This window comes from Paenibacillus sp. LK1 (assembly GCF_002750415.1).
Classification (GTDB): Bacteria; Bacillota; Bacilli; order Paenibacillales; family Paenibacillaceae; genus Paenibacillus; species Paenibacillus taichungensis.
In genome coordinates this window covers 57,672-173,014 of the sequence record NZ_PEII01000015.1, presented here as the reverse complement: position 1 = coordinate 173,014, position 115,343 = coordinate 57,672, and the positions used below count along the sequence as shown (strand labels likewise).

Annotated in this window: 110 protein-coding genes and 2 riboswitches (2 of these 112 cut by a window edge); of the genes, 79 read left to right on the top strand and 31 right to left on the bottom strand. The window is 48.0% G+C overall.

What is annotated here, in order from left to right:
* From CS562_RS27640 to CS562_RS27570, 15 genes are all read left to right on the top strand, one after another.
* Positions 1 to 311, top strand: partial view of an AroM family protein gene (locus tag CS562_RS27640; RefSeq protein ID WP_099858808.1) — the 3' end only. 361 nt of this gene lie to the left of the window's left edge; only the last 311 of its 672 coding nucleotides appear in the window; its start codon lies off the left edge, out of view; it ends in the stop codon at positions 309 to 311.
* Between the two features lie 19 nt (positions 312 to 330).
* A complete protein-coding gene (locus CS562_RS27635; protein ID WP_099858807.1) occupies positions 331 to 1,281 on the top strand; it encodes an aminopeptidase in 951 nt (316 codons plus the stop codon).
* 227 nt (positions 1,282 to 1,508) lie between these two features.
* Complete coding sequence (locus tag CS562_RS27630; protein ID WP_076290575.1) at positions 1,509 to 2,141, top strand: aspartate/glutamate racemase family protein; 633 nt, start codon at positions 1,509 to 1,511, stop codon at positions 2,139 to 2,141.
* Positions 2,142 to 2,534: 393 nt separating this feature from the next.
* Positions 2,535 to 4,067, top strand: a complete 1,533-nt coding sequence (locus tag CS562_RS27625) for a PucR family transcriptional regulator (protein WP_083679014.1) — start codon at positions 2,535 to 2,537, stop codon at positions 4,065 to 4,067.
* 312 nt (positions 4,068 to 4,379) lie between these two features.
* A complete protein-coding gene (locus CS562_RS27620; RefSeq protein ID WP_170867904.1) occupies positions 4,380 to 5,390 on the top strand; it encodes an ABC transporter permease in 1,011 nt (336 codons plus the stop codon).
* Positions 5,391 to 5,441: 51 nt separating this feature from the next.
* Entirely contained in the window at positions 5,442 to 6,317 is an 876-nt protein-coding gene (locus CS562_RS27615; protein ID WP_076290741.1) for an ABC transporter permease, read from the top strand.
* Positions 6,318 to 6,581: 264 nt separating this feature from the next.
* Positions 6,582 to 8,165 (top strand): ABC transporter substrate-binding protein, encoded by a 1,584-nt coding sequence (locus CS562_RS27610; RefSeq protein ID WP_099858806.1) that lies wholly within the window; start codon positions 6,582 to 6,584, stop codon positions 8,163 to 8,165.
* A gap of 93 nt (positions 8,166 to 8,258) precedes the next feature.
* Positions 8,259 to 9,596, top strand: coding sequence for a M20 family metallopeptidase (locus tag CS562_RS27605; protein ID WP_257219621.1), 1,338 nt, complete (start codon positions 8,259 to 8,261; stop codon positions 9,594 to 9,596).
* A 60-nt stretch (positions 9,597 to 9,656) separates the two neighbouring features.
* Positions 9,657 to 10,634 (top strand): ABC transporter ATP-binding protein, encoded by a 978-nt coding sequence (locus CS562_RS27600; RefSeq protein WP_099858805.1) that lies wholly within the window; start codon positions 9,657 to 9,659, stop codon positions 10,632 to 10,634.
* Positions 10,631 to 11,593: an ABC transporter ATP-binding protein gene (locus CS562_RS27595; protein WP_099858804.1), complete on the top strand. Its 963-nt coding sequence runs from the start codon at positions 10,631 to 10,633 to the stop codon at positions 11,591 to 11,593. The genes CS562_RS27600 and CS562_RS27595 overlap by 4 nt, the downstream gene beginning before the upstream one ends.
* 256 nt (positions 11,594 to 11,849) lie before the next feature.
* Entirely contained in the window at positions 11,850 to 12,302 is a 453-nt protein-coding gene (locus tag CS562_RS27590) for a chemotaxis protein CheW (RefSeq protein WP_063567982.1), read from the top strand.
* Between the two features lie 285 nt (positions 12,303 to 12,587).
* Entirely contained in the window at positions 12,588 to 15,791 is a 3,204-nt protein-coding gene (locus CS562_RS27585; RefSeq protein ID WP_076290568.1) for a DEAD/DEAH box helicase, read from the top strand.
* Between the two features lie 52 nt (positions 15,792 to 15,843).
* Positions 15,844 to 16,668, top strand: coding sequence for a hypothetical protein (locus CS562_RS27580; RefSeq protein WP_099858803.1), 825 nt, complete (start codon positions 15,844 to 15,846; stop codon positions 16,666 to 16,668).
* 316 nt (positions 16,669 to 16,984) lie between these two features.
* Positions 16,985 to 17,956, top strand: a complete 972-nt coding sequence (locus tag CS562_RS27575; protein WP_099858802.1) for a M15 family metallopeptidase — start codon at positions 16,985 to 16,987, stop codon at positions 17,954 to 17,956.
* A gap of 222 nt (positions 17,957 to 18,178) precedes the next feature.
* Complete coding sequence (locus CS562_RS27570; protein WP_099858801.1) at positions 18,179 to 18,595, top strand: RidA family protein; 417 nt, start codon at positions 18,179 to 18,181, stop codon at positions 18,593 to 18,595.
* A gap of 163 nt (positions 18,596 to 18,758) precedes the next feature.
* On the opposite strand, the gene CS562_RS27565 is transcribed toward CS562_RS27570, so the two are convergent.
* A complete protein-coding gene (locus CS562_RS27565) occupies positions 18,759 to 19,832 on the bottom strand; it encodes a copper amine oxidase N-terminal domain-containing protein (protein WP_076290564.1) in 1,074 nt (357 codons plus the stop codon).
* Between the two features lie 283 nt (positions 19,833 to 20,115).
* On the opposite strand from CS562_RS27565, the gene CS562_RS27560 reads away from it, so the two are divergent.
* Together CS562_RS27560 and CS562_RS27555 are read left to right on the top strand one after the other, a co-directional pair.
* Complete coding sequence (locus CS562_RS27560) at positions 20,116 to 20,592, top strand: GNAT family N-acetyltransferase (RefSeq protein ID WP_076290563.1); 477 nt, start codon at positions 20,116 to 20,118, stop codon at positions 20,590 to 20,592.
* A 38-nt stretch (positions 20,593 to 20,630) separates the two neighbouring features.
* A complete protein-coding gene (locus CS562_RS27555) occupies positions 20,631 to 21,701 on the top strand; it encodes a Gfo/Idh/MocA family protein (RefSeq protein ID WP_099858800.1) in 1,071 nt (356 codons plus the stop codon).
* A 115-nt stretch (positions 21,702 to 21,816) separates the two neighbouring features.
* Here the strand turns inward: CS562_RS27555 and CS562_RS27550 are convergent, their stop codons facing one another.
* The 4 genes from CS562_RS27550 to CS562_RS27535 form a co-directional block, all read right to left on the bottom strand.
* The gene (locus CS562_RS27550; protein ID WP_306555253.1) at positions 21,817 to 22,857 is read right to left on the bottom strand and encodes a zinc-binding alcohol dehydrogenase family protein; all 1,041 of its coding nucleotides are present in this window, start codon (positions 22,855 to 22,857) and stop codon (positions 21,817 to 21,819) included.
* Positions 22,858 to 23,061: 204 nt separating this feature from the next.
* Positions 23,062 to 23,430 (bottom strand): hypothetical protein, encoded by a 369-nt coding sequence (locus CS562_RS27545; protein ID WP_099858799.1) that lies wholly within the window; start codon positions 23,428 to 23,430, stop codon positions 23,062 to 23,064.
* Positions 23,431 to 23,526: 96 nt separating this feature from the next.
* Positions 23,527 to 23,844, bottom strand: a complete 318-nt coding sequence (locus tag CS562_RS27540) for a hypothetical protein (protein WP_099858798.1) — start codon at positions 23,842 to 23,844, stop codon at positions 23,527 to 23,529.
* 354 nt (positions 23,845 to 24,198) lie between these two features.
* Positions 24,199 to 26,856, bottom strand: coding sequence for a UvrD-helicase domain-containing protein (locus tag CS562_RS27535; RefSeq protein ID WP_099858797.1), 2,658 nt, complete (start codon positions 26,854 to 26,856; stop codon positions 24,199 to 24,201).
* Positions 26,857 to 27,205: 349 nt separating this feature from the next.
* Here CS562_RS27535 and CS562_RS27530 point away from each other — a divergent pair, with 349 nt between their 5' ends.
* The gene (locus CS562_RS27530; protein ID WP_076290558.1) at positions 27,206 to 27,997 is read left to right on the top strand and encodes a zinc ribbon domain-containing protein; all 792 of its coding nucleotides are present in this window, start codon (positions 27,206 to 27,208) and stop codon (positions 27,995 to 27,997) included.
* 68 nt (positions 27,998 to 28,065) lie between these two features.
* On the top strand, positions 28,066 to 28,857 hold the full coding sequence (locus tag CS562_RS27525; protein WP_076290557.1) for a TrmB family transcriptional regulator: 792 nt from the start codon (positions 28,066 to 28,068) through the stop codon (positions 28,855 to 28,857).
* A 194-nt stretch (positions 28,858 to 29,051) separates the two neighbouring features.
* Here the strand turns inward: CS562_RS27525 and CS562_RS27520 are convergent, their stop codons facing one another.
* Positions 29,052 to 29,735: an NUDIX hydrolase gene (locus CS562_RS27520; protein ID WP_099858796.1), complete on the bottom strand. Its 684-nt coding sequence runs from the start codon at positions 29,733 to 29,735 to the stop codon at positions 29,052 to 29,054.
* A 79-nt stretch (positions 29,736 to 29,814) separates the two neighbouring features.
* On the opposite strand from CS562_RS27520, the gene CS562_RS27515 reads away from it, so the two are divergent.
* Complete coding sequence (locus tag CS562_RS27515) at positions 29,815 to 30,117, top strand: hypothetical protein (protein WP_076290555.1); 303 nt, start codon at positions 29,815 to 29,817, stop codon at positions 30,115 to 30,117.
* 283 nt (positions 30,118 to 30,400) lie between these two features.
* Here the strand turns inward: CS562_RS27515 and mscL are convergent, their stop codons facing one another.
* Positions 30,401 to 30,895 carry a large conductance mechanosensitive channel protein MscL gene (gene mscL, locus CS562_RS27510; protein ID WP_099858795.1) on the bottom strand — a complete coding sequence of 165 codons (495 nt, stop codon included), beginning with the start codon at positions 30,893 to 30,895 and terminating at the stop codon, positions 30,401 to 30,403.
* A 269-nt stretch (positions 30,896 to 31,164) separates the two neighbouring features.
* Positions 31,165 to 31,264: riboswitch (purine riboswitch) on the top strand.
* 300 nt (positions 31,265 to 31,564) lie between these two features.
* Between mscL and CS562_RS27505 the strand changes: the two genes are divergently transcribed.
* Together CS562_RS27505 and CS562_RS27500 are read left to right on the top strand one after the other, a co-directional pair.
* The gene (locus tag CS562_RS27505; protein WP_099858794.1) at positions 31,565 to 32,152 is read left to right on the top strand and encodes a xanthine phosphoribosyltransferase; all 588 of its coding nucleotides are present in this window, start codon (positions 31,565 to 31,567) and stop codon (positions 32,150 to 32,152) included.
* A 1-nt stretch (position 32,153) separates the two neighbouring features.
* A complete protein-coding gene (locus CS562_RS27500) occupies positions 32,154 to 33,515 on the top strand; it encodes a nucleobase:cation symporter-2 family protein (protein WP_099858793.1) in 1,362 nt (453 codons plus the stop codon).
* 316 nt (positions 33,516 to 33,831) lie between these two features.
* Here the strand turns inward: CS562_RS27500 and CS562_RS27495 are convergent, their stop codons facing one another.
* Positions 33,832 to 34,170, bottom strand: coding sequence for a DUF4870 domain-containing protein (locus CS562_RS27495; protein WP_099858792.1), 339 nt, complete (start codon positions 34,168 to 34,170; stop codon positions 33,832 to 33,834).
* Between the two features lie 153 nt (positions 34,171 to 34,323).
* Complete coding sequence (locus CS562_RS27490; protein WP_076290541.1) at positions 34,324 to 34,605, bottom strand: transposase; 282 nt, start codon at positions 34,603 to 34,605, stop codon at positions 34,324 to 34,326.
* 397 nt (positions 34,606 to 35,002) lie between these two features.
* Here CS562_RS27490 and CS562_RS27485 point away from each other — a divergent pair, with 397 nt between their 5' ends.
* The 9 genes from CS562_RS27485 to CS562_RS27445 all read left to right on the top strand — a co-directional run bounded on the left by CS562_RS27485 (position 35,003) and on the right by CS562_RS27445 (position 42,705).
* Positions 35,003 to 35,191, top strand: a complete 189-nt coding sequence (locus CS562_RS27485; RefSeq protein ID WP_017690840.1) for a hypothetical protein — start codon at positions 35,003 to 35,005, stop codon at positions 35,189 to 35,191.
* Positions 35,192 to 35,427: 236 nt separating this feature from the next.
* A complete protein-coding gene (gene map / locus CS562_RS27480) occupies positions 35,428 to 36,189 on the top strand; it encodes a type I methionyl aminopeptidase (RefSeq protein WP_099858791.1) in 762 nt (253 codons plus the stop codon).
* Positions 36,190 to 36,769: 580 nt separating this feature from the next.
* Positions 36,770 to 37,822, top strand: a complete 1,053-nt coding sequence (gene coxB / locus CS562_RS27475; RefSeq protein ID WP_076290539.1) for a cytochrome c oxidase subunit II — start codon at positions 36,770 to 36,772, stop codon at positions 37,820 to 37,822.
* Positions 37,823 to 37,893: 71 nt separating this feature from the next.
* A complete protein-coding gene (ctaD, locus tag CS562_RS27470) occupies positions 37,894 to 39,744 on the top strand; it encodes a cytochrome c oxidase subunit I (RefSeq protein ID WP_373561767.1) in 1,851 nt (616 codons plus the stop codon).
* Positions 39,741 to 40,367, top strand: a complete 627-nt coding sequence (locus CS562_RS27465; protein ID WP_099858790.1) for a cytochrome c oxidase subunit 3 — start codon at positions 39,741 to 39,743, stop codon at positions 40,365 to 40,367. Before ctaD ends, CS562_RS27465 begins: the two co-directional genes overlap by 4 nt.
* 3 nt (positions 40,368 to 40,370) lie before the next feature.
* Entirely contained in the window at positions 40,371 to 40,691 is a 321-nt protein-coding gene (locus CS562_RS27460; protein WP_076290536.1) for a cytochrome C oxidase subunit IV family protein, read from the top strand.
* A 106-nt stretch (positions 40,692 to 40,797) separates the two neighbouring features.
* A complete protein-coding gene (gene ctaG, locus CS562_RS27455; protein ID WP_099858789.1) occupies positions 40,798 to 41,721 on the top strand; it encodes a cytochrome c oxidase assembly factor CtaG in 924 nt (307 codons plus the stop codon).
* Between the two features lie 36 nt (positions 41,722 to 41,757).
* Complete coding sequence (locus CS562_RS27450; RefSeq protein ID WP_024632131.1) at positions 41,758 to 42,222, top strand: DUF420 domain-containing protein; 465 nt, start codon at positions 41,758 to 41,760, stop codon at positions 42,220 to 42,222.
* A gap of 111 nt (positions 42,223 to 42,333) precedes the next feature.
* Positions 42,334 to 42,705: a hypothetical protein gene (locus CS562_RS27445; RefSeq protein ID WP_099858788.1), complete on the top strand. Its 372-nt coding sequence runs from the start codon at positions 42,334 to 42,336 to the stop codon at positions 42,703 to 42,705.
* Between the two features lie 106 nt (positions 42,706 to 42,811).
* On the opposite strand, the gene CS562_RS27440 is transcribed toward CS562_RS27445, so the two are convergent.
* Positions 42,812 to 43,144, bottom strand: a complete 333-nt coding sequence (locus tag CS562_RS27440; protein WP_099858787.1) for a hypothetical protein — start codon at positions 43,142 to 43,144, stop codon at positions 42,812 to 42,814.
* Between the two features lie 230 nt (positions 43,145 to 43,374).
* On the opposite strand from CS562_RS27440, the gene CS562_RS27435 reads away from it, so the two are divergent.
* The 7 genes from CS562_RS27435 (at position 43,375) to CS562_RS27405 (ending at position 50,825) form a co-directional block, all read left to right on the top strand.
* Positions 43,375 to 44,115, top strand: coding sequence for a hypothetical protein (locus CS562_RS27435; RefSeq protein WP_099858786.1), 741 nt, complete (start codon positions 43,375 to 43,377; stop codon positions 44,113 to 44,115).
* Positions 44,116 to 44,207: 92 nt separating this feature from the next.
* Positions 44,208 to 44,597, top strand: coding sequence for a GntR family transcriptional regulator (locus CS562_RS27430; RefSeq protein WP_076290740.1), 390 nt, complete (start codon positions 44,208 to 44,210; stop codon positions 44,595 to 44,597).
* 15 nt (positions 44,598 to 44,612) lie between these two features.
* Entirely contained in the window at positions 44,613 to 45,509 is an 897-nt protein-coding gene (locus tag CS562_RS27425; RefSeq protein WP_099858785.1) for an ATP-binding cassette domain-containing protein, read from the top strand.
* A gap of 20 nt (positions 45,510 to 45,529) precedes the next feature.
* Positions 45,530 to 46,432 carry an ABC transporter ATP-binding protein gene (locus tag CS562_RS27420; protein ID WP_099858822.1) on the top strand — a complete coding sequence of 301 codons (903 nt, stop codon included), beginning with the start codon at positions 45,530 to 45,532 and terminating at the stop codon, positions 46,430 to 46,432.
* On the top strand, positions 46,425 to 47,720 hold the full coding sequence (locus tag CS562_RS27415; RefSeq protein WP_099858784.1) for an ABC transporter permease: 1,296 nt from the start codon (positions 46,425 to 46,427) through the stop codon (positions 47,718 to 47,720). Before CS562_RS27420 ends, CS562_RS27415 begins: the two co-directional genes overlap by 8 nt.
* Positions 47,721 to 47,836: 116 nt before the next feature.
* Complete coding sequence (locus CS562_RS27410; RefSeq protein ID WP_099858783.1) at positions 47,837 to 49,057, top strand: TraB/GumN family protein; 1,221 nt, start codon at positions 47,837 to 47,839, stop codon at positions 49,055 to 49,057.
* Between the two features lie 538 nt (positions 49,058 to 49,595).
* Positions 49,596 to 50,825: a family 8 glycosyl hydrolase gene (locus tag CS562_RS27405; protein WP_099858782.1), complete on the top strand. Its 1,230-nt coding sequence runs from the start codon at positions 49,596 to 49,598 to the stop codon at positions 50,823 to 50,825.
* Positions 50,826 to 51,082: 257 nt separating this feature from the next.
* Here CS562_RS27405 and CS562_RS27400 read toward each other — a convergent pair whose 3' ends face one another.
* From CS562_RS27400 to CS562_RS32755, 7 genes are all read right to left on the bottom strand, one after another.
* The gene (locus CS562_RS27400) at positions 51,083 to 52,408 is read right to left on the bottom strand and encodes a 6-phospho-beta-glucosidase (protein ID WP_099858781.1); all 1,326 of its coding nucleotides are present in this window, start codon (positions 52,406 to 52,408) and stop codon (positions 51,083 to 51,085) included.
* A gap of 54 nt (positions 52,409 to 52,462) precedes the next feature.
* Positions 52,463 to 53,455: an N-acetylglucosamine kinase gene (locus CS562_RS27395; protein ID WP_099858780.1), complete on the bottom strand. Its 993-nt coding sequence runs from the start codon at positions 53,453 to 53,455 to the stop codon at positions 52,463 to 52,465.
* A 33-nt stretch (positions 53,456 to 53,488) separates the two neighbouring features.
* Positions 53,489 to 54,496, bottom strand: coding sequence for a LacI family DNA-binding transcriptional regulator (locus CS562_RS27390; protein WP_099858779.1), 1,008 nt, complete (start codon positions 54,494 to 54,496; stop codon positions 53,489 to 53,491).
* 131 nt (positions 54,497 to 54,627) lie between these two features.
* The gene (locus CS562_RS27385; protein WP_076290525.1) at positions 54,628 to 56,010 is read right to left on the bottom strand and encodes an ABC transporter substrate-binding protein; all 1,383 of its coding nucleotides are present in this window, start codon (positions 56,008 to 56,010) and stop codon (positions 54,628 to 54,630) included.
* 54 nt (positions 56,011 to 56,064) lie between these two features.
* Entirely contained in the window at positions 56,065 to 56,949 is an 885-nt protein-coding gene (locus CS562_RS27380) for a carbohydrate ABC transporter permease (RefSeq protein WP_099858778.1), read from the bottom strand.
* Entirely contained in the window at positions 56,946 to 57,803 is an 858-nt protein-coding gene (locus tag CS562_RS27375) for a carbohydrate ABC transporter permease (RefSeq protein ID WP_053779693.1), read from the bottom strand. Before CS562_RS27375 ends, CS562_RS27380 begins: the two co-directional genes overlap by 4 nt.
* A gap of 205 nt (positions 57,804 to 58,008) precedes the next feature.
* The gene (locus CS562_RS32755; RefSeq protein ID WP_143813573.1) at positions 58,009 to 58,314 is read right to left on the bottom strand and encodes a hypothetical protein; all 306 of its coding nucleotides are present in this window, start codon (positions 58,312 to 58,314) and stop codon (positions 58,009 to 58,011) included.
* On the opposite strand from CS562_RS32755, the gene CS562_RS27365 reads away from it, so the two are divergent.
* Positions 58,293 to 58,649 carry a FlxA-like family protein gene (locus tag CS562_RS27365; RefSeq protein WP_099858776.1) on the top strand — a complete coding sequence of 119 codons (357 nt, stop codon included), beginning with the start codon at positions 58,293 to 58,295 and terminating at the stop codon, positions 58,647 to 58,649. The two genes, CS562_RS32755 and CS562_RS27365, sit on opposite strands and share 22 nt — an antisense overlap.
* Before the next feature lie 140 nt (positions 58,650 to 58,789).
* Here CS562_RS27365 and CS562_RS27360 read toward each other — a convergent pair whose 3' ends face one another.
* Positions 58,790 to 60,145: an MATE family efflux transporter gene (locus CS562_RS27360; protein WP_099858775.1), complete on the bottom strand. Its 1,356-nt coding sequence runs from the start codon at positions 60,143 to 60,145 to the stop codon at positions 58,790 to 58,792.
* A 167-nt stretch (positions 60,146 to 60,312) separates the two neighbouring features.
* Here CS562_RS27360 and CS562_RS27355 point away from each other — a divergent pair, with 167 nt between their 5' ends.
* From CS562_RS27355 to CS562_RS27320, 8 genes are all read left to right on the top strand, one after another.
* Positions 60,313 to 61,047 (top strand): class I SAM-dependent methyltransferase, encoded by a 735-nt coding sequence (locus CS562_RS27355; protein WP_099858774.1) that lies wholly within the window; start codon positions 60,313 to 60,315, stop codon positions 61,045 to 61,047.
* Between the two features lie 174 nt (positions 61,048 to 61,221).
* On the top strand, positions 61,222 to 61,800 hold the full coding sequence (locus CS562_RS27350; protein WP_257219620.1) for an RNA polymerase sigma factor: 579 nt from the start codon (positions 61,222 to 61,224) through the stop codon (positions 61,798 to 61,800).
* Entirely contained in the window at positions 61,797 to 63,053 is a 1,257-nt protein-coding gene (locus tag CS562_RS27345; protein WP_099858773.1) for a hypothetical protein, read from the top strand. Before CS562_RS27350 ends, CS562_RS27345 begins: the two co-directional genes overlap by 4 nt.
* Before the next feature lie 60 nt (positions 63,054 to 63,113).
* Complete coding sequence (locus tag CS562_RS27340) at positions 63,114 to 63,572, top strand: 2-thiouracil desulfurase family protein (protein ID WP_076290515.1); 459 nt, start codon at positions 63,114 to 63,116, stop codon at positions 63,570 to 63,572.
* 264 nt (positions 63,573 to 63,836) lie between these two features.
* Entirely contained in the window at positions 63,837 to 64,514 is a 678-nt protein-coding gene (locus CS562_RS27335; protein ID WP_099858772.1) for an NAD(P)H-dependent oxidoreductase, read from the top strand.
* 147 nt (positions 64,515 to 64,661) lie between these two features.
* Positions 64,662 to 64,973, top strand: a complete 312-nt coding sequence (locus CS562_RS27330) for an ArsR/SmtB family transcription factor (protein WP_063567799.1) — start codon at positions 64,662 to 64,664, stop codon at positions 64,971 to 64,973.
* 163 nt (positions 64,974 to 65,136) lie between these two features.
* Positions 65,137 to 66,171: an LLM class flavin-dependent oxidoreductase gene (locus CS562_RS27325; RefSeq protein WP_099858771.1), complete on the top strand. Its 1,035-nt coding sequence runs from the start codon at positions 65,137 to 65,139 to the stop codon at positions 66,169 to 66,171.
* 318 nt (positions 66,172 to 66,489) lie between these two features.
* Complete coding sequence (locus CS562_RS27320; protein WP_099858770.1) at positions 66,490 to 67,650, top strand: AI-2E family transporter; 1,161 nt, start codon at positions 66,490 to 66,492, stop codon at positions 67,648 to 67,650.
* 143 nt (positions 67,651 to 67,793) lie between these two features.
* Here the strand turns inward: CS562_RS27320 and CS562_RS27315 are convergent, their stop codons facing one another.
* Positions 67,794 to 68,165, bottom strand: coding sequence for an ArsR/SmtB family transcription factor (locus tag CS562_RS27315; protein ID WP_076290511.1), 372 nt, complete (start codon positions 68,163 to 68,165; stop codon positions 67,794 to 67,796).
* Between the two features lie 263 nt (positions 68,166 to 68,428).
* Here CS562_RS27315 and CS562_RS27310 point away from each other — a divergent pair, with 263 nt between their 5' ends.
* The 7 genes from CS562_RS27310 to CS562_RS27280 all read left to right on the top strand — a co-directional run bounded on the left by CS562_RS27310 (position 68,429) and on the right by CS562_RS27280 (position 76,511).
* Positions 68,429 to 70,831 (top strand): heavy metal translocating P-type ATPase, encoded by a 2,403-nt coding sequence (locus tag CS562_RS27310; protein WP_099858769.1) that lies wholly within the window; start codon positions 68,429 to 68,431, stop codon positions 70,829 to 70,831.
* Positions 70,832 to 70,931: 100 nt separating this feature from the next.
* The gene (locus CS562_RS27305) at positions 70,932 to 71,291 is read left to right on the top strand and encodes an SdpI family protein (protein ID WP_163758849.1); all 360 of its coding nucleotides are present in this window, start codon (positions 70,932 to 70,934) and stop codon (positions 71,289 to 71,291) included.
* A 246-nt stretch (positions 71,292 to 71,537) separates the two neighbouring features.
* Complete coding sequence (locus CS562_RS27300) at positions 71,538 to 71,978, top strand: MerR family transcriptional regulator (RefSeq protein WP_099858767.1); 441 nt, start codon at positions 71,538 to 71,540, stop codon at positions 71,976 to 71,978.
* 174 nt (positions 71,979 to 72,152) lie between these two features.
* Entirely contained in the window at positions 72,153 to 73,370 is a 1,218-nt protein-coding gene (locus CS562_RS27295; RefSeq protein ID WP_072734865.1) for an MFS transporter, read from the top strand.
* Positions 73,371 to 73,389: 19 nt separating this feature from the next.
* The gene (locus tag CS562_RS27290; protein ID WP_090904267.1) at positions 73,390 to 73,812 is read left to right on the top strand and encodes a universal stress protein; all 423 of its coding nucleotides are present in this window, start codon (positions 73,390 to 73,392) and stop codon (positions 73,810 to 73,812) included.
* Between the two features lie 90 nt (positions 73,813 to 73,902).
* Positions 73,903 to 75,327, top strand: a complete 1,425-nt coding sequence (locus CS562_RS27285) for an aldehyde dehydrogenase family protein (RefSeq protein WP_099858766.1) — start codon at positions 73,903 to 73,905, stop codon at positions 75,325 to 75,327.
* A gap of 368 nt (positions 75,328 to 75,695) precedes the next feature.
* Positions 75,696 to 76,511: a MerR family transcriptional regulator gene (locus tag CS562_RS27280; RefSeq protein ID WP_099858765.1), complete on the top strand. Its 816-nt coding sequence runs from the start codon at positions 75,696 to 75,698 to the stop codon at positions 76,509 to 76,511.
* A 151-nt stretch (positions 76,512 to 76,662) separates the two neighbouring features.
* Here CS562_RS27280 and CS562_RS27275 read toward each other — a convergent pair whose 3' ends face one another.
* Positions 76,663 to 77,151: a GAF domain-containing protein gene (locus tag CS562_RS27275; RefSeq protein WP_099858764.1), complete on the bottom strand. Its 489-nt coding sequence runs from the start codon at positions 77,149 to 77,151 to the stop codon at positions 76,663 to 76,665.
* 186 nt (positions 77,152 to 77,337) lie between these two features.
* On the opposite strand from CS562_RS27275, the gene CS562_RS27270 reads away from it, so the two are divergent.
* The 5 genes from CS562_RS27270 to CS562_RS27250 all read left to right on the top strand — a co-directional run bounded on the left by CS562_RS27270 (position 77,338) and on the right by CS562_RS27250 (position 80,875).
* Positions 77,338 to 77,634, top strand: a complete 297-nt coding sequence (locus CS562_RS27270; RefSeq protein ID WP_063567811.1) for a hypothetical protein — start codon at positions 77,338 to 77,340, stop codon at positions 77,632 to 77,634.
* 201 nt (positions 77,635 to 77,835) lie between these two features.
* Positions 77,836 to 78,408 carry a GNAT family N-acetyltransferase gene (locus CS562_RS27265; RefSeq protein WP_076290503.1) on the top strand — a complete coding sequence of 191 codons (573 nt, stop codon included), beginning with the start codon at positions 77,836 to 77,838 and terminating at the stop codon, positions 78,406 to 78,408.
* A gap of 133 nt (positions 78,409 to 78,541) precedes the next feature.
* Positions 78,542 to 80,050 (top strand): MDR family MFS transporter, encoded by a 1,509-nt coding sequence (locus tag CS562_RS27260; protein WP_257219623.1) that lies wholly within the window; start codon positions 78,542 to 78,544, stop codon positions 80,048 to 80,050.
* 119 nt (positions 80,051 to 80,169) lie between these two features.
* Complete coding sequence (locus CS562_RS27255) at positions 80,170 to 80,658, top strand: hypothetical protein (protein WP_099858762.1); 489 nt, start codon at positions 80,170 to 80,172, stop codon at positions 80,656 to 80,658.
* 34 nt (positions 80,659 to 80,692) lie between these two features.
* Positions 80,693 to 80,875 carry a hypothetical protein gene (locus CS562_RS27250; RefSeq protein WP_063567815.1) on the top strand — a complete coding sequence of 61 codons (183 nt, stop codon included), beginning with the start codon at positions 80,693 to 80,695 and terminating at the stop codon, positions 80,873 to 80,875.
* A gap of 90 nt (positions 80,876 to 80,965) precedes the next feature.
* Here the strand turns inward: CS562_RS27250 and CS562_RS27245 are convergent, their stop codons facing one another.
* On the bottom strand, positions 80,966 to 81,427 hold the full coding sequence (locus CS562_RS27245; RefSeq protein WP_024632985.1) for a MarR family winged helix-turn-helix transcriptional regulator: 462 nt from the start codon (positions 81,425 to 81,427) through the stop codon (positions 80,966 to 80,968).
* 327 nt (positions 81,428 to 81,754) lie between these two features.
* On the opposite strand from CS562_RS27245, the gene CS562_RS27240 reads away from it, so the two are divergent.
* The 4 genes from CS562_RS27240 (at position 81,755) to CS562_RS27220 (ending at position 85,969) form a co-directional block, all read left to right on the top strand.
* The gene (locus CS562_RS27240; protein WP_257219619.1) at positions 81,755 to 83,089 is read left to right on the top strand and encodes an MFS transporter; all 1,335 of its coding nucleotides are present in this window, start codon (positions 81,755 to 81,757) and stop codon (positions 83,087 to 83,089) included.
* Between the two features lie 379 nt (positions 83,090 to 83,468).
* A complete protein-coding gene (locus CS562_RS27230) occupies positions 83,469 to 84,200 on the top strand; it encodes an ABC transporter ATP-binding protein (protein ID WP_099858760.1) in 732 nt (243 codons plus the stop codon).
* Positions 84,201 to 84,219: 19 nt separating this feature from the next.
* Positions 84,220 to 85,470, top strand: a complete 1,251-nt coding sequence (locus CS562_RS27225; RefSeq protein ID WP_099858759.1) for an ABC transporter permease — start codon at positions 84,220 to 84,222, stop codon at positions 85,468 to 85,470.
* A 115-nt stretch (positions 85,471 to 85,585) separates the two neighbouring features.
* A complete protein-coding gene (locus tag CS562_RS27220; RefSeq protein ID WP_083679009.1) occupies positions 85,586 to 85,969 on the top strand; it encodes a hypothetical protein in 384 nt (127 codons plus the stop codon).
* Between the two features lie 175 nt (positions 85,970 to 86,144).
* Here CS562_RS27220 and CS562_RS27215 read toward each other — a convergent pair whose 3' ends face one another.
* Positions 86,145 to 87,413, bottom strand: coding sequence for a BaiN/RdsA family NAD(P)/FAD-dependent oxidoreductase (locus tag CS562_RS27215; protein ID WP_099858758.1), 1,269 nt, complete (start codon positions 87,411 to 87,413; stop codon positions 86,145 to 86,147).
* Between the two features lie 196 nt (positions 87,414 to 87,609).
* Here CS562_RS27215 and CS562_RS27210 point away from each other — a divergent pair, with 196 nt between their 5' ends.
* The 3 genes from CS562_RS27210 (at position 87,610) to nadE (ending at position 90,854) form a co-directional block, all read left to right on the top strand.
* Positions 87,610 to 89,304 carry a two-component system sensor histidine kinase NtrB gene (locus CS562_RS27210; protein WP_125477333.1) on the top strand — a complete coding sequence of 565 codons (1,695 nt, stop codon included), beginning with the start codon at positions 87,610 to 87,612 and terminating at the stop codon, positions 89,302 to 89,304.
* 168 nt (positions 89,305 to 89,472) lie between these two features.
* Positions 89,473 to 89,907 carry a BrxA/BrxB family bacilliredoxin gene (locus CS562_RS27205; protein WP_053779648.1) on the top strand — a complete coding sequence of 145 codons (435 nt, stop codon included), beginning with the start codon at positions 89,473 to 89,475 and terminating at the stop codon, positions 89,905 to 89,907.
* Between the two features lie 137 nt (positions 89,908 to 90,044).
* On the top strand, positions 90,045 to 90,854 hold the full coding sequence (gene nadE / locus CS562_RS27200; protein ID WP_076290496.1) for an ammonia-dependent NAD(+) synthetase: 810 nt from the start codon (positions 90,045 to 90,047) through the stop codon (positions 90,852 to 90,854).
* 94 nt (positions 90,855 to 90,948) lie between these two features.
* Here the strand turns inward: nadE and CS562_RS27195 are convergent, their stop codons facing one another.
* Positions 90,949 to 91,764, bottom strand: coding sequence for an alpha/beta hydrolase (locus tag CS562_RS27195; RefSeq protein WP_099858756.1), 816 nt, complete (start codon positions 91,762 to 91,764; stop codon positions 90,949 to 90,951).
* Between the two features lie 186 nt (positions 91,765 to 91,950).
* On the opposite strand from CS562_RS27195, the gene acpS reads away from it, so the two are divergent.
* Together acpS and mutY are read left to right on the top strand one after the other, a co-directional pair.
* Positions 91,951 to 92,367, top strand: coding sequence for a holo-ACP synthase (gene acpS, locus CS562_RS27190; protein ID WP_076290494.1), 417 nt, complete (start codon positions 91,951 to 91,953; stop codon positions 92,365 to 92,367).
* Positions 92,368 to 92,425: 58 nt separating this feature from the next.
* Positions 92,426 to 93,757, top strand: coding sequence for an A/G-specific adenine glycosylase (mutY, locus tag CS562_RS27185; RefSeq protein WP_099858755.1), 1,332 nt, complete (start codon positions 92,426 to 92,428; stop codon positions 93,755 to 93,757).
* A 115-nt stretch (positions 93,758 to 93,872) separates the two neighbouring features.
* Here the strand turns inward: mutY and CS562_RS27180 are convergent, their stop codons facing one another.
* Positions 93,873 to 94,484 carry a superoxide dismutase gene (locus CS562_RS27180; RefSeq protein WP_024632995.1) on the bottom strand — a complete coding sequence of 204 codons (612 nt, stop codon included), beginning with the start codon at positions 94,482 to 94,484 and terminating at the stop codon, positions 93,873 to 93,875.
* A gap of 538 nt (positions 94,485 to 95,022) precedes the next feature.
* On the opposite strand from CS562_RS27180, the gene CS562_RS27175 reads away from it, so the two are divergent.
* The 9 genes from CS562_RS27175 to CS562_RS27135 all read left to right on the top strand — a co-directional run bounded on the left by CS562_RS27175 (position 95,023) and on the right by CS562_RS27135 (position 106,024).
* Complete coding sequence (locus tag CS562_RS27175; RefSeq protein WP_024632996.1) at positions 95,023 to 95,448, top strand: GNAT family N-acetyltransferase; 426 nt, start codon at positions 95,023 to 95,025, stop codon at positions 95,446 to 95,448.
* A gap of 422 nt (positions 95,449 to 95,870) precedes the next feature.
* A complete protein-coding gene (lepB, locus tag CS562_RS27170; RefSeq protein WP_246318079.1) occupies positions 95,871 to 96,476 on the top strand; it encodes a signal peptidase I in 606 nt (201 codons plus the stop codon).
* Positions 96,477 to 96,654: 178 nt separating this feature from the next.
* Positions 96,655 to 98,496: a tRNA epoxyqueuosine(34) reductase QueG gene (gene queG / locus CS562_RS27165; RefSeq protein ID WP_099858753.1), complete on the top strand. Its 1,842-nt coding sequence runs from the start codon at positions 96,655 to 96,657 to the stop codon at positions 98,494 to 98,496.
* A gap of 15 nt (positions 98,497 to 98,511) precedes the next feature.
* Positions 98,512 to 99,543 (top strand): HD-GYP domain-containing protein, encoded by a 1,032-nt coding sequence (locus tag CS562_RS27160; RefSeq protein ID WP_099858752.1) that lies wholly within the window; start codon positions 98,512 to 98,514, stop codon positions 99,541 to 99,543.
* A gap of 223 nt (positions 99,544 to 99,766) precedes the next feature.
* Positions 99,767 to 100,030 (top strand): YneF family protein, encoded by a 264-nt coding sequence (locus CS562_RS27155; protein ID WP_076290490.1) that lies wholly within the window; start codon positions 99,767 to 99,769, stop codon positions 100,028 to 100,030.
* A gap of 79 nt (positions 100,031 to 100,109) precedes the next feature.
* Complete coding sequence (gene folE / locus CS562_RS27150; protein ID WP_076290489.1) at positions 100,110 to 100,703, top strand: GTP cyclohydrolase I FolE; 594 nt, start codon at positions 100,110 to 100,112, stop codon at positions 100,701 to 100,703.
* Positions 100,704 to 100,964: 261 nt separating this feature from the next.
* The gene (locus CS562_RS27145) at positions 100,965 to 101,819 is read left to right on the top strand and encodes a lipoate--protein ligase family protein (protein ID WP_099858751.1); all 855 of its coding nucleotides are present in this window, start codon (positions 100,965 to 100,967) and stop codon (positions 101,817 to 101,819) included.
* Between the two features lie 70 nt (positions 101,820 to 101,889).
* Positions 101,890 to 102,114 carry a hypothetical protein gene (locus CS562_RS27140; protein ID WP_053779639.1) on the top strand — a complete coding sequence of 75 codons (225 nt, stop codon included), beginning with the start codon at positions 101,890 to 101,892 and terminating at the stop codon, positions 102,112 to 102,114.
* A gap of 268 nt (positions 102,115 to 102,382) precedes the next feature.
* Positions 102,383 to 106,024, top strand: coding sequence for an S-layer homology domain-containing protein (locus tag CS562_RS27135; protein WP_099858750.1), 3,642 nt, complete (start codon positions 102,383 to 102,385; stop codon positions 106,022 to 106,024).
* Positions 106,025 to 106,159: 135 nt separating this feature from the next.
* On the opposite strand, the gene CS562_RS27130 is transcribed toward CS562_RS27135, so the two are convergent.
* Both CS562_RS27130 and CS562_RS27125 read right to left on the bottom strand, forming a co-directional pair.
* Positions 106,160 to 107,437 (bottom strand): Fe-Mn family superoxide dismutase, encoded by a 1,278-nt coding sequence (locus CS562_RS27130; RefSeq protein ID WP_099858749.1) that lies wholly within the window; start codon positions 107,435 to 107,437, stop codon positions 106,160 to 106,162.
* 197 nt (positions 107,438 to 107,634) lie between these two features.
* A complete protein-coding gene (locus tag CS562_RS27125) occupies positions 107,635 to 108,663 on the bottom strand; it encodes an alpha/beta hydrolase (RefSeq protein WP_076290486.1) in 1,029 nt (342 codons plus the stop codon).
* Positions 108,664 to 109,021: 358 nt separating this feature from the next.
* Between CS562_RS27125 and CS562_RS27120 the strand changes: the two genes are divergently transcribed.
* Positions 109,022 to 109,765: an IclR family transcriptional regulator gene (locus CS562_RS27120; RefSeq protein WP_063568040.1), complete on the top strand. Its 744-nt coding sequence runs from the start codon at positions 109,022 to 109,024 to the stop codon at positions 109,763 to 109,765.
* Between the two features lie 119 nt (positions 109,766 to 109,884).
* Positions 109,885 to 109,998, top strand: a riboswitch (TPP riboswitch).
* 363 nt (positions 109,999 to 110,361) lie between these two features.
* A complete protein-coding gene (thiC, locus tag CS562_RS27115) occupies positions 110,362 to 112,146 on the top strand; it encodes a phosphomethylpyrimidine synthase ThiC (RefSeq protein ID WP_099858820.1) in 1,785 nt (594 codons plus the stop codon).
* 116 nt (positions 112,147 to 112,262) lie between these two features.
* On the opposite strand, the gene CS562_RS33135 is transcribed toward thiC, so the two are convergent.
* The 5 genes from CS562_RS33135 to CS562_RS27100 all read right to left on the bottom strand — a co-directional run.
* Entirely contained in the window at positions 112,263 to 112,430 is a 168-nt protein-coding gene (locus CS562_RS33135; protein ID WP_176854678.1) for a hypothetical protein, read from the bottom strand.
* Between the two features lie 64 nt (positions 112,431 to 112,494).
* Positions 112,495 to 113,184, bottom strand: coding sequence for a hypothetical protein (locus CS562_RS27110; RefSeq protein WP_099858748.1), 690 nt, complete (start codon positions 113,182 to 113,184; stop codon positions 112,495 to 112,497).
* A 205-nt stretch (positions 113,185 to 113,389) separates the two neighbouring features.
* On the bottom strand, positions 113,390 to 113,557 hold the full coding sequence (locus tag CS562_RS33130) for a hypothetical protein (protein WP_161490662.1): 168 nt from the start codon (positions 113,555 to 113,557) through the stop codon (positions 113,390 to 113,392).
* 544 nt (positions 113,558 to 114,101) lie between these two features.
* Positions 114,102 to 114,920 carry a zinc ribbon domain-containing protein gene (locus tag CS562_RS27105; protein WP_099858747.1) on the bottom strand — a complete coding sequence of 273 codons (819 nt, stop codon included), beginning with the start codon at positions 114,918 to 114,920 and terminating at the stop codon, positions 114,102 to 114,104.
* Between the two features lie 72 nt (positions 114,921 to 114,992).
* Positions 114,993 to 115,343: the end of a helix-turn-helix transcriptional regulator gene (locus tag CS562_RS27100; protein ID WP_099858746.1), read on the bottom strand. The gene runs 600 nt beyond the window's last position; the window shows 351 of its 951 coding nt (coding positions 601-951); the start codon falls outside the window, past its right edge — the gene reads right to left on this strand; its stop codon occupies positions 114,993 to 114,995.

Here is a 115,343-nt window from a genome sequence, read left to right as displayed (position 1 = left end):
CAGCCGTACAGGCGATGGCCGATGGCCGCCGTCTGGGGCTTATCGGACCATTGCCAGAGCAAGCGGGACAGCTTGATTTGAAGTTTTCCTCCCTGGTCCAACCTGCGTTTGCCGCTGCTTCTCCTTATACATCCCGCGAGTCTGAGTTCCGGCAGGCGACGGAATCATTAAAGGGGCGTGTTGAACTCATTTTACTGGATTGCATGGGGTATGATGAGCGCCACCGTCAATGGGTTGCCAATGCCAGCGCAGGAATCCCGGTCATTTTGTCGAATGCTCTAATGGGTAAACTAGTAGCGGAAATGGTCTGACACAGGAGGAGACGAGCAAATGAATCAGCAACGAATTGACGTCAGTAAAAATGTTTTGGTGGAATGCCTTGGACTTCGCAGTGGTGAGACACTGGCTGTCGTAGCGGATGATGCCAAGAGAGAACTGGCCGAATCCATATATGAGGCAGGCAAGGCATTGGGAGCAGATGCGGTACTAATGATAATGAAGGAACGAAGCAAATCCGGTGAGGAGCCGCCTGCACCGATTGCCGAAGCGATGAAGTGTGCAGATGTCGCGGTATGCGTAACGCGTTATTCACTAACCCATACGCAGGCTCGTAAACAAGCTGCAGCTGCTGGAACCAGGGTAGCCACGATGCCTGGCATGACGGATGATATGTTCATGAATGGTGCGATTACCGCAGAATATCCCAAAGTGAAGGCTTTGACAGATAAGGTTACAGCCATGCTGAGTGCAGGGAGAAATGTCCGTATCGTGAAAGATGGACACCAGCTGTCATTCTCGATTCAGGGACGTAACGGCGTGCCGAGCACAGGTATGTACCTCAATCCAGGTGAGTCCGGCAATTTGCCTTCCGGTGAAGCTTACATCGCCCCCGTTGAAGGTATTGGAGAAGGTGAAATCCTGGTGGATGGCTCAATTGCAGGAATAGGTGCGATCGGTGAACCTGTTCTATTGACGGTTAGAGAGGGCCGCCTTGTTACGGCAACTGGCGCTGAAGGAGACAAGCTGTTATCCATGCTGGGCGAAGGTGATGGTCGAATTCTTGGCGAGTTCGGCATTGGTACCAATGACAAGGCTCGAATTACAGGTGTTGTTCTGGAGGACGAGAAAGTCTACGGTACCATTCATGTTGCTTTTGGAAGTAATAATACCTTTGGTGGCACAGTTGCAGCAGGTGTTCATATTGATGCCGTTGTGCAGAAGCCGGATGTGTACATTGATGATGTGTTGATTATGCGTCAGGGAGAATTGCTCGATCAATAATGAGCAGGAGATTCAGGGATAACCTTGTGGATCAAAAAAAAGTGAATGAGAGCGTATGCACAACATATCCACAGTGGGGACCAATGCGTAAATTACGCGGTAGTTTTAGGGACAAATACACAACATATTCACAATATATAAAGAGATATCCACATAACTGGGGGTAACTATCAACAGTTTGTGGGTAACATATGCACAAGATATCCACAGCCTGGGGAGGAATGCTGATGTTGGGTCTTATCAGAGTGATTACGCTTCATCATGAAGAAGATATCCACAGACACGGGGCACTGATTGAAGGACGTTATGGCATTCAGGTTCGGAGTCGCTGCATTCCCGATCAACCGCTGGGGGTATATGATCAGGCCACAGAGCTTGAATCGATTCCCAAAATTGTAGATCTGGCACGAAAACTCGAACAGGAAGGCTGTACCTCAATCGGTATCAGTTGTGCAGCCGATCCGGCTCTTGCAGAAATGCGTGCCGCAGTTCACATCCCAGTCTATGGAGCAGGATCATGTGCTGCTCATCTTGCACTCACATCAGCGGCGCGTGTAGGTGTATTGACCATCCTAGAGGAGGTGCCTCATCTGATTCGAGGAATACTAGGTGATGCCTATATTGGGATGGAGCGTCCAGAAGGTGTGGTAACTACGCTGGATCTCAACACACCACAGGGGCGAATCGCGGCTATGGAAGCCGCCAGAAGACTGAAGGCGGAGGGCGCCGAGTCCATCGTTCTTGCGTGTACCGGTTTTGCAACGATGGGTTTCGCCGTGGAAGTGGAAAAAGAACTGCATATCCGGGCGCTTGACCCGATATATTCATTAGGGGCAGCTGTGTCTGCGTTGAATGTCTGATCTACGGAATGCCGGATGTGGGTATTGGATGATTTTATATTTGGGTTAATTTGATTTTGACGCCGATGCAGTGTGTATAACTGTATCGGCGTTATTTGCGTTGGATAAGGTTATCGGGCTCTTGGAATAAATGGGGTTGATCTGCAAGGAGTGTGGGGATAACTTTTCTTGTTTTCTAATGTGAAGCGATAAAGTAATAAATATATTTTTTGTAGTAATAATTGCTACTAACAACGTATTATTATTACTTTATTTTATGAAATTAAAATATAACATACGGATATCACAGAAATTCCCGTTTTTTTTGATCAGATAGTCTGGTAAACTATCCAAAAAAATTAGATACAGTATGCAAAAATGATTTGCAAATCTGGCTCAGGGTGGTCGATAGGCTTGAAAACGACAGGTATAACATTGAAAGAACTGTTGAATATTCCTATACTCAGCAAGGCCAAAGTCATTAGTGGGCACCAAGGATTGGATCGGGTTGTACGGTTCGTGGATATTATGGAGGTGCCGGATCTGCAAGGATGGTTGCGAGAAGGCATGCTTATGCTGACGACAGCCTATTCGATTCGTGATAATCCTGGCTTGCTCGGAGAACTAATCTATACCCTTAATGAAGCGGGGGCGGCTGCTCTGGCTATCAAGCCTGCGCGTTTTCTCAAAGAAATCCCGAAGGAAGCCGTTGCAGCCAGTAATAACTGCGGTCTGCCCATCATTGAAATTCCTCCGGAAATACCCTACATGGATATTACGCAACCTGTTATGGAACTGGTGCTGGATCGACAGGCCGCACTTCTCCGCAGGTCAGAGGAAGTATATCGGACACTGATGACCATGGTACTTGAAAACAGTGGAATTCAGGCGGTGGGGGACAATGTGGCCGAGCTGCTTCAGGCACCTGTGGGTGTTATCGACAATGCTGGTCAGATGATTGTGTCCTCACCGCCGGATTATGACTGGAAAGAAGCTGTGGACCCACTCGTATGGGAGATAAATCTGGATCGGCGGAAGGTTGCCCGATTGCTGGTGGACAAGGACTCCCTGGATGAAATGGAACAAGTCGGCATTGAGCAAGCCAGATTAGTATTATCCCTGGAATTGATGAGAAACAAGGTGGCGGAAGATACCGAATTGCGACTTCGGGGCAATTTCATTGACGAACTGCTGACACCGCCTCTGCTGTTGCCACATGAAGCCGAATCGAGAGGCCGCAAGCTTGGCATGAATCCAGAGCATTTATGGGAAGTAGCTGTGATGGAAGGGGAGACTGCTCCTGATGAAGATCTATTGACTGAATTGCTTGGTCAGGAGGCCAGAAAACGGAGGGTAGCACCTCATATTGAGTTTCGGACAAACAGGGCGGTGCTCTTCTTGCCAACCCCGGAGTCTCGGGATGCGGCATGGATGGATGACGTTCAATCCTGGTCTGATACCATTGGACTATGGCTCGAAGATCCGGCCAACAAGCTTGGACAATTCAGGACAGGCGTGGGCACTCAGGTTCCACTTTGGAATATGCATCAAAGCTATGGTGAGGCCAGAAATGCCCTGCTGGTATCCTCACGCTTGTCGGGTGGGCGTACAACCCGGTTTGAGGATGTGGAGGTATATCATTTGCTTAGCGAAACGGCGGATGATCCGGGTTTTGCGGCATTGTTTGAGCGGAAACTGGGGAAATTGCGTGCTTATGATGATGAACACAGTGGGGATCTGCTGCGTACGTTTTTTTATTATCTGGAGAGCCGTGGCAGCCTGATCGAGACAGCAAACCGCCTCTATATTCACCGGAATTCTGTGAAATACCGACTGGAGCGAATACGGGACATTACGGGCTTCGACCTGAATCATCCGCGTGAACAATTTGTCTGTCATCTGTGTCTTGTGTATTACTACATGAAGCAGGATAAACAAGAGGTGTAGGACCTGCCAATCGGACAATTGTTTTTTCAGCAATACCAACGATGAACTTTATGGTAGATATAGGTCGAAAAATAGCGAACTATGTCTTAGGGTGTAATTTAACATGACATAAATAGGAGACATTAGTGCACAATCGACAAACGGTTGTGCTTTTTTTTAGCTAAAAGGGACGTAGTTCGACGCTCGGATTCTAGTTAAAATAAGCACAATTACAAAGAAGAGACGGATAAACAGACAAGTTTTCAAGACTGAGCCGTCCACAGAGAACCGTAAAACAGCAAGTGAGACATCAGAGTTAAAGGGGTTGATCGATTGTTTGCTTACACGCTCCGAAGGCTGCTGCAGATGATTCCGGCGCTGATCGGCATTGTGGTGATTACCTTCATCCTGTCCCGCGTTCTTCCGGGAGATCCCGCCATTGTTATGGCTGGCGAACAGGCCACGGATGATGTCATTGCCAAAATCCGAATGGACATGGGATTGGACAAGCCATTATTTGTACAGTTTTTTAGTTACGTGGGACAGTTGCTCCAAGGGAATCTGGGATTTGCCTACCATACCGGTCATACGGTGCTAAGTGACTTCGCTACCCGCTTTCCGGCAACCATCGAGCTGACATTGGCCAGTGTGATTATAGCCATCTGTGTTGCAATTCCGGTAGGCATTATCGCTGCAACTCGAAAAGAGTCCTTTATCGACCACATCTCCAGGGTGTTCTCACTGATTGGAGCATGTGTACCGATTTTCTGGTTGGGACTGCTATTTATTTACATCTTCTATTCCATCCTTGGCTGGGCACCAGCTCCAATGGGACGCATCAGCGGAGACCTCAATCCACCGACTCATATTACCGGATTGTACGTGGTAGACAGTCTTATGACCGGAGATATGGTTGCACTCAAAAGCAGTCTTGCTCATTTACTGCTTCCGGCCATCTGCCTGAGCACAGGGACAATGGCGATTGTAGCGCGTATGACCAGGTCCAGCATGCTGGAAGTCATCGGACAGGATTATGTACGTACCGCACGAGCCAAGGGCTTGAGCGAAACCGCGGTCGTCGGCAAACACTCCCTGATCAATGCTCTGATTCCCACGTTGACCGTTCTTGGCCTGCAGTTTGGCGGATTACTCGGTGGTGCGGTAATCACGGAAACTATCTTTTCCTGGCCCGGCGTCGGCGGTTATGTAACAGATTCGATTCTGGCTGCCGATTATGCACCAATTCAGGCATTTACACTGGTAAGTGCCATTCTGTTCAGCTTTATAAATCTGGCGGTGGATCTGGTCTATGGATTGATTGATCCACGAATCCGTTATGAATAGGGTCGCCGCGAAAGGAGGAGTACCGCTGTGAGTACTGCCGCACCGACTTCCATGGGAACCAAACCTGCACCAGCGGTTGTTCCCAAACCCAAAACCTTTCTGAGACTGTTGCTCCGCAATCGGCTCGCTGCAATTGGTCTAGCCTTTATCGTGATGTGGACTATCATCGCAGCTATTGCCCCCTGGATTGCCCCTTATGATCCGTACGTGACGAATACGGCTGTGAAGCTGGAATCCCCATCAGGTGGTCACTGGTTCGGTACCGATAACTATGGTCGTGACATTCTGAGTCGTGTTCTGTATGGAGCCAGAATCAGCATCTGGACAGGCTTGATTGCCGTCAGTATCTCGTTTGTCATCGGGGTTCCGCTGGGCGGAATCGCTGCTTACTACGGCGGACGTACTGGCAATATCATCATGCGGGTGATGGATGTATTGCTTGCATTTCCCTCGCTGGTACTCTCCATGGCAATTGCAGCTTCCATCGGCAACGGACTGACAAGTGCCATGATTGCTGTAGGGATTGTGGGTATTCCCGAATTTGCCAGATTAATGTATGGGCAGACCGTATCCCTGCGCGAAAAGGAGTACGTGGAGGCCAGCAGAGCCATTGGAGTGAGGGACAGAGTGATTCTGTTTCGCCACATCTTGCCGAATGCTTTGGCACCGCTGTTGGTACAAGCCACGCTTGGTATGGGCTTTGCCATCCTGACGGCATCCAGTTTGAGCTTTCTCGGTCTTGGCGTCAAACCGCCTACAGCCGAGTGGGGAGCCATGATCTCTGAAGGTCGGGAGTATATCATTTCCGGACAATGGTGGCTCGTGACATTCCCTGGACTGGCTATAGCCACATCCATTCTTGGCTTTAACCTGCTCGGAGATGGTTTCCGTGATGTACTGGACCCAAGGTTGCGTTCGGGAAAATAGGGGTGGGTTACCATCTGCCTCTACAGAACCGATTCATAGATAGCTGGCTGGGGGAACCGATTTGCGGGGAATGCCTTGGAATAATGGCATGCAAGGTTCCATCACCGTCAGTAGGCAGATTGAAAGCTGCTGCGGTTGGTATCAGGAATATGAGTTAGTTACATTCCGGGGTATTGGCCCACACATTCACTTTGTCTAATAAAAGCTGCAACGTTTTACAGTATCGCATCATAAGACTGGTTCAAAAAGGGGAGGAAACTAATAATGAAAAAGCTCAAATGGTTTTCTGCAATGATTGCTCTTACCGTTGTTCTCGGTGGCTGTGCCAGCAATGCCAATCAGCAGCCTGCGGCATCCGGCTCAGGAGGGGAAACAAAACCTGCGCCAACACTGACGGTTGCTTACTCTGAGGGTGGAACTACGATGGACCCGGCGGAGGCGAATGACCTGACCTCGGATACATTGGTACTGGCAACCTATGACCAGTTGGTAACCTATGGTGTCAAAACGGTAGATGGTGCTGATGTAGCCAACACGGAGGATATTCAGCCGATGCTCGCCGAGAGCTGGGAAGTGTCTGCTGACAATACAACGTATACATTCAAAATCAAAAGCGGTCTGAAATTCCAAAGTGGAAATCCGGTCAATGCGGATGCGGTTGTGTACTCTTTTGACCGTGTGGCGAAGTCCAGCTCCGGCAGCTTTCTATACGGAATGGCCGACATCAAGAGCGTGACCGCCAAGGACGACTCCACCGTTGAGATCGTACTGAATAAAGCAAACCACATGTTCACCCAGATCATTGCCATGTATACCTTCTCCATTGTGGACCAGAAGCTCGTCGAGGAAAAAGGTGACGATTATCTGAAAACAAATGCTGCGGGATCAGGCCCGTTTACACTTGAAAAATGGGACCCGGCCAGTGAAGCGGTCTTCCAGGCCAACAACGACTACTGGCAGGGAGCACCGAAACTTAGCAAAGTCACGCTGAAATTCACGAAGGAAGCCTCCAACCGTGTGCTGCTGCTGAACAAGAGTGACGTGGACATGGCGATCGAGATTCCTCCAAAAGATGTTGCAGCTTTGCAGGAGAATAGTAATTTGACCATCAAGTCGAATGCGAGTAATCGCATTTTGTTCTTCGCGATGAACAACAATGTCAAACCGTTTGATAATGAAAAAGTGCGTCAGGCCATCAACTATGCGATTCCTTATGACCAATTGATCAACGATGTCATGTATGGTCAGGCCAAAGAGATGAAGAGTGCTGTAGCGAGCAACACACCAGGTTTTACGGATGCAGGCTATGTGTACGAGTACAATCTGGACAAAGCCAAGGAATTGTTGAAAGAAGCAGGGTATGCGGAAGGGTTCAGCTTTGACTTTACCCTCGGTTCGGGCTTTGACGATTGGGAATATGATGCGGTTCTGATTCAAGCAGAACTGGCCAAGATCGGTGTCAAAATGAACATTAACAAAGTTGCGCGTGCGCAGTTCCTGGAACAGCAAAAAGACGGGAATTTAGTCTCTTACATTTCCAAATGGACTTCTTTTGTTAACGATCCTGGATACCATCTGGGCTTCCTGCTCTACGGTGAAGGCTCTTCCAACTACATTCATTACAACAATGCGGAAGTTAACAAACTGTGGGAAGAAGCAGGCGCCGAACCGGATCAGGCGAAACGCAACGAGCTATACATGAAGGCACAGGAAATTATTACGACAGAAGCGCCATGGGCGTATCTATACGAATACAACCGAGTTGTCGGCATGAATAACAAGGTCAGCGGATACGTGTATTACCCGGATGAAGTTCTGCGTTTCTACCCACTTAGCAAGGAGCAGTAAAAACGGACGATTTGGGGGACAGGCAGTCATGCCTGTCTTCTGACAATTCGTACTGACCACAATACAGCCCATATTGAGAGGAGCCTGAACAGGATGGATTGGAAAAGGAAGGTACTTGATGCAATCGAGGAAGGCCAGAATGAATTACTGGAGCTCTGTTCACAACTGATTCGTTTTCCGACGGAGAACCCTCCAGGGGATTCGCGTGAGATTAGTGCTTTTATTATCGAATATCTGCATCAGGCCGGAATCGACACCAAAGTACATGCGGCAACGGAAACGATGTTTAACCTGATCTCCACGTTGAATGGAGAAGGGACGGACAAGTCAGACAAACATCTGATTTTCTGTGGTCATACCGACGTTGTGCCAGCCGGTGATCTTTCCCGTTGGGATTTTGATCCGTTCTGCGGTGAAATCAAGGACGGATATATGCTTGGACGCGGGGCATCTGACATGAAAGGTGGGCTTGCGGGCCTGATCTTTGCGACGGTTATTCTGGCAAAGTTGAATGTGCCTTTGCGTGGAGATCTGTCGCTGATGATTGTTCCGGATGAAGAAACAGGTGGTGACCTGGGGGTACCATGGGTTCTGGAGCGTGGACTTGCAACCGGAACTGCCGCGGTAATTGCAGAGCCATCCAGCCCGCAGCATCCAACCATTGGACAAAAGGGGAGCTGCTGGTTTGAGTTTACGGTGGAAGGTACACCGGGTCATGGCAGTCTTCAACCCATTGTAGGCGATAATGCGATTGTGAAGGCAGCCAAAGGCATTGAAGCATTGCAGCGTCTATGGGACATCAAGCCGGACATCCCGGAAGAGGTGAAGGATATTATCCGCATCTCGCAGGAATATGCGCGTGATCGGGAGAAGGCGGGTCTAGCCTATCAGGTGTTCGACCATGTAACAGTGAATATCGGTTCAATTCAGGGTGGAACCAAGGTGAATGTGGTAGCGGATCGCTGCACTGTTCAGGTGGACTCCCGCGTTCCATTTGGTGTGGATTACCGGGATGTATTGGACCGTGCTCGCTCGCTTCTGCTTGAAGCAGGAATAGAATCAGAGCTGAAGCCGTTTGGCTTCCAGGGCAATGCCAACTGGACTCCAGCGCATGAACCAATCGTGAGCCAATTGGTGGAGAGTATCAGCGAAGTCAGTGGTGAAGAGGCGTACGGTGTGCTGCAATGGGCATCCAGCGATGCCCGCCACTTCCGTAATCATCAGATTCCGGTATTGCAATATGGTCCGGCAGAGCTGTCCACGATTCACAATTTTAACGAAAAAGCACCCGTATGGCAGATTATCCAGTGTGCCAAAGTGTACGCGTTGAGCGCGCTTAAATATTTGGGCGTGGAAGGTATGGAAGATGAGACGTCATTAAAGAATTCGAATGGTGCGGCTTCCGAAGAAGCCACGACGTCCAAGCGTTAATTTTTTATAGAAGGAGCAAAGCTAAAGGTTCAGAACGTAAAGGCATGGGAGGGGAACAACATGACTGAACTGCTCGAAGTTTCGGATTTGCGGACAGAGTTCATTACGGATGCAGGTGTGATACGCGCCGTGGACGGGATCAGCCTTTCCATACGGCAGGGTGAAACGCTGGGTATTGTCGGAGAATCGGGATGCGGGAAAAGTATTACATCGTTATCAATCATGCAGTTGCTCCCCAAAAAGATCGGCCGTGTGGCGTCAGGGGAAGTCCGTTTCCAGGGGAAAGACATGCTTAAGTTGTCCGGGCGTGAAATTCGCCGAATTCGGGGTAACCGAATGGCCATGATTTTTCAGGAGCCGATGACCTCACTCAATCCGGTATTCAAAATCGGCAAACAAATCTCGGAAGCGGCACGATACCATCTGAAGCTGGGCAAAAAAGAGGCTTGGACACGGTCGGTTGATATGCTTCGCAAAGTCGGCATTCCCCGTCCTGACAAAATTGCAGAACAATACCCGCACCAGCTCTCAGGTGGCATGCGCCAGCGGGTGATGATCGCCATGGCGATGGTATGCAGTCCGCAGCTGCTCATTGCAGATGAACCAACAACAGCCCTGGATGTGACCATCCAGGCACAGATTCTGGACTTGATGCGTGACCTCCAGCGGACGGAGAATATGGCAATCATGATGATCACTCATGATCTTGGCGTTGTAGCTGAGATGTGTGATCGCGTCATGGTGATGTATGCCGGGCAAGTGGTGGAAGAGACGGATGTCAAAACCCTTTTTGCCGATCCCAAGCATCCATATACTCGCGGTCTTTTGGCTTCGCTGCCACAGCTTGCGGGGGATCAGGAACGTCTTCAATCCATTCCAGGTCAGGTACCGAATCCCGCCCATATGCCGTCCGGCTGTCGCTTTGCTCCTCGTTGCCCGGTGAAGGAAGCACGGTGCGAGACGACACAACCCGAATTATTGGAGACAGCACCAAGTCATAGCTGTCGCTGTCTGCTGCAACAGGAGGGGATTATATGAGTGCGATCTTGGAAGTCAGAGACCTCAAGAAGCATTATCCTATCCGCAAGGGCCTGTTTTCCAAACAGGTCGGTGCCGTCAAAGCCGTCGATGGTGTAACGCTGTCTGTGGAGCGCGGGGAAACACTCGCTGTGGTTGGAGAGTCCGGTTGCGGAAAATCCACCACGGGGCGTGCCATCCTGCGTCTGATTGAGCCGACGGATGGCGAGGTGTTCTTCGAAGGAAAGGATGTACGGAAGCTTCCGCCAGAAGAGCTGCGCCGTTTCCGTACGGATATGCAGATGGTGTTCCAGGACCCATACGCCTCACTGGATCCGCGCTGGACGGTACAGCGCACACTGGAGGAGCCGCTGCTCACCCACCATAATCTGAAAAAAAATGAGTTGAAAAGCCGAATCGAAGAGCTGATGGAAGTGGTCGGATTATCCCCCTATCAGGCACATCGCTTTCCGCACGAGTTCTCGGGTGGACAACGGCAACGGATCGGGATTGCCCGTGCTCTCGCTTTGAATCCCAAATTCATTGTGTGTGACGAGCCCGTATCAGCGCTGGATGTGTCCATTCAGGCTCAGGTGCTGAACTTGATGCAGGATCTGCAGGAACAATTCGGACTGACATATATGTTCATCTCTCATGACCTGTCTGTCGTTAAGTTCATCAGTGATCGTGTGGCTGTCATGTATCTGGGCAAAGTGGTCGAGCTTGCGCCCACTTCCGAACTGTTTACCGAAGCACTGCATCCATATACCAAAGCATTGATATCCGCTGTTCCGGTTCCTGATCCGAATGTACAAAAGGAACGAATCGTCCTGGGCGGCGATGTGCCCAATCCGGAAAATCCACCGTCCGGCTGCACGTTTCATACTCGTTGTCCGTATGTGAAGGACGAATGCCGCTCTGTTATCCCGGAGCTGCGGGAGATTTCACCAGGACGCCAGGTGGCATGCCATTTGTATTAGAAGTGATCATTTGAGCTGAAAAATACGTTTAGAAAATGCAAACAAACCTCCAGTTTACTGGGGTTCTGTTTGCGTTTTTCTTTTTTTATCTTCTCTTCTGCCATTATTTCTGACAATAGTATCTCTATATTAAGAAATGGGTAAAAATTTTTCTCCCGTCGACCGATATAAACACAGAGAATGCAACATGAAATGTAATTATTCATGATCAAGATGACTATAAAAAGCTTCTATTGAAATTGAAAACAAGAAGGGTATGAAAACATCTATGGATGAGGAAGTTCAAATTCAATACATTAATTTCTCGGTCGGAAATCAGATTTGTGCGCTTCGTATTGATGAAGTTCATGAAATTATTAAAATGCTCCCGGTAACCACCGTTCCTTTTGGCAGTCCTGAGATTAAGGGTTTCACGCCCTTGTACGGCAAAGTGGTCTCTGTTGTGAGTGTACGCGTCCTGCTCGGCTTGCCTGACGAGGAGACTACACCTTCCACGCGTATCATTGTTGTGCCTTATCACGACGATTATGTACCGCTCGTCGTCGATTCCGTGGATTCCGTGGTGATGTATGATCGGTTTGAAGAGCCTACGGAAGAATATCGTCGTTACACAACGGGAATATTCAAGGAAATCGCACACAATGACGATCATGAAGCTGGCATTCTTAATTTGGATGTATTGCTCGGTAATTTAACCAAATCGCAGTAAACGCACGCTGAAATGTTATATACAAAGCACATATCCGCTTTCTTATGATAATGCTCCTTACCCCTTTGTGGGGGTTAGGGGCATTTTTTATTGTGATCACCCTATCCTTGAATGCAATGAAGCGGTGTGTTTCACCTTTTAACAGGCATACATAATATAGTATGAAGTGGTTTGAAGATGGTTTTTCGAAGTAATGTAGCACTTTTTATCCGTAAAAGTTTTTAAATCCGAGCATTTTCGTATATGATGGAGAGTAACAATGCGAAGGGATGACGGGAGACTGTAATGATGCAATCGCTGTATGGAGTATGGCTTGGTGACGTATTTTTTTGTTTTTCCGGTGAAACATCGGAACCACGTGTGGATGCGTGGAGCCACGTGGTACGGAAGCTGAATTTTGGCGACGGGGGTCGTCTGTTTCAGCCTGCCGCTCTGCGTCTTGCGGAGCTTCGTTGGCCCAATCCGATGCGTAATGCCGCGGAAGCGAAGGGTACGAAGCGACGTCAATTGCTCGGACGGACGTTGGAAGGGCTCGCAATCTCGCCCAAAGATACATTCAAGCTGCTGCTCCATTGGGACGACAGTATATTGAATGCGGCAGGAATTCAGGCCGGAGAAGAGATTCGATACTGGGTAAAAGCAGCACAGTTTACACAGGAACTGCTGCTGCGCGGAGAATTTGCTCCGTCCGCTGAGTTTGCGGCCAAGACGGGGGCGCGTCGTCGCACCGGACAGGAAACGTTGACAGGCGTATGGCGTCCACGTCTGTTGCAGGAAGCAGATGTAGAACGATTCCGGGAGTTGGCGGAATCTATGCCGCCGATCGGATTGTCTGCTCCCGGAGCATACGCATCTTCTGAACCGGAATCACGGGAGGAAGCGGGAGCGGCCGTATTATTTTCATTTATGAGCGGAATGATCCATGCGGTTGTTACGGGTGAGATGGAAAGCATGGACAGTGAGCTGTCTCGTTACCGCACGCCATTTCGGCGTGGGTCTTCTCCGGTAGCAGAGCTGTGGTGGAACAGTCTGATCTCGATGTTTCGCCCGGTGACGGTGCAGGGACCTACAGAGGAAATGGCAGAACTCATTGGAACACTGCAAGAAGCTGGCGGTACTGCGAAACCCGTGGTAGGCAGTGAAGAAACGGCTCCCACGGAAGGTGAGTTGAAACTGGTACTGCGGCTGGAACCGCCCCTTGGTGATCATGAATCATTGTGGGGGATTACATTCTGGGCAGACAGTGTGCAGGAATCTGGCCTGAGATTGCCTGCACGCACGATCTGGGCTCATCCGGAACGAGATCTGGACCGAGGCAAAGTACGTTATATTTCAGCTGCAGAACAGCTCCTGATGGCGCTGGGGCATGCATCAGAACTGGCACCGGAGCTGGAAACGGCGCTTCTTCATGCACGACCGGAAGGAATGAAACTGGAACAGCAAGCCTTTTTTGAATTTTTGACCTACGCTGTGCCTCGTCTGCAGAAGGCGGGCGTAACCGTGTTAATGCCTTCCCGCTGGAGCCGTGCAGGGAAACGCCGCGCTGGACTACGTCTGCAGATGCTCAATCGGGGAATAGAAAGACCGGTTGGGGCCCCTTCTTCACTGGGTATGGAGCAGCTGGTTGCCTTTAAGGCAGAACCGATGCTGGACGGCAAACCGGTTACGGCGGAGGAGCTGGCTGCGCTTGCAGAAGCAACGGTACCTTATGTGATGTTCCGCGGCGAATGGATTGAAGTGGATACAAAAGAGATTCGTCAGGTACTGCGTTATATGAAAAAAGAAGAAGAACAATATATGCCACTCTCCGAATGGCTGCATCTGGCAGCTGAAGAAGGCGAAGATACCGCTTGGAAGGGGCTTTCCGTCTTTGGTGCGGAATCCGAGGGGCTGCTGTCCTTTTTGCTCGACGGACAGGTGCTCCGCAGTATTGAGCCTCGGCAGGTTCCGGCAGAGCTGCATGGCGAGTTGAGACCCTATCAAGAGCGGGGGTACCAATGGTTATCCGCCATGCGTGAGCTTGGTTTCGGAGTATGTCTTGCCGATGATATGGGGCTGGGGAAAACGATACAGGTTATTACCTGCCTGCTGGACTTGAAACATGAGGAACAGCAAGCTGCCGCGGAGGAAGCACGTGAGCACGAAGCGTTTATGAGGATGGAAGAAGAGTCTGCGAACGGTGAACAGCCGCACGTGCATGATGCGCATCTGCCTGCACTTATTGTGTGCCCTACCTCGCTGCTTGGGAACTGGCAGCGTGAGCTGAAGCGGTTTGCCCCGAATCTGTCGTTATATATTCATCATGGCGGACAACGGTTGCACGGCAATGCCTTCCAGTCAGAAGCACAGTCTCATGATATTGTGCTGACGACCTATCATCTGGCTGGCCGGGATGGCCCGGATCTGGCTTCGTTGCACTGGTCTACCGTTGTGCTGGATGAGGCGCAATATATTAAAAATTACCGCACAAAGCAAGCGCAAAGCGTCATGCGTCTGTCTACGCCGCATCGCATTGCGATGACGGGTACGCCAGTGGAGAATCGACTAAGCGAGCTGTGGTCCATTTTCCAATTCCTTAATCCGGGGTATCTGGGTACGGCTTCTTCATTCCGCCAGCGCTATACCGGACTGGGCCCATCCGAAGAAAATGCAGCTTCTTTGCGCGAGCTTCATCGGCTTGTATCGCCCTTTATGCTGCGCAGGCTGAAAAGTGATCCGGATATCCGCAAGGATCTGCCGGAGAAGCTGGAACTGAAATCCTATTGTTCCCTGACACCAGAGCAGACCGTTCTGTATCAGCGGGTGGTGGATGATCTGATGGGCGGATTGGATGGACGAAACGGTATCGCCCGTAAGGGGATTGTGTTGTCATCACTGACCAAGCTGAAGCAAATCTGTGATCATCCGGTGCTGGCGGACAGCAGCCGGAAGGAACATGGTAAAGCTGAGGCATCCGGCAAAATGGAACGTCTTCTGGAATTGGTGGATGCGATCCGTGACAATGGGGAGTCTGCGCTGATTTTCACTCAGTATGTGGCGATGGGGGAACTGCTCGTATCCAGGCTTACACAGCGGTATGAGGAAGAACCGTATTTCCTGCATGGTGGTGTTTCGAAGTCACAAAGGGATGATATGGTGGAAACCTTCCAAAAAGGGGAGGGCCCATCCTTGTTCGTCCTGTCTCTTCGTGCCGGGGGTGTAGGCCTGAATCTGACGCGTGCCAGTCATGTCGTTCACTACGATCGGTGGTGGAATCCTGCGGTGGAGAATCAGGCAACAGACCGGGTATTCCGAATTGGGCAGAATCGAAACGTACAGGTGCATAAGCTGATCTGTCAGGGTACCCTGGAGGAACGGATTGATGAGCTGATTGAGAGTAAAAAGGCGCTTTCTGAGCAGGTGGTCGGTTCCGGTGAGAACTGGTTGACCGAGATGTCGGATGATGAGCTGCGCGGTCTGATCTCGCTTCAGGGCGAGACATGGCTGTAGGTTGCGAGATAAATAGTACATGCAAAATATAGTGACAGGAAGGGGGAGTGTTGTGAGCGAAAAATGGAATGTAGAGCTGCATATGTCCCCCGGTGGATGGACAGCAGAAGTAAGTGCGGCTGCTGATGCAGACAAAGAGGTATTAGCTGCCGCAGGCAAGACCGAATCAGCCGAAGCCGAAGGCTTGTTCACGGTAACAGGCACGCTGCATCAGCTCAGTGAAGCTGAACGCGAGGCTGTGCTGGCACAGCTGCGCAAGCGTCCGCTGGCGCTGTACGCGCTGCTGCGCGGCGGCCCTGCCCCGGCGGAGCTCGACGGGCTGCTGCCGCAGCATGCGCCAAGCGAGGCCGTGCCGGGCAAAGCCGTTGGCAGCTCGCTGAGCGCGGGCGGCGCAGCGACGTGCACCTGCGGCCGCCCGGGCTGCGCGCATGCCTCGGCCGCTGAGCGCGCCGTTGCCGCGCGCTTCGCGGCCGAGCCGCTACTGCAGCTGGCGCACGCCGGCCTGCCGCGCGAAGCGCTGCTCGCCGGCGTGCTGGGATCATGGGCGGAGGAACTCGCCCATGATCCCAGCGGCCCCGGCCGCGCAGCCGAAACGACCGGCCGCCCGCAGGCGCGGGGCGGCGAAGGCGGCGCAGCCGTCGGCGAGTGGATCGCCGAGGCAGCCGCGGACGGCGCCATGCACCAGCCGGGGCCTGGTTTTGGCGCCGTGAAGGTGCGGCTGGCGCAGCCGGGGAAACCCCCGGCAACGCCGGAACTGGCGGCGCTGCTGCCAGGCGTGCCTGCCACCGCAGGGCTGGCATTGATCCGCGAGCGCGTAGCTGCGCGGATGTGGGAGGCTGTCCAAAAGAAGAAGAAGGACAGCCCGGCGACCAAATGATGCACCATTCGGAGCGGGGGAGATCTCAGATCATCCCCGCTTGTTTGTGATGTGCATCGGCGAATTTCTTTTATCCAACATGGATATATACATTTCTAATTCGCTTCTAAGGCGTTGAACCTGGAATAGGGCTCTAAAAGTCCAAAAAACGACCGTACAAGCTGTACACCCGGCATATCTTTAGAGTGACCTCCTCTCAAGGAGGTCTTTACCGGTGGAGCTTCGCTGCAATTTAAGGTATACTGTCGCAGGGGAAGACAAGCCCTGATGCACGAATACTACAATCATTATTACAATATGCGATAGGAGTTTTTACATGAAATTACGTACAGGACGACAGCGCCAAGTTGCGGTTATGCTGTCCTCACTTATGATATGCGGAGCTTTGTTATCCGCTTGCCAGGACGGTTCGGGCTCAGAGGAGAACCAGAATCTGAACGCAGCAGGAAGCGCACAACAAGAGTCGGACGGTACCACGGTTCATTTGACTGAGGATACTGGCAAGGATGGCAACAACACAGGTGGGGATGACAGCTCATCTTCTGACAATAACAATGAAGGTACGGACAGTGGTTCCGGCAATGCTTCAACTGGGGGAGAGGGTTCTACTGACGCAGGCAATGGAGCCACAGCAGAGGATCCCCTGATGGAGAAACGCAGCATTAGCGCGCTGCAAACGACGATTGATGCACAAGCGGTAGTGACCAATTCAGAAGCGATGACCGTGATCGTTAACAAACAGCGCAGCTTGCCAGAAGGATACGAGCCGGATGATCTGGTGGAGCCTAACGTACCGTTTTCCTTCGACGGGCCGCATGAAAAGCGCCATATGCGCAAGGAAGCTGCCGAGGCGTTGGAGAAGCTTTTTGCCGGTGCCAAAGCAGACGACATTGAGCTTCGTGCGGTATCTGGATATCGTTCTTATCAGCGTCAGGTTTCGATCTATAACAACAATGTCAAAACCAAAGGTAAAGAATACACGGATCGTGTAAGCTCTGTGCCAGGCCACAGTGAACATCAGACCGGACTAGCGATTGACGTTTCCAGTCCAAGTGTAGGCAATGCCATAGAAGAGGTATTTGGCACATCGAAAGAAGGCCAGTGGTTGGCTGAGCATGCAGCGGAATATGGGTTCATCATCCGTTATCCACAAGGTGAGGAAGCGATAACCGGCTATGTGTACGAGCCATGGCATATTCGTTATGTCGGCACTGATCTGGCTCCTGATGTTGTGAAAAGTGGACTGACACTTGAAGAATACTTTGATGAGGCTAATATCAAGCTTTAAGCCTGGTTCTTCATCTTTTGATTGAGGACTAGGATCTCAATTTCATAGAGCCCCTGAATGATTCACCCGTGTCCAAGGCACGGGAGATCACTTCAGGGGCTTTTTGGTTTGAGCTAAATTCAGTTATATCCTATTTTGTTTGCTTGTTCAGCAGGTCGGCAGGCTGATATAATTCATGTTTAATCAGGAGTTCAAATCACATTTAAAGCGAGGGAAAGCAGAATGAACAGACAGCAGGTGTTTACCGGTTCTCCATGGGAGCCGCTTGTAGGATATTGCCGTGCCATTCGTGTTGGCAACCGAATTGAGGTTGCGGGTACTACGGCCATGCAGGACGGTGTTGTGGTTGGAGCAGGTGATCCATATGCACAGACGAGATTTATTTTGCAGACCATCGAAAATGCACTGAAAGAATTAGGAGCAGACATGTCTCATATCGTGAGAACCCGCATGTTTGTTACCGACATTTCCCGGTGGGAAGAAGTGGGAAAGGCTCATGGTGAATTTTTTGGTCAGATCCAGCCTGTCGCCACGATGGTAGAGGTTAGTGCACTCATTGATCCTTTGCTGATGGTGGAGATTGAGGCAGAAGCAATTGTTGAAGCACAAGCTGAGGTTGATGCCGAAATAACGGAATAGAACTGTTATATACATATAGACAAAATGCAGTATAGAGAAATAACCTTACCCCGACCTCCATGAAGGAGGGAGCGTGGGATAAGGTTAATTCTGCATTGATATAGTGAGATCTAGCTCTACTGACCTCTACGCATAAATAAGGCTAGCCTTATTTTCTGGCAGCTTATTTTGCTTCAGGTTGATCGGCTGGTGTTTCAATTACTACTTTCCAAGCCGTTCCGATTGGAGGCAAGCTGCGAGTCAGGACCGGGCTATAGAAACCAATCACTTTGGCCCCTTTGGTCAGTTCCTCTGGTTTGATCGTTTCCCCTTGATGATTCACCAGTTCTGTATCTTTGCTAATGTTAAGGATAACATGGTCAGGTGCTGTCTCTGTCAGGCGGGAGCCGGAGATCTCGATCTGAGTACCATTATTTTCTGTTGTTTTTACATTTTCAATCGTGCCTGCTGTACCCAAAACTTCTTTAGGTTGTGCTTCGGATTCCGAAGCAGCAGTATCCAGTACAGTGACTTTATAAGTCGGTGTTTGAGGCGGTAAACTGAGGGTTGCAATCTCTGAGTGCTCAGCTTCCACGTTCATGCCAATGGTCAGATCAGTAAGCTTGATATCTTTGCCATCCGCGGATTTGAACACGGTATCTTCACCAACATTAAGAACGATACCATCTGTACCTGCACCGCCGATATGGATGGATTGATACTTGCCTTCACTGTTAATTCCCGTAATGACCCCACGCTCAGTAACGGTTTTCACTTCCTCTTCACTGGAGATGGTTACTTGGTTACCTGTTGTATTCACTTGTGCGTGCAGTACTTTATCTGCAAAAGAAGCGGGTACAAACAGTGTGCCATTTGTGATCTCAGGCGCTGTTCCCAGCTTAAGCAGCATTTTATTAACTGAATACTGGTCTTTGCCTGTGGTAACAATTGTCCAGAGGGTACCCTTTGTCAGCTCAGCAGATTTGTTTTCCTTGTTCCATTTCAGTTCAATGCCAAGAGCTTCTGTGAGATCACGCAGTGCGATCATGGGTTCTTGACCATCCTTGTTCCAATAACCGTCAGTCATCGGTGCACCGTTCACAGATACTTTTACGGCTTCAGTTCCTTTGCTATCGGCTGATACGGAAGTTGAATTGACGGGCTGAATGCTGTCCAGGTTTGCTGCGTATGCGGCTCCCCCGCCCAGGGCCAAGGACAGGACCATCAGGGCGCTAACTTTTTTCATGTTGTTGTTCATCGTTGATTTCATCCCTTCTCATCTTGGTTATGACGCGGTAAACTCCTATTAAGGCCACGTTCCAAACTTATAGACGGGACAACTTCGTCCAGTGTTGCACTTTGAGGTAAATAATGTGAGCTGCATGTTAGTCTATTATTTGAAAAACAGACCACATTGCCGGTTATAAGAAGCAGGATGCGGTTAAGGATCAATGAGTGGAGAACGTGTGATTCAGACTTTGAATTAACCCTGGATTACATGGGGGTGTGGTACGTCAAAATATGAGGAGGGGGGCAATCATATGAGTGATATGTTGGTTGCGCTTTACCATTTGCCAGAGCAAGAGAGTGGACTGAAAAAGTTAGAAGAGTCCTCCATTGTTATCCGAAGAGCAATCGCACCAGAGAAGCAGGTTGTGCTGGATTGGGTGAGATCCCATTTTAGCCAGCCCTGGGTGGATGAGTGTGATGTAGCTTTTGCACGTCAACCTGTGACTTGTTATATTGCGCTTGAGCATGGGAAAATGATTGGTTTCGCTTGTTATGAAGCAACGTGTCGTAATTTCTTTGGTCCAACGGGTGTTAGTCAGGAGGCACGGGGCAAAGGTGTCGGCACAGCGCTGTTGTTGGCCTGTATGCATGCCATGAAGACAGATGGTTACGCTTACGCGATTATTGGATCGGCGGGACCTGTGGATTTCTATGCTCAGACCCTGGGGGCCGTGAAGATCGAAAATTCAACACCAGGGATTTACAAAGGCATGCTCCGGGCAGACTAGACGATATTCATGTTCTGGAAAAGGAAGGGAGGAAGAAGATGACCACAAGCAAAATGCTACATATCGGCATGATTGGCACAGGCTCCATTTCGGATCTTCATATGAGGTGTTATGCCAAGAACGAGAATGCCGTTATTTACGCCATCTGTGACTTGAACGAACAGCGTGCAGCCGCGGCTGCAGAGAAGTATGATGCACAATCCGTGTACACCGATTATCGCGAGATGCTGAAGGATCCGCATGTGGATGCCGTTAGTATCTGTACGTGGAATAATACGCATGCCGAGTTTGCTATCGCTGCCCTTGAGGCAGGTAAACATGTGCTGCTGGAAAAACCGGTAGCAACCAATGTGGAAGATGCGCTGCGGATTGAAGATGCTGTGAAGAAAAGCGGATGTACTTTTGTCGTGGGCTTTGTGCGTCGGTATGACAACAATATGCAGATGATGCGCAGTTTCATTGATGCGGGTGAGTTTGGTGAATTGTATTATGCCAAAGCTTCTATCCTGCGTCGCTTGGGAAATCCGGGAGGCTGGTTTGCGGACAAAAACCGTTCTGGCGGTGGTCCGCTCATTGATCTTGGCGTACATATTATCGACCAATGCTGGTATCTGATGGGCAAACCGAAACCTGTTTCGGTGAGTGGAAATACGTATCGTAAACTGGGCAATCGTGCCCATATCGAGCATCTTTCTTTTTACAAAGCCGCAGATTACAGTTCTGCTGTCAACAATGTGGAGGATATGGCGAATGCGCTGATCCGCTTCGAGAATGGGGCTTCTTTGGCGGTAGATGTGAGCTTTACCCTGCATGCACGTGGGGAAGAATCTTCAGTCAGATTGTACGGTGAGCGTGGTGGAATTGAGCTGGAGCCGGAAACACTAATCGTCACTGAGAAACACAATACGATCTTGAACATTGAACCTCAGACAGACTATAAAGGCCTCGATATTCACGGTGCCTTCCAAAATCAGATTGATCACTTTGTAGATTGTTGTATAAATGGTACAGAGCCCATCAGTCCCATTGCGGATGGTGTGGCTTCGACTCGGATGCTGAGCGGAATTTACGAGTCAGCCGAAAAGGGTCAGGAGATTCGTCTGGACTGATATAGAAATTGAATTTAACTTGGTATTAAAGGGTGTTGTTTCTCCGTCTTATCATTGGAGAGACAACACCTTTTGGTTAATTTATTGATCATGATCAGACAAAACGGATGTATGTTTACTTTTCAAACCCTTCCAACACGATTTTACCAATTGCAGTGCCCGATTTGCTCTTTCGGTAGGCTTCCAGCAAGTTAGCTGCATTAATTGGTTCAATCCGCTCTGCTATCGTTGTATGAATCTTGCCCGCATCCACCAGATCTGCGATTTCATTAAGTAGAAGATGTTGTTCAATCATATCATCTGTCTGGAACATTGGGCGGGTGAACATCATTTCCCAAACGAGCGTTACGCTTTTTGAGAATAACTTTTGAAGTTCGGGTGGTTTTTCGAAGGGCAAAATGGAGCAAATTTTCCCCTGCGGCAAAATAACTTCTGCCATCTCATCCATATGCTCATCTATATGATTTAGCACGAAAATATAATGTACACCAGCGAGTCCGAGATCTTTAAGTTGTGGTCCAAATGGTTGACGATGGTTGATCACATGTTCTGCTCCGTTTGATTTTACCCAAGAGACAGATTCGGGACGAGAGGCAGTTGCTATGACTTTAAGTCCAGCGAGCTTGGCTAATTGAGTAGCAATCGATCCGACGCCTCCCGCTGCCCCGATAATAAGCATGCTTTTACCCTCATTATCCGATGTATTTCTGGAAATGCCCAAGCGTTCATAAAAAGCTTCTCCTGCCGTAAGGCTTGTCAGAGGTAAAGCTGCCGCCTGGGCGAAATCCAGATTTTTCGGCTTTCTGCCGACCATTCGTTCATCCACTAAATGAAACTCACTGTGTCCGCCTGGGCGCATATTGCTCCCCGCATAATACACTTCGTCACCAACGTTGAACAAATTGCAATCGGAGCCGATGTCCACTACTATTCCCGCTACATCACGACCAGGCACGGTCAGGGATAAATCGTCCGGATGTTTGGAAAGATGAGATCTCCAATCCGTCGGATTAACAGATACCGCCTTCACCGCAACGAGTAAATCATTTCCTGTAGGTTGGGGTTTCTCAACTTCTACCTCCTGAAATGGTGGTATGTCGGTCTCTAGCCCAGGCTCGTAATATCCGAACGCTTTCATCATGATTGGATTTCCCATCGCTATAGTTATCCTCCTCGCAGAAATAAGTTATATATAAAATATATAGTATAATATTAAAAATAAACAGTAGTATCATTTTTGGTTTATAGTATCAATAATGATACTAATGGGACCGAATTGTAAAAAAATAAAGACTCCCGTTACTCCTGAAACAGGTCATTGGCCTGGATTCATCGGAGAGGAAGTCTTTATGATAAGGGTTCATTTATTCAGCGGTGAGTTCTCATACCCCGGATCATCATAATCCGTATCTTGCAGCCGTGAAAGTACATTCATGCTCTCAATCGCCTGCCGGGTATCCGAAGTGCCATGGTCGTAAAGAAACGTGTACAGCAATGTCATGCCATCGGAGAATTGTTCTGTTGCTTCGTCATGATCCGCCGATTTGTAGGGTACCGGGGCCCGTTGCAATGTATAGGCATCTTCATCCTCCAGCACTTTCATCAGGTCTTTTAGCCGATTTAGCTGTTCTTCGTCCACCATGACTTCAAAGGGTGTTGATTCGTTCTTGGTCTGTTCAATGAGATTATGGGTTACCGATACATAGTAATGCTTTTTGCCGTCCTGCATAATCCAACCTCCATTCTAAAATGGAAAAAAGACGCTTCTACTGTTAATAAACAGCAGGAAGCGTCCTGAAACGAATGGCAATCGTTCATCTTCGTCTTACTCATCAAGGTGCTCGGTTACAACCGACCATCCATTGCCTCTTCCATCTAAACGACCTTGCTCAAAAAAATCAATTCCATTAACTGTGATACTCACTGCAACCATTTCCGGTTCATTTTCTACGGGATCTACAACAATAAATCCTTTGTTCAATAAATATGTGATCGTTCTCTGTCTCTCTATGTGTGCATCCGGATAGAATCTTTTTTTGGGGACGATACAAGCTGGATTTTCAGTAAACCATATCGTATACAGTTCTTCTAATATGTCGAATCTTTCTTGTATCCGCTCTTTAATTACAGCTTCCAGTTCCATAACTCACCTCTTCTAATTTGAGCAAAGGAGCTATCTCGAAAGGGATGCTCCTCTCGCTCCAAGCGTTAACGAACCTACCGCATACTAAAAGGCTAATTCTCAAAGATTACATATTTTAACGAACTCCAGTGACCTTATTTATGCATCAAAAGGCTTTAGGAACTAGAACTGGCCAAAATAGATGAAATAAGGTCTCAGTGATTCGTTACACCTCAGCTCTAAGCAAATGGAAGCAAATAGCGTGTGCTAGTTTTGTTAGGCAAAAAACAAGAGCTGCCAACCTGCCTACACTCATGACTTACGGGACAGCTCTTCCTCTGAACGTCATATAATGTGCATTGGTATACTTGCTTGTTACCTTCCGAACCGCCCAGTTACGGGAACCTTCCGGGTGCTGGCCTCCATGGTGCCTGAACAAAGCGGACAGGGCGGAGGACCAGAGGTCGCCTTTTTAGATGACTTGGCAGAAGCACCATCCGGTTTCTGGCGCAGCCACGCTTTGCAGGTGGAAGAACTGCACTTCCAGATTGCTACGGTCTCTGTACGTTCTGCACCTGAAGAGTGCAACCCCGAGCTGCTGGAGGACGAAGCGGTCTGACTTATACCCGTGGTGCTGAACGCCGTGTGATTGCGAATTACCCCGCTGCCGCGCCGTTCACTGAGACGATCCTCGTCGCGTTCATCGAGTACTTCAAAATCACGCTGATCACTTTGACGGATTGCGCTGCGCTGATCTGCACCACGCTGAACTGGACTCACTGCATCCCGTCCCTGCGGCCGTGAACCTGAACGGGCGTATGATGCATTTCCATTTCTACTCTCATTGCCGTTAGCTTTACCATTCGTGTTCCCGTTACTCTTCCAGTTGCTGCTACCGCTGCCATATGACGCGTGATTACCAGTCGGTCCATCCTCGCGTTTTTTGCGTTTATCTGGTACCTCCATGCCGAAGGCCTCCAGTAGAAAGCGGGAGACGTCTGCTGGCTTACCGTGATGACTGGCGGGAGAAGTGACGTATAAGTACTGTTTGGCTCGTGTGATTGCGACATAGGCGAGTCGTCGCTCTTCTTCCAAAGCCATGTCCAGTTCGGCATCCGTCTGCTGCACCGTAAGAGCAGCCTTCTGGTCTTCAGGGATATCCTGCCGCAGTGCCGTGCTGTGAGGTACGATTCCTTCGCTGGCGCCGATCCAGTATACACATGGGAATTCAAGTCCCTTGGCCCGGTGAATCGTCATCAGTTGGACTGCATCGCTGTCCTGTGAACGGCGCAGTGATTCCATCTCGCGGTGTCTGCGGGAGAGTTCATCGGCAAATTGGATGAACTCTTCAACGGTTTCGAATTTTTTGGCGGCAGCTTCGAATTCGTCCAGTGTCTCCAGCATCGTTTCCTTATAATGGGTAAAGATGCTTGGATCACCGCTTTCCATATATTTGTCGTAAAACTGGCGGCGCATCTCCTGGATCGCGATCACCGGTTTCAGCTTCGTCAGTGATTTGATCAGCTTGATGCGTTCCTTGACCTGCTCCTGTTGAAAAGGCTTTAGCTTGTCCCATTTGGCCAGATGAATGAGCGGATATTTCTTCGCTTGCTGCTCTTCACTGCGTTGAATCCACTCCAGTCCGGCATCGCGGGAAACATAGAGAGGCCCAAGCGCACTCGGCAGAGCATCTACAGCACGTGGATTTAGGGACAACCGCATATGATCCATTAAAGGTCGAATCAATGACTGGTCATAGAAGACCGGGGAAGCACCATGTTGTACAAACGGCACATCTTTCAACACAAGCTGCTCAAATATAGCCCGACTGCTACTGGCTGTCCGATGCAGGATCGCAATATCCCGATACGTATGAAGACCTTCCTCGACTTGCTGACACAACTGATTAACAACCCAAGCTGCTTCTTCCTCGGCATTGGAGGGGGTTGCGAACCGGGGCGCATCTCCACGATGTCCGGCTGCGCGCAGCCGCTTGTCACGTCTTCGTTTGTTCCGGGCGACCAATTCACTGCCCAGTCCCAGGATACGCGCATCGCTGCGGTAGTTGATATCCAGCGTCACGATGCGTGCACCGGGGTAAACTTTATCGAATTCCAAAATGGATTCCTGCCGTGCCCCATTAAACGTATAGATCGTCTGGTCATCGTCTCCCACAACCATCAGGTTGCGGTGGGCGGCAGCCAGTTTTTGTACAATTTCATATTGCAGACTGTTCGTATCCTGGAACTCATCGACCATGATGTACTGAAAACGCTGCTGAAGCGGACCCAGTACAGCAGGATCACGAAGCAGAGCGGCAGCTCGCAGCAAAATATCATCAAAATCCATTTTGTTGCGATCCCGCTTCCAGGCTTCATAACCAAGGAGAACACGTTTGGCATCTCGTTCCTCCTGTGATTTTTCGGGAAGATCGCTCGTCTCTGAGCCTTGCATTTTCCAAGCGGACAACATAGCCAACAGACTCTCAGGCTGAAAAGCCTCACTCATGCCATTCTGACGCAGGAGCATCTTGAGCACGGTATGCTGCGCACGGGACTCACCAAAAATCTCCTCCTGCACGCCGTAATGACGCAGCAGCGTCAACGCGAACGAGTGGAATGTACGGGCCTGCACCGCTCGTGCGGCTGCGGGACGAATGCCAGGCAGCGATGCGATGCGGTCTTTCATCTCAGTGGCAGCTTTGTTCGTGAACGTCACCAGCAGTATGCTTCCCGCGTGAGCACCACTAACCTCCATCAGGTAGCCGGCTCGTGCAGCCAGTACAGTTGTTTTGCCGCAGCCAGCTCCTGCGAGAGTCAACAGGGGGCCTTTGCCGTGGCGTACCGCTGAGATCTGGGGTCCGTTCAGACGGATGCCCACCTCTTCCAGAGAGCGGAAATAAGGAGCATCCCGTTCATCGCTGGCAACGAGCTGCCTACTGGTCTCCAGCGGAGCTGAAGGGGATTGGGGCAGGGATGCTGCCGGGGTAACCCCAAGCGGACGGGGGTAAAACGTTGAGTTCGGACTTAACATCATTCATCCACCTCTATATGCATTCAGGGATAGGACTATCCCGGCTTAAAAGTAATTCATTTGCCCTTTTCACAATCGCATTGTAAATTGGTATGATAGGGATAACCGCCCAAGTAGGCGGATCAGTAGGGCCAAAGCTTCATTATACCCGAACGTATGGTCCTGACGAAAGCCCCCGAATTCATCCAGCATCGGCAGAAAACGGGCATTCACGCGAGATTTCGCAACTTTTTGGCATGATATCGTATAAGTTATATACTATAAAAAAAATCAAATGAAAATGAGTTTTGGAACAAATGGGTGTTGAATCAAAAGGTTCAACTTCTGACGGGACAGAGGAGGAGATGTCATGAAACTGCTTCAGCGGATTAAGAACGGAGCAAACAAAGCAACAGAGCGTGCCCAGCACGCCGTTGAAATCGGAAAAATAAATAATCAGATTGTGGGCTTGCAGCAGGAACAGGAAGTCCATTTTACAGATATGGGTCGTATCTTCTATGAAGGTTATCGCGCACAGGACATGACGCGTGCCGAAAAAGAGATGGTGGATCTATCAGGGCTGTGCGATGAATTGCAGGATGAGATCGATGGACTGCGCAACAAGATTGCACAACTCAAAAATGAGCGCTTATGCGAGTGTGGACATGTCGCTTCACTGGATGCCAACTTCTGTCCGAAATGCGGACGCAAGTTGGGTGAATTCAAACCCGCAGCAGCATCTGTAGGGGCGACAAACCCTGCGAGACAGGAAGCAGCCGTGGCCCAAAGCCCGGAGCGACCAATCTATGATGCACCAGTTGAAGAGGAACTGGAGGAAGCTGAGCCGTATCACACGGTAATTCCGTCCATTGCGGACCTGGAGACCGAATCCGAGTATAACAGTACGGAATTTACCCAAGAGGAAAAGGAAGCCTTCGATGCCGAGTGGGAACGCCGTCGGGATGAAGAAATGCAACGAGAGCGCGAGCGCCAGCAGGAGCTGGATGAGCGCATTCGATACTGGAAAGAAAATAATCCGATCGTGAACACGGTGGACGTACAGACCGAAGTGCCACGCGAAATGGTGAATTGTCAGATTTGTGCAGCAGAGCTGCCTAAAGGTTCGAAATGGTGCCCACGCTGCGGAGCAGAACAGATCTGATGCAGTAGACGCGCTGCCGAATCATTGTGTGGCAGCGCTGGTTGCTTACAGCATGGGGGGACGGGAATATGGACCAACTGCTGCATCATTTGCGTCATCTGGGGTTTACCGAGATGGAATCTAAAATAATGGTGGAACTCGCTCGTCAAGGCTCGGCCTCGGGATATGAGGTTGCGAAAAGGCTGGGTGTGTCCCGTTCCAATGTATATGCCACCCTGCAACGGTTGGAACAGCGGGGATTCCTGCGTTGCAGCGCAGGCGAGCCTGCGAAATACAGTGTCTTGAAGCCTGAGGAAATGACAAGCATGATCTCCGGTCAGATGCGTGCATCTCTTGAATATGTGCAGAGCAGTATGCCGCAGCATGAGCCGGAGAAGCCGGTCTTTTACAACATTGAAGGCGACAAAAATGTATTTGAGAATCTAAGCCGTGAACTGGCTGAGGCCAAACATGAGATTGTGGTGGACGTGTGGCGTGAGGAAGCGGAGTTGTTGCGTGCCGACTTGCAGCGTGCCGAAGACCGAGGCGTGCGCCTGTTATGGTCATGTGATGGTGGAGAGGGTATTATGGATCAGCCCGCTCCTTGGCCTGGTTTGCCTTCATACGGGGCAGGTAATGGCCGAAAGTTCTCTTTAGTGGTAGATCGTCGTTGGTGTATGTTAGGGATGCGCGGGGAGTCTTGTGCCACTCAAGCGATGGTAACAGAACATCCGGTTATGACCGGACTGCTGCTGAATCATTTTGCTCAGGAATTGGTGTTGTATGAACTGGAGCAGGACATGGGAGAGGAACTGGAGTCTCGATACGGGCCTCGATACCAAAACCTCTCGGCACGTTATTGGTCCGTACCTTCAGAGTGAGTATGAACTCCAAAATACATGCTTAAAGGAAGCAGGCGTTGCCATGAGGCAGACGCCTCTTCATGCTAGTTAACAGAAGCAGTGATGTTCATCACAGCAAATGTTCCCTGTTGAGCTAATGTAATAGGGTATGAATTCATGCTATTTTTGAGAAAATGAAGCTATGAACGTAACTTTATCATAGGCAAAATTGGTTAGTTTTTGGGCAAGTGAACTAACGCTTCAAGTACATCGATATAATATTCCGTACCGTGTGGCACGAACTCGGCTGCTCTAATCTCACGCAAATGACGTGTTTGAACGGGAAGAGGAACAGAGTTTCGATTTGCCTGATCCACCTGATCGGACGCTGACTGCACGGCTTGAACTCCTGCGGCTTGAATCACATGGGTTTCGCCACGGAACAAGGCAATCAGGTCATCCAAGGGTACTTCGTATAGGCTGTCGACTTCGCTTGCCTGCAAGGTATAGGCTTCGAGAGACTGGTTCAAGCACAGTCCAAAGACAGAGCTGAATTCCCGATCGATAAAAGGTACACCGTGAACCTGCCCTTCAAGTTGCTGTCTTGCCGTCAACAGGTAGGTCAGCGTTTCAAAAGGCGCTTGAACGCCCAGTTCTTCCTCAAGCTCACGACTGGCTTCATGCAGCTGTTCTCCGGCTGTGAGATGCCCTGCTGCGGTAATGTCGTAACATCCGGGGAAGGTATCCTTGATATCCCGTCTTCGCTGAAATAGAACCAACCGCTGTGAACCTTCGTCCCGCACGATCCAGCAGTGGAATGAACGGTGCCAGAATCCCTCGGCATGGACCACGCTGCGCAGCTCTGTACCTATCCAATTTTGCTGATCGTCGTAAATGTCGAAACGTTCTGGGGTCATGATACGTATCTCCTTATATAGCAAGTTTTAAAGTTCAAAATTTCACAAAGTGTGTTTTAAACGAAAGGGGAACCATCTTATGGAATGCATTGTACACTTTCAGGTCATTTATCCGCAACCTCAGGAACGTAAAAGTCTTAGAGGTCTTATATTTGTTGGACAGGGTCAGGAACCGGCGAATAGCCAGCTAACAACGATGTTTAAGGATATGGGATTCAACGTACGTCTGGAAGACGAGAGCCAATTGTTGTTTAAACCTGTGGATGCTTCGATGAATTTTGATTATATCCGGGTAACAGAGCTCGATACCGGGGAAGAGGTTTATAAGGAAGATCGGGATTTAAAGTCGATTTTGGAGCACTTGTTGCCGCGTCGATTCTAGTTTGTAAGCATAGTGAGCGTAAGATAATAATGACAGTAGAGCAACATACCTGCTTGTGAGATAAAGAAAGGCCCCACCTTTACGGTGAGACCTTTCATGTGGGAGTCGATTTGATTCCACCCGCCCCCGTGCGGGATTGCAACAACACGGATGAAGAAGTATTGCTGACAGATCAAGCAGGAGTTTTTTTTACATAAAGTTTTAATAAAAATGTACCTCTACTGACCTCTATATAGAGTTTGGGTACACTTTAAATTCTGATGAACTTGAAACATGGAATCGATTAAGCTGTTGCGCCGTTACCTTCTGCTTCCAGCTCTGAAGTACAGTGCGAACAGCGAGTAGCCGCAGCCGGAATTTCGGACAGACAGTATTTGCAAGCCTTGGTCGTTTTTTGCGGCTCGGGCTTTTTGTGTTCCTTGCTTTTAATGTAATTGATACCCTTCACCAACATGAAAATACAGAAAGCAACGATGAGAAAATCAATCATCACGTTGATGAACTGCCCATATGCAATCACCGTAGCGCCAGCCTCATTGGCTTGAGCGAGTGTTGTGATCTCCTGCCCGCTGGCAGTACGCATATCCCGATCCAGATTAATGATTTTTTGACTGAAATCAATGCCTCCAAGCAGTTTACCTACAGGTGGCATGATAATGTCATTCACGAGGGACGTGACAATTTTACCAAAAGCAGCCCCGATAATGACACCGACTGCCAAATCGATGACGTTGCCACGTACAGCAAATTCTTTAAATTCCTTTAATACGCCTTTCATGTCTGCAAATCTCCTTTACCCAATAAATTCATAATACAGGCGGCGTTTCCATCGATTCTCCGTTCGGACACGCGCTTCCGTTCTCATATTGTACATAAAAAAACCGCAGCAATCATCCCTTTAATGCAAATTAAGACAAGTTTCCGCAACTTCCATGAAAATACTTCTTTATTTCACGCCGCCGATTCGGTATACTTCTAACATTATCAGTTCGCTCATACTTTTACATTCAGGTTCGCGATCATACATTGTAACGAATCATGGAGCTCTAAAAATTTAATATGCCGACTCGTATATGTGCAGGAATAGGCCTGCATGTTTCTACCCGATCACCGGAATGATCGGACTACGGGAAAGATCCTGCAACGTTGTTAAGGTATGGAGAGAGATGATTCTCGGGCAGTGTGTCTGAAAAAGGATGTTCAGGTAGCTTCATATCCCTTCTTGAATAGGGAGTTTGAGGTTTGCTCTAGTTATCCTGTTATCATGCTCTTCCACTTCATTATACTTGCAGTATCCATACGGCTTGTCCACATATGTACAAGTCCGTCTTTTCCCGTCTCCGGTTCTTCCGCAGCGTGTAAAAAGGCGGGCTTTTTGTTTTTTTACAGCGGGGATCGAGGTCATGCAGGCTTCTGTACGGGAAGGCACACAGGGGGAAGAATTACGATGCAATTGTTAAAAGAAAAGGTAATACAGGAAGGCATTGTCCTGTCCGAGCAGGTACTCAAAGTGGATTCATTCCTGAACCACCAGATGGACCCGGTTCTGATGAAGGAAGTCGGTAAGGAGTTCATCCGCCGTTTTGAAGGGGAGAACATTACACGTGTACTGACGATTGAATCCTCAGGGATCGCACCAGGCATCATGACTGCGCTGGAACTCAACGTGCCGCTTATTTTTGCACGGAAGCAGAAGTCACTTACACTTACGGAAGACATTCTGGTTGAGAAAGTGTACTCCTTTACGAAGCAGGAGACCAATGAAATTACAGTTGCGAAGAAGTTCATGCAGCCTGGTGACCGTGTACTGATCATTGATGATTTTCTGGCCAATGGCGAGGCAGCATTTGGTCTGGCCCGCATTGTGGAGCAAGTAGGTGCTGAAGTAGTTGGTATTGGCATCGTGATTGAAAAGGCGTTCCAACCAGGAGGCCGCTTGCTGAAAGAAGCAGGATACCGTGTGGAATCGCTGGTTCGCATCGGGGCGTTATCAGACGGACAAGTTACGTTTGCGGACGAGGAGGTCACGATCTAATATGGCACGCGAACGTATTTTTCAGCGGCATCGTCATCCGATCAAAACCTTTTCTCTGGGTCTCCAGCACGTTCTGGCGATGTATGCAGGAGCTGTCGTTGTACCGATTATTGTCAGCAAGGCCCTTGGTTTTACTACGGAGCAGTTGACCTATCTGATTGCGATTGACCTGCTCGCCTGTGGTGTGGCAACACTGCTTCAGGTATGGGGCAATCGTTTCTTCGGAGTGGGGCTGCCCGTCATGCTTGGTTGTGCATTCCAGGCTGTATCACCGATGATTTTAATTGGGATGAAGAGCGGCGTGTCTGCCATCTATGGTGCGATCATTGCGTCAGGGATATTCGTTGTATTGTTCTCGGGCATTTTTGGCAAATTGATTCGGCTCTTTCCGCCAGTCGTTACCGGATCAGTAGTAACCATTATTGGTCTAACTCTGATTCCGGTTGCGTTCAACGATCTCGGCGGCAGTCAGGGAGCAGAAGATTTTGGCAGTGGTGTTCATCTTCTGCTCGGATTCGGCGTATTGGTGTTCATCATTCTGATGACACGGTTCACGACAGGATTCGTTCGTTCTATCTCGGTGCTGATCGGCCTTCTCGTGGGCACAGTGGCAGCAGGGCTTATGGGTGAAGTTAACTTTGCGCCAATTCGCGAAGCGAGCTGGTTTCATGTCGTGCAGCCATTTTACTTTGGTACACCGACGTTTGAGATTGTGCCGATTCTGACCATGATTCTAGTGGCGATTGTCAGCGTAGCTGAATCTACTGGTGTATTCATGGCTCTTGGAAAAATTTTGGATAAAGACCTGTCTTCCAAAGATCTGGCCCGTGGCTATCGTGCAGAAGGTTTGGCGATTGTGCTGGGTGGTATCTTCAACTCATTCCCTTACACGACCTATTCACAAAACGTAGGGCTCGTACAGATGACTCGTGTCAAAACGCGCGATGTTATCGTTGTAGCGGGTGGACTGCTTGTGGTCATCGGATTTGTGCCGAAGATTGCTGCATTGGCACAGCTAGTTCCAGGTTCTGTTCTTGGTGGAGCCATGGTTGCATTGTTCGGTATGGTGGTATCGTCTGGTATTCGTATTCTGGGCAGCCAGGTTGATCTGAACCGTCATGAGAACCTGTTCATCATCGCCTGCTCTGTAGGCATGGGGCTGGGTGTAACGGTTGTGCCTCAATTGTTCGCAGGTGCGCCGGACTGGGCACAGATTATGCTCGGTAACGGAATTATTGCCGGTAGCTTTACGGCCATTTTCATGAATTTGCTGTTTAATGGTCTGGGTACTGAAGCAACGGCTGCCAAAATGGCTGAACATCAAGCGGATGTGATCCTTGGAGATAACGGCAAGTCGGCGTAAAAAGTAAAGATCTTAAATCGTCGTTGTTATTACCCGACGCCTTCAACATGTATATTATGTTAACTTTAAATTCCTTATGGAATGAATAATAAATGTTGTGAATAAAAAAGTTAAACGGCCTGAACTATTCAGGGGATGAATCATCTATCCTGTGAATCGTTATTGAAGGCATAATAAATGAAACACCGGAGACCTTGCTCGTTAGAGAGCAAGGTCTCCGGTGTTTTTTCTTTTTTTTTGCCGAAAACAAGATGGATTATTATGTAGACTCACGGGGTGAATTACTTTGGGAGGAAGCCGATAGACACGTTACATACTACAGATGCCGCATCTGTTTCTCTGCAAAGTCTCCGACCCACGGCAGCTTAAGCCATTTGCCTTGCAGACTGGTCACCACCATGAGAAGCCAGACCACCACACCAAGCAGGGACAACAGTGATGCCAGCAATGGCCCAAACAGTGGGAGAAATGCACACAACACATGACCGACCATAATGAGGCCAAATACCGTAACGGATTGAAGGGCATGAAACAGAACGAATCGGCTGCGTTTTTCTACAGCCAGAAAGATGATTCCACCTACAAAAGTGAACAGATAACAGAGCATGCCGGCAATATTTTCATCCAGACCGCTTGATGATTTCATGGGGGACATTCGGTCCAGCCTCCTTTGTCCTTTTTAACTAGGTTATGAAGGAGGTGGACAGAACTGAACCGGGTGGGACGAAATGTATCTTTGCTAGCTTAAAAGGGACATGTTCCTAATACTGCCTTGGAACATGCCCCTTTCCTTGCCTCATTATAGAACTTAACGATCGCCACGCTGAAAGTGTCTTCGTGGGTGGGTGATCTTGCCGATTTTATCGGTGTCATTCTCTTTAGGAACCAAGCGCTCGTCAGTACGACCTTCGTGATGGTTGTCAAAAGCGAATTCTGTCAGTTCCCATTCTGTCTTGCCCAGAACGGGATCGGCCGGGAAGTGTTGTCCCCGATGCAGATGTTCTTCTTGTCCAGCCTCATTGGTGTATATTCCGTCCACTTCCACCTTTTCATGTGAAAGGGGCAGCATTTCTTTATCTTTCTCAGCCATGAAACAACGCCTCCTTAGATCCCAGTAATTTAACTGTATGGGTTGTCCGTGATAATATCCCCCGAATAGTACAGTGTTATGCTGGATATATTAATTCCGTATAGAAGCAACGTATTTATAACATATGATTCGGAATTAAACTTTTTGGGCATAAAAACCGTTATAAATATTAGGTAAAATCGTCAAGTCGTAAGATACTTCCGAATATGCTACAATAAGATTATGATTCATTCCGAATCATATCGGGTATTTATAGTGTCAGGTACTTGCTTAAGCAAGGGTTCCCGACCTAAAGCTTGCTTTGAGCCGCGCACACAACTTCATGGATGGCATTTAAGACTTATTCGGCATTCTCTAAACGGAGCATTCACTTTCAACGTTTTGGGAGGGAATTACAATGGCAACGAAAGGTCACAATGAGGTCAAAGAAAGTTTGAGGGAAATGACTCGGATTTTCCGTCCTAAAGATCCAAAAAAATTCGTGAAGGAGTACGTGAGAAAATACCGGATTACGGGTGGATACGAGGAAGAATTGACTTCTGTGGTTGAGCATGAGCTTGTCAAGATGGATTCTTCCGTGTCCTGAAACACACACAACTCTGATTATACTGTTCCGATATGAATAGAACCGTCTCCCGGGCGTTAAGCTCCGGCAGACGGTTTTTTTTGTTTAGAAAATTGTATATATATATTTTTCCAAAGATGAACCAGCTCGTCCAAAAAATAAACTCAATAAGCTGTTAAGCTTTCCCTCTACTTTTGGGGGCTTTGTTTCGATCCTACTGCATATACATGGAAGTACAGATATGGCAGGAAGGATGAATGCAGGTGGACCCTATTTTAAAAACAAAAGAAGAGATTGGCTACATGCGGGAAGCGGGGCGAATCCTGCGAAGCTGTCACGAGCATATTGAAAAGTGGCTGGCCCCCGGTGTAACAACAGGAGATATTGATGAACGAGTGGAGGCTCTTCTAGCTGAAAGAGGAGCTACACCTGAGCAAAAAGGGTACAAAGGTTATCCTTACGCTACATGCGCTTCAGTTAATGAGGTGGTTTGCCACGGCTTCCCTAATGACCGGAAACTGGCCGAAGGGGATGTGGTGACTATTGATATGGTGGTAAACAAAGACGGCTGGCTTGCCGATTCTGCATGGACGTATGGGATCGGTGAACAACGCAGGTCCATACGCAAACTAATGAATCGAACCGAAAGGGCGCTTCATAAGGCGATAGCACAGGCTGTGCCAGGAAATACGCTGGGGGATATCGGTAACGCGATTGAACGGACAGCAAGGCTGTATCGCTACGGGATTGTGAAGCCTCTGATTGGCCATGGGATCGGTCAATACATCCATGAACCCCCGAACGTCCTCCCTTACGGGAAACGCAGGACGGGCATGATGCTGACAGAAGGCATGGTCATCACCATTGAACCCATATTTACAAAAGGCAGTTCAGGGGCGGTTGTATGGGATGAGGATGGCTGGACGGTGAGAACAGTGGATGGAAGCTGGGGCGTCCAGTATGAGCATACGATTGCAATCACAAGTGATGGTCCTCTTATACTAACTGACGGTACTTAGACGCTGTATCTATGGAAAGCTGGTAAGAAAGTTGGTTAATGGTGGCCGGGATGTTCAATAGGTCAGGCTCCATGCCGTTTGGTTCTAAAAGGGAGCGGTATGGGGCTTTACTACGGCTTCCAGTAGTTGTAAAAGAGACAACCTACTGCATGCTTTTCTTTTTTGCATAATACTGCATGTTTTCAATGTGAGAAATATCGGCAAAAAAATCAATTTCATCACCGAAATTTGGCAAAAATTTTCAAAAGTAGAGAGTAATATTTTTAACTGAAATCGGTTACAAATCAAGTTGTGGTGCGGTTTTTTACATATAGTGAACAATTTGTGAACATGTGTCCAAAGATTGACAAAATCATACCCTCAACTTATATTTAATAAGTGATTGAACCATATAGAATGAATTGGAAGAATGCGCAGACATGCCCTTAGCAGGAAATGACGGGAGTGGTGGAAGCGTTATTTTTGTAAGCATTCTGTATGTCGGACAGGATTACGTGTATCGTGCTGAAATGAACTGATTTGAGTTTTTTTCGGGCGACAACGGCAATCTACGAAAATGTTAAAAAAGTGGGGTAGATCAATGATGAAACAGTGGCAGGTTGCAAAGCGAATTCTCCCCTTGCTGGCGGTGTTCTCTTTGCTGCTATCCGCATGCGGGCGGGAAGACTTGTCGGTAATGAAACCTCAGGGTCCTGTGGCGCAAGGCCAATATGATCTGATGAAGCTGTCCATTACGATTATGATCGTGGTGCTCATCATTGTATTTGCTATTGCTGCGTATGTGTTGATCCGGTTTCGCAGACGAGCCGGGCAGAATGAAGTGCCCGAACAGGTTGAAGGTAATTTCAAGCTGGAAGTAATATGGACAGCCATTCCGTTGTTGCTTGTTATCGTTCTGGCAGTACCGACGGTAAAAACGATTTTTGCCCAAGGCGAAGATCTGTCCAACGACAAAAATGCAATTCAGGTCAAAGTCACCTCGCATCAGTACTGGTGGGAATTCACTTATCCTCAATATGACGTAACCACCGCTCAAGATCTCATCATCCCGACCGGAAAGAAAATCGCATTCGAATTGAAAACCGCTGACGTGCTTCACTCCTTCTGGGTGCCGTCACTTGCGGGTAAAATGGACACAAACCCGGATGGAACGCTTAACAAGTTCAGCTTCTCGGCGCCAAATGAAGGCGTTTACCGAGGGAAATGTGCTGAATTATGCGGCAGGTCACATGCCTTCATGGAATTCAAGGTAAAAGCGGTCAGCCAGGAATCCTTTGACAAATGGGTCAATGAAATGAAAGCTCCGGCGGTACTTCCGGAAGATACCCAATTGGCTGAGAAGTTCAAAACGAACTGCCTTTCTTGCCATGCAGTTGGGGATCAAGGCGGGCCAGTTGCGCCTAACCTTACAGGTATCGGTGGCAAGCAATCCGTGGCAGGTATTCTGCTGAACCAGGGCGAAGGCCAGGAAGACGGTAATCCGGTGCTGGACAACATGAAAGAATGGCTCCATGATCCACAATCCGTGAAGCCAGGCAATACGATGCCTAATCCGAAAGACCTTGGACTCACAGATGAAGAAATCGACGGAATTGCCGAATATTTGGCCAACTACAAATTGGACTATGAATAGAACAGCAAGGACGATGAAGGGGGTACACAACCTTGGCTCATGCTCATAGCGTCAAGCGGTACAGGGGCTTGATGGATTGGATTACCACCGTCGATCACAAAAAAATCGCCGTGCTCTACTTAATTGCAGGTGGATTTTTCTTTGGAATCGGCGGCATTGAAGCCATTTTGATTCGGATTCAGCTCATGAAACCGATGAATGATTTTGTGTCGGCGCAGGTCTTCAACGAATTGATTACGATGCACGGAACAACAATGATATTCCTTGGTGTCATGCCTATTATTTTTGCCGTTATGAATGCCGTTGTGCCTTTGCAGATTGGGGCACGGGACGTTGCTTTCCCTTTTGTTAACGCGCTTGGTTTCTGGACGTTCCTGTTTGGCGGACTGCTCTTGAACCTGAGCTGGTTGATGGGAGGGGCACCGGATGCCGGCTGGACTTCGTATACGCCACTATCTGGCAGCGAGTACAGTGGCACGCACGGTGTGGACTTCTACACGATAGGTCTCCAGATCGCCGGTCTAGGGACACTCATCGGGGGCATTAACTTTCTCGCCACCATCATTACGATGCGTGCGCCGGGAATGTCCTATATGCGGATGCCGATGTTTACCTGGACCACATTTATTACATCAGCCATCATTCTTTTTGCATTCCCTGCCATTACGGTAGGACTTGTACTGTTAACGTTTGACCGTATACTGGGGGCGAATTTCTTCGATGTTGCAGGTGGCGGTAACCCGGTACTCTGGCAGCATATCTTCTGGATCTTCGGGCACCCTGAAGTATACATTCTCATTTTGCCGGCATTTGGTATTATCTCAGAGGTTATTCCAACCTTTGCACGTAAAAGATTGTTCGGTTACAGCTCCATGGTATTTGCAACCATCCTGATTGCCTTTCTGGGATTCATGGTATGGGCGCATCACATGTTTACGACAGGTCTGGGGACAGTCGCCAATGCATTGTTCTCGATCTCAACCATGCTGATTGCTGTACCAACAGGGATCAAAATATTTAACTGGCTCTTTACGATGTGGGGCGGACAGATCCGTTTTACGGCAGCAAACCTGTTTGCTGTCGGATTCGTTCCAACCTTCGTTATGGGCGGGGTAACGGGTGTCATGCTGGCCTCTGCGCCTGCGGATTTCCAGTTCCATGATACGTACTTTGTTGTAGCTCACTTCCATTACGTTATCGTTGGTGGATTGGTGCTAGGTTTGTTCTCGGGGCTACATTACTGGTGGCCGAAGATGTTCGGTCGTGTCCTGAGCGAAACGCTCGGAAAATGGACGTTCTGGACGTTCATGATCGGTTTCCAACTAACGTTCTTTGTACAGCATTTCCTTGGTTTGATGGGGATGCAGCGCCGGATCGTTACATATTTGCCGAATCAGGATTTCGACCTGCTCAACCTGGTCAGCTCCGTTGGTGCATTCCTGATGGGTGTTGGGGTTATCATGTTCCTCGTGAACATCGTGATCACAACGAGAAAACCAGCAGACGCACCGAATGATCCGTGGGAAGATGGCCGTACGTTGGAATGGTCGATTCCTTCTCCGCCGCCGGAATACAACTTTAAGCAGACGCCTCTGGTACGTGGAATCGATGCATATTGGAAGGAAAAGATGGCAGGACATACGGAGATGACACCGGCTGAACCTGTAGGTTCGATCCATATGCCGTCAGCGACGCCGCTACCGTTTGTTATGTCTGTCGGTATATTCATTGCAGGACTTGGTCTCATGTTCAGCAAAGATGATTTTGGCAATGCGTTTATGAACGGATTGTTCAACAATTATATTGTGGTCATTATTGGCCTTCTGATTACATTTGGTGCGATGGCACTGCGGTCACTCTACGATGACCATGGCTGGCATATTGAACCGGAGGATCAGGATGAGAAGGGGGTTAGAACATGACAACTTCACATGCCGAACCGGCAAACGGCAAATTGCCGCATGAGCCGGAGAAAGCAACGTTGGAAGGACGCAACAAGCTTATTGGCTTCTGGTTGTTCCTTGGCGGCGAGACCGTATTGTTCGGAACCCTCTTCGCAACCTTTTTGGCCCTCCGCGGCCAAACGAATGACGGACCGACGGCGAATGAATTGTTTCATCTGCCACTCGTGGCTGCCGCAACCTTTATTCTCTTGGTCAGCAGTTTGACAAGTGTATTCGCTATTCAGGCTATGCACCGTGGGAAACGTAACGCTCTTGCATTATGGTTGGGAATAACCGTTCTGCTGGGTCTCGGATTTCTCTGTATTGAAATTTATGAGTTCTATGAATATGTGGTGCATAAAGAATTCGGGATGACCACAAGTGCATTCAGCTCAGCGTTCTATACACTGGTTGGGTTCCACGGAGCGCACGTTGCATTTGGTATTATGTGGATCGGGATCATTATTGGGCAACTGTTCAGAAAAGGATTAACGGTCGTAACTGCACCTAAAGTATACGTCTCCGCAATGTACTGGCACTTTATTGACGTGGTCTGGGTGTTTATCTTTACGGTCGTGTACCTGCTCGGAAAGGTGGGGTAACACATGTCGGTACAGGATAAGAGTGATCAGCAGCCTGTGAAGCATCGTCACCGGGCGGAAGGTCCACAGAAACACGTCGTTGTTTTTATCTTCTCGATCGTCCTGACGCTAATTGCGTTCGCGGCTGCTGCCGCGGGAGGAGTTAATACGACCTTTACCATTATTATATTGGTGGTTATGGCGATCCTGCAGGTGTTTGTACAGCTCGGTTACTGGATGCACTTGAAGGATAAAGGGCATTTGATGCCGATTCTGTTCATGTGCTTCGGATTTTTCGTAGCTTTTACGTGCATCATTATGGCACTCTATTGGGTTTGGTGGTAAAAGAGATGGCGGCGGCGCAGTGTCGCCGTCTTTTCCCCTTTTAGGCGAACCAATCCGTCAATGGATTTAGGCAACAACCAAATCAGGTCACGGGGAGGTCTCCCGTATGCTCGGGTTGCAATATTTTAGTTTCAACGATTTATGGAGTCCACTTATTCTGGCGTTGTTTCTGCTCATTGCCGCAGCTTATCTGGTGCTCGTTGGTCCTTTCAGTGAGCGGATCAAGGAGGCAGATCAGGCCACGGCTGCACAGAAAATGATGTTTATCACAGGGCTTACGGTGTTGTATCTTGCACAAGCGGGGCCATTCAATCTGCTGGGGCATGTGATGTTCAGCTTCCATATGGTGAGTATGGCTCTGTCCTATCTGGTAGCGCCACCGTTACTGATGAAGGGATTGCCCCTTTGGGTATGGCGTGGGATCATCCGGTGGCTGCCGACACGGCAGTTATCTTTTTTGGCGCATCCAATCGTGGCGGCTGTGCTGTTTAACGGATTGTTCTCGTTATATCATCTACCCGTGGTACATGATTACGTAATGTTAAATTTTACGATTCACCGTTTGTATTACATTGTACTTTTCATTACTTCCATGCTGATGTGGTGGACGCTGCTCAATCCGTTGCCGGAAGGAAGACAAGCATCGGGGCTGTCCAAGATTGGATTTATTTTTCTGAACATGGTGCTTCTGACACCAGCTTGTGGACTGATTATTTTTGCCTCCGAACCGTTGTATGCGACCTACAGCAATCCTGCCGTATGGGCTGAGGCAATGCGGTATTGTGTATCTGGCGATTCCACGGCATTGTTGCGTTCGTTCGGTGGACCCGCGTTCTTCAACTTCCTGTCCTCTGCCAAGGAGGATCAGCAGGTGGGCGGTATTTTGATGAAATTCATACAGGAAGGTATCTTTGTTTCCATGCTGGCGTATGTCTTTTTTCAATGGTATCGCAAGGAAAAACGGGAAGATGATGATGATCCTTACCCTGTAGAGAAAACGGGAGGACCGCTTAATCCTGCAGCGAAATAACACAAGTTTTGTTTGGACAAGAGGGGGAAACACACGATGGATATGTATTTTCTGCTACCCACGATCAGTACTTCTTTCATTGTGATTAGCGCGGTGCTGGTTGGAATTGGCTGGGTGCTAATTATCCGTGGCAAACGGGAGGCGCACCAAACCGCGATGATTGCAGGGGCCATTGCTGCCCTTCTGTTCTTTGTCATTTATATGTCTCGTACCATCTTTGTCGGGAATACGGCTTGGGGTGGGGACCCGGAGATGGAGATTTTCTATCGAATATTTCTGATCTTTCATATTATCCTTGCCACGGTGGCAGCGGTCTTCGGCATTTCCACTTTGGTGCTTGGGTTCAAAAAGAAATTCAAGACACATCGCCGCTGGGGAAGATTTACGTCCATGATCTGGTTTAGCAGTGCTATCACAGGCGTTATTGTATACGTTCTGTTGTACCTGCTGTATCCTGGTGGGCACACACGCCCGGTATGGGAAGTCATCCTGGGTGTTTAATGTGATGAATTGAATTCTTTGAAAATATGAAAATGGATGTATCCACCCGTGGATTCGTCCAAGCTTCCTCTCGCATTCATTCATAGAATGAGATCGAGAGGGGGAAAACAAATGAAAAAAACAGTCCATGTCAGTCAAACGTATCCACGTCTCACGGTGTATTCAGAAGAAGATTATCGCGAAAGAAGCAGAGTATATCGTGGTAACACGGGTCTCCGTAATCTGGATAACATTCTGGGTGGGGTAGAGAGCCTGCGTTTCTTCTCGACAAGCTCGAATGCAACGCTGGTTGTGTTTACGAGACCTAACTTTCAAGGCGGATTCCGCGTCTTTCGCGGGAACACCAACTTGAGAGATTTGGATGATCTGATTCGTGGCAATGATGTGGAATCTTTGATTTCCACCAATCAACGGCTTACTTTGGCCGAAATTCGTGCGATTCGCAGTAATCGCAGCCTGCCAAGTGGCTACAACCTCGTTTAAGGATTAAACCTCTTCAGTATTCAGGTGCCGGAAAAAAGAAAGAGCTGTTTCGAATTGTGTTCGCACAATATCGGATACAGCTCTTTTTTTGATTTGAGGAGTCATCTTAATCTCCACCGCCGCCGCTGTCGCCACCACCACTATCTCCACCACTGTCGTTGCTGCTTCCGCTATCATTGCTGTGATGATGATTAGATTCCGAAAAAGAATCACCATCATGATGCTTATGATCGTGTGTGTGTTTGGAATGTTGAGTATTGGAGTCATCATTGGTGGTAATGACCGGGTACGCCGGAGATGAGTCGGTGTAACCGTTGTTACGCCGCACACGATGTCTGCCTTTTTTGGCAGAATGTCGTTTGGGTTCGTCGCGAACAATGAGCCAGATGACCACGATAAGGAAGAGGAGCACAACCCCGATCTCAACTAGCCAATCCATAGGTGAATCAATCCTTTCTATCTATCTCTGCAGTATCTCTATAAGTTGAACGAATGATTTTACAATGAATCATTGTATGTTCAGAATCAAGTTTTATTTTATCGTAACACTGACCTGAATCCCATCCATTCTTCCTGATTCAGGAAAATAAGGGGTTGACGGGAATAGGAAGTGGTCTATATACTGTGTATAATGATATATACAGTAGATACAGTGAGCAAGGAGTTCCAATGACAGATGGAAAGGCAGGCAATGATATGAGCGCATGGAAGCAGGCGTGGTGGTTGACCCGCAGTGAGATGAAAAAGGATAAGCTCCAGTGGCTGTGGACTGCAATTTTTATGATATACACGGGTGGCATGAGTGGTGTGATGTTATTAGGACAACAGAAGACCGATTTCATTAATCCTGTTGTAGATACTTTCTTTTTGATCATGGTGCCATTTCAGGGATTCGTGTTCAGCAGACGATCTTTCCGTTACATACAGGAGGATTCCTATACACAGATGTTGGCCTACTATCGCAGACTTCCTATTCCAAACGAGACAGTGATGTGGTCGAGACTTCAGCAGTCTCTGATGGCGTTTACGTATAATGGTATCTTTTTCTATGGATCACTGTACGTTGTCGGGCTGCAAGAGGAAGGGTTCCGGTGGGATCAGTACCTGGCCTTTGGTATAACTTGTACAGGTTACGGACTTCTCATGACAGGTTTATATATTTACGGAGAGTTTTTGCACAGTGGTAAAAAATATTTGCTTCTCAGTTCGCTGTTCTTGCCGCTTACAATCATCATATCCTTGCTGATTCGAACGTCGGGCCGTTACGGTTTTTCGATTGTAATTGATATGAGTAAATCATGGGGGTTGCTCTCCCCGATTATGTGGGTGGCTTTGGTGGCTGGCATAGCAGGATTATGGCTTTTCAGTCGGTTGACGCTGAAGAAACTTTCCACTCGGGATTTGAGTTAACGGTATGAGGGATGAACGCAAAAATGAATATAGGATGAAACCGGCACGAACAGGTAACAGACTGGAGTGTACCGGAGGGCGAGGTGCAAGATGTGAAAATACCCATTCAAATTAATGAAAATAGCGCTGAACCTTTATACCACCAAATTGAAAATCAGTTAAGATCGTTAATTGTTACGGGTCAGTTGGGGGAGGGGACACATTTACCGTCCATTCGCGAATTCGCCGGATCACTGAATTGCAGTGTTATAACGGTTAGACGGGTCTATCAGGATCTGGAGAATGAAGGTCTGCTTCGTACGAAGCAGGGGACAGGTACATTTGTGGCCCAGGTAGAAGCTGGCGACAGAGAACATTATCGATTGAAGGCCGCGCAGGAAGCAATGCAGGCAGCGGTGCAGTCCGGAAAATCGGTAGGATGTACGGAAGAAGAACTGGAGAGTCTGTTCCGGGAAGTCCTGAGGGCTGTTTACTCGAATTGAGGGAGTGATTCATACATGGAACCTATCGCAGTTCAGTTGAACGGCGTATCCAAAATGCGAAAACGCAGAGTTATTGGCCCGATCGATCTGACCATCCCGGAAGGGTATGTAGTTGCTATTCTCGGTCATAACGGTTCAGGTAAAAGCACACTTCTTAACATGTTACAACAAGTGGTACTGCCTGATGCAGGGCAGATTATATGGTTTGGGAAGGAACATGAGGGGCCTCTTCCAATTGAACTGAGACAACAGATCGGTTTTGTGGCTGACAACGCTGGGCTCGAAGAGAACCGGATTACTGCACAGGAAGCAGCTGATTTTCGGGCCTACTGGTACCCGCGTTGGGATATGAAGTTGTTCAACCAACTGATTCACGATATGGAAGTACCTGTTGATGTGAAGCTGAACAAGATGTCCAAGGGAGAACGACGGAAATTTGAGATCGCTGCTGCAATCGCAGCTCGCCCAAAACTATTGCTTTTGGATGAGCCTTCATCAGGACTGGACCCCTTTGCCTGGAAAGTGATGGTCGAGCAGTTCCGTACTTTCATGGCTGAGGGCGACACCACGATTCTGATTGCCACACATATTGCGGATGAAGTCAAAAGGCTCGCAGATTACATCGTATTGATGCACCGTGGTCAGTCCCTGGGGATGGCCGAGAAAGATATGGTGCTCGATCAGTGGAAAGAAGTCTGGTATGAAGGAGATTTACGACCAGAGAGTATCCCTGGGGTTGTGGAATCTTCTTCTGAAGAGAGAGGACTGGTTCGCGTCATAACAACCCGGGTCAGCGAAGCGCAGGAAAGGCTGGAGCTGGCAAATAACCGGGTATTGAAGATCCGTAACTTGGAATTGGATGAAGTCTTGGCATTCTGGATTGCCGGGTATGCACCCGTACAGTGGAAATAACCGAAGGGAGACGATAAATGATGAACCGATTGGAATTGAAGCAGGTAGTTAAGCAATACGCAGACAAAACGGCAGTTAATGGTGTGACCCTTAATGTGAAAGAAGGGGAGATTTACGGTCTGCTCGGAGCCAACGGTGCTGGTAAAACAACAACGATGCGTATGGTGCTTGGGTTGATCCACCCGGATGGCGGAAATATCCAGTACAACGGCAAACCCTATAGCACAGAATTGCAGCAGATTATGGGATATCTACCAGAAGAGCGCGGTTTGTACCCAAAGGTAAAGGTCAGTGAACAGATCAACTATCTGGCCCGTCTGCGCGGCATGAATGGAAAGGATGCGGATCAGAGCCTGAAGTATTGGTTGGATCGATTCGAAGTGCCGGAGTATTACGACAAAAAGATTGAGGAACTATCCAAAGGGAATCAGCAAAAGATGGGCTTTATTGCCGCAGTGGTGCACAGACCACAAATTCTCATTCTGGATGAAGCCTTTAGCGGACTCGATCCGGTCAACGTGGAATTACTGAAATCCACGGTGAAGGAGTTGCGTGACGAAGGCACAGCCATTTTGTTCTCGACACACCGCATGGAGCACGTTGAAGAATTATGTCGTCAGATCACAATTCTGCATCGCTCCAATACCGTTGTGCAAGGAGAGATTAAAGAGATCAAGAGCCGTTATCCACGTGAGCATGTATTTCTGAGCACCACAGGTAATGTGGGTGGTCTGGAACAGCTGCCGGGTGTGAAAAAGGTAGAGCAAAATGAGCGTGGATACCTGATCCATATTGGTCAGATGGAAGCAGCTCAGGAAATTCTGAGAGTAGCCATGGCTCAGACGACCGTTGAACATTTTGAAATCAAGGAACCAACGCTTAACCAAATCTTTATTCGTGAGGTAGGTGAGTCGAATGAATAAAATGGGGACAATTATCGGATTTACGTTCAAAAACAAAGTAAAAACGAAGTCTTTCATGGTAACGACTATTGTACTTGCACTTTTAATTACGATTGGACTCAATATTCCATATTTCATTACCTTATTTAATGGTGGTCCCATCGGTGGAGGCTCGAGCACGAATCCGGTGAATATCGGTCTGCTGAGCACGGGACAAACGGAGGTAGCTGAGAAGCTGGAGACATACTCCTCCGCACAAGGTAACCAGACGTATCGTTTTGTTAACGATGCAAATAAAGATGAAGCAGCCCTCAAAGCCGATGTGGAGTCGGAGGTTTTGGATGGATACCTGAAGTTTGAACCTGTTGCGGGGCAAGATTTCCCACAGCCGGTCTTATATTCAAGCGATGATATCTCCCCGCAGGTTATAGCACCCATTGAAGCTGCGCTGCAAATTGTGAAGCTGGATGTCGTGGTGAAGGATACACTCACGGCGGAACAAAAACAGCTCATCAGTACGCCAGTAAAACTGACAGAGCAAAGCCTGGATTCTGGCCAAAGCGGAGCTGCTGCGGAGTCGGAAGGTACCATGAGTGGCATCAACTACATTGTGGTATACCTGCTGATTATCCTGTTGTTCACATCAACGATGATGACAGGTAATATGATTGCTTCCGAGATTACGGCCGAGAAGAGCTCTCGTATCATGGAGATTTTGATTACGAGTGTATCCCCGCTCAGTCAGATGTTTGGTAAAATCATCGGTATTTTCATGGTAGGTTTGCTGCAAATCGGTATTTTCGGTGCAGTAGTTGCCGGCAATATGCTGTTACCGCATAACCGTGATGTATTGAGCGATTTCAATATGAATCTGAGTGATGTGAACATCGCAGTCATTGTATATGGACTTATCTTCTACATTCTGGGTTACTTCCTGTATGCGGTGATGTTTGCGGCCATTGGTTCTATGGTGAGTCGGACAGAAGAACTGGGTCAGGCCGTGCTGCCGATTACGATGTTGTCCCTGGTTTCCTTCTATATCGCAATCTTCAGTATTGCTACACCGAACATCTTGTTGTTGAAAGTAGCAAGCTTCATTCCGTTCACATCGCCAACGGCAATTCTGGTACGGATTGGGGCAGGCGTTGCACCAACCTGGCAGATCTGGACGTCCCTGGCCATTCTCGTTGTATCGATTATGATCTTCGGCTGGCTGGCAGCGAAAATCTATCGTACAGGTGTGCTGATGTATGGTAAACGCCCAACGTTTAAGGAATTGTTCAAAGCGATGAAGGCTTATAAGATCTGATCCAATTGAATAGGAGCAGGTGCTGCACTCAAGAAAGTCGGTGTGGCACCCATCTCTAACTTCTCTTCTAGTGAACATATCTTTTCATTATTTCATTCTTAAGGAGAATACATAATATGAAAAACTGGAAACGCATGCTCTTGTCTCTGACGATCTCGGTAGGTTTGCTCGCATCCGCAGTACCGGCTATGGCCTCTCCGCAAGAGACATCGGTAAAGTTGAATGAACAAACGGTTGAATACACGGTGGGTGCACCGATTAACAATAAAGGAACAACACTTGTGCCGCTTCGCTCCACGCTGGACGCAATGGACGTGAAGCTGACGACAGCAACCGATGATACAATTACAGCTGTCGTTAACGGCAAAACGATTACTTTGAAGAGCAAGCTTACGCGTATTAATGGCGTAACATATGCGCCGATTCGCATTGTCGGGGATGCCGCAGGTTATGAAGTTCGCTGGGATGCTGCTACACGCACAGTGCTGCTAGTTTCCAAAGGTGGCGAAACAGAAACTGTTCAAACCGGTGGACGTGGCTTCATGTGGGAAGTCGAAAGCAACGGCAACACCGTGTACCTGGTAGGTTCTATGCATATTGCGGATGAAAGCTTTTATCCATTGCGTAAGGAGTTTGAAGAAGCCTTTGCCGAGGCGGATTACCTAGGCGTAGAGATCGATATCAGCAAAGCGGCTGAAGAAGCGCAGCAGAAGATTGTTCTGGATCTGGGCTCGTATCAGGATGGCACAACACTGAAAGATCACATTTCCAGCGAGACGTATACTCAACTGGGCAATATTTTGAAGCAAAGTGGATTGGAGCCGAATGCACTGGATACCTTTAAGCCTTGGGTAGTAGAGAGCACATTAGCCAGTCTCAAGTCTATGAAAGCGGGCTATGAAGCTTCTGCGGGGGTTGATCTGTACTTCATACAGAAGGCAATTGAGCGCAAACTTCCGGTGATCGAGTTGGAATCTTATGAATCTCAATTGGGAATGTTCAATGACTTCTCTAAGGAGCTGCAAGAGAAAACATTGAAAGCGACTTTGGACAATTTCGATGTGTTGGATGACAGCGTGAATCAAATGGCCGAAATGTGGAAGACAGGGAATGACGAGCAACTACTGGAGCTGACGAACAGCTTCTCTGATGATGAAGAATACAACAAAGCAATGCTGATCGACCGTAATGTGGGAATGGCTGATAAGATCGATGGTTACCTGAAAAACGGCAAGGGTGAAGAGTACTTCATCGTGGTAGGTGCAGCGCACTACTTGGGCGATCATGGGATCGTGAAGTTGCTGAAAGATAAAGGATATACAGTGATACGAAAATAAAAGAATCAAAGCCCTTTTATGAGAGCCTGGTATTCTTCTCACATGGTAGACAATAGTGAGAAAAGAGATTAAATCCCCTCAAGCACTGGAAGCTTGAGGGGATTTTTGTATGCCTGCGAAGAAGCAAGTAGTCATCCATACGTGAGTGAATGAAGGCTTGATATTAATTAGGGTAAGAAACCCCCGTGCATTGATTTCCGTTTTTTTTACTGGCAAATGTCGAATCAGGACTTTAGATTCAATCTCAGAGATATCTATTTACAAATATTAGAAGAGCAATTAAAATAAATGTAAGCGTTTNGAATCAGGACTTTAGATTCAATCTCAGAGATATCTATTTACAAATATTAGAAGAGCAATTAAAATAAATGTAAGCGTTTTAAAAGTTAAAGCGCTTTAACTTTTAGGTGGAGGTGATTGTGTCTCGCAAGGCCAATAATGAATCGTGGTTTCTCCATCAAGATGCTAAACTGAATTTTCGGCTTAAAGGTTATGTCATGGATCAAGACCCATTTGGATCTAAAAGGAGCGTAAATTTATGAGAAAAAACAGGGGATTTTCGGTTAGCAGCAAGGCTGTTATGATGTGTTGTCTCGCTTTTCTTCTGATTCCAGCGGGCTTTGCTTTCGCAGCTCCAAACAAGCCGTTCCCGCAGCACACGACATATACCAGCGGCTCGATCAAGCCTAATCATGTTACGCAAAGTGCGATGGACAGCTCCGTTAAAGCGAAATGGGACAGCTGGAAATCAGCTTATCTGAAAACGGCGGGCACGGGCAAATATTATGTGAAATATCAGTCCAACGGGGATACTGTATCTGAGGCACATGGGTACGGAATGCTGGCAACGGTTCTAATGGCCGGTTATGACGGCAATGCACAGGCCTATTTCGACGGACTTTATCAATATTATAAAGCTCATCCGAGCGCCAACAATTCGAAACTGATGGCTTGGAAACAAAACAGCAGCTTCCAGAACATTGAAGGTGCTGACTCGGCCACGGATGGAGACATGGACATTGCTTATTCGCTCCTGCTTGCGGACAAGCAGTGGGGTAGCAGCGGCAGTATCAACTATCTTCAGGCCGGCAAGGACATCATCAATGCCATCATGCAAAGTGACGTGAATCAGTCCCAATGGACGCTGCGTCTTGGCGATTGGGCAACGGACAACACCTTCAAAAATGCTACCCGTCCATCGGACTTTATGCTGAATCACTTGAAGGCGTTCCAGACAGCAACGGGTGATGCCAAATGGGCGAACGTGATCGACAAAACCTATACCATTATCAACTCCTTATACAACGGGTACAGCTCATCAACCGGATTGCTTCCAGACTTCGTCGTTCTGTCTGGCTCGACATACAAGCCTGCTTCAGCCAATTTTCTAGAAGGGGCGAACGATGGCAGCTACGATTACAACTCATGTCGTACGCCTTGGCGGATTGCAACGGATTACCTGATGACTGGTGACAGCCGGGCACTCAATCAGCTCAATCAAATGAATAGCTGGATCTCAGCCAAAGTAAGCGGTAACCCTAGCAACGTAAAGGATGGTTATAAACTCAACGGCACGGTTACAGGTTCTGGCGGCAGCGGGGCGTTCTATGCACCGTTTGGTGTCAGCGCTATGACCTCGTCCGTGAATCAAAACTGGCTGAATTCCGTCTGGACCAAAACGGCCAGCAGCTCGAATGAAGGCTATTATGAAGACAGCATTAAGCTGTTCTCCATGATCGTGATGTCCGGCAACTGGTGGACATACTAAGCAACTCATCATCCGTTGGTTGCTCATATGCAAGCAGGCAGGGAAATTAGCTCCCTGCCTGCTTTTTAATATGGATGGAGCTAGCTAGGAGAATGATTTAATGATTGATTTGAGCAAGCGTTGTAGATGGGCAAATGCCTAGAAACGACAAACCGCCATACCTCAGGAAATCCTGGGATATGGCGGTTTCGTTTAATGTGAAATTACGTCGATAGGCGTTTTTCTAATGGTATCAGGACGAATGGATGATAGCCGAATTATGCATTAGCTGCAGATTCAGTAAAGAACTGCGGTAAATATTCCTTGTTGGCTTCGAGCATTTCATCCAGCATCTGAATCGCCACTTCGACCGAAGGGACCAAAGGATGATGGGCCAATGCCTGTATGGCCAATCCACGATCGCCGGTCACTGCAGCATCGATGGCGAGGCGCTCATAGGTTTTAACCGCATGGATCAGTCCAACTGCCATTGGAGGAACCTTGGTTAGCGGCAGGGGCAGGGGGCCGGTTTTGGTGACCACGCAGTTGACTTCAATACTGGCATCGTCTGGCAGGAAATCAATGATACCTTGGTTGGCTACGTTCAACGTCTGAATGTCATTCGTTCCGTTGTACAGTGAGCGCATCAGGTTTACGGCTGCTTCGGAATAGAAGGCGCCACCCCGCTGTTCCAACTGTTTCGGTTTATCTTTCAGGTCCGGGTCATTGTAAAGCTCGAACAGTTCTTCTTCGACGCGTTTAACCACTTCCGCACGGTTGCCGCCTGTTTGTAAAGATTCCAACTGCTCTTCGAGCATGGCATCAGTCATATAGAAGTATTTTAAATAGTAGGAAGGTAGGGCATGCAGGGATTGCAAGAATTCCGGATTCCACTCCCGTGCAGGTACGTTCTTCGCGCTGTAACCGGCTGTATCAGCCAGCATGTCGTCCAGTTTGTCTTCTCCGTTCACATCAATACGCGTAATCCAGTGGAGATGGTTCAGGCCAACAAACTCGGCATAGATGCGGTCCGCTTCTACGCCGTATTTGGCCGAGGTCTGCTTGATTAGGCCGATTGGTGCATTACAGAGACCAATGCTTTTAACGTTGGAATACTTCAGAATGGCTTCCGTGACCATACCCGCCGGATTCGTAAAGTTCAGAAGCCAGGCATTAGGAGCGAGTTCTTCAATATCACGACAGATATCAAGCAGGACCGGAATCGTCCGCAGCGCCTTCATCATGCCTCCGGGTCCGGTGGTTTCCTGACCGATCACACCGTATTTCAGGGGGATGGATTCATCGCGGCCACGGGCGTCAAGCATGCCGACACGCATTTGAGTGCTGACGAAGTCCGCACCCTTGATGGCTTCGCGGCGGTCGAACGTCAAATGTACTTCAATCGGCAGACCCGATTTCTCCACCATACGTTTGGCCAAGTTGCCGACAATATTTAGTTTGCGTTCTCCAGGCTCAATATCTACCAACCACAGCTCTCGTACAGGAAGCTCGGCATGATGGAGGATGAACCCCTCAACAAGCTCCGGAGTATAGGAAGATCCACCACCGATTACCGCTATTTTTAGCCCTTGTTCATATGCCATTTTGCACACTCCAGTCTTTTAAGAATTTTTTATGATGACAGTGTTTATAGACGTTTATCTTGTTGTTTGCTTGATATGTTCGAAGTCACGGAAGGCCCTCATTTTGTCATATACATCCTGGCTTACCGCATGTCCGGCCGCATCCATAGCAGACCATAAGGCACCGACAACAGGCTCGGTTGCCAAAGTTACAATGGTCGCATTCGGAGCGACGGTTGCAACAGTCTGTTCAATTTTGCTGTGAATCCATCCGCGATCTCCCCTTGTTAGCAGACTTCCTGCTAGTATAACGTCAAAGGCGTCCTTTTCCATTCCAAGTTTATGAATCACCGCAGCCGCTGATTTGCCAAGCTCTACGCCTTGACGGTTCAGGATTTCCAGAGCTACAGCATCGTCCTCTGCGGCGGCTTCAAACAGCAGCTTCGCTGCATGGACAGGCACATGCTTGCCATGATCCTGAAAGTCATCGAACATGTCGCTGACACTGTTATACCCAAGAAAGTTCAACAGCAGGGGAGTCAGGAGCGTTGGCCGCTCACGGCCGTCCCAAGAACGGATGACAGAGCGGAACACCTCAATATTGAGGGAACCGCCACCGCCGAAATCGCCATACATATAATCAAAACCACCGACCTGCACATGTTCTCCTGCCGGATTACGGCCTGCAGAGTTGGTGCCTGTGCCGCAGATCAGTGCGACCCCGTAAGGTCGTTTCGTGCCTGCGCGCAGGCTGATCATGGTGTCACAGTTAATCGAGTAATTCTGGGTGAATCCGATTCCCTGAACTAGAGGGTGCAGGATTCGGTAGTCTACTTCCCGATCTGCTCCTGCAAGTCCGAAATAGGTATGCGAGATTTCATGAATCCGCAGTCCTGCCTCGTTCAGAGCTCCTTCTGCAGCTTCCCGTATGCTTTGTGCGGCCAAGGCGTGGTCAATCTGGTGATTGCCGTTGCCGCCCACGCCTTTGCCAAGCACATTGCCGAAGTCATCGGTCAGCAGGGCGTATGTTTTTGTTCCTCCCCCATCGATTCCCAAGTAGTAAGCCAATGGTCGTCACTCCTATATATAAGGTTATATTTTTTATCCGGTCGTACCTTTTGTTGGTGATCCAGTAGATTCTCGCACGATGAGTTCAGGATCGATCCTTACATTAGCCCCGCGTTTCATCGTACCGTCCATGCGTTTCAGCAGCATATCGGCAGCGGCAACCCCAATGCGGTCGGCAGGCTGCCGGACCGTTGTCAGATGGGGGTGCAATTTGGATGAAATATACTGATCGTCATAGCCGACGATAGCTACCTGTTCAGGCACCTTGATGCCTTCTTCCATGAGGGCGTTCACGACCCCAAGCGCGATATGGTCATCGCCCGCGAACACCGCGGAAGGAAGGCGTCCCTCGCGCAGCCATTTGCGGCAGATGTCATAACCAAAATCGATTTCGAAATCGCCCGTAGTCATTTCAAACGGAGCCAGATTTTTTTCCTTTAGTGCCTGCAGGAAACCGCTGCGACGCTCTCTCGTACTGCGGAACATGTTTTGTCCGCTTAAGTGCGCGATGGAGGTATGGCCGAGATCAAGCAGATGCTTCGTAGCAGCATAGCCACCTTTGTAGTTGTCGATCGTTACCGAAAAAGTATCATTCTCCGGCTTTTGATTGTCGATGAGGACATAAGGAATATTGCGCCGCTTCAGTTCCACGATGTAGTTATCCTCTTCCATCGGCGAGAGCAGAATAAGTCCGTCTACCCGGTCCTCCTGGATCAGGTAATGGGTTTCATCGGAGCCGATGCCGGTAGAGACCGAAACGGCAAGAAAATAGCCGTGAAGTGCAAGCACTTCGTTCAGCTCTTTAACGACGGTATCAAAGAAGGAATCCTGAAGAGTGGTCATGATCAAGCCGACGATTCCTGTCTTACCGCGGGCTAAACTCCGCGCAGCAGCGTTGGGATGGTAATCGAGCTCCTTGATAGCCTCCAGAACCTTTTGCCTATTTTTCTCTCGTACGGATTCGGCACCGTTTAAGACGCGAGAGACCGTTACGACGGAGAGCCCTGATTTCTTTGCAACATCAAATATACTAACCTTCATTGTTTATTCTCCTTGCGGCAGATTTTCCGTACTTTATATTGACTTAACATTAGTATACATGTACGGAGGCTTAGCCGCGAAGCTAATTTGATAGATGCACCGCCCCTTGCGGGACGGCACAATGTTTAGCGTTAACGTTTGATAATTTCCATGACCTTTTTCTGAATCGTCGGCATTACTTCTTCAACGGTACTGTGTCCGGTATCGATCGGCTGCATCTCGTTGATGAACATGTCGTTGATTTGAGAATAGTGGGTGATCAGGTGGTTGTAGGATTCAAATCCGTATTCCACAGCGCCTTCGTAAACCTTCTTCACATCTGCCGCATCGATACCATCAAAATGCTTGTAATAGGTTTCGGCTGCCTTCGTATTTACAGGAGGGTTACCACCGCTCAGGTCGATGGATTTTTCCTGAATTTCGTCGCTGACGAGATACTTGATCCATTCAAAAGCTTCCTTCGGATGTTTGGAGCCCTTTAGAATCAAGAGTGGATCGACGAAAAGCACGCTGCGGACCTTGTCATTGCCGCCGGCAGGCACTGCGGCTACGCCAACCTTGAAAGGGAAGTCATTGGAGCCCGCAAGGCTCCATGAGCCGCTGACGGTCATACCGACCTTGCCGGTTACGAACGCATCGCCGTTTTGGCCCGCTACGCTTTTGCTCCATTCCGTTGTCGGAGACACTTTATCTTTTAAGATCAGGTTGAACAGCTTGTTATAGGCTGCGATGACTTCAGGCGAATCGAAATGAGTCTCAGATGGTACGCCGCCGTTGGTCCAGGTATCCTGGGAGTAGGGTTCGGCTCCGAAATAGAGCGGGCGCATATCGCGCTCGGACCATGTGAAGTCAACGCCATATTGAGTTTTGGCAATATCATTGGATACATGCGTCATTTTCTTCGCGTCTTCGACCATTTTGTCAAACGTCCAGCTCTTGTCCTCGTAATCGCTTGGAGGGTAAGGAACATTGGCAGCGTCGAACATGTCTTTGTTGTAGAGCATCAGAGAGACGTACATGTTGACCGGAATACCGTAGACTTGGTCTTTGACGGTGTAGATTTTCATAAGATCATCCGGGATGTTGTAGTCGGACGCTTTAAATCCGTCTTCCTTAATAATGTCGTTCATGTCGAGCAGCATGTCTTTGTTGTAATACTCTGCAAAACCGCCGTATCCATAATGGCTTGTGACGTCAGGCGATTTGCCCCCGGCAATCAGTGTTTGGAGTTTACTGTCGAATTGCTCGTAAGGAGCTTTCTCGACTTTTACCTTAATATTTGGATGTTGGGCTTCAAAATCCGGAACGAGCTTTTCGATAAAGGTGCGATCCTCGGAATCGATGGTGTAGTGCGTTATGGTTACTTGCCCACCTGAGTTAGCGCTATCGCCATCGTTACCAGGTACGACATCTCCTGCTGATTTACCGCCACTACAGCCGGACAATGCCAATACGACGAGCATGCTGGTCGCAAGCAAAAGTGTAAAAGACTTTTTGATCCTTATCGTTTTCATGAGCTACAGTCCCCCATATATTCAAGTTTTTTTGCCGCCCCTGCGACGGAGTCTTTACTTGATGCCTGTAAGTACAATTCCTTCTACAAACCGCTTCTGGGCTATCGCAAACAGAGTCACGATCGGCAGCATGGCGAGCACGGAGGCAACCATGAGCAGATGCCACGGCGGAATTCGGAAACGCGAAGATGTGAAGGAAGACATACCGACCGGAAGCGTAAACTTATCCGATGAGCTTAAATAGAGTACAGGTGTCAAAAGATCGTTCCAGCTGTAGATGAAGGCAAAGATCGCAACGGTTGCAAGTGCCGGACCGGATAGAGGCAAAGCGATCTGTCGCCACATCCGGAACTCGCTGCAGCCATCGATGCGTCCGGCGTCAAACAGCTCATCCGGCAGCGTGGAGAAGAACTGTCGCAGCAAAAAGATGTTGTATGCCGAACCGAAAAACGCAGGGACAATCAGCGGCAGGAAAGTATCGATCCAGTTCAGCTTGGAAAAGAGAATGAACTGTGGGATCATAATCGCTGGATATGGAAGCATCATGGTGCTGAGCATGAGCATGAACCAGAGGTTGCTGCCTTTGCCCCGATATCTGGCGAAACCATAGCCTGCAAGAGCCGACGAAAACAGGGTGCCCACAACGGTCAAAATGCCGATAATGAGACTGTTCATATACATTTGACCGAAGTTAAGCGTGTCGAAAATTTCTCTGTAGTTACTCCACTGCCAGGACTCCGGCAGAAAGGTCGGAGGAAACGTCAGCAGTTCCTTCTTCGATTTCAGTGAGGTCGAGACCATGAAAAACAAAGGGAGGAGCATGAGAAAGGTGGTGACCACCAGGGCAATGAAGCTGGCAATGCTAACCGGGTCGATTTTGCGCCGGCGTTTATTCACAGAAGGTGAAGCCCCTGGTCCGGCAGTCGGAATCGTACTCATTTGCGTCCGCCTCCTTCATAGTGAACATAACGGTTCGAGAGTTTAATAATGAGCGCCGTAAACGCCATGACGACGATCAACAGCACCCAAGCGAGTGCCGAGGAGTAGCCTGCCCTGTATTCCTTGAAGGCGCTGGTGTACAGGTTGTAAACATAGAACCAGGTCGAGTAGTTTGGACCCCCTTGGGTCATTACATAAGCCTGTGTAAATACCTGGAAGGAATCAATGACGCCCATAATCAGCTGGAACAAAAGTACCGGTGAAATCATGGGAAGCGTCACGTTCAGGAAAATGCGGAAGCGTCCCGCACCGTCAAGCCTGGCGGCTTCCACGAGGCTTGAAGGAACGCCCTGAAGTCCCGCAAGGAACAGAATCATGCCTGAGCCCACCGTCCAGAAGGACATAATCATCAGAGCGTAAAGCGCATAATCGGGGCTCATGAGCCAGGCTGGGCCGCTAATGCCGAACCAGGACAGCACGTAATTGAACAGACCGATCGATGGGTTGAAAATCCAGTACCACAGCAAGGACATGGCAACGCCGGATACCATGCTCGGAAAATACATGGCCGTGCGGAAAAATCCGCGGAACGGTATTTTCGCATTGAGCAGGAGAGCAAATCCAAGTGCCAGCAGCAGCTGGATCGGTACACTGATAAAGGTATAGCGCACCGTTACGACAACAGATTTCCAAAACAGGTCATTTTGAAACATTTCTTTGTAATTCGCGAGTCCGACATATTTCGGCGGGTGGATAATGTCATAGTCCGTGAAGCTGTAATAAAGGGATGACAGAATCGGATACAAGGCAAACACGAAGAAACCGATAAGCCATGGAGAGATGAAGAGGTACATGTAAAATGTCTGCCGCCGGCTTTCGCGATGGGTCACATAAACACCAACCTTTCTAAATGATATAAAGTTATAACGCTTTAACTTTCAGAGTTAAGTTCCCCCGTAATAAAAAGGTTTCATATGATGTTATGTAGTTGAAAGTTAAAGTGCTTTAACTTTATTATCCGGACTGATGAGATTATCATAGTGGATGGTTTCTCAATTATCAACCCTTTTTTTGGATGTTTGTAAGCGCTACCTTCGTTGAAGCTTCGTAAGTTTTGTCAAAACGCCTCGCAAAAGGCTGATATAGATAGGTTTGGGTGGATATTCCAGCCATCCGAAATTCAAAAATTTCTTGGAAGAAATTTTCACGAAAGGACTTGGTGGCTTTGTTCGAAAAACTAGAAATGGCCTGCAGCCAATCATTCAGCAACCTTTCAGTTGATTTTAACGTTCCTTTCGTCTGGATTGGGTATAGTGGAACCAAGAAAGAGGAGGAGATCAACAATGAATATTTCTTCAGCATCAAGTTCTACGACATCCTACATATCCACATCTTCATCGAGTTCAAACAGCACAAGCGAGTTGGAGAAACAAAAGACGAAGCTAGAGGCCGAATTGGAGAAAGTGCAATCCACTAAGGACGATGATAAAACCAAGGAGACCAAAACGAAGCAGCTGCAGCAGCAAATCAAGCAAATCGAAGCTCAAATCTCGCAGCAAAGCTCCCAGAGCAGCGGGGCAACCGCCACCAAAGAAGCACCGCCAGCCAAACCGCCAACCAATGGCATACAAGCAGCGTCCCCGCAAGAAATTGCAAATGCAACGACGGACAGCAACGGTCGTTTTGATATACGAGTATAAGAGGGAATACAGAACTTAATATAAAACTATATATTAAACCAACGAGCTAATCGATAAGTTATAGCTGATTAGCTTAACCCAAAAGCCCTGCCTGATCTCTATAGATCAAGCAGGGCTTTTGGTTTTTACATGTACATGCTTTATTCAAGCGTTAAACTGTTTATCCGTTCAGAGATGGCTCTTTTTTTATAATACATGCCGATAGTCACCAGAACTACCATCTCAGATAGCGGAACGGCAAGCCATACGCCAGTAACACCTAAGAATGAAGGGAGGATCGCAATCAGAGCAACCATAATAATCATCTCGCGTGCAGCTGTAATCCAAATGGCCATTTTGGCATTTCCGACAGATTGGAAGTACGTACTCATGACAAAGTTAATACCCATGAACAAGTATGCAAAAGTAAATATTCGCAGACCGTACACGGCGTTATCCGTCACGCTGGCACTGAAGTTCCCGAAGATTTGCACAAAATAAGGTGCGCCTAGTTGTACAACGAGTAACAGCAGGACCCCACATGCCAGAGCCGTTCTGGAGGCTAAACGAATGGTCTGTTTTTCCCGATCTATCTGTTTGGCTCCGTGATAATAACTGACCAAAGGTTGGGCAGCGGAGGCCAGACCGAGGAATGCCAGGAGAACAACACCATGAATATAGTTCAAGACTGTAAAGGATGCTACGCCATCCGTGCCCGCAATCCGATCCAGTGAAATGTTGTGAGAGATGGAGAAGACGGACATGCCCAGTTCAGCCAGGAAGCTGGGGAAACCAATGAGTACAATGGAAGCCAGCAGTTTGGAATTCCAGTTGAAACGGGTAAATTTAAGATTATTATTTTTTCTGAAAAAGTGAGTTAGCAACACAAGAAGCGCCAGAGATGCCGATACAATTGTACCCATCGCAACGCCACGTACGCCCCATTCGAGCACGTATAACGTTATATAGTTGAGCACAATATTGGCTACTGCAAACGTAATCTGAGCATACATGGATGTATTGGGATTTCCGTCGTTACGAACAAAAATCGTGAGTGCATTCTCAATGGTGAAGACAAAACCGAACAACAGCATAATGTTCATATAGTCCGCAGCAAACGGGAATGTTTCAGGATTGGCACCAAGGGCAAAGACAAGCTTATCTCTGAAAGTATATGCCGTATATCCAATAACCATTGTAATCAGCAAAATGATCGTAATGGATTTGGTGAAGAGTTGTCTCGCTGTCGTGAGATCCTTCTTACCCATATAAGTGGAATACAAGGTTGCCCCGCCCATTCCAATCCATAGCGACATGGCTACAAAAAGCGTATAGACAGGAGAAGCAATTCCGATTCCGGCTAGCGCTGTAGAACCTAGTTTGTGTCCAACCATAATGCCATCGATAATAAAGTTGAAAGCGATAACGAGCATCCCTAATATGGAAGGCACGAGGTAGCTTACAAATGCCTTACCTACAGATTGCCTTTCTAATGGATGCGTCCAATTTGTGTTCATGATGACCTCCGTTAGTATACTGAATGTTCGTTCTATATATTGTTATACTGAACGTTCGTTCTGTATAATAACATGCCGAGAATTTGGTTGGCAACTTTTCCAAAAGATGACCGTTTATATGGTAGAGTTAATAGAGCATCTTTTTTGATACGGGAGGGAATCTCTTTATGAAGCAAAACAAATACGATGAAGCCGAGTTTTTCGGCAATTACAGTCAGATGGCCCGATCAACCCAAGGGCTGGATGCTGCTGGCGAGTGGCATGAACTGCAAACGATGCTGCCTGAATTAAAGGGTAAAAACGTACTGGATCTGGGGTGCGGCTTTGGTTGGCACTGTCGATATGCACGTGAGCAACAGGCGAGTTCTGTGGTTGGCGTGGATTTGTCTGAAAATATGTTGCAACGGGCACGCGAGATGACGGATGATCCTCATATCGAGTACCAGCGTATGGCGATTGAGGATATTGATTTTGCACCCGGACAATTTGATGTGGTGATCAGCTCACTGGCTTTGCACTATATCGAGCGTCTGGATCAGGTATACGCCAAAATCAATGCATGTCTCGTCCAAGGAGGTACGTTTGTCTTGTCTGCAGAACATCCCATTTTCACGGCACGGGCGGAGCAGGACTGGCATTATGGACCTCAGGGTGAAATACTGCATTGGCCTGTGGATCATTATCAAGAGGAAGGGCAGCGGGTAGCGAACTTTCTGAACCAGGACGTGGTGAAATATCATCGGACGATGGCGACTCATCTGAATGAATTGATTCAAGCTGGGTTTGTCGTTCAACAGGTAGCCGAGTCCAAACCATCCCCTGAGATGATGGAGCAGGTTCCAGGTATGCGAGACGAGAATCGTCGACCGATGTTTCTGATGATTGCCGCGGTTAAGGCTTGAGCAGCAGCTTCGGCATTAAATGAAAGTTTATAGGTTTTATACTCGATAGACCAGCGCGTTCAGTACATCTGGACCTTGCTGGTTTATTTTATTTTGCAGGAGAAGGGTAAGAAATAAACCGATTGGGAACCAAACCCGATGGGATGCAGTCTTATTAAGTGAGGTGAACATCAGTTGGACTATCAATATCTGGCACACGCTCAGACGATCGACAATTACACACTTAGCAGCATGATGGATGAGTACGGGAACGACGTATGGAACTACGCGTACTTTCTGACCAAAAGTACCGAGCAGGCAGATGAATTATCACAAGAGGTGTTTATCCGGGCTTATTCCGGTATCGCCCATTTTCGAGGAGAATGCTCATTGAAGACATGGCTGCTGACCATTACTAGGAACACGACATTTACATACCGGAAGTCCAGATTTTTTCGCAGCAGCTTATGGGGAGAGACACTGCCAATCCACACGGAACAGATGAATGCGAGCATGGGTGAGATGAAGCCTGAAAAATGGGTTCACCCCTCTGCCGAAGCCGAGGCAATCAGCAGGGAGCACGTTCATGAAATCTGGGATATCATCATGGCTTTGCCTGATAAATTCCGGGAATTGCTTTTGCTGCATATGAAGTACGAACTTACGACGAGTGAAATTGCGGAAATGCTGTGCATCAGCGCGGGAACGGCCAAATCGCGACTGTCCCGGGCGAGAGCCAAAGTACGGAAACAGTGGGAGGAGCGGAGCGAATGAAACATAAGGATGACGAATGGGAAAAAGTAGTCAGACAGGAGCCGTTTGCGGCGTCTCCTTTTACCGAGGAGCATAAGCAGAACGTACTTCGCCAGGTAGCCTGGCTTAAATCGGAATCTGCACAGGAAATGAGCGATGTTGGGGATAAGTCCGTCGAGCAAAAAAAACTGCCCAATCCACACAGACGTCGTTTTCGCTCCCGCAGAGCCGTTATGGCGTGCACGACGATTGCAGCCGTGGCAGCGGCGGTCATTCTCTGGAACGGACAAATTGTGGAGCCTGTGATTGAAACAGTGTATCCCACAGCAGCGCTGCAATATACGGATGATGCCGGCATGAGCCTGCTCACAGACAAGATGAAAAAGAATGTAGCTGTCACGATGCGAGACTATCTTGGCAAACAATTACGTATAACCAAAGTGCAGGACCTTCCTGTTTCTGGAAGAGTATATGTCGAGGCTGGAAAAGAAGGTGACGAAGAATATGCGTTGATCTGGCTTGATGAGGCAACAGGCAATCTACGTGAGGTACAGATGAGACGGGAGATGGCAGCTAATGAGCTGGAGCATCGTTATTTGCGTCAAGTACCGTCACTGCTTCAGAATATTGGTGGGGACCCTGCGCTCAAACCAGTATCAGCCAAGCGATATGTGGGAATGAAGCAGGGTGAATTGGAACCGAAATCGTATACTACTCTAATGTTAGAGAATGAAAAAAGCTATGGAGAGATTATTTGGTTGCAGGATGAAGCGATCTCTGTTTCCGGTGATCTCGATCTTAAACAAGTTTCTCAAACTGCTTTGGCGTATGCAGAGGATTCCATTGAGGCGTTATCTGGCAAAACTGCTCTCGATCTGAGGAGCATACACCGGACAAAAGATGATGAGAATGGTGAGGATACAATTACTTTTAATTTTGGAGATTATTATTTTGTACAAACAACTGAAGGCAAGTCTGGCTTAAGTTATTCCGTTATAGATGCGAAGTATTATGGAAAAGAAATAAATAATTTGGAAGAAATGGAGGCTTATCATAAGGAACTCTTTGAAATGAAAGAATCTATCCTTAGGGAAAAGGCAGCACCAATAATCAAGAAAATATTTAAAGTTGATCTTCAAGCATATAAACTCCATCGAAATACCGAAACCCCGGGAATCGTTACATTTGAACTGGAATCGACAGGGGATGTTTTTCAAGTTCGATATAATGAGGATGCTCGTATTACGATGATCACAAGGGATGCCAACCTCTAAGACTTGATTCCATATGGTACAATCAATTTAATAGATGATTGGAGCATAAGGAGCATAACGATGAAATATTTGGTGAGTTCATGTCTAGCTGGCGTAGCCTGCCGTTACAACGGAACAGCGAGTCTGGATGCAAAGATTCAGGAGCTTGTGGAGCAGGAACAGGCAAAGATGGTCTGTCCGGAGCTGCTTGGAGGATTTTCCACCCCGCGGGAGCCAGCTGAAATTATCGGCGGTACGGGCAAGGATGTGCTGTCAGGTACAGCCAAGGTGATTGAGAAGAGTGGCAAGGACGTCACGGATCTGTACATTAAAGGGGCCTATCAGACACTTGAATGGGCGCAAAAACTGGATGTCACCTGTGTAGTGCTCAAAGAATTCAGTCCTTCCTGCGGTACACAGATGATCTACGATGGGAATTTTGCTAACCACAAAGTCGTGGGCGAAGGGGTTACGTCTGCTTTGCTGCGGCAAGAGGGATTTACGGTTATCTCGGAAAATGAGTTCATGGAACAGCTCTAAATTGTTGTAATTTTAATTATCTCTGACATGAATCACAGGTAAGTCGCCTTGGAGAGCAGCAGGTCCATGGCGACTTGTTTTTTGTTATAATAGGGCATCATTAATCACTGAAAACCTTGTTAGATAACAAAAGTTACTTTTATGAACTAAGAAACATTATTGTGCGTACTTTTATATTTTGATTATAAAATCTAAAATAATACTCAGGTATTCAGGTTTAGACCATAAATTTGAACATAAACAAGAAAAGGATGTGCAGATCATATGGAATCCTCGGCAAAAGCCATTACGAAAGAAAATATTTTGAACGCTTACTATTTCCGGCATGCAACCAAACAGTTTGATGCTTCACGTATCATTTCGCCAGAAGATTTTGAGTTTATTCTAGAAACGGGACGGTTGTCGCCAAGCTCAATTGGTTTGGAACCTTGGAAATTTCTGATTGTGCAGAACACGGACTTGCGCAAGCGTCTGTCCGAAGTTTCTTCCGGGGCTCAGAAACAATTGGCGAAGGCCAGCCATTTTATTGTTATTTTGGCGCGGTCTGATGCGAGTTATAACTCGCCTTACGCGGAATATATGCTGAAAGAAATTAAGGGCATGCCAAATGACGTATTTGAGTTGACTCGTGAAGCTTATGGCAAATTTCAGAAGAACCAACGAATGCTTGAGAACCCGCGTACTTTATTTGACTGGGCGTCGAAACAGACTTATATCGCTCTCGGTAATATGATGACTGCGGCAGCGCTGATTGGTATCGATTCCTGCCCAATTGAAGGGTTTAGATATGAAGACGTACATCGTATTCTGGAAGAGGAAGGCCTGTTAGAGGATGGACTATGGGATGTATCCGTCATGGCAGCCTTTGGTTATAGGGCGGAAGATCCTCCACGTGAGAAATCCCGTCAGCCTTTGGATAAAATCACGCAGTGGATTGATTAAGCTTATCAGTCCATGCTCGAACAAGTAAAAGAAACGGTCAGCACCAAGTTCTAAACGTATTCACATGTATTTATTGGCAGGCCAGTTCGTTCGTCGAATCGGTCTGTTTGGTTTGCAAAATGAAAGAAAGGGGGTATAATCTTACCCATGGAACCTATACTCATATTCAAAGCATTATCCAACGAGACACGTCGACAGATTCTGTTGTGGCTCAAAAACCCAGAGCAACACTTTCCACCGCTGGAGTTATCCCAGCATCCGGATGCTGGAAAGAGCGGCATATGTGTTGGAACGATTCAGGTGAAGGCCGGACTGGCTCAATCCGTCATATCCAGCTATCTGCTGACCATGCTCAAAGCCGGGTTGCTGATCTCCGAGCGTAGGGGACAGTGGACGTATTATCGCCGCAACGAAGAAACCATTCGTCAATTTGCCGAGTACGTACAGCACGAGCTATAAGCCGGACGCCGAGACGGAAGCAAGAATGCAGGTGCAGGCGGGTATTCCGTCCGGATGTAAACGGCTTGAAGAGTAGCTCTGCCACATCATTTTTTGTGCTTTTACATCTATATATCTGGATATACAAAAATAAAAATATAATCACAGAGGAGAACTTTCTATTATGTCTACCGACAACACAGCTTCATCCCATAAAAAACATATTAACGACGTTAAATTGTCCATTCTGGATTTGGCTCCTGTCGTAGTAGGTGCAACGCCTGCGGATGCGCTTCGCAACAGTCTAGATCTTGCTCAGCACGCAGAGCGTTGGGGATATCACCGTTATTGGGTAGCGGAGCATCACAATATGCCGGGCATCGCATCTTCCGCGACCTCGGTTGTCATTGGTTACCTTGCAGGTGGAACGAAGACCATTCGTCTCGGTTCAGGCGGAATCATGCTGCCTAACCATGCGCCGCTTGTTATAGCCGAGCAGTTTGGTACACTGGAATCCCTATATCCAGGCCGTATTGACCTTGGGCTGGGCCGTGCACCGGGAAGTGACCGGCGTACGTCTCTTGCTTTGCGTAAGGATCTGAACAGTGGTGAAGATTTCCCTGAATTGCTGGCTGAGCTTAGAGCATTCTTCGATGCTTCTGCTACATCGTACCATGCACCTGTTCGTGCTGTACCGGGTGAAGGATTGAACATCCCGATTTACCTGCTCGGCTCCAGTGATTTCAGTGCTCGTCTCGCCGGACAGCTGGGATTGCCGTTTGCTTTTGCTAGCCATTTCTCACCGGATTACACCCGGATTGCACTTGAAACGTATCGGAGCAGCTTCCAGCCATCCGATCACTTGAAAGAACCCCATGTTATTGTGGGTGTAAATGCTGTCGTGGCGGATACCGACGAAGAAGCAGCATGGCTTGGTACAACGATGCAGCAGCAGTTCCTGAACATTATTCGTGGGACAACCGGATTGGTGCAGCCACCAGCGGATATGGAGGGCAAGTGGACAGATCGTGAGAAAGCTGGTGTAGAGCAGACGCTGAAAGCAGCTGTGAACGGTTCTCCAGAGACCGTGCGTGGTCAACTGGAATCATTTATTGCTCAGACCCAGGCAGATGAGCTGATTATTACGTCGATGATCTATGATCATCAGGCACGCTTACACTCGTATGAGCTGATCGCTCAACTTGCGGGAAAAGCATAAATAAAAAAGCAAAAATGCAGCAGCGGACGTGAACTTAAGGCTCGAATGTTGCTAAGATATTAACGGTTTGTCTCTTCGGAGGCGAGCCGTTTTTTGGTAGGGATATTTTTCAAAGGAGGCGTATGGGGCATAAGGTTCTTTTTAGGGTAAAATGAACTTACTGGTCTAATTTGAAACGGTTAAACAGCGCCATACGTATAAACTCAGTGTGTTATACATATGTTGGCTTGTACAAGCAACTTTATGCGCAGTCAAGAAACATGCAGGTTTACAGCTTATGCTTTTGATAAAGGATACATAAGAGAGGAAGACACGCCTATGGAGCAACCTGAGCAACCCCGCATTTGGCCGGATCGGTTTAAACGATTTTTTTTGAATAATAAGTTTGTCCTTTTTCTGTTAATTCTGCTGCTGGTAGGACTGAACGTGATGGTTCTTACCAAAGTATCCTTTGTTTTGCACCCGCTCGCGGTGCTGATCAAGACGATTGTGCTTCCGATTATTCTGTCGGGTATTCTCTATTACCTGCTGAATCCGATTGTGGATGTTATGGAAAAGTGGAAGATCAAGCGCGGCTGGTCCATTTTGATCTTATATCTCGCTATTGGGGGTATTCTGACAGTCGTCGTGCTGGCGGTCATTCCGGTCGTACGTAACCAGATTGTGGGGCTCATTGAAAATTTCCCAACGTACAGTGAGACGGTCAAACAGCAGTTTGAGCAGCTTACGGGCAGCAAGCTGTTCGGTCAGTTTCAAGAGACAGTGAATTTGAATTCTCAGGACTGGTGGGGTACGATTTCCCAGAAAGCCACTGAAATTCTGAACTCGACCTGGAACAAATTGGGCGGATTCCTCGGAGCGTTCACTGAGACGGTACTTTCCATTGTAACGGTTCCTTTTATTCTGTTCTATCTGTTGAAAGACGGCAAGAAGCTTCCGTCCAAAATTCTGTCTTTCCTGCCAATCAAGAGCCGTACAGGTGCAATGCATGTGCTGGAAGATATCAATCACCAGATCAGTTCGTTCATTCGTGGACAGATTATCGTCAGCTTCTGCATCGGCATTCTGCTCTACATCGGTTATATGATTATTGGTCTGGATTATGCGCTGATTCTTGCGATTATCGCATCCTTCACGAGTGTTGTACCGTACCTGGGACCTGCAATCGCGATCACGCCTGCGTTGATCGTGGCTCTGGTCACTTCTCCGCTCATGCTGCTGAAGATGGTAGCGGTGTGGACGGTCGTGCAATTAATTGAGGGTAAATTCATCTCACCTCAGATTATGGGCAAAACGCTCAAGATTCACCCCATCACGATTATCTTTGTCATTCTGACCTCAGGTAATCTGTTCGGTGTAGTGGGCATTCTGTTAGCCGTTCCAGGATACGCGGTGTTGAAAGTGTGTGTGTCGCATATCTTCAACTGGTTCAAGGAAAGATCCGGCCTGTATGATCCGAAGAATAACAATCTACTGTAACTGGAGCGAGCATATCCGTACAGTAGCTAGATCCCTGAATTAACCTCTTTTTTCAAAACGGTGCCCTTATACAACAGAACCCCCGTCCATCGGTTAATAACCGAGAGCCGGGGGTTCTGTTGTGTGAACAGGCAGGCTAATGCCTAGCTATGTTTAATATGCTGGAGCGTCTGCAGGAAGATCTGCTCGATGTGTGCGTCATCCAGAGAATAATACACGGTCTTACCTTCTTTGCGCCGCTTGACAATCCGCATGTTGCGGAGTGATCGCAGCTGGTGCGAAATGGCCGACTGTCCCATATCGAGCAGCACTGTCAGATCGTGCACACATAATTCCTTCTGCAACAGCGCATCAATAATACGAAGCCGTGTCGGGTCGCTGAAAGCCTTGAACCAATCAGCCATCTCGGAAGAGGTCTCGCGATCCATGAGAGAAGCACGAATGGTTTGCACGTCAGCCTCTGTTCCAGAGCAGGCCGCGTCGCATTCGGCTGGAGCTTTAACCGGTTGTTCCATTTCCTATCACCACCTATATTAACTCAACCTTTGATTTGATCAAATGTTCTTCGATAAGCCTATTATATCCAAAAAACGTCTAAAGCGAAATGATTACTATTAGCATATTCTGTATGAAAAATCAACTCGAATTGTTGACACTCATGTTTAAGCGTGCATATAATAGGGTTAACAAAACATATGAATGGTTGCTCATATATTGATTTGAAATCAAAAAAATTACGGATAACTTTGTTTTACGTACTGCAAGGGGGAGAGTTCACATGGGAACCGGACAGGAACAGGTGAAAAGGGAACTGCTGCTGGATGGATTGGATTGCGCGAACTGCGCATTGAAGATTGAGAATGGCGTCAAAAAAATTAAAGGCATTTCCGATTGCTCGGTCAATTTTGTGACCAAAACCTTATCCATGCACACCACATCCGATATGGATGAGCAGGTGGTGGAAGAAGCGAAACGCAAAGTGCTTCGGCTGGAGCCGCATATTCGTATTTCGGAAAAAGGTAAATCATCGCAAGGCAGTCGCAGTTCTGCTGATTCAATAAACCACACTAATGATAATGTGCACGCCCATGCAGGTAGCGGGGCTCACACGCATGGGCATACTCCGAGTGGACACGAACATACGGGTCATAACCATAGCCATCAATCTGGACCGCATGCTCATGATCATGCAGAAGACCACGCCAATCAACACAGCGTCCAAGATCACACGCATGATCATGGAAGTCATGCCGGACATGATCACGGTCATGCAGATGGTCACGATCATGACGCGCATGCTGGACACTCACATGAACATGGCGCTGGGCAGACGAAGGTGCTGCTGGCACGTCTGGCGGCTGGATCTGTTCTGGTGGCAGCCGCGATCTGGTCTCCGCTGGAAGGATGGGCACAACTTGCACTTTATGTTGTCGCTTATCTGATCGCAGGGGGAGATATCGTTCTCCAGGCGTTCAAAAATATAATTCGAGGTCAGGTATTCGATGAATACTTCCTGATGTCTGTCGCTACTATCGGTGCTTTTGCCATTGGCCAATATCCCGAAGGTGTTGCGGTTATGCTCTTCTATCAGCTCGGTGAGCTGTTTCAGGGGCTGGCGGTTAATCGCTCAAGGAAGTCGATCCAGTCGCTTATGGATATTCGCCCGGACTATGCCAACATGCTGATTGGCGCGGGAGAAGAGACCAAGCGAGTGTCGCCGGACGAGGTACGTATTGGAGATCGGATCGTGGTTAAAGCGGGTGAGCGAGTACCCCTGGACGGAATCGTTAAGGCAGGTCGTTCCATGGTGGATACTTCGGCTCTGACAGGTGAGTCCGTTCCGCGTGAATTAGAACCCGGTAGTGATGTACTGAGTGGATTTGTGAACAAAAACGGAATGTTGACTATCGAAGTAACAAAAACTTTTGGTGAATCCACAGTTTCCAAAATTCTAGACCTAGTGCAGAATGCGAGTAGCCGCAAAGCCAAAACGGAACATTTTATTAGCAAATTTGCCCGTTATTATACGCCGGTTGTCGTCATTCTTGCCGCTTTGATTGCGCTCGTTCCGCCACTGGTGCTCAGTGGTGCGACATTCGCTGATTGGATCTATCGTGCACTGGTCTTCCTCGTGATCTCTTGTCCGTGTGCGCTGGTCGTGTCCATTCCGCTTGGTTTTTTCGGAGGCATCGGAGCTGCATCACGTAACGGGATTCTCATCAAAGGAAGCAACTACCTTGAAGCCTTGAACGATGTTAAAGTCGTTGTTTTTGATAAAACGGGTACACTAACCAAAGGTGTTTTCAAAGTAACAGCTATTCGCCCTGAAGGTGGGCGTAACGAAGATGAATTGATGGAGCTTGCCGCAATTGCCGAGGCCCATTCCAATCATCCGATTGCTGAATCCATTCGCGCAGCCTGGGCAAAGGATATCCGGACTCAGGGTGTGGATGATTACGATGAGGTTGCGGGGCATGGCATCAAGGTCAGTGTGGATGGACGTGAAGTGCTTGCGGGTAACGCCAAATTAATGGAACAGGCAGGTATCTTCTACACGACTCCACAAACCGTAGGCACAGTGGTGCACGTTGCCGAATCGGGTTCGTATGTCGGTCACCTAATCATTGCCGATGAGGTGAAGGATGACGCAGCGGCAGCCATTCAGGCACTCAAGAAGCTCGGTATTCGCAAAACAGTGATGCTGACCGGCGATGCCAAGGCTGTTGGTGAAGCTGTAGGGCGTGAGCTGGGTGTCGATGAAGTATACGCTGAGCTGCTGCCACAGCATAAAGTCGAACAGTTGGAGCGTCTCGAAGCTGCCAAATCGCCGAAGGAGAAAATGGTGTTTGTCGGTGATGGCATTAACGATACACCTGTGCTCGCGCGTGCCGATGTAGGTGTAGCGATGGGGGGACTCGGTTCGGATGCTGCGATTGAGGCAGCAGACGTTGTCATCATGACGGATGAACCATCCAGACTGGCAAGTGCAATCCGGATTGCAAAACGGACACGAACCATTGTCTGGCAAAATATCGGTTTTGCGTTGGGTGTCAAAGCGATCTTCCTGCTGCTGGGTGTGTTCGGAATTGCCACCATGTGGGAAGCGGTATTCTCTGATGTAGGGGTGACCGTACTGGCTGTCCTGAACGCCATGCGTGTACTGCGGGTGAAGGACATCTAAGTTTTACGAAACGATCCGGACGGCTCTTCGTATATACGTAGAGCCGTTTTTTTGTTTTAATATCTGTGGTGTATTTTTAATGGAGTTAGGGGAGAACATTGTGGCAGGAGCAGTAGTTGGGATTATATGCGGAGTGTGCTATTTCATTCTGGGATTAATGGTGTACAAAAAGCCGCCGAAAAGGATTAACGGCATATATGGTTATCGTACTCCGCGAGCAATGAGTCATCCCGAGTTATGGGAAGAAGCGCAACGTTATAGCGCCAATCTGATGATGCAGTTTGGTGTGATTATTACGGTATTCGGCATAATCGGTTTTTGGCTTACGGATGTACGAGCTTTGGTTCTAAGTCTTGTGGCTACAGGATTCTATACATTCAGGCTGTTTACCAGAGTCGAAGGCCGTTTGAAGCAAATGCAGCGTGTCCAGCAACAGGAGCAGAAGGAGCAAGGCGCTTAGGGGCACAATGTGAAATTGCACCTGAACGAAGATCCGCGAGAGCGGATCTTTTTTGCATCTTATAGAGGCGAAGGATAACAGAGATCTGCTTTTAACAACGTGTTGTAAAAATTAAAACTGCAATAATTTATTCTTGTTTGAGCCATACTACATATTCAAGTCCAAAATCTAACGTTGACGTTAACGTTAATAATATATATAATTATGTACATAACATTATAGACATATGAAAGCGAGGTGAAGGAAATGAGTTTATATAAAATCGATGACGTAGCCAAGGAATGTGGTTTGACCAAACGTACCATTCGGTATTACGAAGAGATCGGTGTTATGCCTTCACCTCAGCGGACGGACGGTGGCACACGATTATACACTCGGGAAGATATCGATTATCTCAAAAAGGTGGTTCGGGCGAAGGAGGTTCTTGGTTTCTCGCTTCAGGAGCTACATACCTATGTGGCAACGGCGGATGCGCTGAACGAACAGCGTTTTGACTACCAGCAGACCACTGAAGTGAGAGAACGGATCGAAAAACTCACCAAGATGGAAACGACATTGAATGACCAGCTGCAGCTGATCGAGCAGAAACTTCAGAGCATTCACGCCGTTCAGGAGGAACTTGAGGAGTTGCGTGACAGAGTTCAGAACGGCATTCGACGATTAGAAGGGCACGAGAATGACACATAATCGATGAATGCATCGAATTATGCAAAATGCAAATGACCATTACACGATAAGCACCGGGAGATCCGGTGTCATTTGTGCCGTTTTCTTTCCTATATTTCTGAAAATAAAATGATAATTTCATTGTTTTTCAAAATTTATTTCACAACATAAATCATGAACCAGGAGGAATTATGTATGAAAAGAGAACCCTCATTACCTGACGAATTGCCGTCATCCCGTGGAGGTCTGTTATCCCAGCCTAGAGCGGTATGGGCAGTAGCCTTCGCCTGTATCATCTCCTTTATGGGACTAGGTTTGGTTGATCCAATTTTGCCTGCGATTGCAGATCAGCTGCATGCTTCCAAAAGCCAGGTATCTTTATTGTTTACAAGTTATAACGCGGTTACCGGGGTAGCCATGCTGATTACAGGTGTTGTATCCAGCCGGATTGGTGTGAAGTGGACACTGCTCAGCGGGATTTTGCTGATCATTGTTTTCTCTTTCCTCGGCGGGACCTCTGACACTGTAGGTGCGCTCGTCGGTTACCGTGGTGGTTGGGGGCTAGGGAATGCCCTGTTCATCGCAACTGCATTATCCGCTATTGTAGGACTATCCACTTCAGGGACAGCCAAAGCGATTATTTTATACGAAGCAGCGCTTGGTCTGGGGATTGCCGTAGGTCCATTGCTTGGTGGTGAACTGGGTTCCATCTCATGGCGCGGCCCGTTCTATGGTGTAGCTGTTCTGATGGCGATTGCTTTTATCAGTATCACGTTTATGCTGCCTAAGATGGCCAAACCGAAAACGCGTAGTTCCTTGTCCGATCCGTTCAAGGCTCTGGGTTATCCTTCACTGAAAACATTGGCGATTACGGCCTTTCTGTATAACTTTGGATTCTTTACCTTGATGGCTTATTCGCCTTATGTCATGAATCTGGATGAGCACGGACTCGGTTATGTATTCTTTGGTTGGGGTTTGATGCTGGCAATTACGTCTGTATTTGTTGCACCAAGATTGCAACGTCGATTCGGATCGGTTCCTTCCATGAGCGTTATGCTGACCCTGTTCGCCATTGATTTGCTGGTAATGGCTGTAGGTACGGTAATGGGATCATCCACAACGGTTATTGTGGCCGTTATCGTTGCCGGGATTTTCCTCGGGATCAACAACACATTAATTACGACTGCAGTTATGGAAGCTGCTCCAGTGGAACGTTCTGTGGCATCGGCTGCATATAGCTTTGTCCGGTTCCTTGGAGGTGCGCTGGCGCCTTGGCTTGCTGGTAAATTGTCCGAGTGGTTCCTGCCGGAGACACCGTTTTATTTTGGCGCATTGATGGTTCTGATCGGGGTCGTTGTGCTTCTGGTACGCCGCAGACATCTGCGCGATATCGATGCTGCCATTACGCATTAATGAACAGGAGGAATGGAATATGCTGAAACGAATATTGGTTGCTGTCGATGGGTCGGTTCATGCACACAAAGGTCTGGAGCAAGCTGTTGTTCTGGCAGAAAGTCTGAAACAACCGGCTTCTTTGATTATCGTACATGTTAATCCTTCGATCTCGCTAAATGAGCCCGCACTGGGTGTGGATCTGGAAGCACGGATCGCAGAAGAAGGACAGCATATTATACAACCTGTTAATGAATTGTTAGCCGCTCGTTCTGTTCATTATGAAACTTTGCTGATTGCTGGTGATCCCGTGAATGAGATCTGCCGTGTAGCAAAGGATAGAGACTGTGATCTCATTGTGATGGGGACGGCCGGGAAAAGCATGCTCGCTGAGATCGTCGTGGGCAGTGTCAGCCACGGCGTCTTGAAACATGCAGGATGTCCGGTAATGACTGTAAAATAGTGGTATTACTTTCTTGTGTTGATGATGCTAAAGTGGTGTATAAATAGGTAAGGGATAACGCTGCGTTAAACATGAATGGAGGATACAACAATGAAAAAACAACATCTGTTCATCGGGGGCAAGCCCACCGAATCAGTAGACTATATAGCACTTCAGGCACCGTACTCGAAAGAAACACTGGCAGACGTATCCTCGGCGACAGCGGAGGAAGTGGAAGCCGCGATTGCGGCCGCAGTTCAGGCAGGCAAAGAGATGCGCAGAATGCCTGCCCATCAGCGTGCAGACATCCTTTACAAGCTGTCCACCCTGCTGGAAGAACGGAAGGAAGAAGCAGCACGGATCATTGCGCTGGAGGCAGCGAAGCCGATTACTGCGGCGCTCGCCGAGGTTGATCGTACGGTGGAAACGTATCGTTTCGCCGCAGAAGAAGCCAAGCGGCTTACCGGAGAGACAGTTCCTATGGATGCAGCCAAAGGCGGCGAAGGACGCGTAGGCTACACGATGCGGCAGCCTTTGGGCGTTATTGGAGCCATTACGCCGTTTAATTTTCCGATGAACCTGGTGGCTCACAAAGTAGGACCGGCGCTGGCAGCAGGTAATACGATTGTGTTGAAACCTGCGGAGCAGACACCGTTGTCTTCGTATTATATTGCCAATTTGCTTCAGGAAGCGGGATTACCGGATGGCGCATTGAATGTGGTGAGCGGTGACGGCAAAACGATCGGTGATGTACTTGTAGAACATCCTGACGTGGCCCATATTACGTTTACAGGCAGCCCTGCTGTAGGTACCAGCATACGCAGCAAAGCCGGACTGAAACGCGTAACATTGGAGCTGGGGTCCAATGCAGCCGTCATTATAGATGCGGATGCCAATTTGGATAAGGTGGTACCGAGATGTGTGACCGGGGCTTTTACTTACCAAGGTCAGGTATGTATTTCACTGCAGCGAATCTATGTGCATAGCGCGATTGCGGATGAGTTCATTCGTCGTTTTGCAGAAGCAGCCCAAAAAGTCGTAGTTGGAGACCCGTTGAATCCGGAAACTGTTGTGTCTGCGCTCATCACATCCAAAGATGTACAGCGTACGCTGGACTGGATCGATGAAGCGAAGCAGGCAGGCGCTGAGGTGGCAACAGGCGGCGAAGCAGAGGGAGGCGTATTACGTCCAACCGTGCTTGTTAACGTTCCGCATGATGCCAAGGTGTCTTGTCAGGAGGTCTTTGCCCCGATCGTTGTCATTAATACGGTAGAATCGGTTGAAGAAGGCATTGAGCATGTGAATGATTCCGTCTATGGGCTTCAGGCGGGTGTGTTCACCAATGATATTCATACTGCATTGCATGCAGCGGACCACATTGAAGCAGGCGGCGTAATGATTAACGATATTCCCACTTTCCGTGTGGATCATATGCCTTATGGTGGTGTGAAGCAGAGCGGGATGGGACGTGAAGGTGTTAAATATGCTGTAGAGGAAATGACGGAATTGAAGTTTGTCATGTTTAATAAGAACTAATTATTCACTCCTAAGACGAGCGGATATTCGAGATAAAATAGAACAAGATGATCCTGTGCCCGATTTAGGGGGTGCGGGATTTTTTTCTTTTTTACATTCAGCCCTTACCGTAAAAAAATACATAGCCTTTCTTTATTAACCTCGGGTTCACATCTGATGAGAAGGGTATAAATACTTATCATACCGCAAATCTACCAATTAGATGCCGTTCATATCACCGAAGCATTGTGTATCCATCCAGAGAAATGAACGGATTACTGGGTACAGAATTGTTGGAAGTCTTATAATATCTCACTTAAATTTAAATAAAATGCAGTGTGAACAAGCCTGAACCTTGGAGTTACAGGCCAGACAGGAGGTGTATTCAAATGGCATATTCCATGGTTGATCTATCCGGGATGTCCGGTGTAAGTCTAAGTGAATTGGGACAGTACGCGGAGACAGGTCTGTTGAATCCAGCCTTCGTAGGTCAAGATGAAGATATCTACTACGAGAAGCCAGAGCTGCTGAGACTACAGCAGATACTCTTCTGTAAAGAAGTAGGCATGGAGGAGGAAGAGATCGGCCCCATGCTCAGGGACACTCCCCGGGATATGATTCGTATTATGCAGCAGCATCGGATCGAGATGCTTGAGAAGGCACTTCATTTGCATGGAATGATTCAGACACTGGACAAAACCATCTCCTACTTACGTGGTGAGCAGGAACTGGATGAATATGAACTTTACGCCGGGTTTTCTAGTAAGGGGCGTCACCAGCTTCTGAATGAACAGATTTCTGACCATGCGTCAAAGAATGACTATTCTGAACAGTTGAAGACAGAGGACAGTCAGAAGTACAACGCCAATTCACCGGAGCAATCCACAATGCCTGATGGTCAGGCGATGAAGTCGAAGGAAGATTTTCTTGATTCACAGGCGAAGATTGACCGGATTCACTTGGACTTGCAGGGCGCTATTGAGGAAGGGTTAGAACCCGGCAGCACGGAAGTACAGCAGATTATTGGCAGACATCTCGATTGGATCAAGGACTATTACACCCCAACAGCAGAGATTTACCGGGATCTGGGCAATCTGTACGTCGAGCACAAAAATTTTCGCCAGATGTATGATGGCTACCACCCCAAGCTGGCCGAGTTTTTGCGAGACGGGATGATGATTAAAGCGGAACAGGATTTATCCTAGATGCATAAAGTATCTTGGGCGAGCAGAACATGGGTGTGAAGAAAAATAATCATAACAAAGAGCGCAGGTCCTCTAGGAGGAGTGCGCTCTTTGTTATTGCATATCATCGTAAGGCCGATGAATTCTGTATCGGCTTAAGACATTCAGGCAGTTAGGATAATTCCAGCTGCTCTGTAATCAGGTTTACCGCCTTTTCTAGGAAGACGCGGTCTTCATCGTCAAAACGGTTTTTGAGCGGGCTATCAATGTCGAGAACCCCGTACAATTCGCCGTTTTTGATAATGGGTACAACGATCTCACTGTTCGATGCGGCATCACAGGCGATATGGCCTGGAAAGGCATGAACATCTTCAACGACCATCGTACGACGTTCCGCAGCAGAAGTGCCGCATACACCGCGTCCAAGTGGAATACGGATGCAGGCAGGCAGTCCCTGGAATGGACCGAGTACAAGTTCTTTTCCATCATACAGATAGAATCCGACCCAATTGGTGTCGGTCATAAATACATTGAGCAACGCCGCAGCGTTTGCCAGATTGGCAATAGCGCTAGGTTCATCGCGGATCAGAGCACTTAACTGTCCCAGGACGGCGGTTTGCTGCTCGCTTCGTGTTCCTTCATAAGAAACAGCTTGAAACATGATGAATCACCCTCCCGAGCAAAAATGGTACTTATTTTCAAGATAGTGCAGAGCCTGCGGTTAGTCAAGCGGAGGATTTCGGAAAGGGTAGGTCAGGCATGAATATTCCTCCTGTTTCTCATCTTCCTGGGTGGGGTAAATACTTAGCAACCACGGCGGGCTACAACCCGGGAAGGAGCTTGGCTTATGCATGCAGAGGTACAGAATCTTTTTGTACGAATTCATCTTCTATATTTAGCTCAAAATCAGGATTTAACTGTTAGCGACGCATTGCCTCTATTGGAAGAACGGGGGTATCGCGTTGGAGAACGGGAGATCAAGCAGGAGCTCGAGCATCTGACACAGGAAAACTTCCTGACCGCCCATGGAGATCAATGGAGCCTTACCGGGACTGGCATTGAGGAGTTTAAGGAAATCATAGCCGTGTTCGGCCGGGTTAGTGAGGAATTGCTGGGGACAGGCAAGAAGACGTCTACAGCCTGAACTTAAATTTGGATAAGGTATGTATCCCGAAATAGGATGCAAACTTGAGTTGATCCATATGTACAACAAGACCGGGAGCGGAAGTGGCCCGGTTTTTTGACGTGATCATGATGACTGAACAGTTGCCATTCGGTGCAGGTTATGGTTAGATGGCTATTGAATATGAGGTCTGTGGGATAGATCGGATCGGAGTGTCTTTTCATGTATAAATGCAAAGGGAGAATTCCCGAACTAGAGACAGGGAGGCTGCGACTGCGCAAAATGCGCCGCCGGGATGCGGCCCAGATGTTCACTTGCTGGTCCGACCGGGAAGTGACCCGTTATATGAATTTGGCGCCCATGATCGGGACAAGTGAGGCTGCGGATATGATTGGGCTGTTAAATCATATGGCAGGAGAAGAGGAGGCGATTCGCTGGGGTATTGAACTCAAGGAAACGGGCAGGCTCATCGGAAGTTGTGGATATAACACTTGGCAACTTGAAGGCGCATTCCGTGGTGAGATCGGTTATGAACTGGGGCGCGACTACTGGCGTCACGGTTATATGACGGAAGCATTTTCGGTTATGTTACCGTTTGGGTATGAAACGATGGGTCTCAATCGGATTGAAGCGCTGGTTGATCCGCGCAATCTCGCTTCGGGAGAGTTTTTGACGAACCGCGGTTTCACGCGGGAAGGCCTGCTGCGTCAAGTTCAACATACGTCTACCGGATATAAGGATATGGTGATGTATTCCCTGTTGTACGATGAGTTTTTACGTAAGAGAGATAAATAGAGAGAGAATGGAAAAAATCTGGGGATAACAGCGATCGAAAGGTTGTTCTGGTTCGTAGTGGGCTGTGTAAATCAATGTTCCAATTATATAGAGAATTGAAGAGAGAAGGGTTTGTGTGAATACAACCGGAGGTTTGAACCGCAGTTTCATCCTGGCGGGATTGCTGCTGGCGACTTTTTTGTCTGCAATTGAAGGTACAGTCATTGGTCCGGCAGGGCCAACCATTGTCAGTGAGCTGGGAAGTGTGCAGCTGTTGAGCTGGATTTTCACTGCTTATCTGTTAACGATGGCTGTGAGCACGCCGATTTTCGGCAAAATCAGTGATCTATACGGAAGAAAGCCAGTATTCCTGATTGGCTGTGCCTTATTCTTACTAGGCTCGCTTCTGTGCTGCCTTTCGCAGAACATGGAGCAACTGATTATTTTTCGTGCGATTCAAGGGATTGGCGCAGGTGCGGTTGTGCCTGTTACGTTTACGATTATTGGTGACATCTACCGCCTTGAAGAACGGGGCAAAATACAGGGATGGATCAGCTCCGTGTGGGGCATTTCATCTCTGGCCGGACCGCTGCTTGGCGGGTATTTCGTAGACAATCTGGGCTGGCAGTGGATCTTTGGGTTCAATTTGCCGTTCGGACTGCTGGCGATGTGGTTTGTGTTCCGTTATTTGAAGGAAGAAATGTCTCCGCGTACCGCGAAAATTGACTATATGGGTGCGTTGACTTTTACCGTTGGTATCACAGCGTTGCTCTTTGTATTGTCCGCAGGTGGACAGTATTATGCATGGAGTTCTCCTATTATTGTGGGACTGAGTATCGTGGCTATTTTGTTTATGATTTTATTTTTTGTGGTGGAAAAAAGAGCCCAGGCCCCGATGGTACCTCTTCATCTATTCCGTATTCGGGACATCCGGGTGGCGAATATTGCCGGACTACTGACAAGTACCCTGATGATTGGCCTAACCAGTTATTTGCCACTATGGGTGCAGGGGGTTCGGGGCGGTAACGCGACTGAATCGGGATTACTGCTTGCACCGATGTCTGTTGGCTGGCTGATTGGTAGTGTACTTGCTGGCCGTCTGTTAATGAAAATCGGATCACGCTTAACAGCGGTGATTGGATTAACCGGGATTGCCATCGGGTCGGGTGGACTCTTCTTGGTTGGTGGAACATCCCCCCAAGCCGTACTGTTTATTTTGACCTTTATTTACGGACTCGGCTTCGGATTTGCTTTTACCATCTTCACGATCATTTCACAGTCATCTGTTGGGTATAAAGAACGTGGATCTTCCACGGCGTTACATACCTTTATGCGTACGCTTGGACAAACCATTGGCGCAGCAGCCTTCGGCACATGGTTGAACTACCGGATATCAACGTTGTCGAGCGAACAGCATCTGGCAGAGGCGGGCATCTCGGATGGGGACCTAAATCAACTGCTTGCTCCGCATACGGAAGCTGCTCTGTCGGATGACAAATGGGCTCTACTGCGTAACGTGTTGGAAGGAAGTCTGCATTCCTTGTTTGTCATCATGTTTGTTATTGCCATTATCTCATGGGTGACGACACTGGCCTTGCGCAAACGGCTAATCGTTCCCGAAGATGCAGATGCTCCGCCGCAAGCACAAACTTCAGGGAATTAAAACGAAGTGAAAAGAGTAATCATTGGATTAAAGCAGCTGTTTCTCAGCTGCTTTTTTGTTATTATTTTCTGGATGGGATTATCTATAATTTACAATAATGGAATGGGAGGCGAGTGAAGATGAGCAAGCAATCACTGCAATCGTTCTGGTTAATATCCTTTACAATCAAGCTGCTGGCAGTCCTTATGACCTGCATTTCGCTTTCCATCGTTGTCGGACTCATGAAATATGTTCCCTTGGCAGAACGAGCGGAACATACATATTACTATCCCTTCTGGTATACATTGATCATAAGCATTCTTATCAACTTGGCTCTTCTTCTATTTTTGACCCTGCCTCTATCCTTATTAGTGGACCAAGTGCTTGCTTCTCTGAAAATGAACAGACCTATATCCAAGGTGATAAGTGCAATCGTAGCTTATTTTCTTCTTGGTGTAGGTAGTGCGCTGTTGTTCTCCATCTTTGTGTACAGAATGCATGCCTTTCAGAATGCTGGCCCTTATCAATACGTAGTAACAACAACGTTTGTTTTTTTACTGTGGCAATCAGGTCTGGGATGGATCTTGAATAAATTCCGTAAGCAGAAGCAGCAGACCAGCACAGGATAATATAGTTATCTCATTTGGAGTAGGGGTGAGGATGATGTTTCCCAATAATCTGAATTCGTCCAAGGAAGATGAAGCCAAAAGAAAGTATGAAGAGACTCAGAGGGAGATTGAGGGTCACAGCCGCTCAGGTCTGTCCAGCTACATTGTCGATTTGCTGATTGCAGGTGGATTGGTTGTCGCTGTCCTCACGGTGTTGATGTGGATTCTGTACCTTTGATTAGATTAATAAACAAATTCGAATAACCGGTACCGCCTATTAAGGCGAACCGGTTATTTTTAGTTTGGATCAGGTGATATGGCGCTGCCATTAGCCGTTTGCGGATAAACGATCCGCACCGAGTGCAAGCCTTTCCAACAGCTCAGAGAGCAATGTCTTATCATCTTCGCTCAGACCGCTGACAGCACGATCTATTTTGTGTGCGTAGCCTGGATAGATCTCATCCATCGTACGCTGGCCTTCCTCAGTCAATTCTACGAAAATGATGCGTCTGTCCTGCGGACAGTGTTTCCGATGTAAAAGCCCCTTTTGCTCCAGCTTGTCAATGACATAAGTGACATTCCCGCTCTGCAGCAGAAGCTGTGCACCGACTTGTTGAATGGGCTGTGCTCCTTTCATATATAACACTTCGAGCACCCCGTAAGCAGTGGGGTTGAAGCCATGCACTTTGCTTCCGGATACAGCGTGTTCATTCACGCTCTTAAATGTCTGGGCCAAGGTGCGGTACAGATGAAGAGAACGTTCGGTTCCGATTTCCTGTAATTCCAGCATACTGATCCCGCCTTTTCAGATTTATTGGAGTTGATGAATTTACATTTGACGATTCAGAGGTTCGCCATATTTCTATTGTAAGCATCTGTTTGCACGAAAAACATGCGATATGTCACAAGATTTGCATTTTTAGCAATTAAAATTTAATCATTTTTCGTATTGTCAGTGTACATAGAAAGTAGATAATAAGTTTTTCATTTTTAAATAATTTATGGAAAAATCATCCTGAAGGCGCCGCGTCCTATCCGTCTCTGGCAGGAGGTGGGAGCTCAGCCTGCTCTCTATAATAAATTCATATCATGAATGGGTTGAGGGCGGAGGAGAAGAATGATGACAAGTGGAGTAACGATGCAGTTACGAAGACCCCTGAAGTATAATCGATCTTTTATCACTTTAATGGCTGCGCAGGCTATCTCCAATTTGGGAGACTGGCTGCACCTGCTGGCGATCCTTACGCTGGTCGGCATTCGCTGGAATGCTACACCGTGGGAGATTACGTTTACCACGCTCTGTGCAGCATTGCCTGTCTTACTTACAGGTCCATTTGCAGGGGCGCTGGCGGACCGGGTCAATCGCAAGTGGCTGATGATCGGTGCAGACGGTGCGCGAATTGTGATCGTGGGAGGGCTCATTTTTGCCGATCAAATCTGGCATGTGTATGTATTGCTTATTCTCAAGTCTTTGTTTGATGTGGTGTTCTCACCAGCCAAGAACGGCAAGCTTAAGGAGATTGTGCCGCAGGAGCAATTGGGGCAGGCGGTGTCGATCAGCTCGGTGATTGAACAGATGTCCAAAATCATCGGTCCGGCCCTTGGCGGGCTGTTGGTGGCCGCTTTTGGAATTACCTGGTGCTTCGTGTTGGATTCCGCTTCCTTTCTGATCTCAGGCATTATTTTGCTATGGATTCCTGGAGCGCGAGTGATCCAATCTTTGAATCAGAACGTAGAACAAGTAAGGGAAGACAGAGCAGATGTTGCTCAAGCAGGTAAAAAAGCTACGTTTATGAAAGATACAATGGAAGGTATCCGCATGCTTGCATCTCTTCCTCATGTGGGAACCTCGCTGGTCCTGCTTGCTTCAGCCCTTCTGTTTCTGCAATTTGCGGATTCCCAGACAGTAGTCCTGTTCAGGCAGCTTCCCGGTATTTCAAGTGATCTGCTCGGATGGTGCGTCGCAGCTAGCGGTGTTGGAACGTTAATTGCAGCGATGAGTGTTCAGAAGTGGAAAAAGGCAGGGCATGTAATCAAAATGGGTCTTGGAACATCATTGATGGGTCTTGTCATTGGTGGGGTAGGAATGATCGTAGGAGTATGGCCACATGCTGGTCTTGGCGCCAATTTGCTGCTGATATCGTTATTTGCTCTGGCGGGTGTAGGGGTTGGGTTTGCCATTGTTCCGTTCCAAATTTTACTTCAGGAGCAAACGCCTGAATCCATGACGGGGCGTGTGTTTGGAACGGTTGGCAGCATCATGACAGCCAGTAACATCATGGGTCCGATGGTAGGTGGCTTTTTGGTGACCTCATTCGGAGTTATTCCGGCTTTTATCAGTTCAGGCATTTTGCTTACGCTCCTTGGCGTGATTTATGTAGTGATTCGCAGGCAAAAAAAGAACGACATGGACGGGAGTCTTACAGCAAACTCCATGATTACAGGTGAGTAAAATCGGTAATATGACATTTTCACTGTAATACAAAGTAGCAGGGGTTCTGGAACCCCTGCTTTTTTCGTTTATTATAAAATTATGTTACCGCACGACTGAATGGTACTTTAATATATTTGCTATGCTTTCAAATGAGTGCTTGCCCTCTGCAATATTGACCATGAACTCTACTGCATATTGACGTTCCATTTGGAGATGGTAACCATTCAGCATCAAAAACGATTTGGTTACGAGATAAGCTGTCCGTTTATTTCCATTATGAGAGCAGTGATTTTATCATTATACAAAAGCTCAAAATGATCAAACAATTCCTCACGAACTCGATTACAATATCAATAAAGAACCGAACAAGCACCTGACAGGACAGGGAGTGAATGATATGGAAATCGAAAACGAAGATACAGCCGCACAGGAGTCCATACTGGACGTACATATTACGGAAGCAGGATATGAGGCGGGGCAATCCACGATAAGGAACATCCGATTACACGTGGCGCCAGGGGAACTGGTGGGTATTATCGGACCGAATGGGGCTGGCAAAAGCACGACCATCAAAACATTACTTGGTCTGCTTGAACATGCAAAGTATGAAGTAACCATTGGGGGAGACGGACGTTATGCCTATATCCCGGAACAACCTGTTTTTTACGAATACATGACCCTGTGGGAACATCTCGATCTGGCAGCGGCTGCCTATAAGATGGAGGAAGAGGTCTTTGTTGCCAGGGCGGAGGAGATGTTGGTTCGTTTCGGCATGGACCACGTTCGCAATGATCTTCCGGCTAGTTTCTCCAAGGGGATGCGGCAGAAAATGATGCTGATGATCGGCTTCCTGTCCTCGCCAGATGTATATATTGTGGACGAGCCTTTCATCGGACTGGACCCACGCGCAACCAAGGATTTTCTGAAGTTGTTGGACGATGAGCGCCGCCGTGGTGCGGGTGTTCTTATGTCAACGCATGTACTGGATACCGCTGAGCGAATCTGTGATCGGTTTATACTCATTCAATCCGGGCGCTCAGCTGCCGAAGGAACACTGGACGAAATCCGAGCAGCCGCAGATTTGCCGGACGCCTCGTTGTTTGATTGTTTTGACACACTGACATCCTAACCGGGAAGGGGGGAGAAAGATGGAGACCTCTCGTGCATATACGCCACTTGGTTTATATAGACGCAGACGCAAGGAGCACTTCAATGAACAGTTAAAAAACCTGAAACTGGTAGTAGACTGGACGGTATGGGTATACCTGCTTATTCCGGGTCTGCTGTATTTCAGCGGATGGTACGTGAGTTTATGGTCCAAACCACTGCCCTCCTGGGCGACCGGATTAACGCTGCCTACGCTGACAGGGCTGATCGACATCATTATGCTTACAGGTGGAATTCTTATATTTATAGAGGAAGCGGATGTGTTGTTCCTGAAATCAAGGTCGCTGTGGATGCGTACATTGATGAGACAGGGGATCTATCGGGCTAGTTTGCAGCATTTGGGTAAAATGATTGCAATTACGGCGTTGACCTCACCACTATGGTCCCGTGTGTATGACATGTCATTTATCCATATCGCACTAATAGCGATTTGGTTTGGCGCAGTAGCTTCATTCCAGGTCATTGTACTCCATATGACGAAAGTACGTTATATCGGATGGAGACGCTGGATTCGCATGATCCCTTTAGCAGTTGCCATGGGCATTATCACGATTGGGGTAACATCCTGGATGCATGGACACATCTGGACACTGCTTGCAGGCATTGTGGCCGCAATCCTTCTTCTCATTATGGTTGGCCGAATGAGGCTGGAGATGAAGGGAACCTTTGAGGGCGATGTGCGTGAAGATTTAAGAGAAAGGCTAAAGTTCACAGCCCTTTTACTGAGTCGATCCGTGAACAAGCCGAAAGCGCCGCGCACCCGGACGATCATATTCCGCAAGCAGCGCAAGTTGCTGCGTCATCGAACCATCTCTAATCGGACAGCTGAGACGGCGTTCAAAGCATTTTTTCGTAACTCTTCGACCATGAAATTGTACTTGCAGCTTGGCGGCCTTTCGATTGCTGCTGTTGCTTTACCGCCTTTCCCGGTCAATGTAATCGTCTGTGGTTTGTTGGTCATCATGTTGAGCGTACTCTTCTATCGTTCCTGGGAGGTATTTGCAACCTCGGACTATGTTCAGCTCGTATCCTACGATTCGGAGGCGTTAAATCGTGCAGGTGTGACCATGGTACGGATGTTGTTTGTTCCGCTGGGGATTTTAATGGGGTTCTCATTGGGGGCAGCTTGGCTAGGCTGGTTGGAAGGTATCGTGACGGCTGCGGCTGTCGTAGCATTCGGGCTGTTCGTCCTGTCTATAACAGGCTGGATTCGGTACATCCGATCCGCCTAGTTGATATTCTTCCTTGTACAGTAGCATATCAGATGAAGTAACTGACCATGCTATAGGAGACGGATCTTATGATTTTGAAGGTAAGGGATCAGCTCTCGCAAGGAGGAAAAAAATTATGATGGATGATAGTGAACTTCAGGTACATTTCGCAGACAATGCAGCGCTGCTGGCGGCGCAGGCAACACTGGAGGAACTGGGGTATAAGCCATACCAGTCAGGACCGCTTGAATTGTACATTCCTACAGATCGCCAGGATACGCAATCTGCCGTGGAAATCGTACAGTCACATGGTGGAAGTGCGGTGTTTCTCTCCGAAACAGATGGATTGGATCAGTTTCAGAATATATCCATTCCGGCTCATCTTGTGAATGAAGATTGGAATGAAGGTTATGCGAGCGGCGGCCAAGGGAGCAATCCCGAACAGGAGATGTCTAACCGGGATGAAGATCCGACATTCGATGATTCAGTGGATGGTTTCTCGGGCAGTGTGAAGGCGTAAATGCAACAGGGGCAACGATGATGCTTGCCTTGTTGGTGACAGTGATTCTGGATTGCATACATCTCAAAAAAACCTCGATACCCTGCCGATAGCGGGATGTCGAGGTTTTTTCATGCTCTTAATAACCATACGTGATGTGGAACCGGAATCGGTCCAAGAAGATCCTATGTTCAAATCATGAGCGAGCGTTTTTATACACTGCTGCATGCATGCCAGCTGTGTACCCCGTAGAGAAGGCAGCGGTAATATTATAGCCTCCCGTGTAGCCATGAATATCCAAAACTTCACCGCAAAAGAATAGTCCTGGCAGCAGCTTGGATTCCATTGTTTTGGGGTATATTTCCTTTAAGTGGATTCCCCCGCCAGTAACAAAGGCTTCTTTGAGAGAACGAGTTCCGTCTACGCGGAAGGTAAAATCCTTCATTAACCCCACTAATGTATTTAACATACCTTTGGGGAAATGGTGGAAAGTAAGATCTTCGCTGATCTCTGCACGCTTCATCATCAATGGAATCATGCGCTCAGGAACCCATGTTTTGAGTATGTTTTTGACTGCCTTTCGAGATTCTTGCTCCAGCACCTGCTGAACCTGGGCTTCCAAAGCACCGGGGGACAGATCCGGGAACAGATCAATACTCATCATGACCTGAGGATTCCCAGATTTCATTTGCACCTTACGAATAAACTGGCTGCAACGAAGCGCGATCGGTCCTGATACACCGAAATGGGTGAAGATCATATCTCCGCGATGGGAGATAACCGATTTGCCTTTGGCATCTAGAACAGATAACCCGACATCCCGCAGGGACAAGCCTTGCAGTTCTTTGGATTGAATCCAGCTCTCACCAGATACAATCGGCACTTCCGTCGGATACAGCTCTGTAATCGTATGTCCAGCTGCTTCAGCCCAAGGATATCCATCCCCGGTTGATCCGGTTTGTGGGACTGATTTACCCCCGGTAGCGATAATAACAGAGCGTGCAAGTATCGTTGTGCCAGAAGCCAGCTTTACACCCTGCACGTGTTGACCGTTCTGAATTAATTCCTTAACCGGCTGTTTGGTGCGAATCTCTACCCCAAGGGAAACAATTTTGCCTACCAACGCATCAACGACTGTTTTGGCTTTATCGGTTACCGGGAACATTCTCCCGTTATCCTCCTCTTTCAGGGCAATACCGAGATTTTCAAAAAAACGCATAATTCCCTGATTATCCAGATTCTGAAATGAACTATATAAAAAACGTCCATTGCCCGGAATATGCCGGATCAGTTCATCCGTCTCCTTGGCATTGGTCACATTGCAGCGACCGCCGCCAGAAATCCCGAGTTTACGGCCGAGTTGATCTCCTTTATCCAGCAGTAGCACCGAGGCTCCATGCTCAGCAGCGGCGACACAGGCCATGAGGCCCGCAGATCCACCGCCAATTACAATGACATCATACATGCGTTATTACCCTCTTTTTTCATTGATTTTGTCTGTTTTCCGAAAACCCTGTCTACTCCTGCCTGTTTATGAAACAATACAAATGTATTAGCAGTTCTATTATGCTGTCTTAAGGGATATATTGTAATATACTGTCGCCTATGTTTTAATCAGAAATACATGAGGGAATGTGCAGGCAGAGGAGGGAGATGGCATTGTGGTTGCGTTAAAGGACATTCTTTTACAAATACTGCTTGCAGGAGCTGCGGTATTCCTGATTCCATTATTGCACTTGGGGCTTTCCAGGCAAGCAGTCGCCAAGGCAGGATATCATAGGATGGTACAGACCAGTTTTGCCGCGACCAGTGTGGTGAGCATGTTGCTATGTCTGCTTTTTGCCCACTATGGCAACCCGGTAGCAGTCCCTATCTCCTTGGGCATTGTGCCCCTGACGCTCGTCATATTGTATTGCAGGCCTCGCATAGGCCTAACGCTGTCTCTTCTCCAGATACTCTTCTATTTTCTCTTTGCGCATCCCTATAATCTGTACGGATTTCTACTTCAAACGGGCATTCTTCTCTATCCTATTGTATGGTTGTCAGCCAAACGATTCAAGCATTATACACGTTCACGCAAAATGGGGACAGTTATCGCCTTAATAACGGCAGAACTGGTTGTGTCCAATGTTCTGTATATTCCATTGATGGAAAGCCAACCAACATTCTCAATAGTACAGTGGGTATTACTAGCGCTGGGATATACAATCGGTGCAGTTCTTGCTGGAAGTCTTAGTATGCTCTGGATTGAACAGATGCAACATCACCGGGGTCTTGAGCAACATTTGTCCGAAGTTCATCATAGATACATAGCCGAAACGGAAAAGCTTAACCAAATTCTGAATGCTGTTCCTTTATCTATCGCAACCGTAGATAAAGAGGGGACCGTGCAGTTCGTCAACGATACGATGGAGCAAACGGCGCGGGATCAATTGCCTTGCACGACAACACCTGATTTGATTGGGCAACCTGCGAGTCAGTTTGTCGAACAAGCCCAGGCAGACAAGATGGAGAGCAGTATTCGTAAAGCCATTGTTCATGGAGAAGTGAGTGGACTTACGGTGCGTTACGGTTCAAACGTATTTCAATCCCGGACCGTTCCCATCTACGCGTACTCGGCAGAACTGCCAAGAGAAGCTATCGGAGCGATGTTGATCATTCAGGATATTACTGAGCTTGAAATGCTGCGAAGCGAGCTCGATAATGTGGATCGCCTTAGTCTTGTAGGGCAAATGGCCGCAAGTATTACCCATGAAGTACGGAATCCGATGGCGGTTGTGCGTGGTTTTCTTCAATTAATGCAGGAAAAGAGTCCGGAGTCCCTGGATCACTATTACCGGATCGTTCTGGAGGAGCTTGATCGGGCGAACAGCATTATTAATGATTTTCTGTCATTGGCTCAGAATCGAATTGCCGAGAAGGAAGAATCCCAGCTGCATGATATCATCCATGAACTAAGTCCTTTGTTATGGGCTGATGCAAACCTGCGAGGTCAGAGTATTGAATTTATGCTGGCTCACAATGTGCCGAAACTGCATCTGAATTCAAAGGAAATTAAACAAGTGGTGCTTAATCTGGCTCGTAACGGGATGGAAGCCATGAATGAAAAAGGGGTACTTACACTTGAGACCCGGTTGGTGGATGACACCGTGGAGCTGTGTGTGCGAGATACTGGCCCGGGTATTCCTAGAGTGAAGCAGGAGAAGCTGTTCGAACCTTTTTTTACGACCAAGGCCAAAGGAACCGGACTGGGGTTATCCATGTGTCTGAGCATTGTCGAACGGCATAACGGAACTATTACCATTGAATCGGAGGAAGGGCAGGGTACAACTTTCAAAGTTGCATTTCAACGCTGAACTTCAAGCATGTTTTGCCAAGGAATGAGACATAATATTGAAGGAGAAGCCTTTCCGCAGGCGGTGTTTGAACCTTGCTTTCATTGATTAGGGATGTATAATAGGAATAGCACAAAAGCATTTAATTTTTTAAATAATAGAACTCACATGTTTAAGGAGTGAAACCGAATGTCTATGTCATTTGATCAATACATGAAAGATATGGTTCAACCGATGCGGGATGATCTGACTCGTTTGGGAATTCAGGAGTTGCGTACTCCAGAAGAAGTTGAAGCAAGTTTGCCGGATGCCAAAGGTACTGCTCTGGTTGTTATTAACTCGGTCTGCGGATGTGCCGCAGGTCAATGCCGCCCAGGTGTATCCCAAGCACTTCAGCATGATATTACACCAGACCACCTGTACACGGTATTTGCTGGTCAGGACAAAGAAGCTACAGCGAAAGCACGTGAATACTTTGCACCGTATCCTCCATCTTCACCTTCCATCGCTCTGATGAAAGACGGAGAACTCGTTCACTTTATTGAGCGTCATCAAGTGGAAGACCGTTCTGCGGAGGAAATTGCGGCTGAGCTCACAAGTGTGTTTGACCGTTACTGCCGTTAATTAGCTCAAGCAACGCCCCGCCTTTCGGATGACCGATGCCGGGGCGTTTCATTTTGAGCAAATAGGGTTATTGAACCATTCGGACCTTTCAAAATGGACATCAAATTTCATTAATTTAGAAACGGGGTGTGTGAACGATGAGTTTGCAACAACAGATCATCGCTGAATTGAAGGTTAAACCAAGCATTAATGAAGAAGAGGAAGTGCGCAAGCGCGTTGACTTTCTTAAAACCTATGTGAAAAATGCCAATTCCAAAGGATTGTTAATTGCAATCAGTGGCGGGATTGACAGTGCTGTAGCAACGGCGCTTTGCAAAAAAGCAACGGACGAGCTTACAGCAGAAGAGAATAAGGAATACAAAACGCTGGGTGTATTCCAGCCTTACGGTGAGCAATCGGACATTGACCATAGCTATGCCGTGGCCAAAGCTTATGACCTGAAGCATGTCGTTGAAACCAACATCGAAGATGCAGTTAACGAAATCGCACTGGAAGTGGAGCAAGGTTTCAAATCCATGGGCAGCCCGCGTCATATGACTCACCAAGGCAAAGGGAACGTGAAAGCGAGAACCCGTATGGTGATGCAATATGCTCTGTCCTTTGAGGAAAACCTGCTGGTTGTCGGAACAGACCATGCTTCTGAAGCCATCACGGGCTTTTACACCAAATGGGGCGACGGAGCCGTGGATATTACACCACTGAGCACCCTGAACAAACGTCAAGTGCGTCAGCTGGCTGCGTATTTGAACGTGCCACAGGCCATTTTGGACAAGGCTCCATCAGCAGGACTCTGGGAAGGCCAGACCGATGAAGATGAACTGGGCATTTCGTATGAAGCGAACAGTGACTATCTGGAAGGTAAACAGATTGATCCGGCTGCACAAGAGCGTCTGGAAGCATTCTACACACGTACCCATCACAAACGTAATGCCATTCCTGGCATCTAATATGGATTGCAAGCATGCCATGATATGGACAATGCAAGCATCTGAACAGCAAAGAGTCACTGCATAAGGCAGCGACTCTTTTTGTTATGCAAGATTAGTTAATCCAAGTTGCGATCTGACGAAGTGTTTCGGCGATCGCCTGCTCAAGCTGCGGCGTCGATTCCTTAAATGGATGCACAGTATTAAAAGTATGATTTCCGCCGGGAATCTGGTGCCACGGGATATCCGGGCGAGCCTGAACCAGTGCGGCCGAGCCGTTACGCAGCCGTGTTCCGTCCTCTGTTCCCTGAATAAGTGCCACACGCAGAGGGGAAGAACCCAAACGATCAATGATGGCGTAACGATCCTTATGCTTGTCCAGATCTTCCAGAATGGACACGTCCAGAGGCATCTGCTGGCCGGTTCGCCCGTTCGTGACATGGCTGCGGCCCTGTGTGCGCATTTCTTCTTTTTGTTCAGGGGTAAAGAGATCCAAGTTGGTTACACCGTTCCAGGAGAGTACGCCTGCAATCTGTTCGGGATGATCCAGTGCGTACACCAGGCTTACGCCTGCACCGCGGCTATGTCCAAGTAGAAATACCGGCAGGTCGCTAAATTCTGGCTGTGTGAACACATAATCAAGCAGTGTTGACAAGTCGGCAAGCTCTCGGCTGTACGTATTGATTGCAAACTTTTCAAGTTCAGAAAATTGCTCCAGATCTTCTCCAACTCCGTTGTGAGAGAAATTGAAGGTCAGGACGTGATAGTTCTCGCTTAGCTGGGATGCAGTGTAGGGGAACATGCCCCAGTCTTTGAAGCCTTTGTAACCGTGAGTCAGGATAATGATTCCTTGAGCGGGTTGCCGTGCGGTGAATATATTTCCGCGAATGACGGCATCTCCGCCAACAGGCTGTTCAAATGCTGTGGACATATCTTATTCCTCCTAAAGTTTCATCTATTTCTGATTCATATTTTAACATAAATGGTAATGTGGACGAAGGTGCTCGCATCCGTGCGCGCCTCCTGCTACAATAGAATACGTGTTCGGATAAGTTACGGATCAGATGACCGAATGGAGATCGTTTACAGCATAAAAGGTTAAGCGGGTGAAGCGTTGATGATATATGGCATTGGAAACGACGTGCTGGAGATTGGGCGTATGCGCAGGCTGTTGTCAGGTCAACACGCCGAAGCGTTTATGAAGCGGATTTTAACGCATGCAGAGCGAGAGATTGCGGATCATCGGGGCAAACGGATGGTAGAGTTTGTATCCGGTCGATTCGCAGCAAAGGAAGCGGTGTCCAAGGCGTTTGGCTGCGGCATTGGAAGCATGATGAGTTTTACCGACATTGAAGTGCTGCCTGACGCGAAAGGGCGTCCCGTTGCCACACTTTCTGCTGAAGCATGGGAACGACTGCAGCTGCCGTACGGCAAACAGTATGATATTCATTTGAGTATTACGCACCAGACGGAGCTGGCTGCGGCCTTTGCTATAGTAGAGCAGATGGGGAAGACGGTACCCGGATCTGAATAGTAACAATGTGGGAGAACGTGTGAAGAACGTAAGCATGGTAACAGGAGAGGACGGGAATATGGGTTTATTGGAACAGAAACGACATTTCAGCGTAAATTTGCTGGATTGGTATATGGTCAACAGACGGGATTTGCCGTGGCGTCGCCACAACAATCCTTATTTTACGTGGGTATCGGAAATTATGCTTCAACAGACTCGGGTGGATACGGTGATTCCGTATTTCAATCGTTTTATCGGGAATTTTCCGACCGTACAGGCTCTGGCTGAAGCACCGGAAGAAGAGGTCTTGAAAAATTGGGAGGGACTCGGATATTATTCGCGTGCCCGCAATCTTCAGGCGGCTGCCAGACAAGTTATGGAGCTGCACGGTGGGGAGATGCCTCAGGACAAGCAAGCGGTCTTTGCGTTAAAAGGGGTGGGCCCGTATACAGCCGGGGCCATTCTCAGCATTGCCTTCAACCAGCCGCAGCCAGCGGTGGATGGCAATGTGATGCGGGTTCTGTCCCGATACTTCCTCATTGATGAGGACATAATGAAGGGCAGCACCCGGGTGTTGATGGAAGAGCTCGCAGGAGAGCTAATTCCGGAAGGGCGTGCGCGTGATTTCAATCAGGCGCTGATGGAACTTGGCGCGCTGGTGTGCACGCCCAAAGCGCCGCAATGCCTTACTTGCCCGGTCATGGAGCAATGTTCCGGCCGCATTGCCGGACGGGAGCTCACGCTGCCGGTCAAGACCAAGGCGAAGCCGCCGCGCCCTGAGCAGCGGCTGGTCGCCATTGTGGAGGGCCGCGGTGCTCATCGCGGCCGTGTACTTGTGCGCCAGCGCCCAGCGACGGGCCTATTGGCCCGCATGTGGGAGCTGCCGCATGTGCTGGCGGCGCCCGCCACAGCCGGCAAGAAGGCGGGGCCGCTGGCAGATGAGCCGGCCATGGCTTTGCTTGCCGGCAGTCTGTGGGCGGAAGGCTTCGCTGCCCGCCCGGAAGGGCTGGCTACCCATGCGGAGCATGTGTTCAGCCACATTGTCTGGAGCCTGCAGGTGTACAAGTGCACTGAGCAGGACCAGAGTAACGAGCTTCCGCTGATCGTTGCGGAAGCCAGAGCGGCCTACGATGCACAGGCGGCTGCCAAGGAAACCACTGCTCCAGCCCAAGTATCGGAGTCAGGCATCATCGATGCAGCCAGTATCTCAGGCTCACTTGATGAGCAGGGGGAGCCGTTGTCAGCAATTGCCGCAAGTGACCCGGCGCATGATGTAATGAGTGGTAGAGGCGATGGCCTGATCTATCGCTGGATTGGTCCAGAAGATATGGACAAAATGGCATTTCCGAATATATTCCTGAAGCTCATCAGCAGTTATTTTGCAGGGGTATATGACGATGTTAGTGAGTAATGGGCCCTTGCCATACCAATATTAAATCAACCAACGTGCTCAAGCAAAAGCACACAAAAAAGAGCCTGATCCGGTCGCTTTGACCGAATCAGGCTCTTTAATTATGCTGGCAGTCTTATTTCGCTGCAGCGTAACGTTTGTTTACTTCATCCCAGTTGATTACATTCCAGAAAGCACCGATGTAGTCAGGGCGTTTGTTTTGATATTTCAGGTAGTAAGCGTGCTCCCATACATCCAGACCCAGAACCGGAGTCAGACCTTCGAAGAGAGGGCTGTCTTGGTTAGGTGTGCTAGTGATGGACAATTTGCCATCTTTACCAACTACGAGCCAAGCCCAACCAGAACCGAAACGAGTTGTAGCTGCTTTAGCGAAATCTTCTTTGAATTTGTCAAAGCCACCCAGTTCGCTATCGATTGCTGCTGCGATGTCGCCAGTTGGAGCGCCGCCGCCGTTAGGTCCGATGATTTCCCAGAACAGGCTGTGGTTAGCATGTCCGCCACCGTTGTTGCGAACGGCTGTGCGGATACCTTCAGGTACGCTGTCAAGGTTAGCAATCAGATCTTCCAAGCTTTTACCTTGCAGTTCAGGAGCGCTTTCCAGAGCTGCGTTCAAGTTCGTTACGTAAGTATTGTGATGGCGATCGTGGTGAATTTCCATCGTTTGCGCATCAATATGTGGTTCCAGTGCGTCGTTAGCGTAAGGAAGTGCTGGTAATTGAAAAGTCATAATGAAATACCTCCTGAGATTTTTGAATTTTTGTTAAGGTCAGCATTTTGCATAATTCAATTCGAATCGCTTCCGGTACAAGTTCTAGACGAATAGGTTCACTTCGATCTATATCTTGCTGAGTGAAAGTCGCTCACAGGATTTATGCAAATTGCTCAGGTACCTATGTAATAATACCCTTGTCACTAATATTAAACCGCATTCGGGCTAATTAAGCAACATTTTTGTTTATTAAGTCCCCCCCAGACGTTAATCCATTCATGGGTCAGAGATAACAAACATATTTTACCCATTATGAAACTATTTATGTGATTTTAGGGCTTTGAATAGAGGAAAAGTTTAATATTCGGATGTAAACGGTTACAATTAAGCGCTTTCAAAAGAAAATGCGTGTTTTATGGCGTAAAGTATGGTTTAATTGACGGAGAAGCGGTATTTTCTCGTTTTTTGTCATTATATGAACATTGGGTTTTTGGTAAAAAGGGGAGCCCCTTTTTGTAAAACCTCATCTAAGCTAACGAAAAGGGAGATTTAAGACATGCACGTTCGTTCCTTTCAGTTGAGTGATGCAAGCCAGATGACAGAGCTTCTCCAGGTTGCACTATCGGAAGAGTGTTATGAGAACACGATGGGCCCGTTTGCCCGTCAATTGTCATGGGATTCTGACCTGATCATGGTTGCGGAAGAAGAGGGAGACCTCGTCGGCGCTTTGATCGGTACGATTGACCACAACCAGGGATGCATCTATCGTATTGCGGTCCATCCAGACTATCGTCGCCGCGGAGTCGGCAAAAAACTTGTCGAGGCCATGGAACAAAGGTTCCAGCAGCGTAAAGTCAGTCAAATATGGGTGGCGGGTGATGAGCACAACAAAGTAGCCATGCCTCTTTATGAAGCAATGGGTTACGGTGCCAATCAGATTATGAGCGCTTTCCAGAAACTCAGTATTTTGTCCAAAGCTTAGTTTGCAGGGTTAAAAAAGAAATATAACAGATTTTCATTTCATATTAGGCGTATCTTTCAACGTGTAACAACGTGAGGGATATGCCTTTCTATTTATATGGGTGCTTTTCACCGATTATTCCCCTTTTTTCGCCACTTCTGAATGCCATTCCATTTAAATTAATCCCTGGTTTAACTGTTTTAATCTCGTTGTTATTCACCCTTCAAGTTGTATTGGTGCTCATAACCAATTGTTTCACCCTTGCAAATGAAGTAGAATTAAAAGGATTATGATCACTCAATTTTGGTAATATCAGAACATATAAACGCGGAACGCCAGCTTCCTGATATTTTCAAGAAAAACGTTCACTATATGCGATCTGTCTTCCTTGAAAGTATGTCGATCGACGTTTTTTTCACAAAATGGATAAACGAGGTGTCTCTTTGAACTCCAATAATCTTTCAACGGAGCATGTAGCTTCCAAGGAACGAAATGGTCCGGGAGTGCCTGATCCACCGGAGAAATCCTGGGGTGCAGAGCTTTGGGACTGGGTGAAAACCATAGTGATTGCTTTTGTAATCATGATGCTGTTGAACCTGTTTGTATTCAATCTTTCGATGGTCAAAGGTCAATCGATGCAGCCGACGCTGGTTGAGCGGGATCGTCTGTTTGTAAATAAAATTGTATATGATTTTGGGACACCGTCCCGATCAGATGTTATTGTGCTTCGTGATCCAAGCGAAGGTGTGGAGAAAAAAGATTTTCTGGTCAAACGGATTGTCGGGCTTCCCGGAGACACGGTTGAAGTACGGGACCATCATTTATTCGTGAATGGGGAGCAGCAAGCGGAAACGTACACGGATACGGAGGTTCAGGACCCTGATTTTGGACCGATTACGCTGGAAGCGGATCATTACTTTGTAATGGGAGATAATCGTCATGAAGGCAAGAGCAAGGATAGCCGTGTGTTTGGCAGCATTACTTCCAGTGAAATTGTAGGCAGGGCGGAGTTTATTTTTTGGCCGTTCTCAGAAATTAAAAAACTGTAAAATGTTAGCAGGACAAGGACAACAACTTCACGCTACATTTTGCGTTAAACGATATAGACTCGGTTTCTTTTTAGCTCCGGTATGTCCGACTTGTATATCGAAATCAGCGCCTGTCCTCCCACCTGAGGCGGGCGTTCACTATTTGCGGAATTAGCGTGGAAGAAGAGAGGGAATAGATATGACGAGTGTACAGACCGGAGCAGCAAAGGCAGCAGCTGTATGGGAGAAGTTAAAACAAGAGATTAAGGCAGCTGCTCCCGAGATGGGTATTGATGATATAGGATTTGCTTCGGCAGAACCATTCGTGACCTTGAAGTCCATTCTGGAGCAACATCGGGCGAAAGGATTCGAGTCCGGATTTGAGGAGCCTGATATTGAGAAAAGGATACGTCCAGAGTTGAAAGATGGCGAGCCTGCTTCGCTCATTGCGATTGCCGTGGCTTATCCATCGAAGATGGTTAATCCGCCGAAGTCGGAGCCGGGTGCATACCGTGGTATTCTGGCTCGTTCCGCCTGGGGTCAGGATTATCACCAAGTCCTGCGTGCAGCAATGGACAAGCTGGTTCATTTTATACGTGAACGCGTACCTGAAGCCATGATTGAAAGTATGGTAGACACGGGGGCGTTGGTGGACCGTGCTGTTTCCCAGCGTGCGGGGATTGGATTCAGTGCCAAGAACTGTGCCATTATATCGCCCAAATTCGGTTCATGGATCTTTCTCGGCGAACTGGTCACGAATATCCCGTTTCAGCCAGACAACCCGGTGACCGAGGATTGTGGTGAATGTACGAAGTGTATTGATGCCTGTCCAACTGGAGCACTGGTCGGGCCGGGACAACTGAATGCACAGCGCTGCATTTCGTTTGTGACCCAAACGAAAGGCTTCGTGGATGAAGAGTTTATGCTCAAAATTGGCAACCGTCTGTACGGTTGTGATACCTGTCAGATTGTTTGCCCGAAGAATCGGGGTAAAAACTGGGACCACCATCCTGAGTTTCATCCCGATCCGGAGATTGTAAAACCTTTGCTGATACCGTTGCTAGACATCGGTAACCGTGAATTCAAAGAGCGCTTCGGCCAAAGTTCCGCCGCTTGGCGGGGCAAGAAGCCAATTCAGCGCAACGCCGTAATTGCCCTTGGCAATTTCAAAGACAAAACCGCTGTACCGAAACTAACGGAGGTACTGAAGCGTGATCCGCGTCCCGAGCTGCGGGGAACTGCAGCTTGGGCGCTGAGCAGAATTGGAGGAGAAGACGCAATGAGAGCCATTGGGGAAGCTGCCGCTAACGAACAAGATGGGAACGTGCTAAGCATGCTGCAGAAGGCCAAGGAACGACTGAGTTCGTCCGAGACCTTACCCGATAAGCCTCAGGCAGAGCCAAAGAGCAACGATAAGCCTGAGGATCAGAAGGAACAGAATAAGACACCCGAACAGGAAAATGGGCAGACGACAGAGCCTGCCAAACCAGAAGCTGCAGCATGGAAACCATCAGCCGTAACAGGTCTGCATGGTACGCCGGTATATTACGATGAGGTGCTAACGCCGATCGGTACACTTACGCTCTGTGCGACGGATAAAGGCCTGTGTCACATTGATTTTGGTGCATTCCATGTGCGCGAGGCGCATTTGCAACAATGGGCTCGTACATGGATTGGCGAATATCGATATGAGAAAAATGAAGAGAAGCTGAGCGAAGCTGCACAACAGTTGAAGCAGTATTTTGCAGGAGAACGAAAAGCGTTTGATCTGAAGCTCGATTTGTTTGGAACACCATTCCAGCTACAAGTATGGCAAGTCCTGTCCGATATATCTTATGGAGAGGCCTCAACACACCAACAGGTTGCGGAAATCATCGGCAGACCCAAAGCTGTTCGCGCAGTTCTGGATGCTATTAGTAAAAATCCGATTCCGATTATTATTCCCTGTCACCGCATCAGCGGTAAAGACGGAACCCTGGTGGGTTATGTAGGCGGGCTGCAAACCAAAGAGCAATTGCTCAACTTGGAGCAGCAATCGTAAGAGCGGGGGACGTTCATGAAGTATGTTAACGTGGAGAGCGTGGAGGCGGGGGAGCTTCTGGGCAAAACCATATATTCCGGCAACGGCACGGTGTTGCTGTCTGCCGGAGTCCAGCTCACCGTATTTATGGTTAATACGCTGAAGCGTATTGGCGTGACCATGCTGTACATCCAGGATGAAGCGTATAAAGATGTGGATACAGAAGACATTCTGGATGAAGCCACGAAAAAGGCAGTAATTAATGAAATGAGTGTTACGCTCGATTCTATCCGTTCCGGGAAAGACTGGAGCCCGAAGAAGGTCGCCATCAGCATAGATAAATTGTTGAACGATGTTCTGAACGGGCGTGAACTGCTTGTTCAGCTCACAGACATTCGGACCAAAGATAACGCACAGTATGTTCACGCCATGAATGTATGTTTGCTTTCTTCTGTCATTGGTCTGAATCTGGGGCTTAACTATGTGCAGCTCAAGGATCTGGCCGTCGGAGCTCTATTGCATGACATCGGCAAAGTGGGGGAGCCACCTGGCAGCGGTTCAACAGCAAACTCATCCCTGCATCACACGTGGAAAGGGTTCGAGTTGATCAAGTCCAAACGGGAGTTTAATCTGCTTGTGGCACATACGGCTCTGCAGCATCATGAGCATGTGGATGGTACGGGACTACCGAGGGGCATTCAGGGAAAAGACATTCATCTTTTCGCTAAAATCGTCAGTGCAGCTAACACGTATGATAATCTGATCAATGGCCTTTCGGGTAGAATTATGCTGCCACATGAAGCCTGTGAAGAGATGATGGCGATGTCTGGCACGAAGCTGGATCGTGACATTCTGATCGAATTCAACCGGAGTGTGTCCGTTTATCCGAATGGAACAGCAGTTCGATTGTCTACCAAAGAGACCGGAGTCATTGTGCGTCAGCACCGGGGTCTGCCTGGTAGGCCGGTCATTCGGGTGGCACGTGGCAGTACACGTTATGATCTGGATGTGATTGAAGTGGATCTGGCTCAGCATACAACCGTTTTCATAGAGGCGGTACTGATGTAACTTATACGGATGCTCCTGAGAGATTTACTGAATGTTTTCGATCTGTTTTCTGGATGTTAAATTCAGCGTATAGCTGGAAAATCCGTTTGCTCAAGGCGTGCGGAAATGCTATGATAACTTTCAGGAAATCCGGTGCGTGTCATGTTTGCATCGTGAGCGTATAACATCATGTGCTGACACGGATCATCAGGCTTTTTAGATTGCATACAGAGGTGTCTAAGAGATGGAAATAGCAATACCGATTATTACATTGATTGTTGGTCTGGTCGGAGGATTTTTCATTGGGGTATACTACTTGCGGAAACAGCTTGAGAAAATGCAAAGCGATCCCGACATGCTCCAGAAGATGGCGAAGCAAATGGGTTATAACCTGAACGGCAAGCAAATGCAGCGCGCCCAGCAGATGATGAAGAACCAGCAGCCAGGCGCGAAGATGCCTCAGCCGCAACAACATCCTGCGCGTAAAAACTCGGGCCGCCGAAAATAATAGCTGTGAGCGAGCATTATGCATAATGCTGAAGTGAATAGCTGCTTACAGTATGTGGTTCGAAAGGAGGCGTTCGGCAGTGGCTGGCGTTAAAGATTATTTGAATTCAAAAGTATCCGACAATCGGGAGAAGATCGAGTATCACATTGAACAGATCTTGCAATTGATCGGTGAGGATAGTACGCGGGAAGGGCTGCTGGAAACGCCTGCACGCGTAACCCGGATGTATGAAGAGATTTTTGGCGGGTATGAAGTGGACCCGCGCGATGTACTTGGTGTGACGTTTGACGAGAATCATGAAGAACTGGTCATTGTGAAGGACATTGTCTATTACAGCCAATGTGAACACCATATGGCGCCTTTCTTCGGTAAGGTGCACATTGGATATGTACCGAGTGGCAAAATTGTGGGATTGAGCAAAATGGCCCGTCTGGTGGAGGCAGTTACCCGCCGCCTGCAGGTTCAGGAGCGAATCACCTCACAGATTGCCGATATTCTGACTGAAGCGGTAGAGCCGAATGGTGTCATGGTTGTCGTGGAAGGCGAGCACTTGTGCATGTGTTCCCGCGGCGTGAAGAAGCCGGGCAGTAAGACGGTTACATCTGCTGTACGTGGTTCTTTCCGTGACAATCCGGCACAGCGTGCTGAGTTCTTGTCGCTGGTAAAAGATTAAAAGTTCGGGCTCATTCCACACGTTGGACAAGCCAGAAGCGTTGAATCCTTCGGCACCATCATGTTGCTTCCATTTTAGTCGGCATTTCGCTGAATCTTAAATGGCAGTATAGATGCTTGTGCCAATGGAAGCTTTCATAAATAAGCCGTGTTCCCTGGGGAACCGGCTTATTTATATATTATTTTTGCATTCATGGGGATACATAAGGGTCATGTAACTATTTCAATTCATCCAGATTAGTTTAGTCGGAGGCTATCTTATATGAGTGTACCGTCCAATTCAGATCAACCCGGATCGCCGGGAGCAAAGCAGCAGATGCAGCTGGATCATTCATTGCCTCTGCAAATTTGGGAGACACCGCTGCTGCGGCACGGGAGCAGTGTGCTTGAAGCATTTGCTTGGGAAGAAGTCATGTGCCGCCGGGTGGGAGAGGGCCAGTTGCCCGTTGCTCATATATGGCGGCATCCAGATGCCTTTGTAGCAGGATTGCGGGATCGGAGGCTACCACAGGCGGTGGAAGCAATGGAACGCATTAGAAGCCAGGGAACAGCGGTCTGCGTTCGTCCATCCGGTGGTGCAGCAGTTCCCCTGAATCCAGGGGTGGTTAACGTATCTTTAATTTTGCCCAACCCTGGACGAGCCATCAATATACACGATGATTTTCGGGAGATGGCCTCACTGATTGCTGAATCACTAACACCGTGGTCGAGTCAGGCACGTACGGGGGAGATAGAAGGCGCCTTCTGTCCTGGCGATTATGATGTCAGTGTGGGTGGACTGAAATTCTGTGGTATTGCCCAGCGCAGACAGGCCAAGGCTTATATCATTACGGCCTTTATCATCGTGGAAGGACAAGGGGACCAATTGGCAGCAGACGTGCGTAAGTTCTATCAGGATGCAGCAGACGGTGCCAGTGAAGGATATCCGGATGTTCGGCCCGGAACGATGGCGAGTTTGCAGGAACTGGCAGGTGTCCCTTCTGCTGCGGCGTATACAGCCTCGTTGGTACGTACACTGCGTCAGCGTTTTCCCCTGGCGCAGACGAGCCGTGTGTTGAGCGTGGATCAGGAAGCCGTTAGACGGACGGCTGAGCAGATGAAACTGCGTTACGATTAGGTTCAGAAGCTTGGACTTGGAATTGGGTAATAGAGATGATATGATGTGATTTCGGAAGGAGAGTGTCTACATGGAAACTTTAAGATATACGTACTTATATGAGGTCATTTCAACAGGCGAAAAGTCTGAATTTAGCCAAATGGCTACAAGCAAGGAAGAAGCAGCTGCCCTGATCGTTGCGCGTATCGCTGATCTTGAATTTACAGGTGAAGAAGATATCAAGCTGGGCGATCTGATCGCAATTAGCAAACAGGTTGGCGACAACTATGTTGCCTGTGAGGGTTGCGCTTCCTAAGGTAAACGCTCCGAATAGTGGGCCTCAAATGATAAGCAAGTCTCTAGTATAGAGGCTTGCTTTTTTGTATCTGTATTTGGATTATTCGATTCAGGTGTGCCTCGCTGAATAATAATTGCACGGGAAGAAATATGTTCATTTGAAGGTGGTTTTGCGAAAATGCGAGAAAAGGCATATTTTCACGAAAAATGCCGATAAATGTTCAGAATCGGTTCAGAGCTGATAGGTATAATCTTCCTACAACAGAAAGAGAAGGGAAGATTCGAACATGCGAAAAAAGGATCACCAGAAGCGCTCCAGGCTCCTGAGACGAATAGGGATTGTGATAGTAACATTCCTTATGGTCTTCGGAATGCTGCCAGTTGTATTTCAACAAGGTGTCGTACAGGCCAAGAGTTGCTATGATCTGACGGAAAAAGATTCTGATAATGTTGAATGGAAGCTCATTAGTACGCCTGAAGAGCTAGCTTGTGTGAGAGAAGATTTAAACGGTAATTACAAGCTGAAGAATGATATTTCTGAAGCAGCCATGAGCACGTTTTTGAATGAGCGATCTTGGTCACCGATTGCCATTGAAGTAGAAGATGAACTTATACCTTTTACAGGCAGGTTCGATGGGAATGGTTACTCGATCTCCGGTTTGAAAACGACGGATGAGAATCAGAACGATGTGGGGCTGTTCTCTGTATTACAAGGTGCTGAGGTTAAAAATCTTATATTAAACGATGTTTCTATAAAAGGAAATGTGATCGTAGGCGGACTTGCCGGACGGAGCATAGAGTCGCGTATTGAAGGGGTCCAAATCAGTGGAAATATACAAGGGAATATGAGAGTAGGCGGTATTTTAGGATTATCGGACGAAAGTGAATATATAAATAATAGCACTAATGTCGCGGTGACCGTCTTAGGTGAGGATGGCGACTCACTCGGGGGACTTGTTGGAGAAAGTAATAAGGGCATAATCATTGCAAATGTTGCTGAAGGTATAGTGAGTGGTTACGAGGCTATAGGTGGACTGATCGGAGAGTCGAATGATAATTTCATTCGTCAGAGCTACACTTCAGGACAGGTGACGGGTAACTACCAGGTAGGCGGCTTGATTGGCCAACTTAATTATGAATTTAGCCACACTATTGAGAATAACTATGTGGTTGGTTCAGTCAGATCTAATGCTACAGGGAATAATGATTTTTCTGCTGAAGCCATTGGCGGACTGATTGGTGAAGTGAAAAAGGGTGATGGACCAGCCTCCGCAAAAATCAATATTCAACATAATTATATGGCTGCGTCTATGGATATCGTTGTTCCTGATAATTCATCATCACCCATTGATGATCAGACGATAGGGTCAGTCATTGGTAATCTGAATGATCCAGAGAATCAAGTTATCTTTACTAATAACTACTATGATTTAGCCAAGAGTAGTACGAACCAGCATAATGGTTCTAATTATGCAACGGGTCTTACTACTGAGCAGATGAAACAACAATCTAATTTCAATGGATGGGATTTCGATGGAGTTTGGACAACTCGTAACAGGATCAATGATGGGTATCCGATCTTGCGTTCATCCAAGCTTATGAATGCACCAACTCCACCACTGCCCGATCCTACAATAGATTATCTGTATCCATATCCTATGAATGGAACAGTTACTCAGTCTACATCTAAAGTTAAAGTGAAGCTTAATGAAGCTGGTAGATTTTATTTTGACAATCAATTGTTTGATGAGGAAATCGTAGGACAGTCTGACGAAGATACTAAATTACATGCCTTAGCTAATCTATCTTATGTTGATCTAGAAGCCAATGAAGAGAAATCGTTCTTGTTCACAGGACTGGACGAGAACACGTTGTATCACGTGTTCCTGGCGGTAGAAGATAAGAATGGTCAGCTTAAGAACATGGGAGATCGGGGATATTCAACACTTGCAAACTCAACGCCTCTTCCACAAAACGTAGTGGCTTCACCTGGTGATGGTCAGGTTGCCATTGAATGGACTACAGAGCCAGAATTAGATTATCGCGTGTATATGTACCAAGGAACAGCAGCGCCTGAGGATCCCGATCTGTGGACGGATGTGACGGACAGTTACAGTGATGGACATATCAGTGATCTGACAAATGGACAGTCCTATGTATTTGCAGTTAGATCGTATACTTCCGATGAAGAAAATTCAGATTATGTTGCATCTAACGTTGTGATCCCGCAAGAGGAGAATAATAATGGTGGTGGATCTAATCCAGATCCAGACCCAGACCCGAACTTTCCTGTGCCACAGCATGTAGTGGCAACAAAAGGTGAGAAAAAGGTTACGTTAACTTGGGATCCAATCATGAACGGATTAGCTTCGGTCTATATGTACGAAGGTTCATCAGCACCAGTAGATCCTTCACAATGGGTACTTGTTACTTCTAATATTTTGAATAGCAGTTGGGAAATTAATGATCTTAGAGAAGGAGAAAAATATATTTTCGCTGTTAGAGCTGTATATGAAGATGGCGTATCCGAATATGGAATTTCTAATTCAGTGAAGATTAACATAACTCCATCCAATCCAGAAACGCCAGGTAATGGGGGAGGTGGGGGAGTTATTACTCCAACTCCTGTAACGCCAACAATTCCACAAGCTCCACAGAAAGAAGTAATCAAAGTGGATGTAGCGAATGGGGATCAAGCTTCAACGATCGCTTCCTTGGAGATTAAACGTACTCGAGGAACAGATGGTACGGTTAAGGATGAACTTCTTCTTGATCAGAGCAAAACGCAAACCATTATCGACCAATTGAAACAGACAGGCTCCCGTACAGCGGTTGTCTTGATTCCAGACGCAAAAGATGAAGTATCACAGTGGGATCTGAGGCTCTCTCCACAAGCGTCAGCAATGCTGGCTGAGCAAGGAGTGAATCTGGTTATTTCCAATCCTAATGTAAAGATTACCATTCCGGCGAATTCCTTGAACGGACGCACAGATGATATTTATTTCCGTCTTGTACCGGTGAAGAAGGAATCCCAACGTTCAGAGATCCAAACGAGAGCACAGGAGAATGAGTCGATCATCCAATTCGTAGACACAACGGATATCCAGATCATTGGACGTCCAATGACGATCGAAACGAATCTACAGAGCAGACCTGTTACGCTCATATTGCCTTTAGATGCTAATCAGGTTGCAGGTGTGAAGTCTGAGGAGCTAGGTGTATATATTGAGCATAGTGATGGAACGAAGGAGCTTCTACACGGCAAACGGGTTACCCTAAACGGTGATAATCAGCAAGGCGTCGAGATTGAAGTAAACAAATTCAGTACTTTCTCCATTGTTAAGGTCAAAGACTGGACAGACAACACATTGAAAGCACAACCTTATATTCAGGGGTACACGGATGGCAGTTTCCGACCAGAACGTAATGTAACTCGTGCGGAAATGGCAACATTAATCACGCGTATTCTGGGAACATCTGCTCTTGAGGGAAGTCATGAATTTACAGATGTAACATCCAGCCACTGGGCACAGGCGTCTATATCAGCAGCAGCCCAATCCGGTTCTGTTAAAGGTTATACAGATGGCAGCTTTAAGCCGGATCAAGCGATTACCCGCGCGGAAATGGCTGTCGTGTTACAGCCGTTATTAACATCTGATCAGATGACTACTGCGCCGACAGCATTTAACGATATGAACGAGCATTGGGCGCAACAAGCAGTAGAACAATTAAGTTCGGCGGGAGTAGTTACCGGATACAAGGATGGAATGTTCCGTCCAAGTCAGCCGATAACCCGCGCTGAAGCTGTTACAATGCTGAATAAGCTGATCGGTCTTCAAGCTGAAACGAATGCGGCAGGACATTGGTCGGATGTACCTGCCACACATTGGGCTTATGAAGCGATTGGGGCAGCTTCTATCCGCAAGTAAATAGTTGTATTCAAACTCAAAGAGATATCTTTCAGTCATTCGGCTGGAGATATCTCTTTTTTTACATCAACATATAGCACCATGGATTCAATGCGCTCCAGAGTACTCCCTGATGATATGCTTAGCCCGAGAATCCTAATAAGGCGGCCATAACAGCTTGCGCGCAGTTTCATAACGTTCCGCCACAGCTGGCCAGTACACAACCTTCCACCAGTCCTCGATATATTTTTTGCGTTCATTCTGGTGTTTCAGATAGTAGGCATGCTCCCATACATCAAGCGGCAGGAGAGGCACAATGTCGGACTGAGATAAATTCTGGTGTTTCTCCGCTTGTAAAATTTCCAATCTATGCGCCCGCGGGCTCCATACCAGCATGGCCCATCCGCTGCCTTCTACTTTGTTGGCGGCTTCGGTAAATTGATTCTTGAACGCTTCATAGCTGCCAAAATCCCGCTTGATCTGCTCTGCGAGCATACCGGAAGGCTTGCCTCCGCCTTTAGGGTTCATGATCGTCCAGAAGATCGTATGCAGGTAGTGGCCTGCGCCATTAAATGCGAGTTCGCGTTCCCAATGTTTGACGAGTTCAAAATTATTCTTTTTCCGCGATTCTGCCAGCTTTTTCTCCGCGGTGTTCAGTCCGTCCACGTAGGATTGATGGTGCTTGTCATGGTGTATGCGCATCGTCATCTCGTCAATATGTGGTTCCAGCGCATTGTAGGCGTAGGGTAGGGGTGGCAGTGTGTGCCCTCCAATAGGCACGGGTTTCTCCTTGACCGGCGCAGCTGTAGAGTTGGTTGTGTCCTCTGCATTTGCATCGGGAGACTGTACAGTCGCTGAAGATTGTGCCTGTAACGCTGGAGTGGAGTTATTGATTTTTCCCGCAACATTGGACGATTCTTCTACAGCTTCACGATAGGGCTGTTCGGAAACGGGCGTTGAAGCAACTTGTACTTGTACGTTGGGATCAGACACCAAATCTCGCAAAGCTCCAGATTGTTTCAGCGTTTCAAGTACCCCCAGGAAATACTCGGATTCACGTATAAAATGCAGAATAACCACTTTGGCAATCGGCACTTGCTGAACAGCAGTACTTTGCTCCAGTAGGACGTACAACTGTCTAATGAACTCTCGCGATTGTGTGCAGGCAGCCGCTACGAGTTGTTCAATGCAGCGGATGATGTAAGGAGCAGGCGGCTGGGTTCCAGGCAGTATTTGCTTCAACAGCTGATTCGCGACTCGTTCGCTATTCTCAAAGATCGCTTCCCATTCCGCAAGCCATTTAACATAAGAGGGTTCAAGATCAGGGACCAAGGCACGAATGACAATCGTATGTTCCTTCTCTTGCTCTTTCCAGAAACGGACTTCTTCGAGTATCCGCAGAGGAAGCAGATGCCCATATCCATACCAATTCATAAGCGGTAAACCTCCGTTCAGATGAATTTGAATTCAGATCCAGCAGCAGAAATGAATTTTGTTTCCCCGGTTCGCTCAATTTTGTAATGTACAAGGTAGAGCTGTCTTTAATTACATCCCAAAAGTATATTCTTCAGGCATGTTGTCCTATGTACACAAAAAAAGAGCCCCCTAGGGGCTCTTGAATTATCGGATTTTCACGATTCTCCGGTATTGGTATTTTCCACATCATCGCTGCTCGTCTTCGTCACATGACTCAGGAATGTGGAGACACGGCGCAGATATTCCTTCGGATGCTCCCGGAAGATCAGCTCATGATGCGCACCGTCCACAATCCATTCATCGGAATTTGAATTGGTTTGGTTGCCGGCAAGCAGCTCAGCAATCGGGTAAGGAGCTTTCTCATCCTCGGTACCATGGATGAAGAAAATCGGGAAAGGATAATCTTCTTTTTTCACTTCTTGATACGGAATCTGCTGCAATCCGGTCCCGTTCAGAATAGGGAACAGCAGGTTCATAATCTCCAGCGTAGGCTGACGCGGAAGATCAATCTGATTATGGATGTTGTGATACAGCGTATCCGGCTCAAGCAGGAACGTGCTGTCCAGAATCATAGCATCCACATCTTTGGTAATCAGCCCAGTTTGCAGGGCTGTACCTGCACCCATGGAGAATCCCCATACGACAAGCTCCTGAGCTCCGCGCTGCTTCGCAAACTGGATAGCACCAAGCAACTGCTGGGACTCGGCTTTGCCGCCTGTAGCGACAGCTTTGTTCACCTGTGAAGCGAAACCGTAATCGAACATCACCACATTGAAGCCAAGTTGATGAGCATAATGGGCCAGGTCATACATCGGTACCCAGGTTTCTTCACGATTCGCACCATATCCATGGCTGAATATGATGGTTTTGTTTGCATTATCATCAGCCGGAATATACCAACCCTGCATTGTTCGACTGCCGTCTGCTGCCGGAAACGTGATGTCTTGATACTTCATGTTCTTCGCCTGCATGGGATTGGAGAATACAGGCGCTACAGTTGGATTGGATAATACCCAAGCAATATAACCGTGTAGTGCAATGAAACAAAAGAGCAGAAAAAATACAACGGAGAGCAACAACGCCACGACAATATGTTTGAACCGGATCAGCCTCGGTGATAACGAAGAAGGCAGATCTGACACTTTCGTTTGCAGCGGGGCTTCGCTCTGGGATGTCGGATACATGATTGCCCCTCCTTTAAAAATCAAATGAAGATAACAACGAGACGAACAGAGCGGATAAATGATTTTTCTGACTACTTATGAAGCAAAATCTTAATTTAATATATCTTTATCGTATGTTCCAATATAGTCAAAGTCAATTGATTGAGGCCATTTGTTACGCAATTGTTATATAGTTCTGAAGATATATGGGTAACATTTCCTTAGGGTGCAAAATGCAGGGGATTCTAATTTATAAAAAGAAAATATTTACAAATATCCCTATTCCAAATGGCGCTTTTTGGTTTACAGATGAGACCGTTTCTCATATAATTTATGTAACCAAGTTTCATGTGATGAAACATGAGGAGGGCAACTTGCCATGGAAGACCGAAAGTTAACCGTCCGGGCTGTAGAACGGGCGCTGGATATATTATTGTGTTTTACAACCCGCAGTGATCTGGGACTCACGGAAATTGCCAGCCAGATCGGTCTGCACAAGAGTACAGTCCATCGTCTGATGGCTACTTTGGAGGACAAAGGGTTCGTAATCCGGGATGCTGCAACTGAGAAGTATCGACTCGGCATACGCATCTGGGAACTGTCTGCCCATATGTCTCGCAGCGATGATCCTGCCATTTTGCTCCTTCCTGCGATGGAGCGGCTGAGAGATCGACTGGGCGAAACCGTGAGTTTATATCTGCGTGATGGCAGTGAGCGGATTCGAATTCAAGCCGTGCAGAGTGATCAGGCGATTCGTCGTGTAGCTCCGGTGGGCGTCAGACTTCCGTTATCAGTGGGAGCATCCAGCAAAGTGCTGATGGCTTTTGCCACCGAAGAGGACCGCGAAGATCTGATGAATGGACCGGAATGGCCGGTATTTATCGATCCCAAAGTATATTTGGCACAGATGAAAGACATTCTGGAATACGGCTACGCAACAAGTTATGAGGAACGTGAACCGGGAGCCGCAGCAGTATCTGTACCCATAATGGATCGGAAAGGCAACATCGCTGCTGCCCTGTCGGTATCCGGGCCTGTTAGCCGTCTCTCGCAAGAAACGTTGCATGAATACGCACCTGTGTTGAAGGAAGCTGCTACGCAGATGGGGCTTATGCTATCCTGATCTTATTTTCTGGAATTTAAAGGTTGTTTTTATGATTCGGTTGCGCTACTCTGTAATGGATGGCCCAACAGGGTCAGCATAATTGAATATGAATCTGCGGCCTAGATGCTGCAACTTGTTAACGTTACTGGGGGAGTCCGAATTGTCCGGACTGAGACGGAATCGCATGAGATTCCGGACCCTTTGCACCTGATCTGGATCATACCAGCGTAGGGAAGTAATCGGCGATACGATCACGAACACCATATAATTTAACCTATAGATAGGCTCCACTAAGGAGTCTCTATAAGGTGTGTTATTGGTGATGGAGATAAGCCGGTTCCCTTGGGAACCGGCTTTTTTTATACAGTAAACAGGCGAAAGCTGGTGTCAGAGCTGCTTTTGGATAAAGAGCTGGGAGCATTGGCGAGCATTGGGTTCCGATATCTTTTGCCTCGTATGTCTGTATTACTTGAATTGTATGTCTCTATTTTGTGTTGTAGGGTCGCTCTTTCTTTTTCTATGTTGTGGATGGTTTGGAGCCGTGTGCAAGTATTTCAATCCAGGCAAACACTAATGAGGAGGAGACAAGAGCGATGAGTACAGGAAACCGAACGATGGGACAGGACAAGCAGGATCAGCAGTTGGCAAAGGAAAAAGGTACGGCAGGACGGGTTCAGCCCTTCCCGGGCAGCCGCAAAATTTACATTCATGGCTCACGACCTGACATTGCAGTACCGGAGCGTGAAATTGCCCTTCATGACACCAATACTCCTCAAGGAGTGGAGTATAACGAACCGCTGCGTGTCTACGATACGAGCGGACCGATGACCGACCCCGGATTTCATGCCGATATCCGGGCAGGGCTGCCAGCACTGCGTACCCGCTGGATTACGGAGCGTGAAGATGTTGAAGCCTACCAGGGACGAACGGTAAAACCGGAGGATAACGGATTGAAACCTGGAGGAAAGCGAGCTGGAGCCGAGAAGTATCCAGGCTTGCGTGGTAAACCATTGCGGGCACAGGCAGGGCGCTGCGTGACCCAGATGCATTATGCACGGCAGGGAATCATCACGCCGGAGATGGAGTTCGCCGCCATTCGTGAAGGGGTGGAGCCGGAGTTTGTGCGGCAGGAGCTGGCGAGTGGCAGGGCCATACTGCCGTCGAATATCAATCATCCAGAGAGTGAGCCGATGTTAATCGGTCGTCATTTTCATGTGAAGATCAATGCGAACATTGGAAACTCTGCGGTATCCTCCTCCATCGAGGAAGAGGTGGAGAAGATGACCTGGGCGGTACGCTGGGGATCGGATACGGTGATGGATCTGTCCACAGGCAAAGACATTCATACGACCCGGGAATGGATTATCCGCAATTCACCTGTGCCGATTGGAACAGTACCGCTCTATCAGGCGCTGGAGAAGGTCAATGGAGAAGCTGAAGCACTGACCTGGGAGTTGTATCGTGACACGCTCATTGAGCAGGCAGAGCAGGGTGTGGACTACTTTACAATCCATGCAGGCGTGCTGCTGCGTTATATTCCGATGACCGCCAAACGTATGACAGGCATTGTGTCACGGGGCGGGTCCATCATGGCAGCATGGTGCCTTGCACATCATCAGGAGAATTTTTTGTATACCCATTTTGAAGAAATCTGCGAGATTATGAAAAAGTATGATGTGGCGTTCTCGCTCGGAGACGGACTGCGCCCAGGAAGCATCTACGATGCCAATGATGAAGCCCAGATGGCGGAACTGGCTACGCTTGGTGAACTAACGCAAATCGCTTGGAAGCATGATGTGCAGGTGATGATTGAAGGTCCGGGGCATGTGCCGATGCACAAGATCAAGGAGAATGTCGATCTGCAAATGGAGATATGTAAAGAGGCGCCGTTCTATACGCTGGGACCGCTGACGACCGATATTGCACCAGGATATGACCATATTACCTCGGCAATTGGAGCAGCAATGATCGGTTGGTTTGGTACGTCCATGCTCTGTTATGTTACGCCAAAAGAACATCTGGGCCTGCCCAATAAGGATGATGTGCGGGAAGGAGTTATCGCTTACAAGATCGCTGCTCATGCCGCTGATCTGGCGAAAGGTCACCCGCGTGCCCAGCGGCGGGACGATGCGCTGTCCAAAGCACGCTTTGAGTTCCGCTGGAGGGATCAGTTCAACCTATCGCTGGATCCGGAACGTGCGCTATCCTACCACGATGAGACGTTGCCGGCGGAAGGGGCCAAGGAAGCCCATTTCTGCTCCATGTGTGGGCCGAAATTTTGCAGCATGCGCATTACGCAGGATATTCGTGCTTTTGCCGCAGATAAAGGTTTGTCCGAAAATGAGGCCGTGGCAGCGGGTATGCAGGAAAAGGCTGAGGAATACCGGACACGCTCTTAGGCGTAGTTACAGCGTAATCTGGGCAGCCTGACATAGCGAAAAGCTGTTCTTCTCCGTGATTGAGGAGAGGAACAGCTTTTTTCTGATTTCTTGTATGTGTACAATCATCTGAACATTCAGTTCTCATCAGTATGGGTTTCTTGATTTTTCTTGTTCCACATTTTATATAAAATCCCCGCAATAACAAATAACAGTGCATCACTGAGTTTGAGATTACTTCCATGTAAAAATGCCGAACAGGCAAATCCAACTACAAATAATATAACAACATAAAGAAAACGCACGCTTATTCCTCCCGTCAATTGTAGATGTAGATGGTTTGAATGGCTTACGTCTCGGATTCAAAGTCTAACGCCGCTTCAAGCTCAACTTCTTCTCCAAATACGATGCAAGCCTTGCCAGCGGGCTATAGATCGTTATGCCTGTGTCTGTTGTGACCCGTACTGCTGCGGGAGCCATCGACAGTTGAGCTGCGACTACCGTGTTATCCGGGAACTGCTCAGCAAGTTGTTGTAACCCGGTGCTCACTGCTGCAAGATAACCTTCCTTATCGCCTCGCATAATTAACTCGAATGTGCCCGGGATCAGTACTGCTTCAGTCTTTATGGTCACGGCCTCATGTCGCTGCTCATCCTCATCATCTTGCTGCAAAGCCAGATTCACCCGCGCCATCGTTCCCTCAATCGTTGCGGGGTTGGTAAACGCTAGAATGTACTCGCCAGGATTCTGCTGCATTTCCTGAAGTAAGGGGTCATCAATACCAACCACGGGTACGGGAACATGTTGTACCTCCTGCTCAAGTACGGCTGCAAACAGGGTACAGGTGACAAGGATGGCGTCGGCATGACAATGTGCGATCCATTGCAGCGTTTGTGATACTTTCTCATGCTTAACTGCTTCGGTGAAATCAGCATCATGTTTGAGGCGATCCAGCCCCGGATCGACATAATGTACAAGTTCAACCTCATAAGGAGCGAGAGCTTCTTCAATCAGTGAAATGTTGGAATAGTGAGCGTGAAAACAGCCAATGGTCATCATCATACTTGCCTCCTGAAATGGATTATGTCTCATATAAGTTCCGCAGATATTTAACCCATTATAGGGATGAGGCAATAGACTGTACATATTTAAAATACTGAGTTCACAACATTTATCGTGAAAACGCGAATAACCGTTCATCCACAACTTCGCAGAGGAACGGTGCAAACCACGTAAGCGATTCTCAATTCGCACGTCATTTCATTTATCGCATAGAAGGGGCAGCATTCTTTTTAGCCATTTTTTGTTGCAAAATTTCATGAAAGGATAGACCTTGAGTGTTCTCATTCTCCTTTTTGGGAGCAGTGGTCGCCGTGTTGCGCGGATATTGATGGTGGTACGGGATCATTTGCTGAATAGGCATGCGGATCATCTTGGTTCCTCCTTTAATGCATTTTTGAATATGCATATGTGATTATTAATAGGTTATGTATTCCGACGGGTTATCGTCTCTGTTACGCAAATAGGTATATGTGACTTGTTAGACGAATCAAGCAACTTTAAGGTGTAATTCCAATTGGATTGTAGTGATTTTACCCCGTATTCAGGAGATGTAAACGTTTTTAAGTAAATTCAGGAGAAAAGGACCGCATATGTGAGGTTTCGTATGGGAGGATAGAAGCGGTTGTTAAGTGAATAGACCCAGTTTTGGGAATGCCAATTGTGTCGAAATTAAGACATATTGTCTGGTTGTATAGGTACGGCGCAAGCTAGCTAACTTGGTACCATGGTCGGTTGTCGGGTGCATATTAGGGCATTTTTCGATGGATAGACAAAGGTGAAACGCCAAAAAGCCGTCAGGAAAACCTGACAGCCTAACAGCATTTTGTATAAATCCGTGAGCATTATTCCATTGCTGAGATATAGATCGAAACGGTCCAATTGGAATTAAGAAATGACCATAATCACTTTTTTTCTTATTTTTCTTGGCGAACAGCGATATACAAGTCCACTTGTACGTTCTCAGGATCGAGGCTTCGTTCATCATACAATTCGAAATCTCCGGTAAACGTGCGCTCCCCCTGATTGTTCCAGGCCCACACCGCACCCCAGGCCTCACCTACAACCTCGCCCATCGGGCCCTTTCTGGAGGTGAACACCGCATATGTTGCAGGCGGCAGGTCAACGGAACTCACTCCCTCAGGCAACGCTTCATCCAGACCCACCTCATGACCCACCAGTATGGTGTATTCTCCATTTATGCCATCTGTATAATTAGCGTAACAGCCATAGCGGTTCGCTTCAGGGGCAGGCTGATGATCTGAGGCGAAGTAGCTGTTCCAGAGTCCCTGAATACAGCCTTTGCCACTCATCTCAATGGCATTGGTTGTTCTGGCGGACACACCTGCAAGGCGCTTTCCTGGCAGTGTGACGTACCGAATGGGCTCTGTGGAAAGCCGATTGTCGCGAGTTCCTTGATTAAATTCAACGGAATCATCCGAATTTTCTGCCCCAAATGTCACGTTCCGTTCTGAGCCGGAGGCATTCCATCTTTTCAAAAAAGGAAGCTGGTTACGCAGCATCGCCCTTGCTGATTCCTCGTCCATACCTTCCTGATTCAAGATGGCAGTGCACATTTCAATCATGCCCTCCAGCGTAATATCGGGCTGCTCGAACTTGCCTTTTTTATAACAATAGATACAGTATTGGCGGGTTGTAGTACCATCCGTTTCTGTTCCGAATTGAGCAGGGGTAGTAAGTGGCATTCCGCAGCTTTGGCATACTGTGACGTTCATGATCAATTCCTCCTCGTTATGTACAACTTGAATATAGTAGAAGTATAACGTGAGGAACTGGACACCTGTCTGTCAGGTTAGGGGTGGGGCTTTATAATGTTGTACAATTTGTTCAGCAATTCTAAGAATCTCTTCCCGAATATGCAGAGGCTCCAGCACTTCGACATCCGCGCCAAATCCAAGAATGAACCCATACAACCAGTTGTCCTCCGGGAATGCGACTTGGCTCATATAATACCCCTCACCATCAGAAACGACGTTCTCTATGCCAAACCATTCCTCTGCGATGTGACGGATACGAGCATGGAATCTCAGGCTCAGGGCCACTTTATTATCTGGAGTTGCCCACTCTTGCTGCCAGGGCCTGTCCTGCAGGTTGATCGGCTTGCGTTCGAAGCTTCCTTGGGCAAGGACGACATCTCG

What these genes read in the sequence shown, in the direction of transcription:
- CS562_RS27635 (WP_099858807.1), top strand. Translation starts at nt 331, where the DNA reads ATGAATCAGCAACGAATTGACGTCAGTAAAAATGTTTTGGTGGAATGC.
- CS562_RS27630 (WP_076290575.1), top strand. Translation starts at nt 1,509, where the DNA reads ATGTTGGGTCTTATCAGAGTGATTACGCTTCATCATGAAGAAGATATC.
- CS562_RS27615 (WP_076290741.1), top strand. Translation starts at nt 5,442, where the DNA reads ATGGGAACCAAACCTGCACCAGCGGTTGTTCCCAAACCCAAAACCTTT.
- CS562_RS27610 (WP_099858806.1), top strand. Translation starts at nt 6,582, where the DNA reads ATGAAAAAGCTCAAATGGTTTTCTGCAATGATTGCTCTTACCGTTGTT.
- CS562_RS27605 (WP_257219621.1), top strand. Translation starts at nt 8,259, where the DNA reads ATGGATTGGAAAAGGAAGGTACTTGATGCAATCGAGGAAGGCCAGAAT.
- CS562_RS27600 (WP_099858805.1), top strand. Translation starts at nt 9,657, where the DNA reads ATGACTGAACTGCTCGAAGTTTCGGATTTGCGGACAGAGTTCATTACG.
- CS562_RS27595 (WP_099858804.1), top strand. Translation starts at nt 10,631, where the DNA reads ATGAGTGCGATCTTGGAAGTCAGAGACCTCAAGAAGCATTATCCTATC.
- CS562_RS27590 (WP_063567982.1), top strand. Translation starts at nt 11,850, where the DNA reads ATGAAAACATCTATGGATGAGGAAGTTCAAATTCAATACATTAATTTC.
- CS562_RS27585 (WP_076290568.1), top strand. Translation starts at nt 12,588, where the DNA reads ATGATGCAATCGCTGTATGGAGTATGGCTTGGTGACGTATTTTTTTGT.
- CS562_RS27575 (WP_099858802.1), top strand. Translation starts at nt 16,985, where the DNA reads ATGAAATTACGTACAGGACGACAGCGCCAAGTTGCGGTTATGCTGTCC.
- CS562_RS27570 (WP_099858801.1), top strand. Translation starts at nt 18,179, where the DNA reads ATGAACAGACAGCAGGTGTTTACCGGTTCTCCATGGGAGCCGCTTGTA.
- CS562_RS27565 (WP_076290564.1), bottom strand. Translation starts at nt 19,832, where the DNA reads ATGAACAACAACATGAAAAAAGTTAGCGCCCTGATGGTCCTGTCCTTG.
- CS562_RS27560 (WP_076290563.1), top strand. Translation starts at nt 20,116, where the DNA reads ATGAGTGATATGTTGGTTGCGCTTTACCATTTGCCAGAGCAAGAGAGT.
- CS562_RS27555 (WP_099858800.1), top strand. Translation starts at nt 20,631, where the DNA reads ATGACCACAAGCAAAATGCTACATATCGGCATGATTGGCACAGGCTCC.
- CS562_RS27550 (WP_306555253.1), bottom strand. Translation starts at nt 22,857, where the DNA reads ATGGGAAATCCAATCATGATGAAAGCGTTCGGATATTACGAGCCTGGG.
- CS562_RS27545 (WP_099858799.1), bottom strand. Translation starts at nt 23,430, where the DNA reads ATGCAGGACGGCAAAAAGCATTACTATGTATCGGTAACCCATAATCTC.
- CS562_RS27540 (WP_099858798.1), bottom strand. Translation starts at nt 23,844, where the DNA reads ATGGAACTGGAAGCTGTAATTAAAGAGCGGATACAAGAAAGATTCGAC.
- CS562_RS27535 (WP_099858797.1), bottom strand. Translation starts at nt 26,856, where the DNA reads ATGTTAAGTCCGAACTCAACGTTTTACCCCCGTCCGCTTGGGGTTACC.
- CS562_RS27530 (WP_076290558.1), top strand. Translation starts at nt 27,206, where the DNA reads ATGAAACTGCTTCAGCGGATTAAGAACGGAGCAAACAAAGCAACAGAG.
- CS562_RS27525 (WP_076290557.1), top strand. Translation starts at nt 28,066, where the DNA reads ATGGACCAACTGCTGCATCATTTGCGTCATCTGGGGTTTACCGAGATG.
- CS562_RS27520 (WP_099858796.1), bottom strand. Translation starts at nt 29,735, where the DNA reads ATGACCCCAGAACGTTTCGACATTTACGACGATCAGCAAAATTGGATA.
- CS562_RS27515 (WP_076290555.1), top strand. Translation starts at nt 29,815, where the DNA reads ATGGAATGCATTGTACACTTTCAGGTCATTTATCCGCAACCTCAGGAA.
- mscL (WP_099858795.1), bottom strand. Translation starts at nt 30,895, where the DNA reads ATGAAAGGCGTATTAAAGGAATTTAAAGAATTTGCTGTACGTGGCAAC.
- CS562_RS27505 (WP_099858794.1), top strand. Translation starts at nt 31,565, where the DNA reads ATGCAATTGTTAAAAGAAAAGGTAATACAGGAAGGCATTGTCCTGTCC.
- CS562_RS27500 (WP_099858793.1), top strand. Translation starts at nt 32,154, where the DNA reads ATGGCACGCGAACGTATTTTTCAGCGGCATCGTCATCCGATCAAAACC.
- CS562_RS27495 (WP_099858792.1), bottom strand. Translation starts at nt 34,170, where the DNA reads ATGTCCCCCATGAAATCATCAAGCGGTCTGGATGAAAATATTGCCGGC.
- CS562_RS27490 (WP_076290541.1), bottom strand. Translation starts at nt 34,605, where the DNA reads ATGGCTGAGAAAGATAAAGAAATGCTGCCCCTTTCACATGAAAAGGTG.
- CS562_RS27485 (WP_017690840.1), top strand. Translation starts at nt 35,003, where the DNA reads ATGGCAACGAAAGGTCACAATGAGGTCAAAGAAAGTTTGAGGGAAATG.
- map (WP_099858791.1), top strand. Translation starts at nt 35,428, where the DNA reads ATGCAGGTGGACCCTATTTTAAAAACAAAAGAAGAGATTGGCTACATG.
- coxB (WP_076290539.1), top strand. Translation starts at nt 36,770, where the DNA reads ATGATGAAACAGTGGCAGGTTGCAAAGCGAATTCTCCCCTTGCTGGCG.
- ctaD (WP_373561767.1), top strand. Translation starts at nt 37,894, where the DNA reads ATGGATTGGATTACCACCGTCGATCACAAAAAAATCGCCGTGCTCTAC.
- CS562_RS27465 (WP_099858790.1), top strand. Translation starts at nt 39,741, where the DNA reads ATGACAACTTCACATGCCGAACCGGCAAACGGCAAATTGCCGCATGAG.
- CS562_RS27460 (WP_076290536.1), top strand. Translation starts at nt 40,371, where the DNA reads ATGTCGGTACAGGATAAGAGTGATCAGCAGCCTGTGAAGCATCGTCAC.
- ctaG (WP_099858789.1), top strand. Translation starts at nt 40,798, where the DNA reads ATGCTCGGGTTGCAATATTTTAGTTTCAACGATTTATGGAGTCCACTT.
- CS562_RS27450 (WP_024632131.1), top strand. Translation starts at nt 41,758, where the DNA reads ATGGATATGTATTTTCTGCTACCCACGATCAGTACTTCTTTCATTGTG.
- CS562_RS27445 (WP_099858788.1), top strand. Translation starts at nt 42,334, where the DNA reads ATGAAAAAAACAGTCCATGTCAGTCAAACGTATCCACGTCTCACGGTG.
- CS562_RS27440 (WP_099858787.1), bottom strand. Translation starts at nt 43,144, where the DNA reads ATGGATTGGCTAGTTGAGATCGGGGTTGTGCTCCTCTTCCTTATCGTG.
- CS562_RS27435 (WP_099858786.1), top strand. Translation starts at nt 43,375, where the DNA reads ATGACAGATGGAAAGGCAGGCAATGATATGAGCGCATGGAAGCAGGCG.
- CS562_RS27425 (WP_099858785.1), top strand. Translation starts at nt 44,613, where the DNA reads ATGGAACCTATCGCAGTTCAGTTGAACGGCGTATCCAAAATGCGAAAA.
- CS562_RS27420 (WP_099858822.1), top strand. Translation starts at nt 45,530, where the DNA reads ATGAACCGATTGGAATTGAAGCAGGTAGTTAAGCAATACGCAGACAAA.
- CS562_RS27415 (WP_099858784.1), top strand. Translation starts at nt 46,425, where the DNA reads ATGAATAAAATGGGGACAATTATCGGATTTACGTTCAAAAACAAAGTA.
- CS562_RS27410 (WP_099858783.1), top strand. Translation starts at nt 47,837, where the DNA reads ATGAAAAACTGGAAACGCATGCTCTTGTCTCTGACGATCTCGGTAGGT.
- CS562_RS27405 (WP_099858782.1), top strand. Translation starts at nt 49,596, where the DNA reads ATGAGAAAAAACAGGGGATTTTCGGTTAGCAGCAAGGCTGTTATGATG.
- CS562_RS27400 (WP_099858781.1), bottom strand. Translation starts at nt 52,408, where the DNA reads ATGGCATATGAACAAGGGCTAAAAATAGCGGTAATCGGTGGTGGATCT.
- CS562_RS27390 (WP_099858779.1), bottom strand. Translation starts at nt 54,496, where the DNA reads ATGAAGGTTAGTATATTTGATGTTGCAAAGAAATCAGGGCTCTCCGTC.
- CS562_RS27385 (WP_076290525.1), bottom strand. Translation starts at nt 56,010, where the DNA reads ATGAAAACGATAAGGATCAAAAAGTCTTTTACACTTTTGCTTGCGACC.
- CS562_RS27380 (WP_099858778.1), bottom strand. Translation starts at nt 56,949, where the DNA reads ATGAGTACGATTCCGACTGCCGGACCAGGGGCTTCACCTTCTGTGAAT.
- CS562_RS27375 (WP_053779693.1), bottom strand. Translation starts at nt 57,803, where the DNA reads ATGTACCTCTTCATCTCTCCATGGCTTATCGGTTTCTTCGTGTTTGCC.
- CS562_RS27365 (WP_099858776.1), top strand. Translation starts at nt 58,293, where the DNA reads ATGAATATTTCTTCAGCATCAAGTTCTACGACATCCTACATATCCACA.
- CS562_RS27360 (WP_099858775.1), bottom strand. Translation starts at nt 60,145, where the DNA reads ATGAACACAAATTGGACGCATCCATTAGAAAGGCAATCTGTAGGTAAG.
- CS562_RS27355 (WP_099858774.1), top strand. Translation starts at nt 60,313, where the DNA reads ATGAAGCAAAACAAATACGATGAAGCCGAGTTTTTCGGCAATTACAGT.
- CS562_RS27345 (WP_099858773.1), top strand. Translation starts at nt 61,797, where the DNA reads ATGAAACATAAGGATGACGAATGGGAAAAAGTAGTCAGACAGGAGCCG.
- CS562_RS27340 (WP_076290515.1), top strand. Translation starts at nt 63,114, where the DNA reads ATGAAATATTTGGTGAGTTCATGTCTAGCTGGCGTAGCCTGCCGTTAC.
- CS562_RS27335 (WP_099858772.1), top strand. Translation starts at nt 63,837, where the DNA reads ATGGAATCCTCGGCAAAAGCCATTACGAAAGAAAATATTTTGAACGCT.
- CS562_RS27330 (WP_063567799.1), top strand. Translation starts at nt 64,662, where the DNA reads ATGGAACCTATACTCATATTCAAAGCATTATCCAACGAGACACGTCGA.
- CS562_RS27325 (WP_099858771.1), top strand. Translation starts at nt 65,137, where the DNA reads ATGTCTACCGACAACACAGCTTCATCCCATAAAAAACATATTAACGAC.
- CS562_RS27320 (WP_099858770.1), top strand. Translation starts at nt 66,490, where the DNA reads ATGGAGCAACCTGAGCAACCCCGCATTTGGCCGGATCGGTTTAAACGA.
- CS562_RS27315 (WP_076290511.1), bottom strand. Translation starts at nt 68,165, where the DNA reads ATGGAACAACCGGTTAAAGCTCCAGCCGAATGCGACGCGGCCTGCTCT.
- CS562_RS27310 (WP_099858769.1), top strand. Translation starts at nt 68,429, where the DNA reads ATGGGAACCGGACAGGAACAGGTGAAAAGGGAACTGCTGCTGGATGGA.
- CS562_RS27300 (WP_099858767.1), top strand. Translation starts at nt 71,538, where the DNA reads ATGAGTTTATATAAAATCGATGACGTAGCCAAGGAATGTGGTTTGACC.
- CS562_RS27295 (WP_072734865.1), top strand. Translation starts at nt 72,153, where the DNA reads ATGAAAAGAGAACCCTCATTACCTGACGAATTGCCGTCATCCCGTGGA.
- CS562_RS27290 (WP_090904267.1), top strand. Translation starts at nt 73,390, where the DNA reads ATGCTGAAACGAATATTGGTTGCTGTCGATGGGTCGGTTCATGCACAC.
- CS562_RS27285 (WP_099858766.1), top strand. Translation starts at nt 73,903, where the DNA reads ATGAAAAAACAACATCTGTTCATCGGGGGCAAGCCCACCGAATCAGTA.
- CS562_RS27280 (WP_099858765.1), top strand. Translation starts at nt 75,696, where the DNA reads ATGGCATATTCCATGGTTGATCTATCCGGGATGTCCGGTGTAAGTCTA.
- CS562_RS27275 (WP_099858764.1), bottom strand. Translation starts at nt 77,151, where the DNA reads ATGTTTCAAGCTGTTTCTTATGAAGGAACACGAAGCGAGCAGCAAACC.
- CS562_RS27270 (WP_063567811.1), top strand. Translation starts at nt 77,338, where the DNA reads ATGCATGCAGAGGTACAGAATCTTTTTGTACGAATTCATCTTCTATAT.
- CS562_RS27265 (WP_076290503.1), top strand. Translation starts at nt 77,836, where the DNA reads ATGTATAAATGCAAAGGGAGAATTCCCGAACTAGAGACAGGGAGGCTG.
- CS562_RS27255 (WP_099858762.1), top strand. Translation starts at nt 80,170, where the DNA reads ATGAGCAAGCAATCACTGCAATCGTTCTGGTTAATATCCTTTACAATC.
- CS562_RS27250 (WP_063567815.1), top strand. Translation starts at nt 80,693, where the DNA reads ATGTTTCCCAATAATCTGAATTCGTCCAAGGAAGATGAAGCCAAAAGA.
- CS562_RS27245 (WP_024632985.1), bottom strand. Translation starts at nt 81,427, where the DNA reads ATGCTGGAATTACAGGAAATCGGAACCGAACGTTCTCTTCATCTGTAC.
- CS562_RS27240 (WP_257219619.1), top strand. Translation starts at nt 81,755, where the DNA reads ATGATGACAAGTGGAGTAACGATGCAGTTACGAAGACCCCTGAAGTAT.
- CS562_RS27230 (WP_099858760.1), top strand. Translation starts at nt 83,469, where the DNA reads ATGGAAATCGAAAACGAAGATACAGCCGCACAGGAGTCCATACTGGAC.
- CS562_RS27225 (WP_099858759.1), top strand. Translation starts at nt 84,220, where the DNA reads ATGGAGACCTCTCGTGCATATACGCCACTTGGTTTATATAGACGCAGA.
- CS562_RS27220 (WP_083679009.1), top strand. Translation starts at nt 85,586, where the DNA reads ATGATGGATGATAGTGAACTTCAGGTACATTTCGCAGACAATGCAGCG.
- CS562_RS27215 (WP_099858758.1), bottom strand. Translation starts at nt 87,413, where the DNA reads ATGTATGATGTCATTGTAATTGGCGGTGGATCTGCGGGCCTCATGGCC.
- CS562_RS27205 (WP_053779648.1), top strand. Translation starts at nt 89,473, where the DNA reads ATGTCTATGTCATTTGATCAATACATGAAAGATATGGTTCAACCGATG.
- nadE (WP_076290496.1), top strand. Translation starts at nt 90,045, where the DNA reads ATGAGTTTGCAACAACAGATCATCGCTGAATTGAAGGTTAAACCAAGC.
- CS562_RS27195 (WP_099858756.1), bottom strand. Translation starts at nt 91,764, where the DNA reads ATGTCCACAGCATTTGAACAGCCTGTTGGCGGAGATGCCGTCATTCGC.
- acpS (WP_076290494.1), top strand. Translation starts at nt 91,951, where the DNA reads ATGATATATGGCATTGGAAACGACGTGCTGGAGATTGGGCGTATGCGC.
- mutY (WP_099858755.1), top strand. Translation starts at nt 92,426, where the DNA reads ATGGGTTTATTGGAACAGAAACGACATTTCAGCGTAAATTTGCTGGAT.
- CS562_RS27180 (WP_024632995.1), bottom strand. Translation starts at nt 94,484, where the DNA reads ATGACTTTTCAATTACCAGCACTTCCTTACGCTAACGACGCACTGGAA.
- CS562_RS27175 (WP_024632996.1), top strand. Translation starts at nt 95,023, where the DNA reads ATGCACGTTCGTTCCTTTCAGTTGAGTGATGCAAGCCAGATGACAGAG.
- queG (WP_099858753.1), top strand. Translation starts at nt 96,655, where the DNA reads ATGACGAGTGTACAGACCGGAGCAGCAAAGGCAGCAGCTGTATGGGAG.
- CS562_RS27160 (WP_099858752.1), top strand. Translation starts at nt 98,512, where the DNA reads ATGAAGTATGTTAACGTGGAGAGCGTGGAGGCGGGGGAGCTTCTGGGC.
- CS562_RS27155 (WP_076290490.1), top strand. Translation starts at nt 99,767, where the DNA reads ATGGAAATAGCAATACCGATTATTACATTGATTGTTGGTCTGGTCGGA.
- CS562_RS27145 (WP_099858751.1), top strand. Translation starts at nt 100,965, where the DNA reads ATGAGTGTACCGTCCAATTCAGATCAACCCGGATCGCCGGGAGCAAAG.
- CS562_RS27140 (WP_053779639.1), top strand. Translation starts at nt 101,890, where the DNA reads ATGGAAACTTTAAGATATACGTACTTATATGAGGTCATTTCAACAGGC.
- CS562_RS27135 (WP_099858750.1), top strand. Translation starts at nt 102,383, where the DNA reads ATGCGAAAAAAGGATCACCAGAAGCGCTCCAGGCTCCTGAGACGAATA.
- CS562_RS27130 (WP_099858749.1), bottom strand. Translation starts at nt 107,437, where the DNA reads ATGAATTGGTATGGATATGGGCATCTGCTTCCTCTGCGGATACTCGAA.
- CS562_RS27125 (WP_076290486.1), bottom strand. Translation starts at nt 108,663, where the DNA reads ATGTATCCGACATCCCAGAGCGAAGCCCCGCTGCAAACGAAAGTGTCA.
- CS562_RS27120 (WP_063568040.1), top strand. Translation starts at nt 109,022, where the DNA reads ATGGAAGACCGAAAGTTAACCGTCCGGGCTGTAGAACGGGCGCTGGAT.
- thiC (WP_099858820.1), top strand. Translation starts at nt 110,362, where the DNA reads ATGGGACAGGACAAGCAGGATCAGCAGTTGGCAAAGGAAAAAGGTACG.
- CS562_RS27110 (WP_099858748.1), bottom strand. Translation starts at nt 113,184, where the DNA reads ATGATGACCATTGGCTGTTTTCACGCTCACTATTCCAACATTTCACTG.
- CS562_RS33130 (WP_161490662.1), bottom strand. Translation starts at nt 113,557, where the DNA reads ATGATCCGCATGCCTATTCAGCAAATGATCCCGTACCACCATCAATAT.
- CS562_RS27105 (WP_099858747.1), bottom strand. Translation starts at nt 114,920, where the DNA reads ATGAACGTCACAGTATGCCAAAGCTGCGGAATGCCACTTACTACCCCT.